Source organism: Martinezella rhizogenes (genome assembly GCF_000799715.1).
Classification (GTDB): Bacteria; Pseudomonadota; Alphaproteobacteria; order Rhizobiales; family Rhizobiaceae; genus Rhizobium; species Rhizobium rhizogenes_C.
Map to the genome: position 1 here is coordinate 57,229 of NZ_JUHG01000013.1, position 115,343 is coordinate 172,571.

Consider the following 115,343-nt stretch of genomic DNA (forward strand, 5'->3'; position numbering starts at 1 on the left):
GAGAAGGTTCGAGGACGCAAGGTGGGAGCCATCTTCCAGGACCCGCTGACGTCGCTCAACCCTCTCTTTTCTGTCGGACAGCAGCTCATCGAAACCGTTCGATTGCATTCCGACATCGACAAAGCTGCCGCCCGGCTTCGGGCTATCGCACTGCTGAAGCAGGTCGGCATTCCCGGTGCGGAAGAGCGGGTGGACCACTATCCGCACCAGTTTTCGGGCGGTATGCGCCAGCGCGTCGTCATCGCGCTGGCTCTGGCGGGCAACCCTCGACTGATCATCGCCGACGAGCCGACAACGGCGCTGGACGTTTCGATCCAGGCCCAGATCACAACATTGCTGCGCCGCCTTTGCGTCGAAAAGGGGGTGGGGGTCATGTTGATCACCCACGATATGGGCGTCATTGCAGAGACCGCCGACCGCGTTGCGGTGATGTACGCCGGTCGCGTCGTTGAGATCGGCCCCGTGGCGGAAGTCCTCGCGCGTCCCAAGCATCCCTATACGCGTGGGCTCATGGCTTCGATCCCGGCACTCGGTGCGCGGCTCGAGACACTTGCGCAGATCGATGGCGCCATGCCGCGCCTGAACGCCATGCCCTCCGGATGTGCGTTCAATCCGCGCTGTCGGGATGTCATGCCGCGCTGTCGCGTCGAACGACCAATGCTTACTCAGGCGGACGAGCATGGTGCCGCCTGCTGGCTGATCGAAGGAGGTGTCCAATGAGAGATGTCGAAAACGCCCTCGAAGTCGACCAGCTGACCCGTGTCTTTGAGGTCTCGGCTCCATGGTTGAACCGGGTGATCGAGCGCAAGCCCAGGCGATATCTGCAGGCCGTTCAAGACGTGACCTTCACCGTGAAAAAAGGCAAGTGCCTCGCGCTTGTCGGCGAATCCGGTTGCGGCAAGTCGACTGTCGCGCGTCTGGTGACAGGACTGCATGAGCCGACGGAAGGCGCGATTGTCTTCGGCAGCTCTGCCAGCGGCAAGCCGATGGAAGCGCAGATGATCTTTCAGGATCCCCATGCAAGCCTTAATCCCCGATGGCGCGTGGGCGATATCATCGCCGAGCCGATCCGCGAGTTCAAACTGAGAAAGTCGCCTGCCGAAATTACGGAAAGGGTATCGCAGCTGCTGCGCGTCGTCGGGCTTTCACCCGATGACGCCAGGCGGTATCCGCACGAATTTTCGGGTGGCCAGCGACAGAGAATTTCAATTGCTCGCGCATTGGCCGGCGAGCCGGAATTCCTTGTCTGCGATGAGCCAACCTCCGCACTGGACGTCTCGGTGCAGGCGCAGATTCTTAATCTGATGCGCCGGCTTCAGGACGACCTCGGGCTGACCTATCTCTTCATCAGCCACAACCTTGCTGTTGTACGCCACATGGCCGACAGGATTGCGGTGATGTACCTCGGCCGTATCGTCGAGGAGGCGGAAACCGAAGCGCTCTTTGCCAATCCACAGCATCCCTACACGCGACTTCTGCTCCAAACGATACCCGATGTCTTGGCACCGAACAGAGATCGCACATTGATGGGAGGCGAGCCTCCCAGCCCTCTCGATCCGCCAAAGGGCTGCGCATTTCATCCGCGTTGCCCCATGGCGCAGGATATCTGCAAGACCGTCGTTCCGATGCAGCGCCGACGAGTCGGGGGTGGAAACGTCGTCTGCCATTTTTCGGACGGTGAACAATTGATCTGAACCCGGAAAACTCTAGCCTCCGCTGGTCCAGAAACCTGGGGCGGTTCAACACGAACATACGGTCTAGTCGCCGCTGAATGAAAGTTCAGCGGCAGGTCACCCGGGAACAATCATTCAGTCCGCAGACTAGAGGTCTCGGACTGGAGCCAATCGATAAACGCGTTGATCTTACGTCTACCCGGATGTTCCGCACGTACGACATAACGATACTCGCTGAGGAAAAAACCCCACGGGGCTATAAGCCGACCTCGTTCGATCTCATCGGCGACCAAGTGCCATGGCACGATAGCCGCCCCCAGACCGCTGAGGGCGGCTTCGATGGTCAAGTGGTAGTGGTCGAAAACCTTGGTCGCCTGGTTCCATTGTCGGCGCTCCTGTCCAACGATTCGCATCCAATCTTTCCACACGTAGGGTCGCGTACGCGTCTCCAGGCGAGGAAGAGCGGTGGCTACATGGCGATTTCCAAGCGTCTCCTCGCTGAGAGCCTTTGCAAAAACCAACCCGAGTTGCTCTTTAAAGAGCAGAGAACAATCATCAAGCATCGGGACATCTGGCGGGACAACAAATATCTCGACGTCCACTGCTCTTCGTGTCGGGCGGAAATCAGTCGCTAGCCGGACATCATACTGTGGATACTTATCAGCAAATCCTTGAAGCCGAGGTATCAGCCATCGCATCGCGAGAGTACTGAGGCAGGAGACATCCAAAACACTGATGTCCTGCTTCGAAATCATACGGACAGCATCATCGATCTGATCGAAAGCTGCGGTAAGTGCAAAGCTAAAAATTCTACCTTCATCAGTTAGATAGGGTCGATTTCTTGCGCCTTCAAAAAGTGGCACACCGATGTGCGCCTCAAGTTGGGACACATGCTTGCTGATTGCGCCATGTGTCACTCCAAGTTCATCTGCGGCCGCCGTAAAACGGCCATGTCGAGCAGTGGCCTCGAATGCGCGAAGTGCAGCTAAAGGTAGTTTTCGTCGTTTATCCATGTGAGTTTTATTCACAAAACTCGGCAATTAAGTCAATATACCGCAGCGTCTCTTTGTGAGAAGAACTTCCCAAGTTCTCGCGATACGAGAATTCATGGCCTCGTAATCAACCAGTCCATTGGGCCGGCGCTTCGCTGGCCATGGCGTTGTGGACGGCTCCGTGGGTCAGTCGGTGGGCACGGTAGAGGGGAAATAATGGCATTCTATTTTGCGTACGGATCGAACATGGACGTGGAACGGCTAGAAACCGCGCGTCTAAATCCTGAAGGGGTCCATTCCACTGCGCGACACCTAGGCAGGCTTGACGATTACAGATTGGTTTTCAACAAACCGTCGGCCTACTTTATCGGTGCTGGAGCCGCGAATATCGAATTCTCGCAAGGAAGCCATATCTACGGAACGCTCAACGAAATGCCAGAATCCGGCCTCGCCATTCTCGACAAATACGAGAATGTTAGTTTGGGTCAGTATGAACGTCTTGTCGTTCGTGTCCAGGATTACGCCACCAATAGGACTGTCTTTGCAATCACTTACATATCCCGGGGCGATAGAAGCAACGAGCTGATGCCCCGGCTGGGCTATATGCACCACATGCTATGTGGAGCCGATGTCCTCCCGATGGAGTGGGTCGAGTATTTGAGGGCGGTTCCCGTCCTGCCCGAGCACCTCTAAATCCAGAGCATTTTCCCAAGACACAGAATTGGAACGATAAATGGCAATTGTTGCTCGATCGCTGGCCGCGATTAGGCCATCGGCGACTATCGCGATTACCCAAAAAGCACGCGTGTTGAAGTCAAACGGTGTTGACGTCATTTCGTTGTCGACGGGAGAGCCTGACTTCGACACTCCGGACCATATCAAGGAAGCTGCTCACCAAGCAATTCACCGCGGCGAAACCAAGTATACCGCGGTCGCCGGCATTCCAGAATTGCGTGAGGCGATTGTACAAAAGTTCCAGCGAGAGAACGGGCTGGTCTATCGCATGGACCAGGCAATCGTCGGAACCGGGGCAAAGCACATCATCTACAACGCCCTGCGAGCCAGCCTGGATCCTGGTGATGAGGTTATAATACCTGCGCCATATTGGGTGTCATATCCGGAAATGGTGTCGATTTGCGGCGGAGTTCCGATCGCGGTTCCGACGACAATGGAACACAACTTTAAACTACAGCCTGAAGACCTCAGGCGCGCAATAACCAGTCGAACGAAATGGTTATTCCTCAATTCGCCGTCAAACCCCTCAGGAGCAGCTTACACCTATTCCGAGCTGAAACTTCTGACCGAGGTGCTGCTCGAGTATCCTCACGTTTGGGTGCTCACCGACGATATGTATGAGCACTTGGTTTATGGCGACTTCAAATACTTCACCGCAGCGCAGATTGAGCCAGCCCTTTACGAACGAACGTTGACCGTGAATGGCGTCTCCAAGGCATATGCGATGACGGGCTGGCGCATCGGCTATGCGGCAGGTCCAAAAGAACTGATTGACGCCATGGTGCTGCTGCAAGGTCAGCAGACGTCGGGCACAAGTTCGATCGCGCAATGGGCCGCCGTAGCGGCATTAGAGGGCTCTCAGGATCACCTCATAACCTTCCGCGCGGCCTTTGACGAACGGCGCCAGTTGATCACGTCGATGTTGAATCAAGCCAATCATCTGAATTGTTTGAAGCCGGAGGGGGCATTTTACGTCTTCCCATCGTGCAAGAACGCCATCGGGAAGAAAACGGCAAGAGGGCAGTACATCAACAGCGACGAAGACTTCGTGACGGCGCTACTCGAAGAAAAAGCCGTCGCGACGGTACACGGCAGCGCCTTCGGTCAACCGGGCAACTTTCGTCTCTCCTACGCCACCTCCCTCTCCGAGGTCCAACGCGCTTGCATTCGTATACAAGAATTTTGCGGCGACCTTAGTTAAAAATTGGATATTTTACATGACAATGACAATACTTGGAATCCCATACATCGCTCTTGCATTGTATTACTGGACCATGTCTGTGACGCCGGGTCCGAATAACGTAATGCTGACCCTATCTGGCGTCAATTTCGGATTTAGCAATACAGTGCCGCACATTTTTGGAATTGCAATCGGCTGTGCTGTTCAGACGTTTTTGCTTTGCCTCGGACTGGGTTTTATTTTTCACGAACTTCCAATGGTCCAGCAAATTCTCAAATGGGCTGGCGCAACCTATCTCATCTACCTCTCACTCAAGCTCATCGGGGCCAAAGTTGCGAGCGGAGTTTCCGCTCCGCCAAAGCCGTTAAGTTTGTTTGACGCGGCCACCTTTCAATTCATAAATCCTAAAGCATGGGTGAAGGCGACGACAACGGCCACCATTTTCATGCCTGAAGGCACATCCATATTGGCCGCAGGGTTGGCGATCTTCTCCGTTTGTTCGTCGGTCAATGTAGCGTCGTCATCGCTATGGGCGGGCTTCGGTGTCGGCATCCGCAAGCTCCTCGCTAACCCTCGAATACTGCGCATTTTCAATCTTACAATGGCTGCATTGCTGATTGGCACAGCCGTGTACGTTGTCCTGTCGTAACCGAAAAGACGTGACATTCGCCAGGACAAGAGAACTGAACAAGGATTTTATGCTCGTAATATAACTCGTAATATAAAAAGTGGGGAAACATGAAGATAGCGATTTTGGATCATATCGACACGCGTAACATTGATCGTGTTCTTGCTGATAACATCATCTACCGACCGGACATTCTAAGAAAGGGGGCGCGCAGCTTTCTCCGTTTTCTTAGCGACAACAGCATCGACGCCATCGCCACTTCTCATATCATTCCCGAAGATTACCTCTCTCAATGGCATGCTTCTTCAGGAGAGGCGAAGTATATAGTCTACTATGGAGAGCCCGGTTCTTTCCGCGGCGCGAGAGCGAACTCTGAATTCGCGACGATTAAATTCCGAGAGGCGGATGATATCTTCTCTGCACTAAAGTCGTTGGAAAAGCAGTTCTTCGCTAACGTCGGAACGGCACAGCAGCTGCGACCACGGAAACTCTCCAATCGAGAGCATGTCACATTCATCGGCGCCGGCGTGGTAAACCTCATTTCCGCACATTTCGCGACCAGAGCAGGGATGGCGGTCCGCTTCATCGACGCAGGCCCTGACCCTCGTGAGGGAGCCAACTGGACGCGCTACGGCTGCAGTGCCGGAGGTGCGAGCGCGCGAATGTTCACTTTGTCGGAAATGGACAACTACAACTGCAGGCAAGTCCATGACGACATGAACTGGCAGTTTTCGAGAAGTGTGGCCGAACTCGGCTGGAATGTTTGCGACGTCAACAGTTTGTCGAAAGATGAGCGGGTTTGGATCGACGACTTCGAGCGCATCCCGTCCTGGCTCGCGGACTCGTACAACCAAGATATCTTCAAGTTCACGCGAGAGAGCAAATCGCTCTGGGAGCAGTGGATGGAAGAAGACCCTGATCTGTTTGCCGATAGTGTGATTACTCGTGACATATTGAGGGTGTATTCGGACTACGACCAGTTTCAAAGTTCGCTCGGCCGCCAGGATCGGATCGGTGCTACGATACGATCAGTGACGGTTGATGAAATCGCGACTGAGCAGCCCATACTATCCACTGCCGCGCGTCGTGGTCTCGTCGCCGGTGGCGTTTATGTTCACGGCTTCACGGTGAACGTCCATCGCTTTATTTCAAACCTGATTCATCAGCTCGAAAGCCGCGGCACGAATTTTGAATGGCTGCGCAAGATGACGTCGATCGAGAGAAGTGCTGATGGCTCGATCGAGGGCGTGATACTCGACAATGGGGATTTTGTTCAAGGGAACGTAGTTATTTCGCCTGGCGCTTACGCCGATGGCGCTTTGCGGGGCACTATGGCGCATAAGCAGATCGCCGGCGTCCTCGGTGCTTGGCTGACACTTCCAGATCCTGGCATTGGCTTGAGGAATTCCTTGAAACTGGCGCGCAAGGGACACATCGTAGAAGATGCGAACGTGACGGTCGCTCTGGATGAAAATGGCAACCGGGTAGTCATTATCGGATCGGGTTACGGTTTTACGGGCTTCAACCCATCGAACATAGACCAAGGGCTACTTGAGCATATCTATTCTGGTATCACCGATACCGCTAAGCAGTTCTTCAGCGAGAGCTATCAGCAGATTTTGGACGATGGCAGTTTGCGAGACAGCTTGAAGTATTGTGTCCGTCCATGGACGCCAACCGGTCTTGGCATTTTTGAGACATTCCATGCTGCGAATGACGATCAGCTTATCGTGGTGGGCGGCCACAATACTGGTGGCTTCGCTCAGGCGCCCGCTACAGGCATGGCTGTGATCGCTTCAATCCGCGGCCGCCTGCACGACATGCATCGCGACTATCGCCCTGATCGTTTTTGGGCCTTCGCTCGGTCGTGAGTTGATCCGCCTACTGCCGGGAGCATGCCTTGCAAAGCAGATCCAAAAATTGGCCCGGTCGCTTTCTGCTTGTTCCGCTAGACGCAATGCAGCACGCAGCTCGGCTCTATCCCCTCTTTCACGGAGAAGGTGCCGACTTTGTTTGGAATTACCTGAGGGACGGGCCGTTTCCATCTCTCGATCAATATGAGGAACATATCAAGACATTCCAGCATAGATCCGACGTGTTGCCATTTGTGGTCGAAGACGTATCGAAAAAATCTCTGGTCGGAAAGTTGCTGGTTATTAGGGTTACACCAGACACCAACTCGGCTGAGATTGCTTATGTTCTTTTCTCACCTGATGTCCACGGATCCGGTGCATCCATTGCGGCTGTGGGCGGACTCGCTGATCATATTTTTTTTACGCTTGGAAAAACGATTTGCCATTGGAGGTGCGATAAACTCAATGCTCGATCGGTCCGCTTTGCGGAGAAGATGGGGTTTGTTCTGGAAAGAGAGATAATCTCCGATTTTCAGACGAAAGGGCGCTTGCGGGATACTTTGCTATTCTCCCAATCGCGAAACGCATGGCTGGATAATAGGCTAGAGCTCATGCAAGCGCTAAGCGATGTCGCGCCATAACTCTCAATGATGTTACAAAATAGACGCTAGCGCGCTAGTTCGTTGTACGGGAAAGCGAGGCTATGGCACACCAGACTGGCTCCTATACGACGAGCGATCTTTCGCGCAAATCTGGGGACATTATCGCTGAGGCTCTTCGTTATCCCGTCACGATCACCCAGCACAACAAGCCGCGACTCATACAGACCACGTTCTATCATCAGCTCGAAGTGCAGCACCGCAGTCGCCGCTGCCAGATATAGGGCTCAAGCCGAATATCCCATCAGACTGACTCATATTTGATGATTTGCAGGTCGAAACTGGTGCGGTTATCAGAAAGGAATCAGCGCTATGGCGAGCACAGCATCCGCAACTGGATGTCGCCGGCTGAGGTTGCCCGACTTTTGTTGATGCGACGCGTACCAAGACCTATTCCCAGACGCTACAAATCATCGAATTTCAGGGACCCGGCGCGATCATTCCTGATCTCGATTATATCCTCGCGATGAAAACAATGGGCCTTCCGACACCGACAAGTCCGATCGTGCCGCTGCATCCGCGACCAGCTTTTTTTAGCCGGAATAGCCATCGTTGAGCGGGCGGCTATCGTTCGACACGGTTGTGTAAGTCGTTGCTGTCTAGACCTTGTCGGCGGGGGTAGCGTCGGCCTCCTGCCCTTCCAGCAGATCGGGAGCAGCCGTCAGTGCGATCTCTCGGCCAATAGCACCCAGAACGCGAAGAGCGGTGTGTCGACCGATCTCATGGTGTGTTTGACACCGGGTGTATTGTAAAACGACCCGCCGATGCCGGGAGAAAACCAATCCCCTTCCCCCTGCTGGAATTCCCCCTTGGACATGACAAGGTAGACCTCCTCTGGCGCGTGATCATGATCGGGATAACGCACATGGGGCAGCATCAAGGTGACGCCAATCCACAGGTCGCTTCGCTCCTCCAGTCCGCCGGGGCCGATGATCATTGCGTTGGCATGGCCATCGGCAAAATTTGCACTCTCCGTGCCATCGCACTTGGTTCGCTGGCGCCATTCGAGGTTCGGCTCGATCCCCTTGAAACCTTCGACCAACCGCTGAAGCGATGGCTCTGACGTATCGATGGCGAGTGCCTCGTCAAGGTTCTTACAGACCGAAAGGTGGCACCCAGGCCCGTCTCGTCCGGGGCCTGGGTGCTCAAGCACTGTAAAGATCTGGCGGATGGAACGGCGGGCTTCCGGTGTCTTGGCAAACTGGTCGAACGCCACAAATGCCGCATCCACGAAAAATTGCAGGGTTTCGCTACGTTCGGTCATGTCATTGCCTCCGGAAACTTGGACCGACGAACCGGCCCTCCCGCATCATCAGATGTCTTTTGCGATACGCAGTCCGTCGTAGATGGCGGCGTGCGTGTTTCGCGCGGCGACGGCATCGCCGATGCGGAACAGCTGGAACTTTCCATCGCCATTACGGACCACGGACTGAGGCTGGCCGTTGAGAAGCTGGTCGTGCGAGATTTCGCCAAGGTTGCTCGAAAGCGGCTTCAGCTCGAAATAGAGCTCATCCAGCGGGATAGTCCCGTGATTGATGACGATCTGGTCGAAGCTGCGCTGCTTGGAAACCCCGCCATAGTCACTGCCGACATGAGCCACCAGCTGGTTGCCGCTCTTCTCGACCGCTTCCAGCCGATACGTGACGGTGAAGGTCACATCCTGCTTCTGCAAGGAACGCATGTACGGCACCAGATTCATCGCCATGACTTCCGGGGCAAAGGAGCGGTCCGGCGTCATGATCTCGACCTTGGCGCCGGCCTTGGCGAGGAATTCCGCGGCCTGAAGGCCGGCGTGATCGCCGGCGTCGTCGAAGACCAGGACATTGCTGCCCGGCTTCACGTCGCCCGAGATGATATCCCAGGAAGAAACGACGAATTCGTTGCCCTTCGACAGAACCTCGGTATGCGGCATGCCGCCGGTGGCGACAATGACGACGTCGGCATTTTCGGCCGTGATGGTTTCGGCGTCCGCCCAAGTGTTGAAGCGAAAGACGACGCCATGCTTCTCGCATTGACTCATCCGCCAGTCGATGATGCTGATCATTTCACGTCGGCGCTCGCTCTGCGCCGTCAGCCGGATCTGCCCACCAGCGTTGTTGGCGGCCTCGAACACCACGACCGCATGGCCACGCTCCGCGGCAACGCGCGCGGCTTCCAGACCGGCCGGACCGGCACCGACGATGACGACCTTCTTGCGAACTTCGGCCTCGGCAACGACATGCGGCATGGTTTCTTCCCGGCCCGTCGCCGCATTGTGAATGCAGAATGCCAGACCGCCTTGGTAGATGCGGTCGAGACAGTAGTTGGCGCCGACACAGGGGCGAATATCGTCTTCCCGCTTCTCGATGATCTTGCGGACGATATGGGGGTCCGTCATATGGGCGCGGGTCATGCCGACCATGTCGACCTTGCCAGCCGCGATGGCATGGCGGGCCGTTGCCACATCCTGGATCTTGGCGGCATGGAAGGTCGGGAAATTCGTCGCCGCGCGGATTTCACCGGCAAAATCGAGATGCGGAGCGCTGGCCATGCCCTGGATCGGGATGACATCGGTCAGGCCGGGGTCCGTATCGATATGGCCGCGAATGACGTTCAGGTAGTCGATCAGACCGCTTTCCTTCAGGCGCTTCGAGATTTCGATGCCTTCGGCCTTGTTCGTTCCGCCGGGGAGAGATTCGTCGGCGGTGTAGCGAACGCCGAGAATGAAATCGTCCCCTACCCGTTTTCGCATCGCTGAGAATACGTCGAGACAGAAGCGCATACGGTTTTCGAGCGAGCCGCCATAGGGACCGTCGAGCTCGTTGGTGAGCGGAGACATGAACTGATCGATCAGGTGGCCATAGGCTTCCAGTTCCACACCGTCCATGCCGCCCGCCTTCATCCGCTCGGCCGCATCGGCAAAGTCGTTGATGATGCGTTCGATGTCCCAATCCTCGATCTTCTTCGGGAAAGCGCGGTGCGCGGCCTCGCGATGATGGGACGGCGTCAAAACAGGGAGCCAGTCGCCCTTGTCCCAGCGCGTGCGTCTGCCAAGATGGGTGAGCTGGATCATGATCGCGGCCCCCTGTTCGTGCACGGCATCGGTCATTTCCCTGACCCAGGGAACGATCTCGTCCTTGTAGGCGAGCAGGTTGTTGAAGACCGGGGGACTGTCCCGCGAGACCGCGGCCGATCCCGCCGTCATGGTCAGCGCCACGCCGCCCTTTGCCCGCTCGACGGTGTAAGCACGATAGCGCCCCTTCGGCATGCCGTCCTCCGGATAGGCCGGCTCGTGGGAGGTCACGATAATGCGGTTCCGCAGGGTCAGATGCTTGAGTTTATAGGGCTGAAGGAGGGGATCGTTCGACATGGCCATGCTCCGGAATAAAAAAACGCCGGAGCCGACGCTAAGAGTAATGTACACATGTGTCAACAATGAAAACAGACAAGTCATTCTTGTCGACACTTCTGTACATTCGCATTGTGCGACCGCTGACAATTTGGTACGAAGTGCCTATGGATCAGACTTTGAACGACACCGGTTGGCGAGGATCGCAGGAAGGGTGGCTCGAGGCCGCCTACCACTCACTGCTCGATTCCGGCGTGGATTCGGTGAAAATCCTCCCGCTGGCGAAAAAGCTCAACCTATCGCGGACAAGCTTCTACTGGTTCTTCAAGGACCGTGAGGAATTATTGGCCGCGCTCGTCACGCGGTGGCGCGACAAGAATACCGGCGGCATCGTCAAGCAGACGGAGGCTTATGCGGAATCGCTGGCCGAGGCGATGCTCAATGTCTTCGATTGCTGGCTCAACAACGAATTGTTCGATTCAAAGTTCGAATTTGCGGTCCGCAGCTGGGCGCTGCAATCCGACGACATCCTCGAACAGGTACGAGAGGCCGACCAGACACGCCTTGAAGCCCTGAAGCGCATGTTCATCCGCTTCGGCAATTCCGAGATCAACGCCGACGTGAGGGCGCGAACAACCTATCTGGTGCAGATTGGCTATATCTCCATGCAGTCGCAGGAGAACCTGGCCGTCCGCATGAAGCGAATTCCCGAATACATCACGATCTACACCGGTCAGGTGCCGCAGCAGAGGGAGCTCGATCGCTTCTTTTCCCGGCACGGCTACAAGCCTGAGTAAGAGGGACGCGGATATGAATGGCTCCTTGAGAATTGGCATTATTGGCGGTGGCGGCTGTCCCGACGACATTGTTAAAGCCTTTCTTGACTACCGTGGCACCACCGCGGCGGCGATTGAAGGCATGCGTGCCGCAGGATTCGACGCTTCCGTCGCGAACGGGCTATCGGCCGCATTCAAGAAATCGGTAAGTATGGGAGACGCTTCCTGACAACCGTTGAGTGGGTGTTCTGCGGCGCCTCACTCAGTTCTGAAGGCCGCACAATAAAGGGAACGAGAATGAAAAAATTACTTGCGTCCACATGCTTGATGTTTGGCCTGCTCGCAGGCGCCTCCTTTGCCAATGCCGCCGAATGCGGCAGCGTCACCATCGCCAGCATGAATTGGCAGAGCGCCGAGGTCCTTTCCAATCTCGACAAGATCATCCTGAACGAAGGCTACGGCTGCCAGGCGGAAATCACCGTCGGCGACACCGTCCCGACAATCACCTCCATGGCGGAAAAGGGCCAGCCGGACATCGCGCCGGAAGCATGGGTCGATCTGCTTCCCGATGTCGTTAAGAAGGGAACGGAAGAGGGCAAAATCGTCGCGGTCGGCTCCCCGCTTCCAGATGGCGGCAATCAGGGCTGGTGGATTCCGAAGTATTTTGCCGATGCCCATCCTGATATCAAGACCATCCCCGACCTCCTGAAGCATCCGGACCTCTTCCCGGACCCCGAAGATCCGTCAAAGGGAGCAATCTACAACGGTCCGCAGGGTTGGGGCGGTACCGTCGTCACCTCGCAGCTCTACAAGGCTTTCGGGGCGGAGAAAGCCGGCTTCACGCTGGTGGACACAGGGTCGGCAGCCGGCCTCGATGGCTCCATTGCCAAGGCTTACGAAAGCAAGAAGGCATGGGTGGGGTACTACTGGGCGCCCACCGCTTTGCTCGGCAAGTATCCGATGGTGAAGCTGGAAGCCGGCGTTCCTGCTGACGCCGCGGAGTGGAAGCGCTGCAACACGGTTGCGGATTGTCCAGACCCGAAGCCGAATGCATGGCCGATCGACAAGATCGTCACTCTCACGGCCAAGCCTTTTTCTGAAAAGGCCGGCCCCGAAGTCATGGACTACCTCGCGAAGCGTTCCTGGAGCAACGAGACCGTCAACAAGCTGATGGCCTGGATGACCGACAATCAGGCAAGCGGCGAAGACGGTGCGAAGCACTTCCTCAAGGAAAACAAGGACGTCTGGACGAAGTGGGTTTCTCCGGACGCAGCCAAGAAAATCGAAGCTGCTCTCTAAACTTCTATCCTGCGGTGCGCGAAAGCGCGCCGCCTCTCAACAGCCGACAAAATCAAAAAGACTTGAGCCACGGCTTCTTGCATAAAGAAGGGGAACCGAATGGAATGGTTTTATAAATTTCCGCACATGGACGATGACGCCCTGCGGAACCTGAAGAAGGCGATAGACGACGGCTTTCGCGGCTTTACGCGCGCCTATGGCGACACGATTGAAGGCCTGTTTTCGCCACTGCAACGCTTTCTGATTGCCGCCGATCGCTTCATGACGCAGACGCCGTGGCCAATCATTACTCTGATCATTCTCGTGATCGCCTGGTTTGCGACCCGCAGCCTGAAGATCGTTTTCGGCTGTCTCGTCATTCTGCTGCTGATCGGCTATTTCGACATGTGGGACGACACCATGCGGACGGTCTCGATGATCTTCGTCTGCACCATCCTGTCAATCGCCATCGGCATTCCGATCGGCATCCTGATGGCGCGTTCCAACACGGTTCAAAGGATCATCAATCCTATCCTCGACGTGATGCAGACCATGCCGAGCTTCGTCTACCTGATCCCGGTCGTCATGCTGCTCGGGATTGGCAAGGTGCCCGGCCTGATCGCCGTCGTCATCTACGCCATCCCACCCATGATCAGATTGACCGACCTCGGCATCCGTCTCGTCGACAAGGACGTGCTGGAGGCTGCCGACGCCTTTGGAACCTCGAACGCACAAAAGCTCTTCAAGGTCCAGCTTCCGCTCGCCTTGCCCACGATCATGGCTGGCATCAACCAGACCATCATGATGGCCCTTGCCATGGTCGTTGTCGCCTCAATGATCGGTGTGCAGGGCCTCGGCCAGCCTGTCCTGAAGGCGATCGCCAACCAGTATTTTACATTGGGAATGTTCAACGGCCTTGCCATCGTCGGCATCGCCGTCATCTTCGACCGGGTCAGCCAGGCCTATGGCAAAAGGCTCCAGAAGCATCGGGAGATCGTCCATGGCTGATCAACATTTCGGCGGGATCAAGATCCGCCACCTGTACAAGATTTTCGGTCCGAATCCTTTGGCTCACGTCGACGCCGTTCAGAAAGGGCTGACGAAAGCCGAACTGAACGAAAAGCATGGACATGTGCTGGGTTTGAGAGACATCAATATCGAGATCTCGTCGGGCTGCATCCAGGTCATTATGGGTCTTTCCGGTTCGGGAAAGTCGACCCTCATCCGGCACATCAACCGGCTGATCGACCCGACCGCCGGCGAGGTGCTGGTTGACGGTGTGGATGTCGTCAAGATGAACGAAGCCGAACTGCGCACCTTTCGCCGCCATCAGACCGCGATGGTCTTCCAGAAGTTTGCGTTGCTGCCGCATCGCAACGTCCTCGACAACACGATGTTCGGCCTCGAAGTCCAGGGTGTCGACCGGTCGAAGGCCCGCGACGTCGCCATGCGATGGCTGGAGCGGGTTGGATTGAGGGGCTTCGAGCAGAAATATCCCAACCAGCTTTCCGGCGGCATGCAGCAGCGTGTCGGCCTGGCGCGCGCCCTTTCCAACGACGCCCCGGTGCTGCTGATGGACGAGGCTTTTTCGGCACTCGATCCGCTGATCCGCATGGACATGCAGACGGTTCTTCTCGACATCCAGAAGGAGATCAAGAAAACCATCGTCTTCATTACCCACGATCTCGACGAAGCGCTTCGCCTGGGCGACCAGATCGCCATCCTGCGCGATGGAGAAATCATCCAGCAAGGCACCAGCCAGGATATCGTCCTGAGGCCGGCCGACGAATACGTCGCCAACTTCGTCAAGGAGGTCAATCGCGGTCGGGTTGTCCATGTCGAAGCCGTTATGAGACCTTTGCGAGCCGGTATGGCTTCGGCGGGAGCCAGAATTGCTGCGGGGTCAACGGTTGAAGAGGCCATGCGATTGCTGGCGTTGGCTCCGGACGGTGATGTCGTGGTGACCTCGCCTGAAGGAGATCCCTTGGGATTGGTCAACCTGCGCGAGCTTGCCATTGCCATGGTCAATTCGCACACCGCCGCTCCTCACGCGGCCGCAGTGTAATAAAGGCATCGGGCTGCTGAAACGTAGCGCATGCGTGCCTTGGTCGTACGGGTCTAGGCCCGCGTGAGGCTCGTGACGGCGCTGATCGTGACCCTTGCTAATCCGGAATGCCCCCTCGATGGGATCATCCCTGGATGCTTTTTCGCATGTGGGGTGCACAATCAAAAAATCTTGAGAAAAGCTTTTCTCATCTTGACTCTCGATATGAGAAAAGCTTTTCTCACTGCAAATAATTCGGGAGAGGACATCTGGAAAATCAGCGTGTCAGAAGTGGGCGGACGACGATTCACGATGTTGCCGCCGCTGCGGGTGTGAGTATTTCGACGGCATCGAAGGCGTTGAACAATACAGGTCGAATGGGCGACGAGACCCGTGAGCGGGTCAAGCGGGTCGCGACTGAAATCGGTTTTCGGCCAAATGCCTTGGCCAAAGGTCTGCTCAGCAATCGCAGCTTCACCATCGGTCTTCTGACCAACGATACCTATGGCCGTTTTACCCTCCCGGTGATGGCAGGCATTACGGAAGCGCTCGTGGATCACGGTGTCTCGGTGTTTCTCTGCACGATCGAGGATGATCCCGTTCTCGGAAAGGTTCATGTGGACGCCATGCTCGACAAACAGGTCGACGGCATCATCGCCTCGGGAAAGAGGATCGACCGCCGGCTGCCGGTGGATCTGTCCAACCTGTCCGTGCCGGTCGTCTATGCCTTTACCGAGGGGACGTCCGACAGTGTCACCTTCTGCGCTGACGATTTTCAAGGTGCAACGCTTGCCGTCGAATGGCTGATAGGCCTTGGCCGCCGACGGATCGCCCATATCACTGGCCCGGACAGTTTCGTCTCGGTGCGCGAGCGCGCCAGGGCCTATCGCGATCTCGCCGGCGACGCATTGCCGGTGATGTACGGCGAATGGTCCGAAGCCTGGGGGCACGAGGCCGTTGCTAGGCTGTGGAGCGCGTCCGGACCAAAGCCGGACGGCATCTTCTGTGGCAACGACCAGATCGCGCGAGCGGTCGTGGATGCGCTGCGTGAGCGTAGCGTTCGTGTGCCGGAGGATGTGTCCGTGGTCGGTTTCGACAATTGGGAGATTGTCGCCGCCCAAACCCGGCCTCCGCTGACCACGGTGGATATGAATCTCAAGGCGCTCGGGCGGGAAGCCGGGCTAACGGTTCTGGCGCTGGCGGAGGGACGCGCCGTCGAACCGGGGATCAGGACATTGCCGTGCGAATTGATCGTGCGGCAGTCGTGAGGGGGAAACCTCGAGAATTGACTGGTTGAGGAAAAAGGGCGGGAGAAACGCCCATGGGAGGAGAGAAACATGATGAAGCGACTTCTGGCCGCGACAGGCCTCATATCCTTATGCTTGATGACAAGTGCGTCTGCCGCCGAAAATATCTCGATGTGGGTGCGTTCCGGCATCGGCGATTCCTTCAAGAAGGTCGTCGAGGCGTATAATGCGGGCCACGACGACAAGGTTACCCTCACCGAGGTGCCCTTCTCCGAACTCGTGCAGAAATACGCGACCGCAATCGCCGGCGGTCAGGCCCCCGATGCGTTGTCGATGGACCTGATCTATACGCCGGCCTTTGCCGCGGCGGGCCAGCTCGAAGATCTAACCGACTGGGCCAAGGCCCTACCCTATTTCAACTCGCTCTCGCCCTCGCATGTGAAGCTTGGCACCTATGACGGCCATGTTTACGGCCTGCCGCTTTCCGTAGAGACCTCGGTCTTTGCCTGGAACAAGGATCTCTACAAGAAGGCCGGTCTCGATCCGGAAAAGGCCCCGACGACCTGGGATGAAATCGAGCAGAATGCCGAAAAGATTCGTGCGCTTGGCGGCGACACCTACGGCTTTTACTTCTCCGGCGGCGGCTGCGGCGGCTGCATGATCTTCACCTTCACACCGCTTGTTTGGGGTGCAGGTGCCGATATTCTTTCGGCTGATGGTAAGAAGGCGACGCTGGATACGCCTCAGATGCGCAAGGCGGTCGATATCTATCGCAGCATGGTCAAGAAGGATCTGGTTCCCGCAGGTGCTGCCAGCGATACCGGCGCCAATTTCCTCAGCATCAGCAACGGCAGGATCGGCCAGCAAACGATCGGCGCCTTCTCGATCGGCACGCTGATCACGCAATATCCCGATATCCATTTCGGCGTCACCCTGATCCCCGGCGTGGACGGAACCCCATCCTCCTTTGCCGGCGGCGATAATTTCGTCATCTCCAAGGGCACGAAGAAACTCGATGCGGTGAAGAAATTCCTCGAATACACCTATTCGCTGGAAGGCCAGAAGATCATGGCGAAATATGGCAGCCTGCCGACGCGCGGCGATATTGCCGACCAGGTGCTGCAGGGCCTTGATCCGCGCATGCAGGTGGGCCTGAAAGCCATCTCCGTTGCCAAGACGCCCTATACGCTGCAGTTCAACGATCTGATCAACAGCGCCAACGGGCCATGGGCCGGCTTCACCAACGCCGCGATCTTCGGCAACGATGTCGACACAGCCTTCTCCAATGCCCAGTCGGAAATGCAGTCGATCATCGACAACGCCCAGTAACAAAAGCGCTCGACCCACCGGGAGGCTTAAGGCCTCCCGGTCCTTCCCATCGGAACATCAGGAGCATTCCATGGCGAGCCCTGGAGCTATTGGAGCAGTGCGGCATCGCACACGGCGGCGACGTGCCAGCTGGCACGGATTTCTCTACATCGCGCCGGCCATGGCGCTCGTCATCGTCTTCTTCGTCGTACCCGTTCTCTTCACTGGCTGGATGAGCCTGCATAACTGGCCATTGCTCGGCAATCCGCGCTGGATCGGCTTCAACAACTACACCAGGATGCTATCGGATATCCGCTTCATGGCGGCCTTGCGTTTCACCGCCTATTACACGGTGATCGTCACCATCGCCATATTCGCCGTCGCCTTCCCGCTAGCACTCTACGTCGAAAAACAGCGGCCTTTCGTTGGCTTCTATCGCACCATCATCTTTCTGCCCGTCGTGGTCGGTCTGGCGACCGCTTCGCTGCTCTGGGTCTGGCTCGCCAATGTCGACAGCGGCTTCTTCTCTCCGGCAGCTCAAGCCCTCGGCCTTGTCGACAAGAAGCCGAACTTGCTAGCAGATTTCGACATGGCCTTTGCCACCATCGTCGTCATGGTGGTCTGGAAGATCGCCGGCTTCACCATGATCATCCTGCTGACCGGCCTGCAGGCAATCCCTTCCGAGCTGACGGAGGCCGCCCGCATCGATGGCGCCAGGCGCTGGCAGCGCTTTCGCTTCCTGACCCTGCCGCTGATGCGTAAGACCATCGCGCTTGCCTTGATCATCTCTGTTACCGGCTCGGTGCTCGCCTTCGACCAGTTCTACATCATGACCAGCGGCGGACCGCAGAACCGGATGATCTCGGTGGTTTATTACATCTTCAATCAGTCCTTCGTGTCCTTCAATCTCGGCTATGGGGCGGCACTGTCGATCGTTCTCCTCGTCATTCTCGTGCTGATCAGCATCGTCCAGCTCTGGCTGCTGCGCATCGGGGAGGACCGTCCATGAGCTCGGCAAAAGAACGTCGTGCACGGCGGAAATTATGGGGTGGCATCAGCTATCACAGCGTCGGCTTCATCATCGTCATCGTCTTCTTTGCACCCTTCGCAATCGCGCTACTGTCGTCATTCCGGCACGGCACGGAGGCGAGCCTGCCGCCATTGCCGCCGTGGCCAACCACCGGCTTCAGCCTCGACGCCTATCGTTCGCTCGATGGCTTCGGCGCCGGCGTGTTGCAGCACACGCTGAACTCGCTCTTGGTCTCGGTGGCGACGGTGATCCTGACGGTCATGGTCAGCCTGCTCGCCGGCTACGGCTTCTCCCGCTACAAGTTTCCGTTCAAGAACGTCTTCTTTGTCCTGATCATCGCGACGCTGATGATCCCGTTCCAGTCGATCCTGACACCGCTTTTCATCATGCTGGCGAAGCTCGGGCTCAACAATTCGCTCATCGGGCTGACGCTTGTCTATGTCACCCTGCAACTGCCCTTCTCGGTCTTCATGATGCGCAACGCCTTCGATGCGGTACCGAAGGAAATCGAGGAGGCCGCCCGCATCGACGGTGCACGGGACCTGAAACTGCTCTTCCGCGTGCTACTGCCTCTGGTGCTCCCCGGCGTGGCAACCGTTGCGATCTTCGCTTTTCTCAACGCCTGGAACGAATTCCTGGCCGCGCTAATCCTGCTTTCCAGCAGCGAGAAATTCACCCTGCCGGTGCTGATGATCGCTGTCCGGACCGGGCGGCTCGGCGCCGTCAATTGGGGTGCGGTCCAGGCCGGAATCGCCGTCATGACCATCCCCTGCGTCATCGTCTTCCTGCTTCTGCAACGCTACTACATGCGCGGCCTGATGGCCGGCGCGGTGAAATAAATACTCTAACGAAACGGGTTAACGCTATGTCAAACAAGCAAAATCGCCAATTCCGTCCCCTGCCCGTTCCCAACGTCGAACTGCATGGCCTTTTCGGTGCCCGTCAGGACGCAATCTGCAATTCGACGGCTGCAACCCTGCTCGATCGCTGTGTCGAGGCCGGTATGATCCAGGCGATCGACGTCGAACAGCCGAGCCCCGGCATCGTCATTCCGCTGCAGACATGGTCGGGCTCGACGCAGATGTTCTGGGACAGTGACCTCGGCAAGTCCATCGAGACCATCGCCTATTCGCTCTACCGCCGCCCGAACCCGGAGCTTGAGGCTCGCGCCGACGCCATCATCGACATGTATGGCAAGATGCAGGACAAGGACGGCTATCTGAACGCCTGGTTCCAGCGCGTCCAGCCGGGCCGCCGCTGGACCAATCTTCGCGATCATCACGAGCTCTATTGCGCCGGCCATCTGATCGAGGCCGCCGTCGCCTATTACCAGGCGACGGGAAAACGCGAACTGCTCGATATCATGAGCCGTTTCGCCGATTACATGATCACCGTTTTCGGCAATGGCGAGGGCCAGCTACGTGGCTATTGCGGCCATGAAGAAGTGGAGCTGGCGCTGGTCAAGCTTGCCCGTGTGACGGGCGAGAAGAAATATCTCAACCTTGCCAAATACTTCGTCGACGAGCGCGGCCAGGAGCCGCATTTCTTCACCGACGAGGCGCTACGCGATGGCCGCGACCCCGCGAAATTTGTGCAGAAGACCTATGAATACAATCAGGCGCATCAGCCGGTGCGCGAGCAGACAAAGGTTGTCGGCCATGCCGTGCGCGCCATGTATCTCTATTCCGGTATGGCGGATATCGCGACCGAATATAACGACGACAGCCTGACCTCGGCGCTGGAAACACTATGGGACGACCTGACGACAAAGCAGATGTATGTCACCGGCGGCATCGGGCCGGCCGCATCCAATGAAGGTTTCACCGACTATTACGACCTGCCGAACGAAAGCGCCTATGCCGAAACCTGCGCCTCCGTCGGCCTGGTCTTCTGGGCGAACCGCATGCTCGGCCGCGGGCCGAACCGGCGCTATGCCGACATCATGGAACAGGCGCTCTATAACGGCGCGATGGCCGGACTGTCGCTCGACGGCAAGACCTTCTTCTACGAAAACCCGCTGGAAAGCGCCGGCAAGCATCATCGCTGGACCTGGCATCATTGCCCCTGCTGCCCACCGAACATCGCCCGCCTGCTCGCCTCGATCGGCTCTTACATGTATGCCGCGGCAGATAATGAAATCGCCGTTCATCTCTACGGGGAAAGCAAGGCCCGCGTTCCGCTTGCAAGCGGCGTGACGGTCGAGCTCGCTCAGGAGACGCGCTACCCCTGGGACGGCGCTATTCGTTTCGAGGTCAAGCCCGACCGCAATGCCCATTTTGCCCTATCGCTGCGCATACCGGAGTGGGCCAATGGCGCGACGCTTGCCGTCAATGGGGCACCCGTAGACCTCTCCGCCATCACCGTCGACGGCTATGCGCGCATCGAGCGCGACTGGCAGGCCGGCGACACGGTCGACCTCAACATTCCGCTGATCCCGCGCACCCTGTTTGCCAATCCCAAGGTGCGCCAGGATGCAGGCCGCGCAGCTCTCATGCGCGGACCACTGGTCTACTGCGTCGAGACCACCGACAATGGTGCCGATCTCAACGGCATCTCGCTTGCCGGCGATCCAGCGTCGGCGCAGACGACGGAGATTGCCGCACTCGAGGGCGCTGTCGCACTCGACATTCCGGTAAAGCGCGACGAGGCTGACTGGGGAACGGATCTCTACCGGACAGCGCCGCCGCAAAGCCGCTCTACCACTGCGCGTTTCGTCCCCTACCATCTCTGGGACAACCGCGAACCGGGCGAGATGCTGGTCTGGCTCCGCGCCGATCAGCTGCAACGCGGAGCCTGATATGGGCAAGAACAGCATGAAGCTGACTGGGGTCCGCAAAAATTACGGCGGGCTAGAGGTCATTCACGGCATCGATCTTGAGGTCGAAGAAGGTCAATTCGTCGTCTTTGTCGGTCCTTCCGGCTGCGGCAAATCGACCTTGCTCAGGATGATCGCCGGGCTGGAGGAAGTGACGGATGGCGAGATCGCCATCAAGGGCCGGGATGTCACCGATCTCGACCCGTCTGAGCGCGGTATAGCCATGGTCTTCCAGTCCTACGCGCTCTATCCGCATATGAGCGTACGCGACAATCTCGGCTTCGGGCTGAAAATGGCCAGAACCGAGACTGCAGAGATCGAGGCGCGCGTTGGTGCCGCCTCGGCGATCCTCAAGATCGACCATCTACTGGAGCGCCGGCCGGGCCAGCTTTCCGGTGGCCAGCGCCAGCGCGTCGCCATCGGCCGGGCGATCGTGCGCAAGCCGGATGTCTTCCTGTTCGATGAGCCACTGTCCAACCTCGACGCGGAGCTGCGCGTCTCCATGCGCATCGAAATCGCCCGGCTGCATCGGGAGCTCGGCAATACAATGATCTATGTGACCCACGATCAGACGGAGGCGATGACGCTTGCCGATAAGATCGTCGTGCTCAAGGACGGCAAGATCGAGCAGGTCGGCAGCCCGCGCGAGGTCTATGAAGACCCGGCCAACATCTTTGTCGCCGGCTTCATCGGTTCGCCACGCATGAACATGATCGCAGCCGAATGGGGCTCCAATGGCCTTGCAAAAATAGCGGGTGGCGCGATCAAGACCGATCTACCGCAGGCCAGCCTCGCGTCCGGCGAAAAGCTGATGCTGGGGATGCGTCCGGAGCATCTGGTCGTCGTATCGGATGGTGATGATACGGTGCGGGTAAAGGTCGATTTCGACGAATATCTCGGTGGCACACGCTATCTTTATTGCCAGACGGAAGACGGCCAGAGCCTGATCGCCGAATATCGCGAGGGTCCGGACATCCAGCGCGGCGATATGCTTCACCTGCGCTGCGCGCCCGAAAGACGTCGCTACTTCGACGGACAGGGAAATCGGATGCGCTGAGGCGTTGCTCTGTCAAAGTGACGCGGCCTAATCGTTTGACCAATAACGAAAATTATGGCGATGTTTGCGCGGTTGGATTGGGCTGACCGGGGGAGTTTTTGTGGCGAAGACCTATGAATTCATTATCGCTGGTGGCGGCTCGGCGGCTTGCGTCGCGGCCATGCGGCTGGTGCGGGATTTCGGCTTTTCCGTGCTTATCATCGAGCGCGGGCCGCGCAAGACCGCCAAGCTAATGGCTTTTCCCGCCGGCTATATGAAATACCTCGCGCGCGATGATTTTCTGGAAATGCACCATACGGTTCCGCAGCCGCAGTTGGGTGGACGCGGCCCCATCGTTCCAGTCGCCAAGGCCCTCGGCGGCGGCAGCGCCGTCAACGCCATGGTCTACATGCGCGGCCAGAAGGAGGATTACGACGGCTGGGCAAATCATCTCGGCAACGGAACGGAGTGGTCCTACGAGGACATGCTGCCGCACTTCAAGGGCATCGAAGCCAATACGCGCTTCAACAATGAGTATCACGGCATCTCCGGCAATCTGCGCATCTCCGAGCCGCAGCACACCTGCGATACGACACAGGATTTCCTGTTGGCAGCACAGGGACTGGGGCATGCCTACAATCCGGATTTCAATGGCGTCCGACAAAACGGCGTCGGTATAATGCAGCATACTTACAGCCAATGGAACGGCAAGACCGAGCGTTCCGACGCCAAGAAAGCGTTTCTCGATCCACTTAATGGCGATCCACGCCTAGACATCATCACGGACGCCCGCGTCGATCGCATCGTCATTGAAAACGGCCGCGCGACAGGCGTTATCTACACACGGAATGGCGAGAGCCATACCGTTCGGGCGGAGCGCGAAATCCTTGTCGCCTCAGGCACCTACAACAGCGCCAAGCTGATGATGCTCTCCGGCATTGGCCCGGCCGACCATCTGCGAGAACACGGCATTACCGTCGCGCTCGATCTCCCCGGCGTCGGCGCGAATTTGCAGGATCATCATGAAGTCCCCGTCATCGCCACGACCAAGGGAAAGTCCGGCTATTTCGGCGAGGACAAGGGCTGGCCGATGCTGCGTAACGGGCTGCAATATCTGCTCTTCAACTCCGGCCCGGTGACGACGACAGGCATCGAATCCTGCCTATTCTACGACCCGGACGGAAGCGAACGGCCGTCGATCCAGCTCTATTGCGCGCCGATCGTCTATCTCGACCGTGATGTCTCTTCCGCCAAGCCGACCCACGGCGTCACCTTCACCTCCTGCCTCTTGCGACCGAAGGCGCGCGGCAGTGTCAAGCTGCGCTCGGCCAATCCCGACGATCAGCCCTTGGTCGATTGCAACTTCTTCGGTGATCCCGACGATCTACGTCTGACGCTCGCCTCGCTGAAGGTCGCGCGGCAATTGCTGGAGACGGAACCCTTCAAATCGAAGATCGCAGACGAGATCCTTCCCGGCCGGGCGCTTCAGAACGACGAAGCCCTCGCCAAATTCGCCGGCCAGACCGTCAAGACCAATTACCATCCATCCGGCAGCCTGCGCATGGGGCCGGACAGCGATCCGATGTCGGTGGTCGACGGAAATCTGCGCGTGCGCGGCATCGACGGTCTCAGGATCATCGATTGCTCGATCATCCCGTTCATTCCCTCAGGGAATACCAATGCCCCGGCAATGGCAATCGGCTCCAAGGCCGCTGAGATGATCGGGAAGGGCTATTGAAGCGCGGCGCTAAAATTCCCAGGGTGATATGATTTCGAGGCCCGTTGTCTGGAAATCAGGTAAATTGCGAGTCGCCAAGCGGCCGCCGTTTACGTGGGCGATGGCAGCGATCATACCATCCGCCGTGGACATTGGCCGCCCCTGTCGTTTGGCTACCCCCATGATCTCGCCATAAGCCAACGCGGCTTCCTCGGTTAGGCCGAAGATCCGATCTGCAAATCGGCGGCGCCATTCGGACAATCGTTGCTCCAGCCGTGCCGCACGTTGATCGGGTACGATCTTCTGAATACCGAAAGCAATTTCGGCAATCGCAACGGTCGGCAAGGCGATCTCCGCGTCATGCCGGTCGAGCCAGGCGATAACCGCCGGATCGGGCAGCTTCCGGAGTGTCTCGGATATGACGTTTGTATCGAGAAATATCACAGATCGATTCCGTGATTAACCTGCCGCCCTTCGCGAATGACGGCCTCCAGATCAATATCCTCGTCGTCGCTCATCGCCATCCGAGCATAGAAGGATGAAGCCGGCTCGCGGCCAGCCTCGCGAATTTCATAGGATTCGAGCGCGCGTTCGACGATATCCGCAATGGTGCGGTTCTCACGTCGGGCCAGCCGATGAGCAAGATCACGCGCCTTGGCGCTGCGGACAGATAGTTGCGGTTCAGCCATAGTGGTCTCCTATCTAACCAATATAAGCCGTCCCAATCTAGCCATCAAGATGGCAAGTGATGGCTAGATGGCAGAATCAAGCCGGTTCGAACAGCGGTGCGATCATCATTTCCGGCACGAGTACCAAGCCTTTATCGGTGATGCGGATTTCCGGAATGACGGAAAGCGGGATTAGGTTGAATCCCATATAGGGGATGGTGCAGCCGGCCTTTTCCCATTCGACCTTCAATGCTTTCACCTCCTCGGCAACCGCGTGCACACGCTTGTCGGAGAGCAGCCCGGCGATGGGCAATGGCACCATAGCTGTCACCTTGCCATCCATGACGACGCAGGCGCCGCCCTGCTTGGCTTCGATCGCATCGAGAGCGACCTGCATGTCCGCCTGATTGGTGCCGGCGACGATGATGTTGTGGCTGTCGTGCCCGACGGAAGAGGCCACCGCTCCCTTCTTCAAGCCAAAGTTGTTCAGAAGACCATGCGCGACATTGCCAGATGATTTGCCGTGGCGTTCGACCACCGTGACGAAGCAGAGGCCGTGACGGTCAAAATGCGCCTGCCAGTCATTGGCCGGCTCGAGTTCGACAGTCACATGACCGAGCATAATGCCCGGCAGTTCGGTCTTGATCGTATGAGCAATCACCGGTCCGGTCGGCAGTTCCGGCGTCAGTTTCAGGTTCTTCGGCAGTTTCACCGTATGGTAGGCGGCTTCCGGATAACGATAGGGACTGGACAGCGCGGCATCGAGAACCGGCGTGATCTTGCTGTTCTCCACTACCAATTCGCCGCCATACCATGTGCTCACCGGCTTCAGGTCGTCGGTCAGGAGCACGAGATCGGCCCGGCGACCGCCTCCGAGGCCGCCGATTTCGTTCTCCATGCCGAAGCGGGTCGCGCCATGCAGCGAACCCATGGCCCAGGCCTGCTCGGGCGTCATGCCGGCCACTACCGCCTGACGCGTCACCCAATCAAGACCGAAGAATAGCAGATCGTCGGCATCGCGGTCGTCGGTGCACACCGCAATGCGCTTGTGGGACGCGCCGAGTTCGGTGATGGTCTTGATCGCATGCGGCAGGCTATGCCACGCCGTCGTTGGCGGGCCGCCGCGCAAGAACAGCCAGATACCGGCCTCCAGCAGGTCGTCGGCAATCTCGCGGTCGATGGCCTCATGCGTATCGGTGACGCCGGATGCTGCGTAGGCGGCCACGAATTCCCGACCGTAGACATGACCCGAGACTGGGCGTCCGCGCTCCAGCGCTGCCGCAAGGATGGCATGGCTGCGCTCGTCGCCCATTGCCACGGGCACGAAATCCATCTTCTCGCCAAGTGCTACAGCTTCCGGCCATTTGTCGAACAGATTAGCGATCTTTCCCGGCGTCAGGTCGCCGCCGGCGGTTTCAAGCTCAGGTGACGTGGCCGGCACGGTACTCGGCACGGTCAGGAAAATCGACAGCGGCGCCTGACGGGCATCTTCCAACATCGCCTCGACACCGGCAACATCCATGACATTGCCGATCTCGTGGCTATCGCAGAAAATCGTCGTCGTACCGTTCAGAAGCGCGGCCTCGGCATAGGCGCAGGCGGTCACCATGCTCGATTCGATATGGATATGCGGATCGACGAGGCCGGGCGCGATGATCCCTCCCCTGGCGTCGTAGAATTTGGCGCTGCCGCCGCGATAACTGCCGGCCGGTTTGACCGCCGCGATGCGGCCGCCTGAGATCCAGATTTCCTTGTCGGCAAGGATGCGCTCGGAATAGGTGGAGAGCACGCGCGCGCTCTGAATGACCAGATCAGGGTCGCGGCGGGCCGAAGCAACGTCGGCGAGCGTGCGCGTCATGGTCGAGAGCGGCTTGACGGAAAAACGGGTGAGCGTCATTGGGTATCCAGTTCAAAATCAATGATAATCGGGAATGCCGGGCATGGTGCGGAAACCGTCGATGCTGCGGAAACGACGCAGCCAGCGGCGCAGGGCCGGATAGTCGTCGTGGTTGACGCCGTAATCGCGACTGAGCGCAAAGGACGGAAACAACGTCAGATCCGCAAGCGTCGGCCCATCTCCAACGAACCACTCGAGCCCGTCGAAGTGGCGGAGCGTCATATGGTCGTCCATGATGCGGAACGCCTTGCGGGCAGCGGCGCTGAGGACCGCTTCGTCGCCCGGCGTATCAAAGAGCGATTGCAGGCGCGCGGCAACGGCAGGTGCAAGCGCCGTCGCGGAGAAATGCAACCACATCGTCGTCAGGCCGAAATTCGCCGCCTCTTCCGGCAACCAGCGCTGCGCCGGGTCGTAAGCCTTGGCGAGATAGGCGAGGATCGCTTCCGTGCCATGAAGCACAAGGTCGCCGTCGGTGAGCACCGGCATGGTGCCGAGCGGATTGAGCGCCAGCATGGCCGGCTTGTTCTCCTCCTTACCCGGAAACATGTCGACGGCGACGGTTTTGTGCGGGAGTTCCAGCATGGAGAGCAGCAATCGAACGCGATAGCTCCCCTCGTCCATCTCGTAATTATAGAGCGTGATCTCCGCCATCAGGCGACCTCCGCCATATGCTCAAGATCGAAGCGAAGACCCTCAGCCCATTGCGCATAGTGCTTCTGCTTGGCCCCGGCATTGACCGCCGGCGAGCCGAGAATGACGATGTGAACGGCGGTCCTCTCCGGTGAAACGACCTGAATAGCAACCAGCAATCTGTCGGCGCCGGCCTGCAATATGCCGGCATCCCCAGCGAAAGTGCTCACGCCAGCCTTCTCCAGCGCGGCAAAGGTATCATCCGCTCCGCGCTCGACATAGAGGCTGCGCACCGGGGTAACGCCCATCGCCGCGTCGATATCCGGCAAGGAGGCCGCCGACGCCGTTGTCGCCCAGATGATCCCATATCTTTCCTCGGCGAAGTAAGTCGGCACCTTGATCGTCTGCGGCACCTCCAGGCTCGGATGCGCGGGAATGTAGCGACATTGCCCGGCGGTATCATACTGCCAGCCGTGGTACAGACAGGCGATGTGGTCGCCGCGGACGAAGCCGAAGCTCAGGCGCATGCCACGATGCGGACAGCGATCCTCCCAGACATGCGCCTTGCCGCTATTGTCGCGCCAGACAACGATCTCGCTACCATCAACGACGGCGCTCGCCGATGTTCCGGGCTCGATCGATGCCGACAGGGCGACAGGCACCCATCCTGCTTCCAGTTTCATATGTCACTCCGCTCGATATCAAGAATGATACAGTCATAAGGCCCCAGGCTGCATGCCATTTCGAAGGCGTCGACCAGATCTACCTGCCCTTTGACGGCGAGTGTCGCCGACATTGCATCACAGGCTTCCATCTCGATGTCCAGATCCAGCCGGCGGGCACGATGCTGCGCAAACTCGGTGAAACTGTCGCAGACCACCTGCCCTCGAAAGATAAATCGTGCCGCTTCGGTCATGTCGCGGAATGTCCGTTCGCCCTACCCATGCCCCACCTCGTGCATTAAAAATACTCACGATGCATAAAAAATATACATGCTTCACTTTTAGGCATTCTAGCCGTCCTCCCCATGAAAATTCAAGGGACTATGCGGCGCTGCCAACAAGCCATGTGAGCAAAGCACCCAGAGTGCTCTCTTGCAACTGGCATAATTGTTGCGTCGAGATCGCCTGGACGCGGTTGGCGTGCCAAACCAAAAGAGGATTTCATGATTGACTTGCGTTCGCTGTCCCGTCGCGGATTTTTGAATATGAGCGCTGCCGGCGCGGCCGCCTTGACGCTGCCCGCCGGCCTTGCCAGCCAGGCGCTTGCGGCGGCATCCTTTCCAGCGATCAAGGAAGAGGATGCGGTCGTCGGCTTCGGCCATGTCGGGCCGATTTCGGATGAGGGCTGGACCTGGGCACACCACCAGGGCCTGCTCGCGGTCAAGGCCGCCTATCCGAAGCTGAAAAAGATTCTTGAAGTCGAGAACATCCCCTATTCGGCCGACGCGACGCGCACTTATCGCCAGTTTGTCAGCCAGGGCGCCAACATCATCTTTGACACGTCCTCGAACGGTGATTTCCTGCATGCCGTCGTCAAGCAGGCTCCCGAGGTCGCATTCCTCGAATGCGGCGGCCTCGTCAACATGGACAATCTCGGCTGGTATTACCTGGCGCACTGGTATCCGACCTACGTCATCGGCGTTGCCGCCGGCCACCTGTCGAAGACCGGCAAGCTCGGCTATGTCGCCTCCTTCCCGGTCTCATCGGTCTTCGCCTCCACCAATGCCTTCCTGATGGGTGCCCGCTCCGTCAATCCGAATGCGACGCTGCAGACCATTGCCATCAATTCCTGGTTTGACCCGCAAGCCGCCACCCAGGCCGGCACGGCACTCATCGACAATGGCTGCGACTTCCTGTTCGGCATCATGGATGAAGCCGGCTACCTGCAGGTCGCCGAAAAGCGTGGCGTCTGGGCCGCGATGTGGAATACCGACGTTCGCCGTTATGGCCCGAACTCCTACGTTTCCTCGGTTCTCATCGATTTCAACAAGTTCTATGTCGATCAGGTCGCCAAGCGCCTTGCCGGCACCTGGGCGCCGAGCGACACGCTCTTTGCGATGGGCGCCGGCGTCGATCGTGACAAATGGGGCGAGAAGGTTCCGGCCGATGTCGCCGCGGCAGCCGATGCGGTGCGCGCCAAGATCATGGGCGGCTGGTCGCCGTTTGCCGGCGAGATCAAGGATTCAACCGGCAAGGTCCGCGTCGCCGCCGGCCAGGCGATGACCGACAACGATCTCTACACCTGGGATTGGTCGGTCGAAGGCGTCACGGGCCTGAGCGCCTGATAGATATCCTTGCCAATCAAGAACCTGGCCGGCGCGTCCGGCCAGAGTTACTCTTCATGATATTCTGGTGCCCTTCCGATGACTGAGACCGCGACACCCTTCTCCGCGCCCCCCGGCACACCGCCTCTGGTGCAACTCAAGGGCATCGCCAAATATTTTCCGGGTGTCATCGCTAACGAGGATGTTGATCTCGACGTCTTGCCGGGCGAGATCCACGCTCTCCTCGGCGAAAACGGCGCCGGCAAATCGACCTTGATGAACATTCTGACCGGCATTTATCAACCCGATGCCGGCGAGATCATCATCGACGGCTACGCCAAGCAATTTGCCACGCCGCTTCAGGCGATCGCCGCCGGCATCGGCATGGTGCATCAGCATTTCAAGCTGGTCCAGGCTTTCACCGTGGCCGAAAACATTCATCTCGGCTGGTCGGAGACGCCGCGCCGCGCTTCCGCGCAGATCTTGGAGGCCCGCACGGCGGGACTGGCTACGAAATTCAATCTGCAGACCCGCCCCGACGCCCGCGTCAGCGATCTCTCAACCGGCGAGCAACAGCGAGTCGAGATCCTTCGTGTCCTGGCGCGGCAGGCCCGCGTGCTGATCCTCGACGAACCGACGGCCGTGCTGACGCCAGCTGAGGCGCGCGAACTGTTCAAGGCGCTGCGCGATTTCGTGGCGCGGGGCAACGCCGTCATCTTCATCAGCCACAAGCTCGATGAGGTTCTGGAAATTTCCGACCGCATCAGCATCCTGCGCGGCGGGCGCAAGATCGCCACGGAGAAGACGGCTGACTGTAATCCGCGCATGCTGGCGAAATTGATGGTGGGGCGCGACATCGTGCTTGCTGATATGCGGCAACGCGCGGCGGGAGCCGCGCCGATCTCGCCCGAACCGGTACTCAGCCTCGACAATGTCTCCGCCCTCAACGATGCCGGCGACGAAGCCTTGCATGGTATTTCGCTTCGGGTCCATGCCGGTGAAATCCTCGGCATTGCGGGCGTAGCGGGCAATGGCCAGCGTGAACTCAGCCAAGTGCTGGCAGGTATGCGGCCGGTCAGTGGCGGTCGTATCCTGATCGAGGGAGAGCCTGTCGGCCGTAGCAACGCCGCCGCCTTCGTTGAGCGCGGCATCGGCCATATCCCGGAAGACCGATTGCATAGTGGACTGGCACCCGCACTCAGCATTACCGTCAATGCCGTGATGCGCGAATACAAGCACCCTCCGGTTTCGTCCGGCGGCGTTTACCGTCCGGGTGCGGCGACGGTGCTTGCCAAGGAGATTGCGGCAGTCGCGGATGTCGCTATCCCGGATTTCGGCATGCCAATTCGGAACCTCTCGGGCGGAAACCAGCAGCGCCTCGTCGCCCGGCGAGAGATGCGTATCGCGAGCAAGGTCCTAATCGCCGCCTATCCAAGCCGTGGCCTCGATGTCGGCGCCATCAACACCATGCTGCGCTATATCGTCGAACTGCGCGATGCCGGCGCGGGTATCGTGCTGATTTCCGAGGAACTGGAAGAGCTCTTGAACCTCTCGGACCGTATTGCCGTCCTCTACGAAGGTAAAGTCATGGGGGTCGTCGACAACGACAAGGCCGATATCGACCAGATCGGCCTCATGATGGGCGGCCGCGCCCAAGCGCGCGAGGTTGCCTGACATGGCCGCATCCTGGCATTTCCAGCGCATGCCCTCCGCATCATCGGCCACTGCCTTCGGTGCGCGCATCGCCGCAATCTTGCTGGCGCTGATCTTGGCGGGCCTTATCCTGGCTGCCACAGGCGCCAACCCGCTCGACCTTGCATCGCAGGTGATCGACTCGAGCTTTGGTTCCAGTTTCGGCCTTCAGGATCTCGGTGTTCTTCTCGTCCCCCTTATCTTGACCGGGCTTTCGGTTGCGGTCGGCCAGCAGATCGGTGTCTGGAATATCGGCGCCGAGGGGCAATTCTATGCCGGCGCTTTCGGCGCCGCCACGGTCGGCCTTTTCGTGCCCGGTCCGCCGGTCGTGATCCTGCCGTTGATGTTCGTTGCCGGCCTTGCCGGCGGTGCGATCTGGATCCTCATCCCGACGCTCGCCCGCGCTTACGGCAACGTCAACGAGCTAATTACCACGCTGCTTCTCAACTTCGTTGCGATTCTCCTGGTCTTCTACGTCGCCACCGGAGCTTGGCGTGACCGGATGTCGAATTCGGCGACGCGGAGACTGTCGGCCGAAATCCCGGAGCTGTGGGGATCGGTGCATTGGGGGCTTCCGATCGCCATTTTGGCCGCACTCGCCGTGGCAGCCGTACTCGCCTTCTCACGTTGGGGTTATGAGGTGCGCCTCGTCGGCTCCAATCCGTCGGCCGCCCACTATGCCGGCATGCCGGCGCGACGTCATCTCATCACCGTCATGCTGCTCTCCGGCGCAATCGCCGGTCTGGCAGGTATGCTGGAGGTCGCCGGAACAGTGCACCGGTTGCAGGGCGGCATCTCCAACAATTACGGCTATCTCGGCATCATGGTCGCGGTGCTGGCACGCAACTCCGCCATCGGCGTCATCTTCTCCGCCGCGCTGATGGCCTTCATCCTCAATTCCGGCATCATCCTGCAAACCCAGGGACTGACGACATCGGCGGTGCTGGCGATCACCGGCCTCATTCTGTTCCTGACGGCGATCGGCGACGAGCTCGCCCATTACCGCATCGCCCGCGACAAGGCTTGAAGGAAAAGAGACCATGGAACTTCTGACCGGCCTCCTCACCACGGCCTTCCTCGCCGGCGGCGTGCTGGCGCTTGCCGCTCTCGGCGAAGTGCTTGCCGAACGCGTCGGCGTCGTCAATCTCGGTGTCGAGGGCCTGATGGCGATGGGAGCTATAACGGCGATTGCGACGGTCGCAGCCTTCCCGTCTCCAACAATCGGCTTCATCGCCGCGCTGGCAGTCGGCGCGGTCTTCGGGATGGTCTTTGCCGCCGCCGCCGTTTTGTTGCGCGCCAATCAGGTGCTCTGCGGCCTGGCGCTGACGCTGATGGGCAATGGCATCGCCTCCAGCATCGGCCGCGCCTATTCCGGCATGCCGGCGCGTGCCACCTTTTCCGGGATCGAGATCCCGCTGCTGAGCGATATCCCCATTCTCGGCAAGGCCTTTTTCTCGCAGAATATCCTCGTCTATCTGATCTACATCATCCTGCCGGTGGCGCTGAGCTACATCATGTTCCGCACCCGACACGGTCTCAACCTGCGCGCCGTCGGCGAAAACCCGGCTGCCGCGGACGCCGCCGGCATTCCGGTCAATCTCATTCGCTTCGCCTATGTCACCGCCGGTTCGGCGCTTGCAGCCGGGGCCGGCGCTTACCTGACGCTCGCCTTCGTTCCTTCCTGGTCCGACGGCGTCATTGCGGGGCGGGGCTGGATCGCGGTGGCGCTGGTGATCTTTGCCGGCTATCGGCCGATCCCCGCTGTTCTCTCGGGCCTGCTCTTCGGTCTCATCACTGCACTCGGCTTCGTCGGCCAGGCGCGTGGCTGGCCGATCGCGCCCGCGTTCCTGTCCATGCTGCCCTATCTCGGCACCATGGCCTTCATTATCGTGCCGGTCCTTGCCTGGCAGCGCATGCGCCGTATCATGGCCGCACCCGCCGCAATCGGCCTGCCCTATTATCGCGATGTCCGCTAAAGTAGATTGATGAACAAGGAAAGGAGCGCCGCATGAGCCAATGTTCCGACAAGGCAGCCCTCGACCAGTGGTACGCGCTTGAGACGGAAAAGGAGATTCCGTTCGGAATCTCAGCCAACCGTCTTCTCGGCACCAATCTAACCGTCACGCGCAGCAGTGATGGCACGCTTGACGTCAAAGCCGAAGGCCGAGAAGAGCCTTTGCCGTTGATCAAGCGCTTCGGCCTCGTCTGGACAACGCTCGGCACACCGGCAGGCGGACTTTTTGATCTGCCGGAAGCCGATGAGCCGGATCGGCGAGTCGTCAATTGCGGCACCGTCTCGGTGCGCGCCTCCGGGCTCAGGATTGTCGAGAACTTCCTCGACCTGGCGCATTTTCCCTTCGTCCACACCGATATTCTCGGCGCCGAGCCGCATACCGAGGTGACGCAGTACAATGTCGAGATCCGCCGCGATGTCGATGAGGTCTGGGCGACCAATTGCCAGTTCTTCCAGCCGCAGGCGGCTCTTTCGGCCAGCGAAGGCATCATGACCGACTACATCTATCGCGTCATGACCCCGTTCACGACCCTGCTCTACAAGACCTGCCCGAATGCGGCCAACCGCTGGGACGTGATCTGCCTCTTCGTGCAGCCGCTCGATCCCGACCGCTGCCGTGCCCATCCGGTGATGTTCCTGATCGACGACGTCTCCACGACGACGGAGCTGGTGCATTTCCAGCAGCTCATTTTCCTGCAGGACCGCATCATTCTTGAGAACCAGCGCCCCGTGCTGCTACCACTGGAGCCCCGCGCGGAAATCCCGACGCGGGCTGACGCCACCTCGATTGCCTATCGTCGCTGGCTGAAGGAAAAAGGCATTACTTACGGCACGACGATCATGGCCGCCTGAAAGAGAATGCAATGGATTTACGCGGCAAGACGCTGAGCGCATCGGGTTTTCACTCGCCCGAGCGCGGTACCATCGATGTTCTGGACGACGTGCTGATCGAGATCGATGCCGACGGCGCGATTGCGGCCGTTCATCGCCACGGCGATCCGAATTACCGGACCATCCGCGATGCCCGCGAAGCATCCGGCGAACTCGTGATCCTGCCTACCGGCGCCTATATCCTGCCCGGCTTCGTCGATCTGCATGTGCACGCGCCGCAATATCCGCAGCTCGGCGACGCGCTCGACGTGCCGCTGGAAGTCTGGCTTCAGAAATACACCTTCCCGCTGGAAGCGCGCTATCAGGACGCCGCCTTTGCCCGCCGCGTCTATGGCCTGCTGGTCGAAGACCTGCTGGCCAACGGCACGACCACCGCTCTCTATTTTGCCACCATCCATCAGGAAGCAACGCGGGTGCTGGTCGATACCTGCCTGGAAAAAGGCCAGCGCGCCCTGATCGGCAAGGTGGCGATGGACAATGCCGAGGAATGCCCGGACTATTATCGCGACCTGTCGCCGGAGGAGGCACTCGACGGCACGCGGGCGTTGATCGATTACGTACGTGGCCATCCGGACAATCATGAAGGGCGCGTGCTCCCCGTCGTCACGCCGCGCTTCATTCCCTCCTGCACCGATGCGACGCTCGAAGGTCTCGGTGCCATCGCCAAAGAATGCGGCTGCCATGTGCAGACCCATTGCTCGGAGAGCGATTGGGCGCATGGCTATGTGCTCACCCGGCACGGCATGACGGATACGGACAGCCTCGATCACTTCGGCTTGCTCGGACGAAAGACCGTGCTGGCGCATGCAAATTTCCTGACGGCGAAGGACATGGAGACCATCAAGGCGCGCGAGGCCGCCGTTGCCCATTGCCCGCTGTCGAATGCCTATTTCGCCAATGCCGTCTTTCCCTTGCGGGCAGCGCTTGAAAAGGGGCTGCATGTCGGTCTCGGCACGGATATTTCTGGTGGTCCGAGCGCGTCGATGCTCGAAAACGCGCGCGGCGCGATCCTTGTCTCGCGGATGCTGCAAAGCGGCGTCGATCCGAACCTGCCGGCCGCCGCGCGCTCGACCTTCGGCCCGGCGCAGATCGATTTTCGTGATGCCTTCTATATCGCCACATCGGGCGGCGGCATTGCGCTCGACCTGCCCATCGGGCAATTCGCACCCGGCTATCAGTTCGACGCCGTACTGATCGATACCGAGGCCAAGAAAGGCACCGTCCGGCTATTCGAAGACCGCGATGAGGGTGAAGGCATCCTGCAGAAAATCATCTACACCGCGTCGAAGCCAAACCTCACGACCACCTGGGTCGGCGGCCGCAAGGTCTAGGGACATCAAGGCTATGCTGCCTTGGTGATACGCACCGGCAGCGACTTGTAGGACGGTGTGCCGCTTTGCTTGTCCTGATAATCGATCGGGATGAGGCAGTTTGCTTCCGGATAATAGGCGGCAACCGAGCCTGGCGCGATAGCGTATGAAATCGCCGTCAGCTTCATCTGCCGTTTGCCGCCGGAGGGCAATGCTGTCGAGATCTCGACGAGGTCTCCATGTTCCAGGCCGTTTGCCGCCAGGTCTCCATCATTCATGAACAGCACGTCGCGTCGGCCGAAAACACCGCGATAGCGATCATCGAGGCCATAGATCGTCGTATTGTACTGGTCATGACTGCGGATGGTGGCGAGCTTCAGAATGCTCGCATCGGCGAGCTCCTTGTCCTCGTTGAGGCCCGGAAACAGCAGGAACTCCGCCTTGCCCGACGGCGTTTTCCAGACGCGTTCGGTCGGTCCGATCGGCAGGCGGAAGCCGCCAGGCACACGAATGCGCTCATTGTAGCGCTCGAAATCGGGGAAGACGATCTCGATCTTGTCGCGAATGCGGTCGTAGTCATCAACCAGATGCATCCACTCGACCTTGCTATTGGGCAAGGTCGCCTGCGCCATGGCGGCGACGATCGCCGGCTCCGACCGCAACTGATCCGAAGCGGGTTTCAGCTTGCCGCGCGAAGCATGCACCATGGACATGGAATCTTCGATCGTCACCGATTGCGGGCCGGACGCCTGGATGTCCACCTCCGTGCGCCCGAGCACTGGCAGGATAATCGACTCCTTGCCGATCAGCAGGTTCGAACGGTTGAGCTTGGTGTTCATGTGAACCGCGAGATCAAGCTTACGCATAGCTTCGGCACAGAGTTCCGGGTCCGGAAGTGCGATGGCGAGATTGCCGCCGAGGCTCAGCAGCACCTTCGAGCGCCCCTCCGCCATCGCCTGCATGCCGGCAACCGCGTCATGCCCATGATGTTCCGGCGGCTTGAAGCCGAACGCGCGCTCGATGCCGGCAAGCAACGCGGCATTGGGTTTTTCCGTGATCCCGACCGTCCGATCGCCCTGGACGTTGGAGTGGCCACGCAGTGGGCAGATGCCGGCGCCGGGCTTGCCGAAATTGCCGCGCAGCAGCAACAGATTGGCGATCTGCTGCACATTGTAAGTACCCTTGGCGTGCTGGGTAATGCCCATGCCGTAGGGAATGATCGTCGCCTTGGATTTGACGTAGGCTACGGCCACCCGTTCGAGATCGGCGCGCGTCAGGCCCGAGACCCGCTCGATATCGGCCCACCCCGTCTGTTTGAGATCGGCGGCGAGCGCTTCGAAGCCATTGGTGTGTTCGTCGATGAAGGCGCGATCGATCGCATCTGGCTGTGTTTCCGCCAGTACCAGCACCGCTTTCATGATGCCCTTGAGTGCCGCCGCGTCACCGCCGATCTTGACCTGATAATAGGAGGAGGCGATCCGTGTCGAACCGAGTGTGGCCATCTCGACCGGGCTCTGCGGGTCGGCGAAGCGTTCGAGCGCCATTTCCTTCAGCGGATTGAAGACGATGATCGGCACGCCGCGCTTCGAACACTCGTGCAGCGTCCCCATCATGCGCGGATGGTTGGTGCCGGGATTGTGGCCCATCGAGATGATCAGGTCGCAATGATCGAAATCGTCGAGCGATACCGTGCCCTTGCCGATGCCGATCGAATTCGGCAGGCCGGTGCTCGTCGCCTCGTGGCACATGTTGGAGCAATCGGGGAAGTTGTTGGTGCCGTATTCGCGCGCATAGAGCTGGAATAGGAAGGCGGCCTCATTGGAGGCGCGGCCGGAGGTGTAGAATTCCACCATATCCGGATCGGGCATGCTGCGCATGACCTCGCCGATCCGGGCAAAGGCTTCCTCCCATTCGATTGGCTTGTAGGTGTCCGTTGCACGGTCATAGGCCAGCGGATGCGTCAACCGACCGGCATTCTCCAGATCGTAGTCGCTCCACTGGAGCAGTTCGCTCACGGTATGCTCGGCGAAGAATTCAGGCGTCACGCGCTTGTTCGTCGCTTCCCACGTCACGGCCTTGGCGCCGTTTTCACAGAACTGGAAGGTCGACGTATGTTCCTTGTCAGGCCATGCGCAGCCGGGGCAATCGAAACCATCGGGCTTGTTGGTCCGAAACAATAGCAGCGGTGCCTCTGTCACGTCCATCTGCTCGCGAACGGCGTTCGCGGTGGCTTTGAGCGCCCCCCAGCCACCCGCAGGGCCGCTGTAAGGTCGGATACCTGGAACTTCACGTTTCTGCGCCATCGTACGCTCCTTCAATTCGTTCTCAAGACTCCCTCCCCGAGCCTGGATGGTTGACGAATATTCTTCGGACGTTGGCGAGTAAAGCGCAATAAATCGATGTGTCGCCGGGACAGTCCACAGGATCGGTCGGGCCACCGCAAAAGCTTAGTTCTTGAACACTAGACAAGTGCCGCCTTGCTGGCGGATTTGAGCGCAAACCGCTTCAGCCTCGACACGTGTCTCCCGGCCGATGCGGGCTGCGTATCGGACGCGGAAACCGAAGTCGCGGTTGCGCTGGCGCACGATGAGCGGCTTTTCCTTGTTGAGCGGCGCTGGAAGCTTGCTCACATCCAATGAAAAAAGGCGTCGGGCGGCACCAGGCTGAAAATGCTCCGCAAGCTGAACGCCCCAGGGCGCCCAGGGCCGCTCTTGCTCCAGGGCAACCTGCTTCAACCGCCGCGTGCCGGCGAGCGCCATGCAGGATTCCAGAAAAGGTTTGCCCTTGTCCAGTTCCGGCGCGGCAATATCAGGCGGATCATCCTTCCATTGCTCGACCGTATAGGCGGTGATCGCCGTCACGTAGCTGCGCGTCTCATAGGGAAGGCTGCCGGAGCCGAGAAAATTCGCCAGACCGTTTTCGCCGGCATTATAGGCCGCCGCGGCAAGCCCCAGATTGCCGAAACGGCTGCGTAGTTCATCGAGATAGACCGCCGCCTTGCCGAGCGCTTCCAATAGATCGTAGCTGTCGCGAACACCACGCAATCTCGCCGTTCCCGGCATGAATTGGGCAATGCCCTGTGCACCCTTTGGACTGATGGCATCAGGCCGAAACGTGCTCTCGCGCCAGATCAGCCGGGCAAGATAGTCCGGCGGGAGCTTATTGGCGCGGGCGAAATAGTCGATCGCCTTGCAGAGATCGCGATTGTAGCTTTCCTTGCGGATGCAAAGCGTTTCGCCGGTATCGGTGATCAACGGTCCGGAGATGCAGGACGGCGGCGCTACGATCCATTCAGGCTGAGCCCTTGCGGGAACAACGGCAGACATCAAGACGCCGAACGCAACAACGAAGCCTATGGTCTTTCCGGCAAAGCCGGGCCGAAGCTGTCTGCCTGCCATTCGTGCGAAACCCATTGGAAACCGTCAAATCGCTAGGTGAGCTTTCAATAGCATCGATCCGCGACGACGAAAACCGCAAAGGCTGCAATGGCGACGGCGATACAATCTATTCGGCAAGACGACCGCCGCGCATCGGCGCGGGCACGCCTGTCGTACCGGGGAAGCTGATCGGAAGGCCCCGAAGCACACGCACGGCCAGGAACGCGAAGCATTCGGCTTCAACAGCATCGCCACGCCAACCCAGCATTTCGGCCCCGATCGGCGTTACGCCGGCGCGCGTCTCGAGCATCGACATGATCGTCGGATTGTGACGGCCGCCGCCGCTCACCACCAGCTTTTTCGGACGGCGCGGCAGCAGGTCCAGCGCTTTACCGACGGCAGAGGCCGTAAAGGCGGACAGCGTTGCCGCTCCATCCTCGACACCGAGCCCGTCGGCCATGGAGGCGCCGAAATCGAAGCGATCCAGCGATTTCGGATAGGGAGCGCTGAGATAGGGATGCTCCAGCAGCTCGGCGAGCCTTCCCTCGTCTACCGTCCCCGCCCGGCCCAGTGCTCCGTCCCTGTCCATCTCGCCAAGCCCGTGGGATTTGATGAAGTCATTGAGCGGCGCATTGGCCGGCCCGGTGTCGAAGGCGACGAAATTGCCCTCCCCGTCCGACCAGGTGATATTGGCGACGCCACCCAGATTGAGGATGGCAGTGTCCTCGCCAGTGCCAGCGCTGCGTAGCAAAGCAGTATGATAGGCGGCGGCTAGCGGCGCACCCTGACCACCCGCCCGGACATCGGCGGAACGGAAATCATAGGCGACCTTCGTGCCGAGGATGGAATGCATCAGTTCGCCATCGCCCAGTTGGCGCGTATCGCCAAGGCGACCTTTTTGCGGGGCGCGATGCAGCACGGTCTGGCCATGGAAGCCGATGACGCCGATATCGGCCATGGACAGGCCAAAGCCTTCGACAAGCTCCTTGACGGCAGCCGACTGGGCGCGCGTCAAAGCCTCCTCAGCCTCCTTGAAGATGTAAGGCTCCGGCCCGTTGAAATTCCATACCCTTGCTTGCGCCAAGGTCTCCTCCAGCAGCCGCCTGATCCCGTCCGGATAGGGAGCCAGCGCATAGGGGCCGAATTCCGCGATCCGCTCGCCATCGGTCTTGATCAAGGCAACATCGATATTGCCGTCGAGAACGGTTCCGGTCATCAGACCGACTGCCCAGATTGGTTCCATGATCAAGCTCCTAAACTCTATTGACGAGATCGCCGACGCTCTGGCGAAGCATCAGGATCCCGCTGTCGAAATGGCGTGTCGGATGAATGCGGTTGGTGAGCAGGGTCCAGGCCCTGCCCTTGTCGAAATCGATCCAGAGACCGGTGCCGGTAAAGCCGGTATGGCCGATTGTATCAGGCGAGCATAGCTTGCCGCCGGACCAGTCGTCATAGGGGCGCTCCCACCCATGTGTGCGCGTTGCTGACAGTGGTGTTCTCATCAGGGCGATCGAACGTTCGGCGGCACCGGTGCCGGTCAGCAATCCCTCGGCGAAATCGAGGATCGAGGCAACCGTTCCGAAGAGGCCGGCATGCCCGGCACCCTCTAAGGCCGAGCAATTATCGTCATGGACCTCGCCCGAGAGCATGCGATGACGCCAGGTGCAGTCTTCCGTCGCGGCCGCCTGATCGGGCGTTGCGGAGAAGGCAAAACCAGAACCAGCGTCCATATCGCGGATCGTCTGCCCGGTCAGGCGCTCCAGCGCGAAGCCAAGCAGAATGAAGTTGATGTCGGAATAGACCGGCGGACCGGCCCGCCATTCGCGCTGCAGGATGAAGGCACGCAGCAGATCAGGGCTTTGGCCATAGGTATAGAGTGGCGCGACGGCGGGAAACGGCGTCTGGTGGCCGAGGCACTCGCGGAACGTCACCTTCCGCTCCCAGGCCGAGGCATCATATTGGCGCAGGTCCGGCAGCAGCGAAGTCAGCGGCGCGTCGAGATCGATCGTGCCGGCCTCGGCCAAAGCCAGAATGCGCGGAGTGGTGAAGATGACCTTGGTCAGCGAGGCCAGATCGAACCATGTGTCGGCGAGCATCGGCCGAGTGACAGGAACTATTTGCGCGGAGCCGACAGCACGGACCATCCGGCTGCCATCGAGATCGATAATGCCGAGCACGCCGCCTGGAATACGCCCGGCCGCAACGGCGGCTTCGACAGGGGCGAATGCCCGGTCGAAACGCTGTGCCAAGTCGGTTTTCCCGGCTGCCGTCATGTCCCCTCCCCGCCGCTTCTCTCTCAAACTTCCGCCTGGGCCATATGATCCGCAGCAAACCGGCGCCATTCGGGTGCATCCGGCTCGAAGCCGAGCGGGCGCACCAGAGACGGAACCTGGCGCGTATCCAGCGCGAAATTCTCTCGCCGGCGCTCGACCGTCGGAACGGCCGAGATCAGCCGCCTGGTATAGGAATGTTTCGGTTCAGACAGCACCGAAGCGGCATCGCCGATCTCCACGATCTCTCCGGCATAGATCACGGCGATCCTGTGCGCAATCCGCTCCACGACCGCCATGTCATGCGAGATGAACAGATAGGCGAGCCGATATTCGCGCTGCAATTCGATCAGCAGGTCCAGGACCTGCGCCTGAACCGACACATCCAGCGCCGAAACGGCTTCGTCGAGCACCAGAACAGAGGGGTTCAGCATCAGCGCCCGGGCGATGCAGAGCCTCTGCCGTTGCCCGCCCGAGAACTCATGCGGATAACGCTCAAGGCTGTTTTCGGGCAGGCCGACACGCTTCAGCAACTTGACCATCCTATCGCGCGTATCCCCGGAAGCCCGGCCGCCAGCAGCAATAACGGGTTCAGCCAGGATACTGTCGACACGAAGCCGGGGATTGAGCGAGGCGTAGGGGTTCTGGAATACCATCTGCACGGCGCTCGTCCGATCCGCCGTCTTGCCGGAGCTTGCCGTGAATGTGCCGCGCGTCGATTTCACCAATCCGAGGATCGCTCGCGCCGTCGTGGATTTTCCCGAGCCGCTTTCACCGACGATCGCTAGCGTTTCACCGGGCAGCAGATCGAAATCGACGCCTTCGACCGCATGCACCGCCCCGGTCGGACGGTGAAAGAAACTGCCCGATACCGGAAAGCGAACGGTTAATCCCTCGACCGTCAGCGCAGGCTGAGCCACGTCGTCGCGACTAAAATCCGATCTTACCGCGCGGCCGGCCGAAAAATGTGGGACGGAATGAAGGAGATGCTGCGTATAGGGATGCATGGGTCTGTCGAGGATCTGGTTAAGCTCCCCCTGCTCGACTGCCTCACCAGCCTTCATCACCATGACACTGTCGGCAATGCCGGCAACGAGGCCGATATCGTGGGTGATGAAGATCATCGACATCCCGGTCTCGCGCTTGAGTTCGGCGAGTAGCGCCATGATCTGCGCCTGCACCGTCACGTCCAGTGCCGTCGTCGGTTCGTCGGCGATCAGCAGGCGCGGGTTGCAGGCGAGCGCGGTCGCGATCATCACCCGCTGCAGCATGCCGCCGGAGAGCTGGTTCGGGCAATAGTTCAGCCGCCGCGCGGCATCGGGGATGCGGACGCGGTCGAGCGCATCCTTGGCAGCTGCTCTTGCCTGCCGGCCGGTCAGCCCACGATGAAGGCGGAAGGACTCCTCGATCTGCGTGCCGATGGTCAGCACCGGATTGAGCGAGGTCATCGGCTCCTGAAAGATCATGCCGATCTCGGCGCCACGGATCTTCGTCAACACCGCCTCGTTTGCCGTGGTCAGGTCGAGAATGCTGTTGTCGGCACGCTTCAGCCTGATCGAGCCGCCGACAATGCGCCCGCCGCCGAAATCGACGAGGCGGTTGATCGACAGTGCGGTCACGGACTTCCCCGAGCCGCTCTCGCCGACGATGGCCAGCGTCTCGCCGGCGGCGAGATCGAAGCTGACCCCACGGACGATCTTGTTGACTTCCGGATTACGTCCGAAACCCACCTCCAGATTGGAAACGGAAAGCAGAGGGTTCACGGATTTACCCTCCGCATTTTCGGATCGAGAATATCACGCAGGGCATCGCCGAGCAGATTGAAGCCGAGGATGCTGATCATGATGGTGATGGCGGGGAAGATCAGCAGCCAGGGGGCTGTCTCCATCAGGTTGCGGCTGTCGCTCAGCATCAGCCCGAGCGAAGATGCCGGCGGCTGCGTGCCGAGGCCGAGGAAGCTCAAGCCGGCCTCGGTCAGCAGCGACCATGCCAGCGCCAGCGTGATCTGCACTGTCAGCGGCGCAACGAGGTTCAATAGCAGGTGCCGCGTCAGGATATAGCGCTTGCTGCTGCCGAAGGTGCGGGCGGCATCGACGAAATCGCGCGCTTTCAGCGAGAGCGCCGGGCCACGCACGACGCGGGTGAAGATCGGCGTATAGACGATGGCAATTGCGGCGACGCTGGTCCAGGTGCCGGGGCCGACGATGGCGATGATCAGGAGGGCAAGAAGGATGGCGGGGAAAGCCAGAAGCACATCCATCATTCGCATGATCACCCCATCCCAGCGCTTTCCGAACCATGCGGCGGTCAAGCCCAGCACGGTGCCGATCAGGCTCGCGAGCGCAACCGAGAGGAAGGCGACGGTGAAGGATTCACCTATCCCGTTCATCAGCCGGCTTGCGACATCACGACCGAAGAGGTCGGTGCCCATCCAGTAGACGGCATTCGGCGAATGCAGGCGATCGATCCGGTTCTGGGTCAGCGGATTGTGCGGCGTCAGCCCGAGCATGCCAAGAACGGCAAGTGCGAAAAAGATCAGGACGATGACACCACCGATCCGGCCGCTCGTATGCCCGAAAATGGCCCTGACGATACGCATCAACCTTCTCCCAGACGAACGCGCGGATCGAGCGCGACATAGGCGAGGTCAACGAGAAGATTGACGACCATGAAGTTGAAGGCGATGAACAGGACGCTGCCCTGCACCAGCGCGTAGTCACGCTGCAGGATGGCATCGAGCACCATGCGCCCAAGCCCCGGCAGGGCGTAGATCTGCTCGACCAGAACGGCCCCGCCAAGCAGGTACCCGAACTCGACGCCGCTCAGCGTCACCACCGGAATGAGCGCGTTCGGCAGCGCATGTCGCCAGATGACGCCCCGCGCCGGCACGCCGCGACTGCGGGCGGTGCGGACATAATCATCGCTCAGAACATCAAGCATGGCCGAACGCACCACGCGTGTGACGGAAGCCGCGAAGGCAAAGCCGAGCGTCAGCGTCGGCAGGATCATCTGTCCGAGATTGCCGAGCGGATCCTGCCAGATCGGTGTGAACGCGCCCATGGTCGGCAGCACACCGAAGCCAGCCGAGAGCGCATAGATGATGAGAAGGCCGAGAACGAAATTCGGGGTGGACTGCCCGACCATGGCGGCGATACGCACCAGAAGATCGGACAGTTTCCCATTTCGTGTCGCCGCGAATACGCCCGCCGGCAGGCCGATCAGGAGCGCAATGATCATGGAGAGCAACGCAAGCTCAAGGGTCAGCGGAAACCGCTCGAGAATGATATCGAGCACCGGCTTGCCGTAGGTGACGGAGAGGCCGAGATTGCCTTGAAGCAGGCCAAACAGCCAGCGCCAGTACTGCACGAACCATGATTGGTCGATGCCGAAATAGGCGGAGAGCGCCTGCCGCTGCTCCGGCGTCAGCAGGCCCGCATTGGTTCCCAGCATCGCCGTGATCGCGTCGCCCGGCACCAACCGGATGGCGATGAACACGAGGACGGACACTCCCAACATGATCAGCGGGAATGTCATCAGCCGGCGCGCCAGATACCCCATGAAACGTCCTCTAGGTCAGGCTTTCCATCACTGGATGGAGACTTTGCTGAGGCCGAAGAGCGAGCCCGTCGGCGTCGGCACGAAACCCTGAACGTTCTTCTGCTCAGCCGTGTAGCCATAGGCGGTATAGAGCCAGATCCAGGGCGAAACCTCGGCGATGTGCTTTTCGAAATCGGCAAAGATCGCCTTGCGCTTGGCCGGATCAGTCTCGACACGGCCCTTCTGCATCAGACTATCAAGCGTATCGTCGATATAGTTCGCCACCTTCTGCAGGTTACCGGTCTTCGTCCAGTAGCGGTTATACATGGTATAGGGATCGGCGCTGCCGCCATTGAGCGCAACCGCCATGTCGAAATTGCCCTTGAGCCAGGCGTCGACATAGACGTTGAGCTCCATCACCTTGATATCGAGCTTGATGCCGATTTCGGCGAGCTGCGACTGGATGACCTGGGCTTCGGCGGTGGCGGTCGGTGGCTCGCCGGTGGCGGCGATCACGGTCGCCGAAAAGCCATCGGCAAAGCCGGCGTCGGTCATCAACTTCTTGGCTTTTTCGATGTCGCGCTTGTAGCAGAAGAGCTGGCTCGGATCGGTCGCGTAGAGCGGCATGGTCAAGGGACCCGTCACCTTGCCCTCGCCGAGCGCTGCCGTATCCATCACATCCTGCCGGTCGATGGCGCAGGAGATTGCCTGGCGTACGGCGAGCTGATCCATCGGCTTATGCGAAGGGTTGAGCTGCAGGACGTTGTAGGAGAGCCCCGGGGTCCGCGTCAGTTGCAGTTTCGGCTCCTTGGGAACCAGTGTCGCCACCAGCGGGTCGTTCAAAAGCGCGAAATCGATCTGGCCCGTGCGAAGCGAGGCCAGGATCGCCGTCTCATCCGGAAGGACACTGATATTGATGCCATCGACACCGACCGCACCGCCGGCCCATGCCTTGTTGGCGCTCAGGACTTCCTTTGAATTCGGAACCCAGCTATCGAGCTTGAAGGGACCGGAACCGATCGCCTTCGTGCCGATCGAGCCGGCGGTGATTTCGCTGGCCGGAACGATAGAAGCGTTGAGGCTCGTCATCGCCGTCAGGATTGGAACATCCGGCTGCGACAGATGGAAGACGACGGTCGTGGCATCGGGCGTATCGATGCTGGCGATCGACAGGAAGTTGGCGCGGGCAACAGCGGCAGTCGCCTGATCGAGAATGCGCTGGAACGATGCCTTCACGTCGGCCGAAGTGACCGCGGCGCCATTCTGAAACTTGGCATTCGCATTGAGCTTGAAGGTCAGCTCCTTGCCGTCGGCCGAAAACTGCCAGCTATCGGCAATGGCCGGCACAATCTGCAAATTGCCGTCGAGCCGGACGAGCGGCTCATAGATCAGCTCCAGCAAACGGATCGAGGAAAAGGCAGTCTGCTTGTGCGGATCGAGCCCTGTCGCATCCTGCGACCATGCCATTCGCAGCGTCGCCGCATGCGCTTGCGCCGATATGGTCGCGATGCCGAGACCGGCCGCCAATGCAACGCAGGACATCAGTCTATCTGGAAAATACCTTTTCATTCTTTTTGCCCCCTGAGCTTGTTACCCCAGCCGATTTTGGCCATTTCTTTATGATCGCGATATCACTTCACGCAGTCTTCGCACTGATCGCCTTGCGCAGGAAGCCACCAGCGTTTTGCAACGCCGCGCGGGCTTCTTCAATGCCCATTCCGGTAATTTCCATGAGAATGGCCAGTTTGACGTCATTGCCCGTCTGGTCGAGTACGCGACGTGCATCCGCCTGCGTGCAGCCCGTCGCCTGCATGACAATCCTGGTGGCGCGCGCAACCAGCTTCTTGTTGCTCGCATGCACGTCGACCATCAGGTTTTGATAGCTCTTGCCGATGCGGATCATGCTCGCCGTCGTCAGCATGTTGAGAATGAGTTTCTGTGCCGTACCGGACTTCAGCCGGGTCGATCCCGTGAGGATTTCCGGGCCGACGACGGGAGAAATCGCAAGATCGGCAATGCCGGCAATGACGGAATTGGAATTGCAGGAGAGAGCGACGGTCACGGCGCCGATGCTCTTCGCATAGTTCAGGCCGCCGATGACGTAGGGTGTGCGGCCGCTGACGGCGATGCCGACGACGACATCCTCGGCTGTCAGCTTGATGTCCTGTAAAGCCTGACGGCCCTGCTCCGGATCGTCCTCGGCGCCCTCGATCGAGTTCCGCAGCGCCTCGGGGCCGCCCGCAATCAGGCCGATCACCATGTCTGGCGGCACGCTGAAGGTCGGAGGGCATTCCGATGCGTCGAGAACGCCAAGCCGGCCGCTGGTGCCGGCACCCATATAGATCAACCGTCCACCCTTCTGGAAGGCGGTGACGATCTGGTTCACGGCAGCGGCGATCGCCGGAATGACCTTTTCGACCGCCGTCGGAACGGTCTGATCCTCATAATTGATTTCGCGCAGGATATCGAAGGTCGGCAGCAGATCGATATGCATCGTGTTCGGATTGCGGCCCTCGGAAACCAACTGCTCCAGTTCGGATATCAACCTCTGCTCTGTCATGGGCCTGTTCTCGAAATTATGCGTCGATATCAATGGATCAGGGATGACAGGCTCGATCGATGGCGATCGGACCAGCCGTGGCAGCCGTTAAATTTTCAACGCAACAAAACGCTCGACATCACGCTGGCGGCCGGCCTCTTCGGCTTCGTTCTCCGCCCATTCCCTGTTTACCTTCGTTAAGATTATGTCCATTTATTCCGTTCGTCAATTGCTATAGGAATAAAATATTCCAATCTCGACATGAGAATACCGGTGCCGAACGCATCGTTCTTTCAATCGCTGGAGGCGGCCTTCCTGGCGAGGATGATGGCGCCCGAAACGGCGTCGCCGTCGATGGGCTTGAGGCGGCGGCGGACATCCGGCGCCAACCACGGTTCGAGTGGACTGGAGAGACCGCCGAGCAGGGAAACGCGGGGAGCACCCTTGTCGAAGAGCGTGCGGATGAGCGTATCGATATGCTCGGCCGCGCTTTGAACAATGCGCCGCCCAGCGGCATCTCCCTGATCGGCATGGCGCATGACCATGGGCGCCAGGGCGGCATAATCGGTGGCGGAAGCACGGTCCATCCAGGCGACCGCCTCCATCGGATCCTGTTGGAACCGCTGCATGATCTCGGCCAACAACGCCGTCTTTTCGTAGCGGCCATCATGAGCGCGCAGTGCTAGCTGTACGGCCTTCAACCCTAGCTCCGCCCCACTGCCCTCGTCGGAGATCGGAAAACCGTAGCCGCCGACCCGCAAACGGCGACCCTCGACAAAACCAAGACCGATCGATCCCGTTCCGGTAATGACGATCGCACCGTCGCGGCCGGAATGAGCGCCGAGGCATGCCCCTTCGCCGTCGCTGACGAAATCGATGCTGGCAAAGGGATGTTGTATGGCACGCAATGCCTCAAGCGCGCCCTTGCGCCCGATCCCAGCAAGCCCGACACCTGCATGAATCCGCGCGATTTTATCTGGCCCCAGACCCGCTTCCTCGATTGCGGCACCAAAAGCTCTTGCGATCGATGCCCAGGCCTCCTCTATGCCGAGCCGCGTGGTTGCGGGCCCAGATAGGCCCTGCCCCAGAACACTTCCTTCGGCATCCTCGATACGCGCCCGACAACCGGTGCCGCCACCGTCTATGCCGAGGAAATAGGCTGCATTGTCAGTCTCGGCGCTCATGACGTCAGCCGCTCGATGTCTGCGCCACAAAGGCGAAGCTTGCGATCCAGTTGCTCATAGCCGCGGTCGAGATGATAGACGCGGTTGACGATGGTTTCGCCTTCCGACACCAGCGCTGCCAGCACCAGGGAAACGGAGGCACGCAGATCGGTCGCCATCACTTGCGCGCCTCTCAAAGGCGTGCCGCCGCGCACCAGCGCGGTCGTCCCCTGCAATTTGATATTGGCGCCAAGGCGGATCAATTCCGGCACATGCATGAAGCGATTTTCGAAGACCGTCTCACGGAACAGCGAGGCGCCCTCGGCGCAGCAGGCGAGCGCCATGAATTGCGCCTGCAAATCTGTCGGAAAGCCCGGATAGGGTTCGGTGGTGATATCGGCGCCCTTGAGCGGGCCGTCTCTGGAAACCACAAGGCCACGGTCGCTCGGCCAGATGCTGACACCCATGGCTTCCAGCATCTGCACGACGGAGGCCAAATTTTCGAGCCGCGCATGGATCAGTTCCAGCTGTCCACCGGTGATGGCTGCGGCAACGGCATAGGTGCCGGCCTCGATCCGGTCGGGTATGCCGTGATGCCTGGCGGGGCGCCAGCTCGTGCTGCCGTCGATCAGGATGCGATGCGTGCCGGCGCCCTCGATCCTGGCCCCCATGGCGCTAAGACAGGCGGCGAGATCAGCCACCTCCGGTTCGCGCGCCGCATTCAATATCTCCGTCTCGCCCTTGGCGGCGCAGGCGGCCATCATCGCCGTCTCGGTTGCACCGACGGACGGGGAACTGAGAACGATCCGCGCGCCCTTCAGTCCCTTCGGGGCCGATGCAACGATCAGCCCGTTCTCGATCGCGATATCGGCGCCGAGCGTCGCCAGAGCCTTGATATGCATATCGACTGGCCGCGCGCCGATGGCGCAGCCGCCGGGCAACGAGACGCGAGCATGATCGAAGCGCGCCAGCAGTGGCGCGAGCACCAGCACCGTCGCACGCATCCGTCTCACGGTGTCGTAGGAGGTTTCCTTCGAGATGATGCCGCTCGCATCGATCGTGGTGCCGTGTGCTGAGCGGGTCACGATAGCCCCATGAAGCGAAACGACGCCGAGCATGTTCTCGACATCGGTCACGGCCGGCAGGTTCGTCAATTCCAGTGAATGGGGGCTCAGCAGCGCAGCCGCGATCTGCGGCAATGCGGCGTTCTTAGCGCCGGCAATCGTTACCGCGCCCTGCAGCCGTCGTCCACCCGATATCCGCAATCTGTCCATGATATGAAACCCGCCGAAGAAAGGGGCGAAGGAGTTGGCGATAACGCGCCCGACTCTCATTCAAGACTATTCGCTCATTCCAATGTGTCAACGTAATTTGGAATTTTTTATTCCGACCGCCTGTGATAACCTTGTCGGATCATATTGGCATATGAACCGGCCTCCATGGCCTGAAGGGGCGGATGTCTATCTTAAAGAAAATCAGCGCAAAGCTCGAGGTCATGGCGCCGGCCGACCGCCAGATCGGGCAGTTCATCATCGAAAACCCCGACCAGATGCTGCGCCTCTCATCCGCAGCCCTTGCCGCCGAGACTGGCCGCAGCCAGTCGAGCGTCGTCAAATTCAGCCAGAAGCTCGGCTATGCCGGCTATCAGGAGCTGAAGCTCGCCGTCAGCGAGGCCAAGGCGCAGGAATGGCAGGCTCCGGCCGGCATGATCCACGGCACCATCGAAGTCGACGACGGCTATCTGACCATCCTGCAGAAATTGCTCGGCAGCAAGCTGCAGGCAATGCAGCAGACCATTGCCGTCAACAACGAGCTGGATATCGGCCGGGCGCTGAAGGCGCTGCACGAGGCCCGGCGCATTCATCTGGCCGGCGTCGGCGCATCGTCGCTGGTGGCTCGCGACTTTTCCTACAAGCTGATGAAACTCGGGCGCATCGTCCTGCATGACAGCGACAGCCATGTGCAGATGGCCAATGCCTCGACGCTCGGCCCCGACGACCTGCTCTTTGCCCTCTCCTACTCCGGTGCCAGCATCGAGACCCTGCGGATCGCCGAACTCGCCAGCCAGCGGGATGCGACCGTCATCGCCGTTACCGGCCTCCAGGACAATCCCCTGACCCGCGTCGCCGATATTCGCCTTTACACCGTCGGCGACGAAGACCGTGTTCGCTCCTCGGCGATCACGGCGCGTGATGCGCAGTTGATGCTGACCGATCTGCTGTTCATCCTGCTGGTGCAACGGCAGCCTGACGCCCATGACTATGTCCACAACAGCGAAGCGGCCGTCTCGGTGCTGAAGGCCAAACTCCTATCATAGCGGCGACTGGAATCCGGTAAACAGGTCGTGACGAGAGCGATACGACCTGTACTCCGCCATTCACAGGACATAGCTTCCAGCTCCCATTGCAATCCATGCGGAGAGAATCAAATGGACCTCGGTCTCGCCAATAAAGTCGCCATGGTTACCGGCGGCTCAAAGGGCATCGGCTATGCCTGCGCCCGCCTGTTTCTGTCCGAGGGCGCACGGGTCGGTATTTGCTCGCGAGCGCAAGCCAATATCGACAAGGCACTGTCCGGCCTGCCCGGCGCCCATGGCTATGCCGCCGATCTGACCTCCGACGCGCAAGCCCTTGATGTCGTCGACAGGATCGAGAACGAAATCGGCCCCATCGATATTCTCGTCAACAGCGCCGGCGCTGCCACGCGAACACCCGCTTCGGACCTCACGCCTGCGGCCTGGCGTGCCGCGATGGATGCGAAGTATTTTTCCTATATCAACGTGCTCGATCCCGTCATCAAGCGCATGGCCGCGCGCGGTTCGGGCACCATCGTCAACATTATCGGCAATGGCGGCAAGATCGCCTCGCCGGTTCACCTCGCCGGCGGAGCAGCCAACGCCGCGCTGATGCTCGCAAGCGTCGGCCTTGCCAATGCCTATGCCAGCCAGGGTGTCCGCGTCGTCGGCCTCAATCCCGGCCTGACCGAGACGGACCGGGTCGCGGAAGGTCTGAAAGCATCCGCAAAACTTGCCGGCTCCACCGAGGAAGAGGCGCTCGCCGATGCGCTGAAGCGCATTCCGATCGGCCGCATGGCAAGCCCCGACGATATCGCCAATGTCGTCGCCTTCCTGAGTTCATCCAAGGCGAGCTACGTCACCGGCGTTGTCATCAGCATGGATGGAGCGCAAGTTCCGACCATAGTCTGACGGAGCCGGCAGCCGGCGCCCTTCTATGCGACTGACTTCCAATCGAGCCCGATATCGAGAGTCGGGGCGCTATGTGTCAGCCAGCCGACGGAGATGAGATCGACGCCGGATGCGGCGATGGCGGCGGCGGTTGATGGCGTGATGCGGCCCGATGCCTCTGTGATCGCGCGACCGGCGACGATGCCCACCGCATCGCGAAGCTGGTCGGGTGTCATGTTGTCGAGCAGCACGGCGTCGACACCCTCCTCCATGGCCTCGCGGAGCTGATCGAGCGTGTCCACCTCGACCTCGATCTTGACCATATGGCCGACACCGGCCTTGGCCCGGCGGATCGCCTCAGTGACGCCGCCGGCAATCGCCACATGATTGTCCTTGATCAGCACGGCATCATGGAGCGCAAAGCGGTGGTTCATGCCGCCGCCCACCCGCACCGCATATTTCTCCAGCGCCCGCAGCCCTGGTGTCGTCTTACGGGTGCAGACGATCGATGCTTTCGTGCCGCCGATCGCCTCAACGATACTGGCCGTCACCGTCGCAATGCCCGAGAGATGGCCAAGGAAATTCAACGCCGTCCGCTCGGCCGTCAGCAGGCCACGGGACGGACCTTTGATTGTCGCGATGACGTCACCGGCCGCGACTTTGGCGCCGTCGTGAAGATGGCGGGTCATGACGATGCTGGGATCGACGAGCTGAAACGCAAGTTCCGAGGCATCCAGACCGGCAACGACGCCCAGCTGGCGGGCCGCCATGGCGACCGTGGAGCGGTGATCCTCGGGAATGACGGCCACAGAGGTGATGTCACCGGCAAGGCCGAGATCTTCCAGGAGGGCGTTGCGCACCAGCGGCTCAACGATGAGACGTGGAAGGGAAACGAGGATCATATCAGGCGCTCCGAGCAAAGGAATAGGGGATAACGGATCGGGCGATGTCCACTGCATCGATGAGGCGCATCATCCGGCGCTGCGGCTGTTGCTGCCTCAAGGGGAAATCCGTGCGGGCATGAGCGCCGCGCGATTCTGTGCGCAGGCTGGCAAAAACGGCGATCAACAGCGCTACAACAGCCGGATCGGCGGCCGCATTGTCGCTTTCTGCAAGCGGTAGCAGTGCGGCGATCGCACCATGGATGGCGCCGGCGTTACGAAGCACGCCAAGATGCCGCGACACGATCGGACGAACGAGCGAAGCGTCCGGAGCCGCCAAGCGTGAATCCTCCGACAGAGGAGCCGTCGGGCGTGAAGACACGCCGCCAATATCGTGTGCTGCGCGCATGCCCATGACGGCGGCCTCCAGCAATGAATTGCTGGCAAGCCGGTTGGCGCCATGCAGGCCCGTCGAAGCTGCCTCCCCCGCCACCCAGAGGCCGGAGACGGAGCTGCGGCCGTTCTCATCCGTCGCAACGCCGCCCATGTGATAGTGAGCGGCCGGGCGTATGGGAATGAGCTCACAGGACGGATCGATACCCGCTTCCCGGCAGAGCGCATCGATCACCGGAAAGCGGACGGCGAAATGGCTACCGAGCGCTTCACGGGCATCGAGGAAGACACGACCACCCCGGGCGATTTCCGCGCTGATGGCGCGAGCGACGACGTCGCGCGGTGCCAATTCCGCGCCGGGAACCTGCGCCATGAAGCGCTCGCCCTTCTCATTGACGAGCAAGGCTCCCTCGCCCCGCACGGCCTCGCTGACCAGCGCCAGCGGCCTGCGGCGGGAATCGAGTGCGGTCGGGTGAAACTGCACGAATTCCATATCGGCGAGAACCGCCCCGGCTCTTGCGGCAAGTGCAATGCCCTGGCCGAAATTGCCGATCGGATTGGTCGCTGCATCGAAGAGACCACCGATACCGCCCGTCGCCAGCAGCACCCGAGATGTCGGCAGGATCACCAACCCCTTTGGCGTCACGCAGAGCAGACCGCTGATCTGGCCTCCGTCCAGAAGCAACCGGCGGGCCTCATATCCCTCCAGCACTGTGATCGACGGCGTGCGGGCAACGGCCTCAACCATCGCGTGGACAATCGCCGCGCCCGAGCCATCGCCCTCGGCATGCACGATGCGGCGGCGCGAATGCGCGGCCTCAAGGCCGAGTGACAGGCTGCCCTCGTTATTCCGATCAAAGCGGACGCCCGCCCTCTCCAGGGACGCAATCGCCGCCGGCGCTTCGGTGATAATGCTTGCGGCAACGGCCGGATCGCAAAGCCCGTCACCGGCGGCAAGTGTGTCGGCAAGATGCAACTCCGCACCATCGTCGGCTCCCATGGCGGCGGCGATGCCGCCCTGCGCCCAGGCGCTCGATGTCTCCCCGCCAAGTGCCGCGCGAGTGACAATGACCGTAGGCTGCGGCGCCAAGGTCAGCGCCGCCATCAGTCCGGCAAGACCGCTGCCGACAATGACGACGCGGCCCGAAAGATCGTGAAGAATCTCGGTCATACCGCCAACATCCTTTCCACCGCACGGCGCGCGGCGACCGCAATCGCCGGGTCGACCGTGACTTCGTGCCGGTTTTCTTCAAGCGCCTTGCGGATATTGCCGAGCGTGATGCGCTTCATGTGCGGGCAAAGATTGCAGGGCCGGATGAACTCGACATTCGGATGATGCACGGCGACATTGTCGCTCATCGAACATTCGGTGAGCAGCACGACACGCGCCGGCTGCTTGCTGCCAACATAGTCCGACATGACGGCAGTGGAGCCGGCGAAATCGGCTTCCTTAACGACATCAGGCGGGCATTCCGGATGGGCGAGCACCGTGACGCCGGGATAGTTTTCGCGAAGCTGGCGTATGTCGTCGGCGGTGAAGAGCTCGTGTACCTCGCAATGCCCATGCCAGGCGATAATCTCGACATTGGTCTCGCGCGCTACATTCTGCGCCAGATACTCGTCGGGGATCATCAGCACCTTGGGAACGCCGAGCGATTCCACGACCTGCTTGGCATTGCCCGATGTGCAGCAGATGTCGGAGGCCGCCTTCACCGCGGCGGACGTATTGACGTAGGTGATGATCGGAATGCCGGGATGGGCCTGGCGTAGCAAGGCGATATCCTCCGGCGTGATCGAGTCCGCCAGCGAACAGCCGGCAGCCATGTCGGGGATCAGCACGGTCTTTTCCGGATTGAGTAGCTTGGCGGTCTCGGCCATGAAATGCACACCGGCGAGCACGATGATATCGGCATCCACATCGATCGCCTTGCGGGCGAGCGCCAGGCTGTCGCCGACAATATCGGCAACGCCGTGGAAAATCTCCGGCGTCTGGTAGTTGTGGGCGAGGATGACGGCGTTGCGGCGGCGCTTCAGCTCGAGGATCGCCTCGACATCGTCCTGAAACGTCATCCATTCGGCTTTGGGAATAACGCGGCTGACGCGATCATAGAGGGAGGATGCGGATACGGGGGAATTCATGACCGGCTCCTTATTATACTCATTTTGAGCATATTATGTGCAAATAGATATTCTCGATATGAGCATATGTCAATTGCGGGAGAGCGGTAATTTCGTTCCGGCGAGTTCACGTTCTTCGACGATGGCGTGACGGAAGCGGAAGAGCTTGGCCGGGCGGCCGCCCGTCTCGCTTTCGGTTCCGCCTGTCTCCTCCACCAGATCCTGCTGCTCGATGAGGCGACGGAAATTTTGCTTGTGCAGCGTCAGCCCTGCCAGCGCCTCGACGGTGCGTTGCAGCTGCAGGAGGGTAAAACTCGCGGGCATGAGCTCGAAGACGACGGGGCGATATTTGATCTTCGCCCGCAGCCGCGCCATGCCGGTTGCGAGAATACGCCGATGATCGGCAAACATCGGGCGGCCAAACCTGGCCGGCGGCGCGCATCCCGCCTCCTGCACAAGGCCAGCCTCGTAAAGAAGCTCGTAGCGCTGCAGCACCAGGTCTTCATTCCAGGCTGCACCATTGAGCCCAAAGGCATAGTCAACGCGGCGGCGGCGCGGATCGCATTTGCCGCCATCGCTATCGATCCAGCCCGCCAGCCGGGCGGCAATGTCGTCAATGACGGCCGGCCAGCCGTTGCGATGGTCTTCCCATGGCAAATATTCGTACCAGCCATGCCAACTCGGCTGGCCAGCGCCGGGAGCCGCCTGTTCACGCACCAGGCCGAGATAGCTGATCGAGATCGTCCGCCCACCCAGAATTTCGTTGTTCCGGTCGCGGTCGGCAAAGGTATAGAGCTGCTCCAGATACCCGACTGGATGCGCGGTCTGCTCCCGCACCCATTCCCGAAGACCGCTTTGCAGCGTCCGGTGTCCAAGCTCGAATGGCCCTGATGGCAGCGCCTCGCCGGAGCGCACTGTCATGACGCGCGGTTCGTGGCCGGTGACAGCCGTCAAAACCGCGATCAGTTCGGCATGCGCAAGTCCGATGGTCAAGGAATCTCCATATCTTATTTCAACCTGCGCTTTTGTCTCATGAAGAGCGCCTGATGCCAATGCACCGCGTTCGTCGCCTATCGGCGGATATAATCCGGATATTGCTCGCAAATCAGATCGATGATCGACAGCGTGCCGGAGAGATGCTTGCGCAAGGCCGCAACCGCGAGCTTCGCGTCGCCGGACCGCACGGCGTCGACAACGGCGCGATGGTCGGCCATGACCTGTTCCAGCTTGCCCGGCATCGGCAGGTTCAGACGGCGCAACCGGTCGAGATGGACACTCTGGCGGCGAACGGTTGCCCATAGCCCCAATATCCCGACCCTCTCGAAGAGAACCCGGTGAAAATCCTTGTCGAGCGAATCGAAGAAGTCGTAGGTCTCGGGCGACATGACATGCTCCTGCCGGGCCAGAACCTGCGCCAATGCGGCAGCTGTCTCCGCCGGCTCTTCGGCTGTCAGGCGCCGGATAGCCTCGAGCTCGATCGACAATCTCAGGAAGTGCGCCTCCCGGGCGTTGCCGATATCGATCCTGGAGACGACGGTCGCATATTGCGGATAGACCTCGACGAGCCCCTCCTCCTCCAGCCTTATCAAGGCGTCGCGAACCGGCGTCTGGCTGACATTGAATTCGCTCTGCAGCGAGATTCGCGACAGCACCGTCGTCGGCGGCAGGCTCATCGAAAGAATGCGTGACCTCAGGATTTCCAGGATCTGCGGCGCGACCTGGCGCGAGCGGTCCAGGGCGAATTCTTTCGGATTTACTTTCACGCAGCCACCTTCCTGATTGAGACTCTCAGCCCATTAAACACAATTTAAACCTTGATGCACTGATACATTAGTGCTTTAGTGTGCTCATGCCAACGTAATCTCATGCGTTTGGATCATTTTTGGGAGGAAATGATGAGAGCTTTTCTTCGCGGTATGACCGCGGCCTGTCTCGTGCTTGCCGGCACCTTGTCCGCCGGCGCCGCCGAAAAGACGGATATTTCGATCACCCGCCAGCCGGGCATTCTTTATCTCGTCAGCCATGTCATGGAGACGCAGAAGCTGATCGAGAAGCGGGCGGAGGCCGATGGCCTCGCCGGCGTCAAGGTCGATTGGCGCACCTTCAGCGGCGGCGGCGCGCAGACCGATGCGCTGCTTGCCGGCAATGTCGATATCGTCAATACAGGCACCGGCAACCTGCTTCTGCTTTGGGATCGCACCAGAGGCAAGGTCAAGGGCATCGTCACCAATTCCGCCCAGCCGGTCATCATGGTTTCGCGCGATCCGCGCATCAAATCCCTGAAGGACATTCAGCCGGGCGACAGGATCGCCGTGCCGACAGTCGGCGTTTCGACGCAGGCAATCCTGCTGCAGATGGCAGCCGCCCAGATGTATGGCGACGATCAGGTGCACAAGTTCGACTCAAACACGGTGCAGCTCGGCCACCCCGACGCGATGGCGGCGCTTGCAAACCAGAACCATGAGGTGAAGAGCCATTTCTCGGCGCCACCCTTCCAATATCTGGAACTGAAACAGCCGGGCGTTCATGAAGTCGTCAATTCGCGCGATATCATCGGCGGCGATCTGACCCAGGGCACCTTCTTCACGACCACGCAATTCGCCGATGCCAACCCGACGATCGTGAAGGCCGTGCGGCAGGCGACAGCCGACGCCATCGATGTGATCAAGAAGGATCCGAAGACCGCGGTCGAAGCCTATAAGACGGTGAGCGGCGACAAGACCAGCGTCGACGATCTTCTGGCGATCCTGAACCAGCCGCACATGATGGAGTTCCGCATGGATCCGCAGGGAACCATGAAGTTCGCGGCGCATCTCCACAAGGTCGGAACCTTGAAAACGATGCCGAAGGCCTGGACGGATTATTATCTGCCCGAAGCCGCCGATCTCAACGGCAATTGATCCTGAAAGGCGGCGCGAATGCCGCCTCTCGATCCAATTCTTGAAGGAGCCTCCATGCTTCAGGCAAAAATCGCGGCGGACGCGACAACGACGCAAACGGCCATCGCCGCCCCACCACTCTTGAACGTCGACAAGGTGACGCTTCGCTACAAGACGCCGAACCTTCTGATCACCGCTACCGAGGACGTCAGTTTTTCTGTCGCCAAGTCCGATCGCTTCGTGCTGCTCGGACCCTCCGGCTGCGGAAAATCGACCCTGCTGAAGGCAATCGGCGGCTATATGACGCCGACGAGCGGCCGCATCGAGATCAAGGGGCAGTTGGTCAAGAAGCCGGGGGCCGATCGGATGATGGTGTTTCAGGAGTTCGATCAGCTCCTGCCCTGGAAGACCGTCCTCGAAAACGTGATGTTTCCGCTGACGACCGCGCGCCGCCTGCCCCGCGCCGAGGCTGAAGCCATCGCCCGCGACTATATCGATAAGGTGAAACTCACCCGCGCCGTCGACACCTATCCGCATATGCTCTCGGGCGGCATGAAGCAGCGTGTGGCAATCGCCCGCGGCATGGCCATGCAGCCCGATATCCTGCTGATGGACGAACCATTCGCCGCACTTGACGCGCTGACCCGCCGACAGATGCAGGACGAGCTTCTCCAACTTTGGGAAGATACGCGCTTCACCGTCATCTTCGTCACCCATTCGATCGCCGAGGCGATCAAGATCTCCAACCGCATCCTGCTGCTGTCGCCGCATCCCGGTCGCGTCAAGGCCGAGGTTCGCAATGTCGAATCCGTCCGCGACGACGCGGCAGCCGCCGCCAAGCTGGAGCAGGAAATTCATCACATGCTGTTTGCCGAAGCCGGACATAGGGAATAGGCCATGAGCGCACCACAAATCATCCTTGCGGCCGAGACGGCAGATGCCGCCGGCCATATCGCCGCCGTCGAACAGAAACTCGGCGCCCTCGAACTTCTTTGGCAGTCGAGTTTCTTCCGCAAGTCGCTGCTGATCGTAATTCTCGCCATCATCTGGGAGATCTACGCTAGGCACCTCGACAATCCGCTGCTATTCCCGACGCTCAGCGACACGTTGAGTGCACTCTATGATCGTTTCGCCGACGGCGTCCTGCCGGAGCGCATCTGGACGACGCTGAAGGTGCTCGTGACGGGCTACGTGGCAGGCACCGTGCTGGCGGCTATCCTCACCGTTGTTGCCATCAACACCCGCATCGGTACCGACTTTCTCGAAACCATGACCGCGATGTTCAATCCGCTGCCGGCGATCTCGCTGCTGCCACTCGCCCTCATCTGGTTCGGCCTGGGGCCAGCGAGCCTCGTCTTCGTCCTCATCCATTCCGTGCTATGGGCAGTCGCTCTCAACACCCATGCCGGCTTTCTCGGCGTATCGCGCACCCTGCGTATGGTCGGCGCGAATTATGGACTGACCGGACTTTCCTATGTGTTCCGCATTCTGATCCCGGCCGCCTTCCCGTCGATCCTGACCGGGTTGAAGATCGGCTGGGCCTTCTCCTGGCGCACCTTGATCGCCGCCGAACTCGTCTTCGGCGTCTCCTCCGGCCAGGGCGGACTTGGATGGTTCATCTTCGAAAACCGCAACCTTCTCGACATACCCGCCGTCTTCGCCGGCTTGCTAACGGTTATCGTGATCGGGCTTATTGTCGAGAACCTGGTGTTCCAGACAATCGAACGCCGGACCCTGCTGAAATGGGGCATGAAGGAATGACCCGACGCGCGGATTTATCTCTTCGACCAACCGTTGAATACAAGGCTGGACTACAATGAGCAGCAAAAAGAAACCGGCAGAACTGCGCAGCGCCAGATGGTTCGCACCTGACGACCTCAGAAGTTCGGGCCATCGGTCGCGGACCATGCAGATGGGCTATGCGCCGGAGGAATGGGCCGGAAAGCCCGTCATCGCCATCCTCAACACTTGGTCCGACGCGAACCCCTGTCACGCGCATTTCAAGCACCGTGTCGAGGACGTGAAGCGCGGTGTCTTTCAGGCCGGCGGCTTCCCGCTGGAGCTGCCGGCGCTGTCGCTGTCGGAAAGCTATGTGAAGCCGACGACCATGCTCTATCGTAACATGCTAGCGATGGAGACCGAGGAGCTGCTGCGCTCGCATCCGATCGACGGGGCCGTGCTTATGGGCGGCTGCGACAAGACAACGCCCGGCCTTGTCATGGGCGCGCTCTCCATGGGCCTGCCGATGATCTACCTGCCGGCCGGGCCGATGCTGCGCGGCAACTATCGCGGCGAATATCTGGGCTCGGGCTCGGATGGCTGGAAATTCTGGGATGAACGCCGCGCCGGCACAATTACGGAGAAAGAATGGGTCGATGTCGAAGCCGGCATTGCCCGCTCCTACGGTCACTGCATGACCATGGGCACGGCGAGCACGATGACGGCGATCGCTGAAGCATTGGGGCTCACCCTGCCCGGCGCAAGCTCGATCCCGGCGCCGGATGCCAACCATATCCGCATGTCGTCTGCCGTCGGCCGCCGCATCGTCGACATGGTCTGGGAGGATCTCGTTCCATCGAAGATTGTCACGGCAGCCGCCTTCGACAATGCCGTTGCGGTCGCCATGGCCACGGGCTGTTCCACCAATGCCGTTGTGCACCTGATCGCGATGGCGCGCCGCGCCGGTGTCGACCTCTCGCTGGACGATCTCGACAAGGCCGGCCGCACGACGCCGGTGCTCGCCAATATCCGGCCGACCGGCAAGACCTATCTGATGGAGGATTTCTACTATGCCGGCGGCCTTCGGGCCTTGATGGTGAAGCTTTCCTCGAAGCTTGATCTCTCCGCCCTCACCGTGTCGGGCGTCACCCTCGGCGAAACGCTCGAAGGTGCCAAATGCTACAATGACGACGTCATCCGCTCGCTCGACAATCCGGTCTATCATGAGGGATCGCTCGCCGTCGTGAAGGGCAATCTCGCGCCGACGGGCGCGGTCATCAAACCCGCCGCTTGCGACCCGCGCTTCCACAAGCACCAAGGGCCGGCGCTGGTCTTCGACAGCTATCCGGAGATGAAGGCAGCGGTCGACGACGAGAACCTCGACATCACGCCCGACCACGTCATGGTGCTGCGCGGCGCCGGACCGCAAGGTGGGCCGGGCATGCCGGAATGGGGCATGCTGCCGATCCCCAAGGCACTGCTGAAGCAAGGCCATCGCGATATGCTCCGCCTCTCCGACGCCCGCATGAGCGGCACGAGCTACGGCGCCTGCATCCTGCACGTTTCGCCGGAATCCCATGTCGGCGGTCCATTGGCGCTATTGAAGAATGGCGACATCATTCGCCTCGACCTCGAAGCGCGCCGCATCGACATGCTGGTGGACGAGGACGAGTTGCAGCGGCGGCGCGACGCCTGGGTGAAGCCGGCGGAAAAATTCGGACGCGGTTATGGCTGGATGTTCAACCGCCATGTCGCCCAGGCCGACACCGGCTGCGACTTCGACTTCCTGGAACCCGGTTTCGGTCCGACGCCGGGCGAACCCGACATTTATTGATCGCAAAGGATATATCTCATGAGCAATTACGTGCTGAGCAGCGAGACGCGCAACAAGCTGTTGGGCGTTGCCACGCCGACGATCGCCACCGCGCTCTTCAAGCGGGGTTTGCGCAACCAGTTCATCCAGGATGTGCACCCGCTGTCGACGAAGAAGGCGAACATGGTCGGCCAGGCGTTTACCCTGCGCTACATTCCCGCTCGCGAAGACCTGAATACGCTCGAGGTCTTCCGTAATCCCGAGCATCCGCAGCGCGCCGCCGTCGAGAAATGCCCGCCCGGCGCGATCCTCATCATGGATAGCCGCAAGGATGCGCGCGCGGCTTCCGCTGGCTCGATCCTGATCTCGCGGCTGCAGGTGCGCGGCGTCGCCGGCGTCGTCACCGATGGCGGCTTTCGCGACAGCCCGGAAATCGCCGCTCTCGATATCCCCGCCTATCACCACCGCCCCTCCGCGCCGACGAACCTGACGCTGCACCAGGCGATCGAAATAAACGGACCGATCGGCTGCGGCGATGTCGCTGTCTTCCCTGGCGACGTGCTTGTCGGCGACAATGAAGGCGTCATCGTCATCCCCGCTCATATTGCCGATGAGATCGCCGACGAGACGGTCGAAATGACCGCCTATGAGGATTTCGTCACCGAGGAGGTGCTGAACGGCGCGACCATCATCGGCCTTTATCCGGCAACCAGCGAGGCGCCCAAGGTCAAATTCGCCGAGTGGCGGAAGCAGAAGGGTCGCTGATCAGGCTGCAAATCGAAACCCCGCCGGCGATCACGACGGCGGGGTTTTTCATAAAATAATAGATACTTAACCGGCCCAGCTCATCCGGTTCAGGAAGAAGCTTTCATTCGGCGTCGGCTGGAAGTTCAGCGGCTTTGCGGCACCGTAGATCGCAATCATCTGGTAGAGCGGCACGGCAAGCACATCATCCACGATGGATTGGCTGATTTTTTCATAATCCGCCAACCGCTTCTGCTGATCGAGCGACGAGCCTGCATCATCCAATAGCGCATCGATCTCCGGCTTGGCGACGATGGCCCAGGTGCTGCCGGTGTGGAAAAGATAGTTCATAACGCCATCGGCATCCTGGCAGGCGCAGGAATTGGTGCTGATCGCCAAGGTCGGAGCATCGACCGGGCCTTTCTGAACCAGTTGCAGGAAAGTCGGCGTATCGACCTGGGAAATTTCAACGTCGAAGCCGACTTCCTGCAACTCCTGCAATATGGCTTCGGCCACCCGCTGGTCGAAGAAGGTGCCGACGGTCAGCTGGAACTTCGGCGGCTTGCCGACGCTGGCAATGAGGGCCTTTGCCTTGTCCGGGTCATAAGGCAGTCCGGTGATCTTGTCGCTCCAGCCGAAATGCGCCGGCGTCATCATCTGGGCGACCGGCTTGTCGAACCCACCGAGAATGCCCTGCGTGATGCCAGACTTGTCTATGGCGTAGGCAACCGCCTGACGGAGCTTCAGATTGTCGAAGGGAGGCTTGTTCGGATTGATACGGATAAAGGACATTCTCTCCGTCAGTATCGGCAGGGCCTTGACCGTCTCCGACCCCGCCAATTGCGCCGCCTGATCGGACGTCAGGGCGCGGGCGAAATCGGCCACGCCTGCCTGCAGGTCCGCAAGTCTCGTGGAGGCATCGGGCACCGCTCGGAAGACTGCCTGCTCGAACGGGCCTTTGTTGCCCCAATAGCTGTCGTTGCGAACAAGTGTCACGGCGACGCCGCGATCCCATTTGGCGAACTTGTAAGGGCCGCTGCCGACAGGTGCCAGATTGAACGCCTGGTCACCGACTTTCTGCACCACATGCTCGGGGACGATGGAAAGCTTGGTGAGCTGCGCAAGCAAGGGCGGATAGGGGCTCTGCAATGTCAGCGTCACCTCATGCTCGCCGGAGACCTCAGCCTTTGCGATCTTGGCGAACTGGCTGCGCTGGGGGCTCGCCAATTTCGGGTCGATGATACGATTGACGCTGAAGGCGACATCTTCCGCCGTCAACGGCGTGCCGTCATGAAAGGTGACGTCGGCGCGCAGGGTGAAGACGATCTTCGTATCCGACAGGGTCTTCCAGGAGGTGGCGATTTCCGGAGCGATCTTGCCGCTATTGTCACGCGTGACGAGATTGTCGAAAATATTGCGATAAACGAAATAGCTGTCCGGATTCCATTGCAGCTGCGGGTCAAGCGTCGACGGCTCGTTGACGAGATCTACGACGATCTGCTGCTTTTCGGCAGCCTGGACCATCATGGCGGACGGAAGAAGAGCGAGCCCGAAGACCGCCGTTAAAACAAGAAGTTTGCGAAACATCATCATCTACTCCTTTAGGAAATCAGGCGTTCTCACATGGCACGCTGCGGCATGGCCACCCGGCTGACGCGCTTCGAGCTCAGGCGAGGCAGTCCGGCAGACGGACACGGCGATGGGGCATCGGGTCGAAAAGCGGCAACCCGCTGGCGGATTGGCCGGACTTGGCAGATCCCCCTGCAGGATAATGCGCTGCCTGCGGCGCTGTGCCTTGGGATCGGGCAGCGGCACGGCGCTGAGCAGCGCTTCCGTATAGGGGTGAACCGGCTTTGCAAAAACCTCCGCCGTCGATCCGGTCTCGGCGATCCGGCCAAGATACATCACCGCGACCCGATCGGCGAAGTGGCGCACCACGGAAAGATCATGCGAGATGAACAGATAAGACAGGCCCAGGCGCTGCTGCAATTCAAGCAGCAGGTTCAGGATCTGCGAACGGATCGATACGTCGAGCGCCGAGACTGGCTCGTCGAGAATGAGCAGCTTGGGCTGCAAAGCGATGGCGCGGGCAATGACGATGCGCTGGCGCTGGCCGCCGGAAAAGGCGTTGGGCTTGCGGTCGGCATGGCCCGGATTGAGCCCAACGAGCTCCAGCAGCTCCCCTACCCGTTGCCGGCGCTCCTCCCGTGTGCCGATACCGTGGATGATCAGCGGCTCGGCGATGCTTTCGCCAATGGTCAGCTTCGGATTGAGAGCAGACACCGGATCCTGGAACACGATCTGGATGTCCCGCGAAAGATCGGCGCGGCGCACCGAGGCGTCGCTCGTCACATCCTCGCCCTCGAAGATGATCCTCCCCGATGTCGCGCGCTGCATTCCGAGGATCGTGGCGCCGAGGGTGGACTTGCCACAGCCCGATTCACCGACCAGCGCCAAGCTTTCTCCCGGTGCGATATCGAGATCGACACCATCGACGGCCTTCAGCCAACCGACCGGGCGGCCGAGAAAGCCGCCGCGGATCGGGAAATGCACACGAAGGTCGCGCACTGAAAGAAGCGGCCCTGTCATGCAAGCCCTCCGGTCAGGTCCTGATGCCAGCAGGCAGCGCGTCGGTCCGCGCCCGCGGCGACAAGCGGCGGCGTTTGCCGACAGTCCTCGTCCGCCAAGGGACAGCGCGTCGAAAACCGACAGCCTTCCGGCCAGGCGCCGATGTCCGGCACAGTGCCGCTAATGGTCGGCAACAGCGCCTTCGCCTTGCCATCCAGCCTCGGAATCGTCGATAGCAGCATCCGCGTATAGGGATGTTTCTGCTCCTCGAAGATCGTATCTACCGGCGCCTCTTCGACAATCCGGCCGGCATACATCACCGCCACGCGGTCGGCGATATCGGCGACGACGCCCATGTCGTGGGTGATCAGCAGGATCGCTGTGCCGGTCTCGGCGCGCAACCGCTTCATCAGCTCCAGGATCTGCGCCTGGATCGTCACGTCGAGCGCCGTCGTCGGCTCGTCGGCGATCAGCAGGCGCGGCCGGGTGATCAGCGCCATGGCGATCATCGCCCTCTGGCACATGCCGCCTGAGAGTTCGAAGGGAAACTGATGGAAGCGCATGGTCGGCTCGGGAATGCCAACCTCTTCGAGCATGGCGATCGCCTGCCGCTGCGCCTCCCCGCCCCTGATCCCACGGTGAACGATCAGGCTTTCGGCAATCTGCTTGCCGATCGGCATCAGCGGATTGAGAGAGGCGACCGGTTCCTGAAAAATCATCGCCATCTCGTCGCCGCGCAGCCGCTTCATGGCGGCGTTGTCGAGGCCGGCCAGCTCCTTGCCGTTCAGCCGGATCGACCCTTTGTTTCGCGCGGCGACACGCGGCAACAGATCCATGACCGAAAAGGCCGTCATCGACTTGCCGCAACCCGATTCGCCGACCAGCGTAACGATTTCACCCGACGAGACCGAAAAGCCGACGCCATCGACGACGAGCTTGCCACCGATCGAGATATGCAGATCTTCGACGATCAGGACCGGAGCGGTCATCTAGGGTCAGCCTCGCGAACGGCAGCCCATGGGTTCTTTGGGTGAACCATGCCGGTATTGATGCCGCCACGACGAAGAACTGCCGAGGGAACGGCGAAATTGACCGGGTAGAGCGTGTCATCGATGACTTCGACGCTGAATTCGGATGCGACGGTCGGCGCCACATCGGATGCGGCTGTCCGATTGACGCGGATAGTCGTGCCACTGGCGTCGATGCGCGGGCAGAGAAAAGCATCCTCTAGCGATAGGCCGTAAGCCGCGACATAGGTGAGGATTTGCGTCACGGCCGGAACGATCTGCCGGCCGCCGGCCGCACCCAGCGCCAGCTCCGGCACGCCGTCGCGTGTCGCGACGATCGGAGACATGTTGGCGAGCGGCTTGCTGGCGGGCGCGATGGAGTTGGGTTGGCCTTGACGTGGGTCGAACCACATCATGCCGTTGTTGAGCGCAAAACCCGTCTCCGGCACAACAATCTTCGAGCCGAAGCGCGACAGCAGCGTATTCGTGAGCGAGACCATAGTACCATCGGCGTCGACAACGCTCAGATGGCTGGTGCAGCTCTCTCCGGCCGCATGACCGAGATGCTTGAGCCGATATTCGCTCGCGCGTCGGATCGCGCGGGCAAAAGCAAGGGCCGCAGTCCCGCCGAAGGGATCGTTTTCCGGCAGGCTGGTCTCCAGTTCGGACAATGCCACGCAGAGTGTGGGGCCGCCTGAAAGTTCCGGTACGGCATGGACGACAAGGCCCCTGAAGTCCTGCTTCAATGGCGTGAGCCAACGCGGCGCGTAGCTAGCGAAGTCCTTTTCCGAAAGCACTGAACCGCCGTCGGCAAGCCCCTTGATCAGCTGATCAGCAAGCTCACCCTCATAGAAATCGCGCGGGCCGGCAGCAGCCAGCCTTTCCAGCGTCCTCGCCTTCGCCTTCATCGGCAGGAAGGCTTTGCGTCCACCCTCCGGCACGCGTGGTGCGCGACCATTGTGCAGGAACAGTTCCGAGGCCGCCGGAAACTGCGCCAGATTGGCGCCGTCTATCGCCAGAGCCAGTGCCGCATACCAATCGAGTTGCAAGCCGCGATGCGCCTGTTCGATGGCAGGCGCCAGGGCATCGGCCCAGGAGATCGTGCCGAAACGGGAAAGCGCCTCGGCGAAACCGGCAATGGCGCCCGGCACGCAGATCGAGTTGTAACCGATCAGATTCCGATCACCTTCGACCGATGGCCAGTCAAACCAGTCGCCATCGCGACCCGGAACCAGCGGGTAGTCGGCGGGATTGATTGCAGCGGGCGAGATCACGTTGAAATCGAGAGTATCGACTGCGCCACCGGCATCGGCACGAACCAGGAAGCCGCCGCCGCCGATGCCCGAAAGCCATGGCTCGACGACGCTGAGGACGAGCGCCGTCGTCACCGCTGCGTCGACGGCATTACCACCAGCCGAAAGCACTGCGGCTCCGGCTTCCGCCGCTCGCCAGTTCTGGCAGGCGACCAAGCCGTGTCTGCTGCGCGTTTCATGCTTGCCGATCTGCCAGGTCTCGCTCATGCGCGCGCTCCAGACTGTGAGGGGCCAAAGCGAGACGGACCGATGGCGGCGGGAATATCCGCCTCGACCGCAAAACGACCCCGGTTATTCGAAGATGCATGATGACAAGCGATGTCGGCAGCGGTGGCGACCCAGCTCGTTGGCTCGGCGGTGATCGCGTCGAGCAGCTTTTCCAGCATGGCGATGCGCTGCGCCCGGCCCGAGATCCAGTCGTGGATGGTGAGCGTGAACAGTCCGCCGAAGCGGCGTTGGGCACGCCACTCCGTCAGCCAGTCGTCCAGCACCTGGGCGCCGGCGGACGGCGCCCAACGTTCGTTGCCGCTATTCTCGAACTTGAAGAAGATCGCGTCATCCAGCGCCCATTGCACGGGAATCTCGATCACGCCGTCGATCTCATAGGGATGATCGAAGCCCATGAGGGAGGAGTCGTAGGCAAGGCCGTTGCGGCGGATCTCGGCCAGCATATGCGGCGTCATTTCCCAGGCCGGCGAGCGGAAGCCCATCGGCTTCTGTCCTGTCTGGGAAACGAAGAGCGCCAGACTGGCGTCGAGCGCGGCGCTGAATTCCTCGTCACCGATGTCGCCGACGAGTTCGTGAAAATATCCGTGCAGTCCCATCTCATGTCCGGCCTCGACCAATGCCGGCAAGAGCTCAGGATTGGATTTCGCAACGACAGCAGGTACATAGAAGCTTGCTTTAACGTCGTAACGTGCAAAGAGATCGAGGATACGGGTCATGCCCGTGCGCAGGCCGAAGCGGCGGACTTCCAATCGCGACAGACGATTGGACAGTCCCTCCCGCTGTTCCCAAAGAAAGGGCGAGGTCGCATCGACATCGACGCTGAGAAGAACCGCGCTCTTCTTGCCTTCCGGCCATTCATAGGCGGGAAAAGGCGAAAAACCGCCGCGAGGCTCAACCGTATCCTGGGCCATATCGTCTTCCTTCCCGACCTATAATGGCTTCTTCTTCGCCTGATAGACGGCAAGCGATCCGATGGAGTTGCCGCCATCGGCCGCCAGCGTCGAGCCGGTGATATAGGCGGCGGCATCCGAGGCGAGAAAGAGGACGGCGTTGGCCGCATCCGTCGGCTGCGAGGGACGGCCGAGCGGGATATTGCCGAGCACGCTATCGATATGCTCTTGCGTCAGGTGGCTGACTTCGCTGCCGGGCGCAAAGCCCGGCTCGACGATGTTGACCCGGATACCGAACTCAGCGAGCTCGATGGCAAGACCCTTGTTCAAGCGGTCGAGCGCCGTCTTCGAAACGCAATAGGGTACAACGCTGCGCCGCATCTTGCGTGCCGCACCAGAGGAGATGTTGATAATCGAGCCCTTGACACCCTGAGCGATCATCTGGCGCGCAATACCCTGCGACAACAGGAACGGCGCACGCAGATTGATGCCAAAAATCTTATCCCAATCGTCGGCATCGATATCGAGAAGGAATCCGGATGGATAAATGCCGGCATTGTTGACCAGAACGTCGGCCGCGCCCCAGTTTTCGGCGACATAGGCGAGCAATGCCTTGATATCGGCATCCGATGTCAGATCCGCCGCAAATTGCAGATGCCCACTGCCTGCGAGACTTTCGTTAGCAGCGCTGAGACGGTTAGGGTCTTTGTCCGTCAAAAGGACGTGTGCACCGGCATTTGCGAAAGCCTGCGCGATCCAGCCACCGAAGATGCCCGCAGCACCGGTGACGACGACGCGCTTTCCTTTGAAATCCTCTGAAAAATCAACCATGTGGTTCAATTGCTCCGTGGGTCGAGACGATCACGCAGATGATCGCCGATGAAATTGACGGAAAGAACGAGAAGAAAGAGCGCGGCACCCGGCATGACGGAAAGCCACCAGGCCGTTGCCACATAGTTGCGCCCGGTTGACAGCATTGCGCCCCAGCTGGCCGTCGGCGGCTGGACCCCGAGGCCAAGGAAGGAAAGACCGGCCTCGAATAGCACCATCAGTCCGAATTCAAGCGTTGCGACGACGATCAGCCCGCCGGCGATATTCGGCAGGACATGCCGCCAAAGGACACGAAACCAGCCCGCCCCCATGAACCGAGACAAGCGCAGATAGGGCATGTTGGCGACCGTCAATGTCTGGCCGTAGGCAACGCGTGCATAGCGCGGCCAGCGGGTCAGCGCCAGGATCAGCACGACATTCACAAGGCCGGGACCAAGTACGGCGACCGTGATGATCGCCAGGAGGATGGCGGGCACCGAGAGAACGATGTCGACCAGCCGCATAATGAGCGTCTCGGTCCAGCCGCGATAAAATGCAGCGAGCATTCCGATGACGGAGCCAAAAATTCCCGACAGCAGTACGGATGAAACGGCGACGAATAGCGAGACCCGCGCGCCGTAGATCAGGCGGCTGAGCGTATCGCGCCCGAGTTCATCGGAACCGATCAGATAGAGCGTGTTGCGCGCCACCGTGCCCGGCGGCTTCAATCGGCCGAGGAGATTTTGCGTATTCGGATCGTGTGGTGCGATCAACGGAGCGAAGATCGCCATCAGCACGATCAGGGTCAGAACGACGACCGAGATCACGACGCCTGTAGGTGTGCGGCGAATAAGTCTTACCGGTCCGGCGGCCAAAACACTCATACCTGCCTCCCGGAAAGACGAATGCGCGGATCGATGACGCTATAGAGAACATCGGCGAGAAGATTGAGCAGGATAGCGGCCGCCGCGCCGATCAGCACAACGCCCTGCACGATCGGGAAATCCCGCGCGCTGATTGCCTGTATCGTCAGCTGGCCAAGGCCCGGCCAGGCAAACACGGTCTCGATGATGATGGCGCCGGTCAGCAGGTTGGCGATCTCGAGCGCCGATATCGTCACCAGCGGCACGGCCGCGTTGCGCAACAAATGGCGTATCACGATGCGCGCCGTCGACAGGCCCTTGGCATGGCCGGTGCGAACATAGTCCTTCTCCAGCTCATCCAGAACGGCCGTGCGGGCGACGCGGGCAAAGGTCGCCATCGACAGGAAGCCAAGGGCGAAGGCAGGCATTAGCAAACTTGTCATGCCGCTTGCACCTGACGTCGGCAGCCACCGCAGCACGACGCCGAACAGCATGATCAACAGGATGGATGTCCAGAAGGTCGGCATCGATTGACCAATCAGCACGAAGCTCATCAGCCAGCGCGATTCCCAGGAATGCCGCCGCACCGCGATGAGAACGCCGATCGGCACACCAAGGCCAAGCGCCACCACCAAGGCGCCCGATGCCAGCGACAATGTATAGGGAACGCGGCTGCCGATGATATCCAAGACGGGCAGATGCTGGACATAGGACTGGCCGAGATCGAAGCGCAGCAAGCCTGCCAGAAAACGGAGATATTGAAGATAAAGGGGCTGATCGAAGCCGAGGGCCGTCCGCATGATGTCGATATCGGCCGTGCTTGCGTCCGGCGGCACGAGCAGGAGCACAGGATCGCCGGTCAGGCGTTGCAGAAAGAAGACGAGCGTCACCACGCCGAACAATGCGACGAGGGCCTGCAACAGACGCTTGGCGATAAATGCAGGCACGTCTTGCTCCCGTTATTGCAGACCGCAGGAAAACTGAAGGACGCGCTAACTCGCCCGCTTCGGGTTGACTTCTTCGCTCTTGGATAAGGCGGTTGCGGGCAAATCTGCCGCCGGTGCCCTCACCTTCTTCGACGCCGCCTCGATGGCGACGGCGTCGGATTCCAGAAAGCGCGCCTGGGCAAACCGCGCGAAGATCTCGCAGATCTCCGCCAGACATTCACGCGCCGCCTGCCCACGCCCCGCACGTTTGGCATCGACAAAGGCGCTCCAATCGGCCAGCGGCAATTTCTGACCACTCTTCGCCTCGAGGAAACCGATATAACGCTCTGATTTATCCCAGAGATTTTCGAGCCAGCCGGCGATCAACGGCGCCCTCAGATGCGTCACCAGCAAATGCTTCAATTGGCGCTCGTAACGTCGCGCCAGAACGATCTGCTCGTCCAGGCCGGCAGCGTGCGCAGCAGCCAAGGCAGCATGCATATCGCACAACGTCTCCAAGCGTTTGAACTCTTCCAGCGAAAGCTCGACATCGGCCAGCAGCGGCTCCAATTGGCGACGACCGAGGATCACCTCCCGCAGACCAATGGCCGTGATCGGAGCGACCTTCCAGCCGCTGCGTGGCTGGGACGAGACGAAGCCGGAATGTGCCAGCCGAGCAAGCGCGGCACGCACAATGCCACGACCCACGCCGTAGTCCCTGCAAATCCCGACCTCGGACAACCGCACACCGGGCGCAAGCGCGCCGGAAATGATGGCATGCCTCAGTCTGTCTTCGGCGATCGAGACCGTATCCGGCATGCCGGTCGTCAGGAAAGGGCTTTGAGTATCGAACATGAGAGCAAAACTAACATCTCAGTTCGTTAGATTGAAGTGTCAGTTTTGCGGCGACGAGCGATTTTGCGGACTTTTTTTGCTGAAGATGAGATCAATGCGAAAAAGAAATTGGCCAGGTTCGCATCGAGGTCGGGCACCAAGGCCTTCTACTGCTCTCTCACCAGTTTCAGCACGAGCTGCTGGAGATTGCCGCCGTCGCTGAATTCAACCTTGTCGAAGTCGCTGTTTCGCTGCCGCTCGCTTTTGGAAATCTCACCAAGCCGCTTCGTCAGCTCCACCCGGATCTTGCCGCATTTCGGATCGTTGGCCACCGACAGGCCAACGCTCGTGGCTTCGATTTCCTTGACCATGTCCTTGATGAATTGACCATGCACGCGCTCATGCGCTTCGACGCCGGCAATGAAATGCTGCCAGCTCCTGCGGGTCGAGCCAGTCAGCTGCGCGGAGGGTTTCGGCAATGTGTAGGTGATGATCAGCTTCGGTATATTGACAGTGATCATGCAGGCGCCATCCGGCTGCGGCTCGTATTTCCGCGTCCAAGTCAGCTTGAAATCAGTATGGGCAATTGCCCTCGTTTTACCGCCGAGGAACGGACCGCGCTCGCCAATCGATTCATAGAGTTCCGCGCCGGATTTACCCGCGATGGCATAGGTCTGCACCTTTTCAACCGCCTGCCATTCCGCATGTGCGACCATCGGCAACAGGGCAAAGCTGATTGCCAACACACAAAGTCGAACGCTTGTCCTCACGCAAATCCCCATTGAGCCGATGCTTCGAGGCGGCGAACCTAACCGGCATGGGCTTCACGTTCAATGAGTGTCAGCACTCAGGAAACAGACGAGGAGCTCAGCACTTCTTCCGCCTCCTCCAGGCTCATGCCGAAAACCGTCTTGCCGATTCCGAAACTGAATCCGTTGCGAGCGAAGGCCGACAATTCCTTCGCCTTCCGCTTCTCATCGAGATCGCCGCGACGGAATGGCCCGAAGCCGCGCTTTCGGGCGAAGATCACGGCAGCGCGCGCATCGTCCGCTCCGTCCAACGCCGCGACGACGGTTTCGCTGTCTATCCCTTTCGAGGCAAGCTTGAAGGCAATGGCTCTTTTCGATTTGCCGGAGCGGACAGCAGAGCGCGTGCTGATCTCGGCATAGGTGACATCGTTGAGCGCATTCTGGTCGTAGGCGAACTTGACCGCGTAATCGGCGACGGCCTTGATCTGCTCGACGCTGATGTCTTCGAACTTCTGTTTCGCCTTTTTGGTGATCGCATCGAACAACTGCTTCTCGGTCATCATCTTGCGTTCAAGACGATAGATCGTCGAGTTGCGTGCCCAGGACAGCATTCGAGGTGTTGGCGTTTGGTCCATGGCGGGCAAAAGCGTTCGGAGATCAGGAAACGAAGATTCGGGATGAAACGTTTTCTACGTCACGCCCCCAACTTGCGCAATCAATCCCTGACGTCAGGCACGTCGCCTCTGGCGCAAACGGAACTCCGGGCGCTACTCCGCGAAGAAATCCGCATTGTCGGCGGCGATGCGCTCGATAGCGGCAAAAGCGGTGCGCAGATGCGCCTGCATCACCTCGGTCGCGCCTTCGGGATCGCCCGCGACCACGCAATTGACCAGATCCTCATGCTGGCGAAAGATCATCTCCAGCCAATCGATCCGTTCGAGGGAAAGATAGCGAAGACGGTCCAGCGAGACCTTTGCCGAGGCAATCATGCCCCAGACATGCGGATGGCCGGCGATCTCCATCAGTGCGCGATGCATCGACTCGTCCGACAGGAAGAAGCCGATATGATCGCCCTTGCCGATTAGCCGGCGCTGATCCTCCAAAAACCGGTGCAGCCGTGCTTCCTTGTCTGTAACGGACGATGTGGCGGCTTCGGCGACGGCACTGCATTCCAGCATTTCGCGCACGAACTGCGCATCACGAACCGCACTGATCTCGATGGGCGCGACATAAGTGCCCACTTGCGGCACCACCAGCAGAAAACCTGCGTCAGCAAGCCTTTGAAACACTTGGCGAACCGGCGTTCGGCTCAACCCTACCTCGTCGGCAATCTTCGTTTCCGAAATCGCTGCTCCCGGTCTGAGCTCACCGGTCAGGATGCGCATGTAGAGGACGTCGTAGAGGTCCTTGATGCTCATGCGGGGGCGGATTGGAGATACGGTCATCGGTTCAATGCGCCTCTGCTGTGATGGTGCTCAGGAAGCGCCGCGCCCGTTCGCTGCCCGGATTGGCGATCAGCGCGCGAGGCTCCCGGTCTTCCACGATCTTGCCTTCATCCATGAAAATCATTCGCGTGCCGACATCCGCGGCGAAGCGGATTTCATGCGTGACGACTAGCATTGTGCGGCCCTCGCGAGCAAGATCGCGCATGACGCCGAGCACTTCACCCACGGTCTCCGGGTCGAGCGCCGAGGTCGGCTCGTCGAAGAGCAGGATGTGCGGCTCGGCACAGAGCGCCCGCGCGATCGCCACACGCTGCTGCTCACCGCCCGACATCTGCGCCGGATAGGCGTTCATCCGGTGAGACAGACGCACCCGCTCGAACAGGGCTTTTGCCCGGGCCTCGACCGTCTTTCGGTCCTGCTTGTGCACGACGACCGAGGCGAGCACGACATTTTCCAGAGCCGTCAGATGCGGATAGAGATTGAAGTGCTGAAAGATCATGCCGATCCGGCGGCGAACAGCCGTTATTGCCCCGCGCTCATGCGCCAGAACCGGCTTGCCTTCGAAGCGGAGTTCCCCGCCCTGGATATCCTCAAGGCCGTTGACACAGCGCAGCAGTGTCGATTTGCCTGTGCCGGAGGGGCCGATAAAGCAGACGATCTCACCCGGCTGCACCTGCATCGAAATACCGTCGAGAATGGTGCGCTTTCCGAACCGCTTCACCACGCCGTCAAATTCCAGGACTGCCTGTGTCATTGTCCGCCTCCCGCGAGCAAGGGCTTCGTTCCGACGTTGTAGCGCCGCTCAAGCACGCCTCCCGCCAACGAAATTCCATAGTTGATGAGGAAATAAAGGACGCCGAGCATCAATAGCGGCGCGAAGCCTCCGCCGGTACTTTCGCGCACCAGAAGACCGGTCTTGGTCAATTCGACATAACCGATGATCGAGGCAAGCGAGGATTCCTTCAGCGTCGTGACATAGACGCCAACCGAAGGCGGCAGCACGACGCGCAGCGCCTGCGGGCCGACGACATGCCGCATCGTCTGGCCAAAGGTCATGCCGGACGATTGCGCCGCTTCCCATTGCCCGCGCCCGACGCTTTCGATGCCGGCGCGCATGACTTCCGACATCGTGGCGGTCGCGTGAAGCGCCAGCGCAAGGGTCGCCGCCGTGAAGGTCGAGATATCGATGCCAAACATGACCGGTAGGCCGAAATAGGCGAAGAACAGCACGATCAGGATCGGGATGGACCGGAAGAATTCGACAAAGAGCAGCGCCAGCACGCGCAGCGGCAGCCAGCGAGATGTTCGCGCCAGCGCCACGAGACCTCCCGCAATAGCGCCAATCATCAGCGCCAGCCATGACAGCCAGATCGTGAGCGCGGCCGCCTTCAGGAACAATGGCAGATAAGAAAACAGGTCGTGGTTCATCGGCGCGCACCATTATCCCTGAAGAGCATCCAGCCAATCGCGAGGCGAATGAGGTTTACCGTCTGGCAAAGAACCAGATAGACGGCCGCCGCCACCAAGAAGGTCTCGAAGAAGCGGAAGGAGGTGGAGCCGACCGTCTGCATCCACGAGGCCACATCCTCGACGGCAACCGCCGAAGCCAACGAGGACGCCAGAATGACCGCGATGACCTGATTGCCGAGGGGCGCATAGATGACGCGAAAAACCTGCGGCAGAATGATGTGCCGATAGGTCTGCACGGGGTTGAACCCTTGTGCCCGCGCTGCTTCGAACTGGCCATGCGCGATGGCGACGAGCCCGGCGCGGATGATCTCGGCCATATAGCCGGCGCTGTTCAGCGTCAGCCCGATCAAGGCAGCGGCAAAGGAGGAGAAGCGCAATCCCATGGCGGGAAGCGCGAAATAGACAATGTAGAGAATGACGAGAAGCGGCGTGTTCCGCATGACCTCGATATAGGCGACCGCGACAAAGCGCGTGAGCCGGCTCTGGCTCCGGCGCATGATCGCCAGTCCACAGCCGATGGCAACGCTGAGGACGATCGCCAGAATCGACAGGTATAGCGTCGTATAAGCGGCATCCCAGAGCAGCGGCAGATATTCGCGGATGCTGCGAAACTGGAGCGTATAATGCATGGACCTCTCCGCCTGATCTCGTCGCGGGGTGATGGAGCGGCCGAAGCCGCCCCAGCCGGATCAGTATTGCGCCTGTAGCGACGGCTGATCGAAGCCGAACCACTTGTTGAACAGAGCCTTGTTGTCGCCGGAAGCGTTGAACTGATCGACGAACAGGTTGACGACCCGCAGCCAATCAGCGTCGCCCGCCGGGACACCGATGGCGATCTCGGCGCGCGCAAGCGAACCGTCGACCTGGCGAAGCTTACCCTGGTTGTCGCTGATGGCCTTGCGATTGTAGAAATCATCTTCCGCCATGGCGTCGACCTGCCCGGACAACAGAGCGCTGAGTTCATCGGCCTGCGTATTGAAGCGGACGATCTGGGCGTTTGGCAGATGGGCCGGCACAGCGCGCTCCGCCGTACCGCCGCGCGAAATGGCAACGCGGATCTTGGCGGCATTGGCCTCTTCGATCGTCTTGTAGGGCGCGCTTTCCGGCACCAGCAGCCGCATATTGGTCACCACATAGGGGTCCGAAAAGGCAACCGATGTGGAGCGCTCGACGTTGCGGGTGAAGTCAGCGATCGTCACGTCGACCTTGCCGGTCTGCAGCGAGGTCACGCGGCTCGGAATATCGGTGACCACAAATTCCGGATCGACCTTTAAGGCCGCCGCCAGCTTCTTCGCTATATCGATGTCATAGCCAACAGGCACGCCGTCGGCACCGACCGTCGAATAGGGCGGCAGGCTGCCGAGCACGGCAACGCGAAGCTTGCCGTTGGACAGAACCGACTGAAGAACAGTGCCGGATTCGGCGGAGGCCGGCATGGAAATGGCCGCGGCGATGGCAAGACCACCGAGAAGACCGAGAAATGCGCGTTTCAAGAACATGGATATACCCTCCCAAGGTAACAAGAATGAATGCTTCCGCCGCACGAATGCGGTGACGGTTATGCGTCAAAGGCGAGCTGGACTTTGAGCGTCTTCTCTGGGTGCCGTTCGATAAGGTCAAAGGCAGCCGCGGCATCGGCGGCGGCAAAAGTCTGCGTGATCATGGCGGCCGGCTTCAGCGCGCCGCTTTCCAGCCAGCTGACCACCTCCGGAATGAAGCGGCGGTTGAGGCGCGAGCCGACGAGGCTCAGCTCCTTGCGGACGATTTCCTGCTGACTGACGTTGCAAGGGGCAGACGAAAACCCAAGCAGCCCGATCCTGCCCGCCGGCGCCGCCACGCGGCAGGCTTCCTCCAGCAGCGCTGGGATGCCGGCGCCGTCGATAACGACCGAAGGACCGAGCCCATCCAGTTCGCCGGCGACCATGTCCGCAACGGACGTCTCCAGCGAGTTGAACACAACGTCAGCGCCGAATTCGCGGGCACGCTCGAGACGCTGATCATCAATGTCGGCGATGATGCAGCGCGCGCCCTTCATCTTGGCGACCTGCAACACGGTCAAACCGACCGTGCCCGCGCCATAGATCAAGACCACATCCTCCGGGCCACAGCCGGTGCGCGACAGCACGTTGGCGGCAACCGCCAGCGGCTCGGCAAGGGCGGCGATATCCAATCCGAGAGACGGCGAAACCTTTACCGCATTCTCCTCCGGCATCACGGCGATTGACCGGAAGCCGCCGTCACGGTGCACACCGATCACCTGCAGATTGGCGCAGACATTCGAGCGACCGATACGGCAAGGATGACATTTTCCGCAGGAGATGACCGGATCGGCGACGACGCGGTCACCGATCGCCAGGCGCGAAACGCCAGCGCCGATCGCCTCTACCGTGCCGGCAAACTCATGACCGATGATGCGGGGATAGACGACGAAAGGGTTCGAACCGTGCAGGATATGTATGTCGGACCCGCAGATGCCGGCTCTGACAACCCGGATCGACACTTCGCCCGGCGCCAGTTCGGCAGAAGAATTACCGTCCTCCAGCGCCAGCCGATGAGGTGCGCGCACTGCTATCGCAACCATGTATCCTCCCTGCTCCACCAACGAACCGACCTCTAAATGGACCGTCAAAATGAAGCTTGCATACTTGTATCCAAGAATACAGGAAGGTGCAAGATCAATTTTGCAAGAGATGACCAACCAGCACGTTCGCTGTCATTGAAGCGATTTCAGCAATGAATTGACCTGCTCTCTCCAAGCCCTGTTTGCTTGAAGCTCGCTGGGGAAAAGTCCCGGGATGGCGAAGAAGGGGGCCGTTTCGTCGCCTGCCGCCATTTCCTCGGCCGCTGCTTTCAGCAGCTCCTTGGCACGCGGATCGTCGACGGTCTCAGCCTGCTTGAGATAAGCGATCCAAACCGCTGTCGCAAAAGCGAATTCGGCGGAATCGCCCCCTGCAGAAAGGGCATCGACCGCAGGCTGGAAGAGGCGCTGCGGCAGCTTTTGCGACCCATCCATGGCGATCTGCTGCGTGCGATGGTCGATCGCCGGATTGGCGAAGCGCTCCAGCAGCTGATCCATATAGTGGGCAAGATCGATGCCGGGCACCTGATCGAGGGTGCGAATCGCCGCCTGCATATGCCGGCGGACAAGCGCAACATTCTCCGGCACGGCCATGACGTCGCGGACGAATTCAAGCTTCTGCAATTGCCCGAGATAGGCGATCAGCGAATGCGAACCGTTCAGCAGCCGCAGCTTCATCTTCTCGTAGGGTTCGACATTCTCAACGAAGAGCGCGCCACCCGCTTCCCACGCGGGACGATCTCCAACGAAATCATCCTCGATCACCCACTGCGAGAAGGTTTCGGCTTCGATCGACAGCCTGTCTTCCACGCCCAGCAGTTTTTCGGCTCGAGCGCGCGTTTCTGCTGTTGCAGCCGGGACGATGCGGTCCACCATGCTGCAGGGAAAGGACACGGTCTCGGATATCCATTCCGCCAGACCCGGATCGCGCGCCGCTGCCATCTCGATCACGAGACGCCGGACGATGCGGCCATTGCTCGGCAGATTGTCACAGCAAAGAACAGTGAAAGGTGGCAGGCCAGCAGCTCTCCGGCGGGAGAGCCCTTCCGTCAGATAACCAACGACACCTGTCGGGCTGATCGGAGATTTCAGATCATGTGCGATGGCAGGATGGGCGTGGTCAAGCCCACCATTAACGGGGTCGATGCCATAAGCCTTTTCGCTGACGGTCAGCGTGACGATCTGAGTAGCCGGATCGGCAAGCCTCGCAAGAACCGCCTCCCCGTCCTCGTTGGCTGCAAGCGCCTCGACAATCGAGCCAACCACCCGAACGCTGTCGCCCGAGCGATCACGCGCGACGACGCTATAAAGGCAATCCTGTGCCCGCATATCCTGGGCGATCTGCGTCGAGCGCAGGCTAACGCCGACAATGCCCCAGTTTCCAAACACATGCGCCATCGCCGCGTCGGTATAGACCGCTTGATGCGCGCGATGAAAAGCACCGAGGCCAATGTGAACGATCCCAGGCTTCAGCGTCTGCCTATTATAGGCGGGAGATTCAGTCAGATCATGCAGTTGCGTCCGGCTGCTCAAGCGTTCCATCAGCGTGTCAATCCATATTGGGGATGAGACAGGGCACGCTCGATGCCGCGCAACTCCGCGAGACCTTTCAATCGGCCGATAGCGGGATAGCCCGGCTGCGCCGCGCGCGCCACATCGTCCAGAATTTCCTGCCCATGGTCGGGCCGCATGAAGATCGTATGATCCGCGCGCCCTTCGACCTTGCGCCGCCGCTCCTCCGAAAGGATAGCGGCGATCACCGCGACCATATCGGCATTGCCCTCGAGGTGTTCATCCTCGAAGAAGGAACCGGGCTGCGATACCATCTCGCGGCGGACATTGCGCAGATGGACGAAATGAATGCGCGAGGCCAGCCGGGAGATCATTGCCGGCAGATCATTGTCCCCTCGCGCGCCAAGCGACCCCGTACAGAAGGTGACGCCATTGGCCGGGCTATCGACCGCCTTCAATATGTGGCCGTAATCCGCCTCAGTCGAAAGAATACGCGGTAGGCCGAGAAGCGGCCACGGCGGATCGTCTCCATGGGCGCAAAGCCGCATGCCCAGCTTTTCGGCAACCGGCACCACCTCGGACAGGAAATCGACCAGATGACCACGAAGGCGCTCGGCATCGATCGTGCCGTAACGCGCAAGTTCCGTGCGCAGCTCCGCCAGCGTGTAGGCTTCCGCCTGTCCGGGAAGGCCTGCGCCGATGCTGCGGGAAAGAACGAGACGCCGTTCCTCCGGCATCTCGGCAAAGCGCCGCGCGGCCGCCTCGACCAATTCGGCAAAATAATCGCCGGCCGCATCCGACCGTTGAAGGAGATGCAGATCGAAGGCGATGAAATCAACAAGGTCGAAACGCATGGCCTTGGCGCCGCTCGGCGTCGGCCAGTGCAGATCCGTGCGAGTCCAGTCGAGCACAGGCATGAAATTGTAGCAGACCGTCGAGATCCCGGCTTCAGCCAGACGGTGCAGTGTGTCTGCCCACGCCTTCACATGCACTTTCCAGTCGCCGGACATAGTCTTGATGCTTTCGGAGATGGGAATGCTCTCGACCAGCTCCCATTCCAATCCACCTTGGCGGACCTCTTCCTGCCGCTTGCGGATTTCCTCCAGCGGCCAGGCAACACCGGTCGGGATATGATGGAGAGAGCTGACGATACCGTCCGCGCCGGCCTGAACCGCGTCCTTGACGCTGACCTTGTCGATCGGCCCAAACCATCTCCACGTATGTCTCATCCCGACTTCCTTTGAAAACCAACGCCACCAGATCCGGCGATATTCGCTCTCGATTCAAATACACTACCATGGTAATATGTCAATTAAGCAGGGAGGGAGTGAGCGTATCCGTGCACATGTGATAGAAGCACTCTGCCCGTATCGGAGAACAGTCTTGGCCCTGACCGAAAAACAATCAACAACTCTGCTCGCGATCGATCCGAAGTTGCCAATGGCGCCGCAGATCTATGGCAGCATTCGCCAGTCGATCCTCGATCTCCGCCTCACGCCCAAGCAGGCCTTGAGCGAAAAGGAGCTGGCCCTCATGCTCGGCGTCAGCCGCACGCCGGTTCGCGAAGCGCTGATCAAGCTCTCCGAGGACGGGCTCGTCGATATCTTTCCCCAACGCGGCACATTCGTCGCGCCTATCCGCGTTGCGGAAGTTCTGGAAGCGCAATTCATTCGCGAGGCGCTGGAGGTCTCTGTCGTCGGACGCGTCGCCGAGATATCCGATCCCACCATCATCGCCCGCCTGCAGGAGAGCTTGGCGCGGCAGAAGCGCGCGGTCGACAATGGTGATCTGGATGGGTTCCTGGCCGAGGACGAGAACTTCCATTTCATCCTGTCGGCTTCCGTCAATCTGACGCGGGCCTGGAAAGTCATCCAGAATGTCAAAGGCCAGCTCGACCGTGTGCGCGTTCTGAGCCTGCCGGAGCCCGGCCACCTGGCCGAACTCTACGAGCAGCATCTGGCGATCGTCAGCGCCATCGAATCTGGCAACTCGGCGGCAGCGAAGAAGCACATGACCAAGCATCTCCAGCAGGTCTTCCGTACCATTGACAAGCTGCTGGCGCAGAGGCCCGAGATCTTCTTCGATTGATCGCTAGTGCGACAAAAACGTCGCGACGTCAGCTCGAAATCTGCTTGGTCATGGCGGTATGATTGACTATTGTTGCCGGACGGCCCTCACGCGGAGGCGTTGAGCGCCGTACATCATTCGACGGCGGAGGCCGTCTCAAGCACGACATCGCTATAGATCACGGAGCTCCGGCTCTGCCGACCGTTTTGCGGATCGGATGCAGGCGCTCCATCAGAGGAGGCAGGAATGGATTATCGCAAGCTCGGCCCCAGCGGGGCTATCGTCACGGCCTATTGCCTTGGCACAATGACCTTCGGCGCGGAGGCGGACGAAGCGGCATCCCACAGATTGCTGGACGATTATTTTGCCTGGGGCGGTAACTTCATTGACACCGCCGATGTCTACAGCGCCGGCAAGTCGGAGGAGATCATCGGACGTTGGCTGAAGGCCCGGCCCAACGAAGCACGGCAGGCCGTCATCGCCACCAAGGGGCGCTTTCCGATGGGCAACGGCCCGAACGATATCGGCCTGTCACGCCGGCATCTCAATCAGGCATTGAACGACTCGTTGCGTCGGCTCGACGTCGAGCATATCGACCTTTACCAGATGCATGCCTGGGATGCGCTGACCCCGATCGAGGAGACGCTGCGCTTTCTCGACGATGCCGTTTCCGCCGGCAAGATCGGCTATTACGGCTTCTCCAACTATGTCGGCTGGCACATTGCCAAGGCCGTTGAGATCGCCAAGGCGCGCGGCTATACGCGGCCGGTCACGCTGCAGCCGCAATATAATCTGCTCGTTCGCGATATTGAACTTGAGATCGTTGGGGCCTGCCAGGATGCCGGCATGGGCCTGCTGCCATGGTCACCCCTCGGCGGCGGCTGGCTGACCGGCAAGTACAAGCGTGACGACACACCGACCGGCGCCACTCGTCTCGGCGAGAACCCCAATCGCGGCAGTGAGTCCTATGCGGCGCGCAACGCGCAGGACCGGACCTGGGCGATCATCACCACGGTCGAGGAGATCGCCAAGGCGCGCGGCGTCAGCATGGCGCAAGTGGCTCTGGCCTGGACAGCAGCGCGGCCAGCCGTGACCTCCGTTATCCTCGGCGCCCGCACGCCGGAACAACTCGCCGACAACCTCGGCGCAGCAAAGCTGACACTGTCGGAGGCCGAAACTGACAGGCTGAACGAGATCAGCGCACCGCAACCGGCGGACTATCCCTATGGCACTGGCGGCGCCAACCAGCGGCACCGTAAGATTGAAGGCGGCCGATAAGACAGGATCTGGCGGCGGTATGCAGGTAGCCTCGCCACCGCCAGCCCATCCGTGGGCATGATGAGACAGCTTTACTTTGCTGTGATCCTTTTCAATTCGAAGAGGTCGAACCCCAGGACTGGCGGATATGAACCACCGTCAGTCGCTTCAGTTCTTCAACGTCACCCTTCTCGATGGCATCGATCATCAAATGGTGCTCCCGGCCGGATTGGTCGACGCGGGCGCGGGTGCGCCATTGCGAGACCGGGGCGGAAGACGTGCGCTGCCGGATCTCGGCGACAAGATCGACCAATTCATTGTTGCCGCCAAGCGTCAGCAACTCACGATGAAATGCGAGATTGGCTTCATAGAGTTCGAGCATGGTACCGAGGAGGATCATTTCGTCGAAGCGCTTGGCAAGAGCGCGCAATTTCAAAATGCTGTCAGGCGATGCATTCGCAACGATCTGGTCGGCGATTGCCGTCTCCAGAATCACGCGGATATCGCTGACTTCGACCGCACGCCGGCCATCCTGCTCATAGACATGATAACCCCGGTTGGGCACATGCTCGACAAGCCGCTTCTGTGCCAGCCGGTCCAGGGCGCGGCGCACTTCCGGTCTGGTGCATCCATAGCGCCGTTCGAGATCGATCTGCTTGAGCCATGTGCCTGGAGGCAGCAATCCGCCGAGAATATCCTGGAGAATCTGATCGGTGACATCGCGGGACGTCTCGCCTTCGATAGCCGCTTCATCACTCTTCAAATCGACATCGTTCATCGCGACTCCTCTGCCACTATGCAATCGATATCACGTTGCCACTGACTTCTGTAGCCGGCTGCGTCTAGCGCACCGGCTGGCTTCTGATGAAAATTTATCCATGCCGATATATTGCGCAGAATTTTTTTGTATCCTAAATTGGCGCCAATTTTGGTAACTCTATAATTCGGGCTCAGTCGAAACACCATGAAAAATTCATCAGAAATTTGGGATGTGGTCGAAGCAAAGCGCCAGGCGTTCTTCGATCTTAGCGATCGCATCTGGGGCATTCCCGAGACCAATTATGAGGAGTTCCGCTCTGCGGCCGAGCACGAGCGGCTTCTCGAACAGGAAGGCTTTCGTGTTCACCGCAATATCGCCGGTCTACCGACGGCCGTCATGGGCGAAGCAGGCGAAGGCGGCCCGGTGATTGCCATTCTCGGCGAATTCGACGCCCTGCCCGGCCTTAGCCAGGAAGCGGGAATTGCCGAAGAGCGCCCGATCGTCGCCGGCGGCAACGGGCATGGGTGCGGCCACAATCTGCTCGGCTCAGGATCGATGCTGGCCGCAGCAGCCGTCAAGGATTACCTGGCTGCCAACGGCCTGAAAGGACGGGTCCGCTACTACGGCTGCCCGGCGGAAGAAGGCGGCTCGTCCAAGGGCTTCATGGTGCGCGCCGGCGTCTTTGATGATGTCGACATCGCCATTTCCTGGCATCCGGCAGCCTTTGCCGGCGTCAACAATCCGATCTCGCTGGCCTGCAACGAGATCAATTTTCATTTCTCCGGCCGTGCGTCGCATGCCTCGGCAACGCCTCATCTTGGCCGCAGCGCACTCGACGCGGTCGAGTTGATGAATGTCGGCGTCAATTACATGCGCGAGCACATGCCCTCGACGGCGCGTGTCCACTATGCCGTCACCGACACCGGTGGCAATGCACCGAATGTGGTGCAGGCGCGCGCGACCGTTCGCTATCTGGTGCGGGCGCGCACGCTTCCGGAATTGCTGACCCTTGTCGCACGGGTCAAAAAGGTCGCCGAGGGCGCGGCCCTGATGACGGAGACCACCGTGCGCAGCGAGATTATCAGCGGCGACGCCAATCTGGTCGGCAACACGCCGCTGGAAGAGCTGATGTTTGCCAATCTCGAAAGGCTCGGACCGCCGGCCTATGACAGCACGGACGAGGAAACCGCTCGCAAATTCCAGGAGACCTTCAGCACGGAGGATATCGCCGCTTCCTATGGCCGCTTTGGCCTGAAGCCGAAGAAAGGCCAGGGGCTTTGCGATCTCGTCTTCCCGCTAGGTGCCGGCGACGGGACGCTGGTCGGCTCCACGGACGTCGGCACGGTAAGCTGGGTCGTGCCCACCGTACAGATGCGCGGCGCCACTTATGCCATCGGCACACCAGGCCATTCCTGGCAACTGGTCGCGCAAGGAAAGCTTCCCGCCGCCCATAAGGGAATGGAGCATGCGGCCAAGATCATGGCGAGCACGGCACTCGATCTCCTCCTTGACCCCGCCCGCATCGAGGCGGCCAAGGCGGATCACAAGGCTCGCCTCGAGGACACACCCTTCGTCAACCCGATCCCCGACGACGTGAAGCCGCCTTTGCCGGAGAATAGCCATGGTTGATGCCGTGGCCCCGTCGACAAACGAGATCATGAGCATGTCGCCGTACGGTGACTGGCTGGCCCGACAATGAACCAGCCGGGTTTCTTCGACATCTTAAGCTTTGGACCCGACGGCTGGGCGAAGGCATTGCTGGCCGGCGCCTGGATGACTGTTCTCATCGCCATTACCGGCTATGCCATCGGCATTGTCATCGGCGGCTTTGGTTCCTGGGCCAAGGTCTCGGGCGGCCGCACCACCCGCATTGTCGCCGATACCTATACGACCGTGCTTCGTGGCATTCCGGATCTGCTGGTCATCTATCTTCTCTATTTCGGTGGCAGCGCCGCTGTCACGGCAATGGGCCGCCTGTTCGGCGCGGAGGGCTTTGTCGGCTTTCCGGGCTTTCTGGCGGGCTCGCTGGCCGTCGGCATTACGTCGGGCGCGCAACAGACGGAAGTCTTTCGCGGTGCCTTCAAGGCCGTGCACCGTGGTGAAATCGAGGCGGCGATCGCTTGCGGCATGTCGCGTTGGCTGCGCTTCCGGCGCATCGTCGCACCACTCACCTTGCGCCACGCCCTGCCCGGCCTCGGCAATGTCTGGCAGGTGGTGCTGAAGGAATCAGCATTGGTCTCGATCACCGGCGTTGCCGAACTGTTGCGTCAGGCTCAGGTCGGCGCCGGCTCCACCGGCCTCCCCTTCGATTTCTATCTGATTGCCGGGCTGCTTTATCTCGCCATCTCGACGGTATCGGGCGTGTTGATGCGTCAGGCGGAACGCTACTTCAACCGCGGCGTCAGGAGGGTCTGATGGACTGGAATTTCCTCAGCGAAACCTTCGTCAGCCTGATCGCGGCCATTCCGCTGACGCTCTCGCTCGCCGGCCTGTCGATCCTCTTCGGCGCGGTGCTGGCGCTGGGCCTCGCCGTGGCGCGTCTTTCAGGCGTTACGGCGCTCGACGGGTTCGCCCGCTTCTATGTCTTCCTTTTCCGTGGCACGCCGCTGCTCGTGCAGATCTTCCTGATCTACTATGGCCTCGGTCAATTCCCGGCGGTTCGCCATAGCATTTTATGGCCGATCCTACGCCAACCCTATTGGTGCGCCGTTTTGGCGCTCACGCTGAACACCGCTGCCTATGCCAGCGAGATCATTCGCGGCGGCCTGCTGTCGGTGCCGCATGGTCAGATCGAGGCGGCGCGGGCGTGCGGCATGGGGCGCTTCATGCAGTTTCGACGCATCATCTGGCCACTCGCCATCCGCCAGGCGCTGCCGGGCTACGGCAACGAGATGATCTCCATGGTCAAGGCGACCTCGCTTGCCTCCATCATCACCTTGATGGAAGTGACCGGCGTTGCCGCCAAGCTCATTTCGGAGACCTACCGCGCCATCGAGGTCTTCATCGTTGCCGGCGCGATCTATCTCGCCATCAACTTCCTGCTGACCCGCCTCATCCAACTGCTCGAATATTGGCTGAGCCCGCATCTGCGCCAGCCGCGCCCCTTGCTCATACCGACCACCGAAGGAGATGCGCCATGACCGACACGGCTCCCGCGCTCAGCGTCCGGAACCTGCACAAGAGCTTCGGTCCGGTCGAAGTCCTCAAGGGCATATCGCTCGACGCCCAGCAGGGCGATGTCATCTCCATTCTCGGCTCTTCCGGTTCGGGTAAGTCGACCTTCCTTCGCTGCATCAACATGCTGGAAACGCCGGATTCCGGAGATATCACGGTGGCCGGCGAAACCATCCACATGCAGTCCGGCCGCAAGGGCAACCGCCCGACCGATCGACGGCAAGTGGATCGCATCCGCTCCAGGCTCGGCATGGTTTTCCAGAGCTTCAACCTCTGGAGCCACAAGACGGTTCTGGAAAACATCATCGAAGCACCCGTTCATGTGCAGCGCCGCCCGAAGGCGGAATGCATCGAGGAGGCCGAGGCACTGCTGGCCAAGGTCGGCATCGCCGACAAGCGCAACCATTATCCCTCGCATCTTTCCGGCGGACAGCAGCAGCGCGCGGCCATTGCCCGCGCGCTTGCTATGCAGCCGAAGGTGATGCTGTTCGACGAGCCGACATCGGCGCTCGACCCGGAGCTGGTCGGCGAAGTCCTGCGCGTCATGCGTGGGCTTGCAGAGGAAGGACGCACCATGCTGGTCGTCACCCATGAGATGGGTTTTGCCCGCGACGTCTCCAGCCGCGTGATCTTCGTCCATCAGGGATTGATCGAGGAAGACGGGAAGCCGCACGAGGTTTTCGCCAATTCGAAATCGGAGCGATTCCGCCAGTTCATTTCCAAATAAACCACCTATACGACCACAAAAAGGGGAACGACTACAATGAAATATCTAATTTCTCTCATGAAGGCCTTCAGCCTTCTGACACTGATCTTCGTGTCCGCCGTCGCGCATGCCGACGAGAAGAAATGGACGCATGTGACGATCGCCACCGAAGGTGAATTCCGTCCATGGAACTTCACCAAGTCGGACGGCACACTGGACGGCTACGAAATCGACCTGATCAAATATCTCTGCGCCCACATGAAGGTGGAATGCACGACCGTCGTCCAGTCCTTCGACGGCATGATCCCGGCTCTGCAGGCCGGCAAGTTCGACGCCATCATCTCGGGCATGTCGGCGACGCCAAAGCGCGAGGAAGTCATCGCCTTTAGCGATTCCTACGGCACGACCGGCCAGACTTTCGCCACGCTGAAATCCGATCCGTTGGCGCAAATGCCGCTGAAAGACCAGGTCTTCTCGCTCGGATCAAACGAGCAGGGCGCGATCGACGCGCTCAAGCAGCTCGAGCCCCTGTTGAAAGGCAAGACCATCGGCGTCCAGACGGCCTCGATCGCCGAAAATTTCCTGCAGAAATACCTGAAGGACGTCGTCACCATCCAGGAATACAAGACGACCGAGCAACACGATCTTGACCTCAAGGCCGGCCGCGTCGACCTGATCATGGCCTCCACCGCCTATCTGTCGACGGCTGCGTCCAAGCCCGGCAATGAGGATTTCGCGCTGACCGGTCCGCGCTTCCAGGGCGGTCTGCTCGGACGCGGCAGCTCCGTTGGCCTGCGTAAGACCGATCCGGAACTGAAGGCGCTGTTCAACGACGCCATCGTCGCCGCCAAGGCCGACGGAACGATCGCAAAACTCTCGCAGAAATGGTTCGGCTTCGACGTGACGCCGCGTTGAGATCTTTCTCCTAAGAACGGTCGCCTTTCGGGTGACCGTTCCTTGGTTATAGCGGAAAATGCAACGATAGTTCTTGCGCCTCCATCCGCGCGGGCGTTATCCATTATGACAAAAGAGGCCCATTAACGCGGACCGCCAGCATTGCGGCTTGAAGGTGAGAGCAGAGAATGACGAGACCCGTGATCGGCGTCATCGGGAACGCCCGCATTGTGGAGAGCCGTTTCGCCGCTCAGCTTGTCGGAGATAATAATCTACGGGCCATAACCGAAGTCGCTGGCGCTCTGCCATTGATGTTCGCCGGCAGCCCGAGCCTCACCGACATTCAGGATCTATTGGCCATCGTCGACGGCGTGTTGCTGACGGGCGCCAGAGCCAATGTGCATCCCAGCCACTTCAACACCGAGCCCAATCCTAAGCATGAGCCGTATGACGAGGACCGCGACGCCGTGGCGCTGCCACTGATCCGGGCCTGTGTCGAGCGCGGCTTGCCCATCTTCGGCATATGCCGCGGCTTTCAGGAAATGAATGTGGCGGCCGGCGGCTCGCTGCATCCGGAGATTCGCGAATTGCCGGGACGCATGAACCATCGGATGCCGCGTCTAGAGAACGGTGAAATTCATCCCGATCTGGAGGTGGTTTTTGCCGATCGCCACGATGTTCGGCTCGTGCCGGGCGGAACGTTCGCTCGCATTTTCGGCCGAGACGTGATCCGGGTGAACTCCCTGCATGGTCAAGGCGTGCTTGAACTTGGCGAACAGGTGGTTGCGGAAGGGATTGCCGAGGATGGTACGATCGAGGCGATCCGCTTCAAGGACGCTCGGGAATTTGCACTCGGCGTGCAATGGCACGCCGAGCACGATCCGCAAACCAATCCCGTGAATCGTGCCTTGTTCCAGGCGTTCGGTGATGCGGTGAGACGGCACAAGAGCAACCGTTAGCCAGTGTTGCGAAATCAGATCATGTAAATCAGGTAAGCGGCGGATTCAGTTTGGCAAATCCTTCCTGGTTTCTGTAGGGAAAATATGGATAGGGCGACATCACCACGCTCACCTTATCAAGTTTGCCAACCTGCTCTTTCGACAGCGACCAGCCGACGGCTCCGAGGTTCTGACGAAGCTGCTCCTCGTTTCGCGCGCCGATGATGACGCTTGAGACAGTCGGGCGGCCTACGAGCCAGTTGATGGCGATCTGCGGCACGGTTTTGCCCGTCTCGGCCGCGATCTCTTCAAGCACCTCGACAATATCAAAGAGCTTCTCGTCATCCACCGGCGGGCCGAAGCTAGCCGTTTCGTGCAGTCGGCTTTTCTCGGGAAGAGGCTGGCCACGGCGGATCTTGCCCGTCAGCCGACCCCAGGCAAGCGGGCTCCAGACGAGCGCGCCGACATTCTGATCGGCGGCAAGCGGCATCAACTCCCATTCATAGTCGCGGCCCGCAAGCGAGTAGTAGACCTGGTGGGCGACATAGCGGGGATAGGCATGCCTCTCCGAGACCGCCAGCGACTTCATCAGCTCCCAGCCGGCGAAATTGGAGGCGCCGACATAGCGGAGTTTTCCCGCCGTCACGAGGCCGTCGAGTGTGGAGAGCACTTCCTCGACCGGCGTCGAGGCATCGAAGGCGTGCAATTGCAGCAGGTCGATATAGTCGGTTCCGAGACGGCGCAGGGCGTCGTCCACGGATCTGATCAGCCGGGAGCGCGACGTACCCCAATCGGCAGGTCCGTCGCCGGTGGGGAGCGCCGTCTTGGTCGAGATCAGGACGGCATCGCGCCTCCCCCGGATTGCCTGCCCGAGCACGTCCTCCGATGCGCCGGCGGAGTAGACATCCGCCGTATCGAAGAGATTGACGCCTGCCTCCAGGCAAATATCGACAAGACGGCGTGCTTCCACCGCGTCGGTCGTCCCCCAGGCGCCAAACAGCGGACCACTGCCGCCGAAGGTGCCGGCCCCAAAGCTCAAGACCGGCACCCGAAGGCCGGATGCGCCGAGATTTCTGTATTCCATGGCTCTGTCTCCTGTTGTTCCAACTGAGATAGACGCTCCATCCAACGTGATATAGATTGCCCATAAGAAACTCATTTGTGATTTGAATTCATCATGAGCCGTCAGGACATTAATCGCTCCGGTGAGATGGAAGTCTTCGTGCGCGCGGTCGAGCTTGGTGGCTTCACCGCCGCGGCGACCGCCTGCCGCATGACGCCATCCGCCGTCAGCAAGCTGGTTTCACGTCTCGAGGCCCGATTGGGCGCGCGGCTCATCAACCGCTCGACCCGACGGCTGCAACTGACACCGGAGGGATGCGCCTTTTATGAGCGCAGCATAGCGATCCTTGCCGACATCGCCGAGGCCGAGCGCTATGCCTCGGCGGGCGAGCAGGCTGCGGGGCCTATCCGCATCAATACCAGCGGCTCCTTCGGCAACCACGTACTGGCGCCGCTCATTCCGTCGTTCATGGCGCTATACCCCGCCGTCTCGCTTGAGATCGTTCACACCGACAGGGTCGTGGATCTGATGGAGGAGCGGGCCGACGTTGCGATCCGCACCGGTCCGCTCAAGAATTCCAGCCTGACTGCCCGCAAACTCGGCACGACCCGCAAGATCATCGTCGCCTCCCCAGACTACCTCCAACGTCGTGGCACGCCAAGATCGATCGACGAACTGCAAAAGCACTGCCGTATCGGCTTTGCCTACGCACGCGCCGTGGAGGGATGGCCGCTGCTAAGCGCCGGCAAAACGATGACGGTTCCTGTTACACCAGGCCTGCAAGTCGACGATGGCGAGGCCATGCGCCATCTAGCGCTTACGGGTGCCGGCCTGGCACGGCTTCCCGCATTCACGGTCAAGGCTGATATCGAATCAGGCCATCTGGCGCCCGTGCTTGAGGACATCAATCCGGGCGATATCGAGGAATTCTATGCCGTCCATATCGGCCAGGGCGGTCCGTTGCCGACTCGCGTCCGGGCGCTGCTGGATTTCCTGCACGACAACGTCAGGCTGTGAGGAGCCTGCTTGGCTTACGGCGCATTCAGAGCGCCGGCTGCTTGGTCTTGCGCAAATAGGGTAGCACGGTATCGAACGAGCCGAAGCGGCTGATGGCGTCCTCGTTGGATACGGCGGCGGTGATGATGACATCCTCGCCCTGCTGCCAATTGGCCGGCGTGGCGACCTGATGCTTGGCGGTCAGCTGGATGGAGTCGATGGCGCGGAGGATTTCATTGAAGTTCCGGCCCGTCGTCATCGGATAGGTGAGGATCAGCTTGATCTTCTTGTCGGCTCCGATGACGAAGACGGAACGCACGGTAGCATTGTCGGCGGGCGTACGCCCTTCGGAGCTTTCACCGGCGCCAGCCGGCAGCATATCGTAGAGCTTGGCGACCTTGAGATCCTTGTCGCCGATCAGCGGATATTCGACATCGAAACCGGTAGCCGTCTTGATGTCGCCCTTCCATTTCGCATGGCTTTCGACCGGATCGACGGAAATGCCAATGACCTTGACGCCGCGCTTTGCGAATTCCTGCTCCAGTCCCGCCATCGCCCCGAGTTCGGTCGTGCAGACCGGCGTGAAATTCTTGGGGTGCGAGAACAGCACGGCCCAGCCATTGCCGATCCAGTCATGGAACTGGATCGCGCCCTGAGACGTGTCGGCGGTAAAGTCGGGCGCGATATCGTTGATACGCAGGCTCATGGTCAATCCTCCAAATATCGGGTCGCCGCAGTCAAATGGCTGGCAACAAACGTCGGGCAAAAGAAATTCACCGCAGAATGACGGTGAATACTGTCAAAGAAAAGCTTCCTCACGCGGTCGCAGCAGTCACGGATGGAGAAACATGCGGTCTCCGGTGCCTACAACGCGCCTTCAACGTCTCCAGAAGAGCATACCCGCTCGGCCAACGCCCGAAACCGCTTGCGACATTGATATGGCCGGCAAGGCCGATATTCTTGATGTCGGAATTCCAGAGGCGCCCAAACATCGTAAGGCGGTCGAGCGTCATATAGATATCGTTCAGGCTGCCGATCGTCATGCTGGGAAATGGCAGGGTTTCGGTGGGCATGGTGCCGAAGGAGACATGCCCCGCATGCAGCGTTTCCGTCGTCGGGAGATCACAAGGCGCAACGAGCAGCGCGCCCTTGACGCGGCACGCAGCCGGCCGGCTCGCCAGTTGGGCGGCCAGCAGGCAGCCGAGACTATGAGCAACGATATAGGCGTCGCCCGCTTCTTCCAGTGCCGCTTCGAGCTTCTCCATCCAATCACGAAGGTTGGGATGATCCCAGTCGTCCTGGTCCACCACATGGCCGTCCGGCTGATCCTGCAGCCAATAGCGCTGCCAATGCCCTTCCCCCGACCCGAACAGGCCCGGCAATATCAGCACCCTGCTCATTCAGAACGCCCCCACCACGAGCGCGAACAGAAAGACGAAGGAGGAGACGACAGTGCAAATTTCGACGCCGCGAACAAGACGGGAGCGAATGTCACTCGGCACGCGCCTTACAACCGGTCGCCGGAGATCGAAAGCCAGAGCCATCGCGCGTTCCTCTCAATACCAGGCAACCGGCGTGGAGCACCAGAAGTAGAACTCGTAATCGCGCGCTGACGGCGCCCGATCATCGTCGGCGGCAGCCGTTCTGTCGAATAGCGGAAGAGGCTCATCCGCCCAGTGGAGCCATAGCTGGCCGAAGGCAGTCTTCAAGCGGGTGATGACATCGAATTTCATGCTATCCTCCATCTCGTTGATCCAATTTCCTTAGCAAATGGATGAGGCTATTCGCCAATCGGTCACTCGGCTGCGGCAAGCAGCGCGGTCGCGCCGGGAAAGAAAGCCGAGAGCTCGCCGATCACTTCGTCGATGCGCTTGGAAAGCGGTTCGGACGAAATCTTGTAATCCGTAAAATCACGATCCGAGGCGTAGATCGCCGTCGGCAGCGTGTGCGCCATGAAGAAGCCGAAGAGCGGTCGCAGCTGATGCTCGACCATCAATGCATGCCGATCACCGCCGCCTGTTGCGGTGATAATGATCGGCTTGGCCCGCAGCTCATGCGGGTCGATGAGATCGATAAGGTGCTTGAAAAGACCGGGATAGGATCCCTTGTAGGTCGGTGAGCCGATGACCAACACATCGGACGCGACGATATCGTCGATCACCCGCTTCGCTTGATCGTCCAGCTCCTTGCGCCACTGGGCCGCGCCGAGCGATGGGCCAACATCGTGCAGATCGTATATGCTGCTCGCAAAACCATACTGATTGGTCGCTAGATCGGCCACGTTCTGCACGAGCGCGTATGTCTTCGACGGGCGATTGAAACTACCGGCGATGCCGACGAGTTTGCGGGCAACCATTCTCATTCCTTTCCGAGCTTCGAACAAGCTTTCCAATGAGCGAATATTGTCTATGAAAATGGTAGATTAAAAGGAACGACCATCTCTCCTTGCCCGGAAAACGGGAAATCTGTTCCGTTCGCCAGGGACGTGGTTCGGTCGATGCTGCCCGCAGTCCGCGCATGCGGCCGATATCTCTACTTTGAAATGAAAAATTTTTTTCGGAGGGACTAGGCGCCAATGCCGATGGCCCTATCTTGCCAAATAAGGCGCGAAACAATGTTGGCTTTGTGGAGGAGACAACCTAACGCAACGGAAGAGGTTGCCAATGACGGATAGTGTTCTCAATGCCCTGGGCCAGCCGCTTTACTATAGTGGAGCGTCGACAGGTTTCTTCTCCGCCACGGGCTCCGGCCCGACACTCTACGGCACCGCTGGAAACGATTCCATGTGGGGCGATAGTTCCGTCAACGTCACGATGGTGGGCGGCACCGGCGACGACATCTACTATCTCTATTCCAGCATCAACCATGCCTACGAAGCGCCCAGCGCTGGGGTCGATACCATCAGTACCTGGATGGACTATACCCTGCCGGACAATTTCGAGAATCTGACGGTGACCGGCAACAACCGTCATGCCTACGGCAACAGCGCCGACAATATCATTACCGGCGGCACAGGCAGCCAGACCATAGATGGCGGCGCCGGCAACGATGTTCTGACCGGCGGCGGCGGCGCTGACACCTTCATCATCAGCAAGGGTAACGGCAGCGACCTGATCACCGATTTCAGCGACGACGACAAGGTGCGTCTAAACCAATACGGGCTGACCTCTTTCGATCAAGTCGTTAGCCACACCACCCAGGAAGGCGCCAATCTGCGGCTGGATCTGGGAAACGGCGAGAGCCTGGTTTTCGCCAACAAGACCGTGGCTGATCTCCATGACGATCAGTTTCAGCTCGGCCTTGACCGCTCCTCGCTGACGCAAACCTTTTCGGACGATTTCAATTCGCTTTCGCTCAGCGACGGGACGCAAGGCACCTGGGAAGCGAAATTTCACTGGGCGCCGGACAAGGGCAGCAGCCTGAACGACGAGCTGCAATGGTATGTCAACCCGTCCTACGCGCCGACCGCGTCGGTCAATCCGTTTTCCGTTTCCGACGGCGTTTTGACGATCAGCGCCAAAGCGACGCCCGATGCGCTAAAATCGGTTGTGGAGGATCACGACTACACCTCCGGTATCCTCACCAGCTACTCTTCGTTTTCCCAGACCTACGGCTATTTCGAAATGCGGGCCGAGATGCCGCATGATCAAGGCGCATGGCCGGCCTTCTGGCTGTTGCCGGAAGATGGTTCATGGCCGCCGGAACTCGACGTGGTGGAAATGCGCGGGCAGGAACCGAACACGGTCCATGTGACGGCGCATTCGAACGCGACGGGCGAGCACACGAAGGACTCCATTGCTGTGTCGGTTCCCGATACCGACGGCTTCCACACCTATGGCGTGCTCTGGGATCAGGACCAGATCGTCTGGTACTTTGACGATGTTGCTGTAGCGCACGCCGATACGCCGAGCGATATGAACGGCCCCATGTACATGCTTGTCAATCTCGCGGTCGGCGGCATGGCGGGTACGCCTGGCGAAAGCCTGAAAGATGATGGGTCGCAAATGAAGATCGACTATATCAAGGCCTATTCGCTGGATGACCACACCGCCCAGACGGCCTCGGCGGTTCAGTCTACTCATACCACCGACTGGCATATATGATGAGATCCAGGACGCATCAGGCGCCCGGCGCGGCCGTTTATAATCGCGGCCGCGCACTTTTCGAAAGCGTGCTTTAGTCCCCTTTGAACGCCCGCTTGATCTGATCAGTCATCGGCTTGGTTAAATAAGCGAGAACGCTTCTTGAGCCGGTCTGCATGAAGGCTTCCACCGGCATGCCGGGAAGCGGCGTCAGCCCGCCCAACCGATCCCACTCCTCCTTCGGCGCTTTGGCGCGAACGACATAGTAGCTCTGGCCCGAATGCTGATCGGTCGTGAGATCCGCAGAAATGGTATCAACGCGACCATTCAGCTCGGGCGTGATGCGCTGGTTGAATGCCGAAAATCGCAAGCCAACCACCTGCCCGACAGCAATCTGGTCAATGTCCTGCGGCGAGAGCTTCAGTTCAGCGACAAGCGCGTCCTTGTCCGGCACGATCTGCATGATCGTTTCCGCCGGCCCGATCACCGCGCCCGCCGCGTGGACGTTCAACTGATCGACGATCCCAGCTTGCGGCGCCCTGATGTCTATCCGTCGCAGATCGTCTTCGACGGCAATCAACCGCTCCGAAAACTGTCCCGTATCGCTTTCTGCCTGCCGTAGCTGATCGGAAACCTCGGAACTGCGATCATTGTCGATCTGAATGATCTGAAGCTCGGTCTCGGTTATCTTGCCGTTAGTCTGCGCGATCGACGATACGAGATTGCCAAGCTCGCCCGTCAGCCGAGCGCTGTCCCTCTGCAGCGAATAGACCTTCGTCGCTGAAATGATGCCTTGATCCAGCAATTGCTGGAGGCTGGCAAGCTCCTTGCCGACGAGTTCGATCTCGATCCGCTTGCCCTTTTCCTGCGCGACAAGGCCCTCGACTTCCTGTTTCAGCTGCTGAATTCTTTCGCGCAGCTGCGACTTCTGGCCTTGTCGCGATGCCAGGCGGTCGTTGAAGAGGCGTTGCTCGCCGGCCAGTATATTCTTCACATCATCATTGCCGGCATTGGAGAGCAGATCCGCCGGGAACGCGATCGCATCCTTGCCGTCACGCTCCGCCACCAGCCGTGCCGTTCGCGCGGCAAGTTCATTTAAGCGCTTCCTGAAAATGGCAAGACTGGCTCTGGTTTGCGTATCATCCAGGCGGATCAGGACCTGACCGGCATCAACGCGGTCGCCATTCTTCACGCTGATCGCGCTGACAATGCCGCCCTTGAGGTGCTGAACGGGCTTTACGTGGCTGTCGACGACCAGTGTACCGGAAGAGATGACCGCTCCCGAAATCTTCGTCGCCGCCGCAAGACCGCCCATAATGCCGAACAGGAGAAGGATTGTCACGAGAACGAAGATGGAAAGGCGGCGGATTGAGCGTTCCGTGGAAGACAGGCTCGTGTTCTTCATCCGCTTACATCCTCGCCGGCGATCATCAATCGGACAGGCCCGGTTCCCGACGGCTTCGTCCCTAGTACTTCATCCTTGGGGCCGAATGCCTGCATTTGGCCATTGGCAATAATCAGGACCTTATCGGCAGCCGCAAGCGCGCTCGGCCTGTGTGCCACGACGATGGCGATGCCGCCCCGGGCCCGCACGCCGATCAAGGCTTTGGTCAGGGACGCCTCCCCTTCCGCATCCAGATTCGAGTTCGGTTCGTCCAGTACCACCAGGAACGGGTCACCATAAAGTGCGCGCGCCAATGCGATGCGCTGCCTTTGACCACCAGACAGCCGCGAGCCGCCCTCGCCGATGACTGTGTCAAAACCGTCCGGCAGCTTGACGATCATGTCATATACGCCGGCCGCCTTCGCAGCCGCGATGATCGGTTCAGGCTGCATGTCCTTCGCAAAACGAGAGATATTCTCGGCGATCGAGCCGTCGAACAGGCCGACATCCTGCGGAAGATATCCGACATGCCGCCCAAGTTCGCTCGGCTCCCACTGCGACAGCGCCGCCTGATCGAGCCTGATCGCGCCGATGGTGACCGGCCACAGCCCGGTGATCGCCCTGGCGAGAGACGATTTTCCCGAGGCGCTTGGACCGACAACGCCGAGCACCGTTCCCGCCGATATCTTGAACGAGATATTGCGCAGGATGAAATCGCGGCTTCCCGGAGACGTCAGGCCGATATTTTCGACGCTGAGATCTTTTTGCGGCGCCGGCAGGGTAACAGCCCATTGTTCGTTCGGAATCAGGTTTAACAGCTTGTTGAGACGCGCCCAGCTTTGGCGCGCGGCCACAAAGCCTTTCCATTGTCCGATGGCAAGTTCGACCGGAGCCAGAGCGCGAGTGACCATGATCGAGCTTGCGATGATAATCCCGCCCGTTGCCTGCTGGTCGATGACGAGAATGGCGCCGACGGCCAGAACTCCGGACTGAAGCATCATCCGCGATATCTTGGCGATCGTGGTCAGCGTGCCGGCAATGTTGCTCGCGGCCAGCTGATTTCCGAGGTAGTCCTCATTCATCGCCGCCCATTTTTCGGTGAGGCGACCGCTGAAACCCATGGCGACCACGGCCTCCCAGTTTCGCCGCGCGGCCTGCGCGAAGCTGAGGCGGGCCGCCGAGGATTTGGCGGCTTCGAGCGCCGGCCGATGCGACAACACCTCGGCAAGCACGGTCAGGATGATAAGCAAAATTGCACCACAGAGCGCGGTGACGCCGATCCAGAAATGGAACAGAAAGCACAGGACCAGGTAAAAGGGCATCCAGGGTAGATCGAACAAAGCCGCGCATCCGGCTCCGGAGAGGAACGAGCGGACCTGCTCCAGATCGCGAACGGACTGGAGCCCATCATCGGACGTCTGCATTCTGGTCGGCAAAAGAACGAGCGAGCTGAAGACTTTCCGGTTCATCCGTTCATCAAGGGATGCGCCGACACGCGCCAGCAGCATCGAGCGCAGCAACTCCAGTGCCCCCTGGAATATGAACAGGGTCGCGGCGATGATCGCGAGGCCCGCCAATGTCGGAAGACTGCGTCCGGGAATGACCCGATCGTAAACCTGCAGCATGAAGAACGAGCCGGTCAGCGCCAGCACATTGATCGCCGCGCTAGCGATAGCGATGCTGAAGAACGCTTTTCGAAGCGACGAAAGCATCAGGAAGACAAATGTTCGCGGTGGTTCTTTCGCAACAGCAAGCACGTTGCTTCAATCCTTAAGTTAGTCCTTGGATGGCAGCAGAGTGTGCACGGCATTGCCCCTATCGTCCCTCTCAAGTGAGGAAACCAGAATGACGCAAAGAGCCAACCACATTCCGATGGCGGCGATGAAAACTGCTTACGGCCCCTTACCTGATCCGCAGCCCTAAAGCTGACTGCTCCATGTACAAGTATCGAATATTATTTGCATTTTATGAAGTCGAAATTCACGAATCCTCCAACTTCAGTGAACCCGACCTTAGGATTTCGAGCGATGTTTCATCGTGGCACATTGTCTGGTTGCGACACACAATCGGCCAGACATGCCATGGTGGAAATCGTGGTGGCCGGGTTGCCTCCGCTCAGTCGGAGGCGTCATACAAAAAATCCCCCGGCCGATGGCCGGAGGATTGCGCAGTTGAATATACTATCTTTGAGGGGCACGCCGAAACCATGCCGAGCGCATCCGGCAAACTTGGCCTCAAGCGGCCCGCACGGTTGCGTTCAGCGGAATTTCGACGTCGATTTCAAGCGTCGAGACATGCTCGTTGCAATCCATCTTCACCTGCACCTTGTCCCTGTCGAGCTGAACGTGCTTTTCGATCACGGCAAGGATTTCCTCGCGCAATAGAAACACCAGATCCGATCCCACGGACGAGCGTTCGTGGGCCAGAAGCAGTTGCAACCGTTCGCGCGCCGCCGGCGCGGTCTTTTGCTTTCCAAAAAGACGAAAAATGTTCATGCCGCCCTCCGTCCGAAGATCTTGCCGAAAATGTTCCGCTTTTCTCCGGGGATCGTGATCGGAACAACCTCGCCGGCAAGCCGACGAGCAGCGTCGAAATACGCCATGGCCGGCGCGCTGCGGCTATCAGCCAGCGTAACCGGGGCGCCGATGTTGGAGGCGCGCAGCACATCCATGCTTTCCGGAATGATACCGAGAAGCGGAATGGACAGGATCTCCAGGACGTCATCGACCTTGAGCATGTCGCCGCGTTCGGCGCGATTGGCGTCGTAGCGGGTCAGAAGCAGATGCTTTTCCATGCGCTCGCCGCGCTCAGCCTTGAGCGTCTTGGAGTCGAGCAGGCCAATGATGCGATCCGAATCGCGCACCGAGGAGACTTCCGGATTGGTGACGACCACCGCCGTATCCGCATGGCGCATTGCAAGCGTAGCACCGCGTTCGATCCCGGCCGGGCTGTCGCAGATGATCCAGTCGAAATGCTGCCGCAGCTCGTTGATGACGCGCTCGACGCCTTCGGGTGTCAGATTGTCCTTGTCGCGGGTCTGCGATGCCGGCAGCAGAAACAGCGTTTCCAGCCGCTTGTCGCGGATCAGCGCCTGCGGCAGCTTGGCATCACCCTGAATGACGTTGACGAGATCGTAGACGACCCGGCGTTCCGCACCCATGACCAGATCGAGATTGCGCAGCCCGACGTCAAAATCGACGACGACCACCTTCTCGTTCCGTTGCGCCAGGGCGGCTCCGAGGGCTGCAGTCGAGGTCGTCTTGCCAACCCCGCCCTTGCCTGACGTCACTACGATGACTTTCCCCATCTTGCTCTCCTGTTTTCTGACCGGTTTCCGGCTCAGATAAGTTTCTCTGCTTTGATCGCATCGTCTTCCAGCCAGAGCTGGACGGCCTGCCCGCGAAGGTTGGCGGGCATGTCTTCCGCCATCTTGTAAATGCCGTCGATGGCAACCAGCTCGGCCTCAAGCTTGCGGCAGAAGATATGCGCGGATGCCTTGCCCAACGATCCCGCCATGGCACGACCGCGCAAGGTTCCATAGATATGGATCGAACCGCCGGCGACGATCTCCGCTCCCGAAGCAACGGACCCAACGACAGTGACGTCACCTTCCGGGAAGATGATCGACTGACCAGAGCGCACGGGCTCCCTGATCGTGATGGACTGAACCGACTGAACTGCCGGACGAGCCTCGGTCGATACCGGCGTTGTCTGAACTTCGACAGTCGGCTCCTTCTCGGGAACCTCGAAGTCGGAGCCTGCCCGGCCACCCTTGAGAGCGGCAGGCATGCCTGGACCCAGGATCGACGGACGCGCGCCCTCGATTCCCATGATGCTGACGTTGCGCTGACCAAGCTCTGCGATGAGCTCCTTCAGCTGCGAACGGTCGATCGGCAGATCCGTCACGTCGAGCACAACCGGTCTTCCAAGGAAAAATCCGGCCGAGCGCGCAGCAAGATCATCCAATCTTATCAACCAGTTATCGAACGGAAGATCCGGAGAAAGCATGACCGCCAGAAAGGAGCGGCCCTTGATGCGAATGGAGCGAGGGTCTGTTATCACTTTGGTCATCTATGTAAATAAATCGTTGATATTGTGTACCAACGCCATGGTTAACAAATGGTTAATTTCGCCCCATAAACCGTAAATCGCAGCCGCCCCAAAACCCAAAATGGCCTCTCGCCTACAGTCCTTATTTCGGGTGATCTAGCGATTGCCGCCATTGCATTTACCATCGTGGAAAGGCACCAAAGCGGAACCAGTTCGGCTTCGGAGGGTTCCTTGGCCGTGACCATCAATGGCCTGAAAGGTATTCGCAGCATGGAAAATCAAGCCACCAACGCAATCATCGCCACGCAGACGGCGCTCGGTCAGGCAAGCGCTCTGATCGTTCACTATGGCTTCTCGACTATAGGAGCGATTGTCCTGCTGGCCGGCGGCTGGGTTCTTGCCAGCGTCATCAGCCGGTGGGCCTATAAAGGCATCTCGAAAATTCACGGCATCGACGAAACGTTGGCTCGATTCTTCGAAAAGGCGCTCCACTACGGGCTGCTGATTCTCGTGTTCGTTACCGTTCTTGGTCAATTCGGGGTCCAGACGACCTCGATCGTCGCAACATTGGGTGCTGCCGGCCTCGCCATCGGGCTCGCCCTTCAAGGTACGCTACAAAACATAGCGGCCGGAATCATGCTGCTCGCACTGCGTCCCTTTCGCGTTGGCGAGTATATAGAAGCCTCCGCCGTTGCCGGCAAAATCGTCGAAGTCGGCTTGTTCGCTACCCAATTGCGCACCGCTGACGGCCTCTATCTGCTCGCGCCGAACTCGACGCTGTGGAATACGCCGATCATCAATCATAGCCGCGAACCCAATCGCCGGCAGGAGCTATCGGTGGCCGTCGGCGACGACGCCAATCTGAAGCTCGCCTCGAAAACCCTTCTCGACATCGTCACCGACGATCGCCGCGTGAGGAGCAGCCCTGCTGCCCGTGTTTATTCCGACGAACTGACCGCCGAAAAGACGACATTAAAGATCGAATACTGGGTGAAGACCAGCGACTGGGCGGAGACCCGTCACGATCTGGTCGACCGGATGAGAATCGCGCTCGCGGACAAGGGAATCGTCATCAAGTAGGCATGGACTTTCACCTGTCATAGCAGGAAAATTTCGCTTAGATGCTGGGCTTGGCTGAGTCGGTAAAGACGGCCGGAATGCAGGGAAAAGGACGGGGAATGTCACCAGCCAGATCAGTCTATCGCTTCAACTCCGCCATCGTCCGCGAGCCATCCCGCTCGGTGGTCGACGGCCTGCGCGCCGAGGAGCGTGGCAGCCCGACCTATGAAGCCGTGAAGGCCGAGCATGATGCCTATATTGCGGTACTGCGCGATGCCGGCGTCGAGGTGACCGTCCTGCCGGCTCTCGAATCCTTCCCCGATTCGATCTTCGTCGAAGACCCGGCGCTCGTCTTTACCGAAGGCGCGATCCTGCTGCGTCCCGGCGCGGCAAGCCGCTCCGGCGAAGCGGCTGAAATTGCGCCTACCTTGCGCGACATGTTCGAAACCGTGCTCGATCTTCCGGCTGGTTTTGCAGATGGCGGCGATATTCTGACGACGCCGAAGGGCGTGATGATCGGCCTTTCGGCACGAACCGATAGGGCCGGCGCTGAAGCGCTTATCGGCTGCCTCGGTAGGCTTGGCCACAAGGCGGAACTGGTCGCCACGCCGGAAGGCGTGCTGCATTTCAAGACCGCCTGCTCGCTGCTGGACGACGAAACCATGCTTTCGACCGCCCGCCTCGCCCAATCCGGCGTCTTCAAGGACTACAAGCAGATCATCATCCCGGAAGGAGAAGAGCCAGCGGCAAACGCGCTGCGGATCAACGACATCCTGATGGTGCCTTCCGCATATCCGCACAGCCTCGAGCTTCTCGACAAGCACGGCTATAAGATTGTACCGGTGGCGACGGCGCAGATCGAGATGATCGACGCAGGCCTCTCCTGCATGTCGCTGCGCTGGTATCGCGACAGCAACTAGTCTCGGTCAGACGGGGTCGCAATAGTCGCTGAATGCGCGGGAAATCTGCCCCGCCGAGCTTCCGGAAGCGACGAGCGCGGCAAGCAGGATGCGGGCCTGGCCCGGCCGAAGTGTACGCGAGTGGATGGCGCCCGCGGCGGCCAGATCATGCCCGCCGCCGCCGCCGCCATAACTCGACACCAGCAGGCCATCGGGAACCCGGCTTGAGACGATGACGGGAACGCCGCTATCCGCACAGCGCCTTACTGCTTCGATCATGGCTGGATTGGCATTGCCGGAACCGAGAGCGGCGAGCACTATTCCTAGAGCGCCCGCATCGAGGCTCGCGTGGATGTGCGTGGCGTCACAACCAGGATAAACTGCAACTATATCAACGCGAATGCCGGAAACTGGTGCCGACAGACGCGGGCTTTCGACATGCCCGATAGGACGTGCCGAACGGAATGCATCGGTTTCGTCGGCGCTGCGCTTGTAGACACCCCATGCGGGAAGAATCCTGCCGCCGAAGGATACGAGAACGCCTCGACCTGCGTTGCCTTGGTCGATAGCTATCTCGATCGCCAGGGCGAGATTGTCCGGCCCATCGGCATGCGGATGATCGGCGGTAAACTGCGCGCCGGTGAAAACGACCGGTTTGGAAGTTGCGTGCTGCAAATGAACGAGCAGCGCGGTCTCCTCCATCGCATCGGTGCCGTGCAAGACGACGATGCCGGAAATGGCCGGATCATCGAGCTGCTGTCTTACTCTATCGCTGATCCGCTGCATGTCGGAAAGCGTCAGGCTGGCCGAATCTTTCGACATCAGATCAATGGGGTGTAGCCGGGCATTGACCTGCGGAACAAGCGCAAGAAGATCCTCACCCGTCAGGCTTGGCGTGCTGGCGCCATCGGCGCCGCGCTTGCTCGCAATGGTGCCGCCGGTGGCGATGACTGCCACCAGCGGATGGATTTTCTGCGCGTTCAATGCGGCGCTTCCGCACTGACGACACGTTCGCCGGCCAGGCGATGAATGCGCTCGCGCAGCAGATACCATCCGGCAATCAGCGCCGGAATGATGACTATGAGCGAGGCGATGGTCCAGGTGCCGACAGGATAATCAAAGGCCATGAGCACCAACACACCGAAGAGAAACACGAGGGTCAGGATGCCGGTATAGGGTGCGCCAAACATGCGGAAGTCGGGTCGGACAAGCTCTCCACGGCGGGACAGATGCCACAGCTTGAGCTGGCAAAGCACGATGACGCCCCATGCGCAGATGATCCCCAGAGCCGACAGGCTGAGCGCGATCTCGAAGGCCGCAGCCGGTACGACCGCATTTAGCGCCACGCCGAGAACGGTCACGACCGCAGTCACCGCAATGCCGCCATAGGGTACGCCAGCCTTGTTCATCTTCGCGAGTGCCGCAGGGGCTGAGCCCGACACAGCCATCGAATGAAGAATGCGGCCCGTCGAATAGAGACCTGCATTCAGCGAGGAGAGCACAGCGGTCAGAACCACCAGGTTCATGATGACGTCGGCACCCTCGACCCCGATGGAGCCGAAGAAGGTCACGAAGGGGCTCTCGCCAGCCTTATAGGCCGTGTAAGGCAGGAGGAGCGAGAGCAGCAGCACCGAGCCGACATAGAAGATCAGAAGACGGGCGACAACGGTACGGATTGCGCCGGGTATGACCTTGCGCGGATCGGCGGTTTCGCCTGCCGTAGTGCCGATCAACTCGACCGAGGCATAGGCAAACACGACGCCCTGAATGATGACGAAGGCGGGCAGGACACCGTTGGGGAAAAAGCCGCCATTGTCAGTGATGATGCTCAAACCGACGGTATGCCCCTCCAAGGGGGTGCCGAACACGACAAAATAGATGCCGACGACCAGGAAGGTCACAAGGGCCACAACCTTGATCAGGCTGAACCAGAATTCGAGCTCGCCGAATACCTTCACCGACAGCATGTTCATCACCAGGACGACGAGAAGAGCCGTCAGCGCGAATACCCACTGGTCGATCCCCGCCAGCCAGGGGACGTAATGCTTGAAGAAATTCATATAAAGTGCAACGGCGGTCACGTCGGCCACCGACGTCATCGCCCAGTTCAGCCAGTACATCCAACCGGCGGCGAATGCCATCTTCTCGCCGTAGAACTCGCGAGCATAGGAGACGAAGGAGCCTGAGCTCGGACGATACATGATCAACTCGCCGAGCGCGCGCAGCACCAGGAACGCGAAGAAGCCGCAGAGCGCATAGACGAAGACTAGCGCGGGACCGGCTTGGGCAAGTCGCCCGCCAGCACCCAGGAACAATCCGGTGCCGATCGCGCCTCCGATGGCGATCATCTGGATCTGCCTCGGCTTGAGGGCCTTATGGTATCCGAGGTCTTCCTCGACAAATACCTCGCGTTCGGCCGATGTGGTTTTCATTGATTCCATTGATATCTCTCCTCCCAATGAACTCGTTCTTCTGCTGGCGACCTCTGGCCGCATCGGGAACAAAAGCGCACCCGGTTTGTCCGTTCGCTGCCCGGCGACTGCAAATGCAGATCACCGACCTCAAGGCAGCGCTGTAAAGCTGCATGACAGATTTTATTCCCTCATAGTCGCATAGAAAGTCGCGCGTCAAGTGGCATCTGCCCTTATTGACCTTAGGATATTGATTGATTACGGTCAAAATATCTGTCAGACAGCTTGACAGATATTAGCGTCTCGCGCCATTGGAGGATAATGTGGTCATGACTCGCAGGGAGCACGATTTGCTGGGAACCAAAGAGATCCCAGCGGATGTTTATTGGGGCGTGCATACGGCACGAGCGGTGGAGAACTTCCCCATCACGGGCGTGACGATCGGGCGCAATTCCTATCTCGTCCGGGGCCTGACCTTCGTAAAGGAAGCCGCGGCAATTGCGAACCACGAGCTCGGGCTACTCGATCAGGTAAGAATGGATGCGATCGTCCGGGCCTGCCGCGAGATTCGGGCCGGGGGGCTTCACGACCAGTTCGTCGTGGACGAAATCCAGGGCGGAGCCGGCACCTCGACGAACATGAACGCAAACGAGGTCATCGCCAATCGCGCCCTCGAACTGCTCGGCCATAGCAAGGGCGACTATGCCCACCTGCACCCGAACGACCACGTCAATCTCAGCCAATCAACCAACGACGCCTACCCGACGGCAATCAACATCGCGCTGATCGAGGCGATCGACGACCTCGCGGCCTCGATGACGATGCTGAAGACCGCCTTCGACCGCAAAGCGCAGGAATTCGCCCGGTTCATCAAAATGGGGCGGACGCAGCTGCAGGATGCTGTCCCGATGACGCTCGGACAAGAGTTCCGGACCTTCGTCGTGATGCTCGGCGAGGACAAGGCGCGACTCATCGAGTCCGCCGCGCTGCTGCACGAGATCAATCTCGGCGCCACCGCCATTGGCACCGGACTGAACGCCCCTCGCGGATATGCGGCACTGGCATGCCAGCACCTGTCGCGGCTGACAGGACGCCCGCTCGTCACGGCGGACGACTTGATCGAGGCGACGCAGGATCCAGGCGCATTCGTGCACCTGTCAGGAGTGCTCAAGCGCGTCGCGGTCAAACTGTCGAAGACCTGCAACGACCTTCGCCTGCTTTCCTCTGGTCCGCGTGCGGGTATCGGCGAAATCACCCTGCCCGCCGTGCAGGCGGGATCGAGCATCATGCCCGGGAAGATCAATCCGGTTATCCCCGAGATGGTCAATCAGGTCGCCTATGCGGTGATCGGCAACGATATCACCATCACCATGGCGGCCGAAGCCGGCCAGCTCCAGCTCAACGCCTTCGAGCCCATCATGGTGCGCGCCCTCTCCCAGAGCATCAGCCAGTTAAGTGCGGCCTGCCGCATCCTGGCGGAACGCTGCGTCGATGGCATCAAGGCCAATCCCGCGATCATGGCCGCACGGGTGGAAGAGTCGATCGGCCTTGCCACCGCGCTCAATCCGCTGATCGGTTACTACGCGGCCACTGAAGTCGCGCAAGAAGCGCTCGCCAGCGGCCGCACGGTGCCGGAGGTCGTCCTCGAACGCGGACATCTGACCGTCGAACAGCTGCAAAAGGCGCTCAGCCCCGAGCACCTCGCCAACCTGCCCGCTATCGTCAATGCCGAGCCTGATCTTCTCCAATGATAGTGGTCACCACCTGCCTCACCTGACCCAGGTGAAGCTCCATTGCCTCGCGCGCCTCCTGCCCTGAGCCCGCCTTGATCGCGTCCACGATCCGGCGGTGCTCAAGGTTCGATGCCGAGCGCCGGCCGGCCATCATGTTCACCATCTCTGATTGCAGGGAAAGCGCTTCGCGAGCATCGGCCACGATCTTTGCAAACAGGGCGTTGCCCGAGGCATCAGCGATCACGCCGTGAAACTGCGAGTCGAGCAACACCCACGGGTACGGCTCCTCTTCCGTCTCCATCTTGTCGCACAGCTCCAGCAATGCTGCGAGTTGCTGCTCCGTCCGGCGCAGCGCCGCCCAGCCCGCGGCGGGAATCTCGATGAAGGGACGCGCCTCGATCAGATCGCGAGCCGAGTAGGCGCCGTAGTTGAGTTCCGGGCTCGGTACCGCGGTCATGACATAGGTGCCGCTGCCGGTGCGGGTTTGCGTCAGACCGAGCGTTTGAAGAGAGCGCAGAGCCTCGCGGATGATGGGCCGGCTCACGCCATACCTTTCCGCCAGTTGAGCCTCCGATGGCAGGCGTGTGCCGATGGTCAGCTGGCCCGAGCCGATAGCCGAACGCAAATCTTCAAAGACCGCCTCGGCGGCGTTCTTCCGACTGATCGGCTTTGTCTCGGATAACCAGTCAGCCAATTCGCTCATACTCCCGCTTGATAGACACTTCGGATCTGTCAAACAGCTAAGCTGAATCTTGACGGGCATCAAGCGCAGACACGCGAGAGTTGCTCTTAGAGCTCGATTTTGCGGAAGCCTACCGGTGCGTTCGCGGATAAGGATTGCTCTCCGGGAAGCTCCAGCCGGCGATGATCTCGGGATCGGCCTGCCACACTTCCACCTTCAGCGGATAGCATGCCGCCTCGTCGCTCGAATGGCCTGTGCCGCAATCACCGCCGGGGCATGCGGAAAGTGCTCCCAGAAGATCAATCTCAGCGAAGAACTCGATGAAATCGCCCGGCCGCACAGGGCTGGCCTTCATGAAATATTGATGGGTATCTCGCGTGAAGCCGGTGCACATGAAGACGTTCAAGACGTCATGCACATGCGCTTCGGCCTCCTGAACGGATATGTTCTGTTCCTCGGCAAGCGCGCGCGTCAAGTTCGAATGGCAGCAGTGATGATAATCGTTCCCCTGCAGCAACCGGTTGGTATAGGGATCGCAACGTGTACCGATAACGTCGTGGACACCTGCGCCGTCATCATCCCAGCCGTACCAGCCGAGCGTATCATGGGTGATCGTCGCCATCGGCCGCAGCGATGGCAAGCTGCTCCACAATCGATCGCCAACACCGACATGCGTGGCATGCAAGGCGCGGGTCTTGCCGCTGAAGAAGCGTTCCGAAAGGTCATTCGCATTCCAGAGATTGAGGTCGCCGACCTGCGAACCCTCTATGCTGACGATGCGGAAAAAATGCCCTTGGGGAACGTGAAAGCTGCGCGCCTCCCTCGGCGGGACGATGGTCTCGCTCACCTTCGTCAGCTTCTGCCGCGCTCTATTCAAAAGACCAAGATCGGCGGCCGGAAGCGTCTCCACCGGATAGACCACGACCAGCGGCTTGCTGCGGCGATCGTGCGCGTCGGAAGGGATGGGAGGCACGGATGAATTCTGCATTACGATCACTATCCCTTACCGGTTTGTGTGATGATGACCTGAGCGCTTGTCGAACGCACATCAAAATCACCAGTTTCAGCGGCACACTAACGAAATGGCACCACCGGACAACACAGTTTGTTCTTGTCCTTTGGCCAAGCCTGACTTAGTCATTATCCATGACCAACCTTCCCCTTGCCTCCCTGCGCGCCTTCGAGGCCGCCGCGCGTCACGAGAGTTTCGTCAAGGCTGCCACCGAGCTCAATCTGACGGCGGCCGGCGTCAGCCAGCATGTGCGAACGGTGGAAAACTGGCTGAGCGTCCCGCTTTTCGTGCGGCAAACGCGCGGTGTCGTGCTCACCGCGGCCGGCCGCGAGTTCGGGGCGGCGGTGACACACGGGCTCGGACATATCGAAATCGCCGCCCAGCAACTGCGGCTCGAAATCCACAGCCGCCCGATCAGCATTGCCTGCATCGCATCGATGGCAACGCGATGGCTCATTCCGCAATTGCCGAGATTTAGAGCGGCTTATCCAGACCTTCGCATCAACATCGTCTATGCACTTGAGGCAAAGACGCCGGAAGCGGCTGGCGTCGATCTGTTGATACGTCATGGACTACGGCCTGGCCCAAGCGCGATCGAGCTTCTGAGCGCCGAAACGCGCCCGACCTGTTCGGCGGAATTTCGCGCCCATCACGGCAAGCTTGAAACACCTCGCGATCTGGCCAGCGCCGAGCTCCTTCATGACGAGACCATCGATGCCTGGGCACGCTGGTTCACCATCGCCGGCCTTCACGACACACCCAGGGCCGGCCCTATCTTTGCCGATTTCAACCTGATGATCGGATCGGTCATCAGCTGCCAGGGCATCGGTCTTTGCCCGACGGCGCTGATTGCTGATGAACTGGCGCAAGGATCGTTAGTAACCCTGTTCGACTCAGCCTCGGATACGGACAAGGCCTATTGGCTTATCGAGGCAAAGAGCCTTTCCCGTGAAGTCGTGATGTTTCGAGATTGGCTGATTGCGGCAAGCGATGAGCGTCGGAGCACCTAACGGCGCCGAGTGTGTACCTCATCTGTGATTCCCGCCCAACCGCAGGGCACTCAAACTGTGCTTGCGGGCAAATCGGGAGCAGCCACCGTTTGGCTTGCTCTGCGACGTTCGGCAGCCTTCAGCATATCCACGAAGGCACGAACCCTGGCGGGACGAAACCGCGCCGGCGGAAAGACGGCATGGATGCCGCCGGCAGGCAGGCTCCAGTCCGGCAGGATGCGAACCAGCCTTCCCGCCTCAATGTCCTTCGCCGCCATGTAATCCGGGAATACCGAGACCCCTACACCGGCGAGAACGCAGGCATAGGCCGCCGGTGTCTTGTCGGCGGTCACCGGGCAATTGACGTCAATTGTAACCGTCTCCCGCTCGGCATGCGAAAAAGTCCAGCGAAGCGGGTTTCGCAATGCTGCGTTGGCGACCCATGGCAGGTAGGTCGTATCGGCCGGAGCTGAAATGGAAGGCATGGCGCCGGTCAGGGATGGCGCGCCGACGAGATACTGATCAAAGGTGCCAAGACGCCGCGCCTGATTGCTGGAATCCGCAAGCCAGCCAACGCGAATGGCGAGGTCTACCTGACCGGCAACCAAGTCCATGACATCGTCATCGAAGATGACGTTGACCTGCATTTGGGGGAAACGCTGGCGATAGGCCGCGATTGTCGGCGCCACGACGGCCGCGCCATAGTCAAGTGACGCGGTCAGCGTCAGCATGCCCGAAGGCTGGTTCGCCTTTTGCGACATCTCGGCATATGCCGCCTCCGCCTCGCGCAGAATGATGACGCAGCGATCGTGGAAAAGGCGGCCCTCGTCCGTCGCGTGAAGCCGGCGCGTCGTGCGGGTCAACAGCGTGACGCCCAACTCCTGCTCCAGCCTGGCGACTTGATGGCTGACGACAGCCTTTGCGACACCGAGCCGCTCGGCTGCCAATGTAAAGGAACCGGTGTCGACGACCGTTGTGAAGAAGATAAGCCGGTTCAGATTGAGAAGATCGCTCACTGTGCTTTGTCAAACCAGATCATACAGTCTGTATGATTGAATGATATTTATCTCCTAATCAAGGCCTGTGATAGCATGCGTTGCATCTTCGGCTGCCTCGCATTCCACCTGATCGGGAGAATTGATATGATCACACGCCGCGACACCTTCAAGCTTGCATTCACGGCCGGTCTAGCCGCCGCTCCCCTCACCCTGGCGCGCGCCGCGAACGGCAAGCTCGAATGGACGTACTTCCAGGCGGGTGAAACGGGGTTTCGCCGCACGCCGGTCCTCCTGACGGGCAAAAAGAACGCCATCCTGCTCGACGGTGGCTTCACGCTTTCTGACGGACGCGCCGTTGCGGATGCCATCAAGGCTACGGGCAAGCGGCTAACGACCATTTTCGTGAGCTGCAACGATCCCGATTACTACTTCAGCCTGCGACCTATCGTAGAGGCTTTCCCGAAAGCGAAGATTATCGCCAAGCCGGTCACGGTCGAAGCGATCAAGGCCAATGTCCAAGCCAAGCTGGGGGCCTGGGGGCCTCAACTCAAGGAAAACGGCCCGCAGAAACTGGCCGACGTCGTCATTCCCGAACTGTCCGACCTGACCTCTCTCGATCTCGAAGGGGCTCGCATCGAGATTATCGAAGTGCCCGGAATGCACGACCGGCGCTACATCTGGGTGCCGTCGCTCAAAGCCGTCTTCGGCGGCGTTCTCATCAGTTCCGGCATCCACGTCTGGATCGCCGACACGGCGACGCCGGAGCTGCGCGCTGCTTGGGTCAAGGCGCTTGATGCCATCGCCGCGCGCAAGCCGCAGATCGTCATTCCCGGCCATCAGGCAGAGGGAGCCGAACAGGGGATCGCGGCAATCACCTTCACACGCGACTATCTTCTTGCCTTCGAAGAGGAAATGGGACGAACGAAGGACAGTGCTGAACTGATCGCCGCGATGACCAAGCGTTATCCCAACCTCAAGGACGTCGGCTCACTCCAACTCGGCGCCAAGGTCGCCAAGGGCGAAATGAAGTGGGGCTGACGACCTAGAAACCCATAAAGCCCGGTTGCTCCGCAAGCTTCGGTGCTTTTTCCAAAGCCGCCAGATCGACAGTCGGGACGCCGAATTCGGTGTCACCGGCGAGAATTTCCTCGATCTCCGCCGCCACCTGCAAAACGCCGGCGTCATCATGGCGCCGGCCGACGATCTGCACGCCGAAAGGCATGCCGAGCGTGTCGCGGCCAACCGGAATAGTGATCGAAGGATGGCCGGCAAGCGTCGAGGCATAAGCCATGGCCAGCCAGTGGTAGTAGCTCTTGGTCGGCTTGCCGTCGATCTCTTCCGGATAGAGCTCGTGCCAGTCGCGCGGGCTGATCGTCACCGCCGGGCAAAGCACGTAATCATGGGTCTCGAAGAACGTCTGCCAGTCGCGATAGAAGCGGCCCTGCTTGACGAGCGCATCGGCGATGTCGAGCGGACCATAGCTCAAACCCTCCTCGACATTGGCGCGGACAAGCGCGCCGACCTGATCCGGATGGGACAGCATCAGCTTGCGATGTGTTCCAAGGAACATCACGCCGCGCAGAACCGAAAAGATGCGGTCGGCATCGGTGCAATCCGGATGTGTCTCCTCGACCGCGCCAAGATGGCTCGACAGTCGCTTGGTCACCCGCCTGAAACTATCACGAATAACCCGCTCTGTCGGCGCAAAGCCGAAATCCTCGGTCACGGCAATGCGCAGCGAGGCGAGGTCGGGGCGCCGGCCAACTCCAAACCGATCCGCCTGCCAGGCGGTCTTGCCATTGACGACGACCGTATAGGGATCGAGCCTGTCCGGCCGCGCCAATACGGACAGCATTAGCGCCACATCGGCGACATCTCGGCCCATCGGCCCGCTCGTCGGCAGTGGCATCAGAGCCATGGCGCGGGTATCACCCGGAACGACGCCCGGCGACGGGCGAAAGCCAACGACGCCACAAAAAGCTGCGGGATTGCGCAGGCTGCCACCCGTATCCGATCCCGTCGCCAGCGACGCCATTCGCGACGCGAGGAGCACAGCCGAGCCGCCGGAAGAGCCGGCAGCACTCTTCGTCGTGTCATGCGGATTAGCGGTGGCGCCATAGACGGCGTTGCGGGTGTTGCCGCCGGCGCTCCATTCCGGATTGTTAGTCTTGCCGAACGGGATCGCCCCTGCCTCGCGCATGGCCGCAACGATTGCATCGTCCTTGACTGCGATATTGTCGCGGTAGATTTCCGAACCAAAGGTGGTCGGCAAGCCGGCAACGTCGATCATATCCTTGACGCCGAAAGGCAAGCCATGCAGCGGCCCGAGCGCTTCGTTGCGCGACACCTTCTCTTCGGCCAATCGCGCCTCGTCCAGAACCCTGTCGAAGTTATGCGCCACCAGCGCGTTCACTGCCGGGTTGAGCGTCTCGACCCGCTTGATACAGGCCTCCGCCAGTTCAACCGGCGAAAGGCTCTTGCGTCCGATCAGCTGGCGCGCCTCCAGCGCACCGAGATCCGCGGGATTGGACTTGCTCATGGCGGCACCTTTCTGAAGAAGGATAGGATGGAATGTCGGCAAGCCGTCAGGCGTTTGCCTACAGGCTGGCTGCGTTCTCGGCGATATCGAGGAACAGAGCCGTCATCACCTGCATGCCTTCGCGCGCGATCGGGATCAGAACATGTTCGTTCGGTCCGTGCTGACCGCATTCGGCATACGAATGAGGAATCCAGATCGTCGGCAGCCCGAGGATCTCGGTGAAGGCATCGTTCGGCAGCGATCCTGCGAGATTGGGCAGGACATGCGGACGGCGACCGGCGCTGCGCGTCAGCGACTGCTCAACGAACCGCACCCACGGGTGGTCCGGTGAAAAGCGCGTCGCCTGGAAAGCTTCGCCCCGCGCGGCGCGCACCTCGACCATCGGAAAGCCATTAGCGTCGAGATGGCGGCGCAGGGCAGGAATAATATTGTCTATGTCCGTGCCGACCACGAAGCGCAGCTGACATGTGGCCCGCGCCGAACCCGATATGGCGTTCTGCGGCGCATCGATATTGCCGGAGGACAGGGCGAGAACTGCGAAGGAATTCCAGCCGAAGACCCGCTCGCTTGGCGTCAGATCGCTCTCGCCCCAGTCGGCATCATGCCTGCGTGGCGGCAGATCGCGCAGGACGGCGCGGATATCGGGCGTCAGGCTCGTCGGGCGCCATTCGGCGATCTTGATCTGGCCGCGCGCGTCGGTGATCGTCGCGATTGCCTGGGCGAGGATAATGGCCGGATCGGCAAGCAGGCCGCCGAAATTGCCGGAATGATGATCTCCGTCGCGCAGGTTGACGATGAGATTGAAGGACATGCCGCCACGCGACCCCATGAACATGGTCGGCGTATCGATGGCCAGACGCGGGCCATCCGAGGCGATCAGCACATCCGCCAAGAGCCGGTCGCGGTTGGCCTTGAAGAATTCGCGCAGACCGAAAGAGCCGGTCTCCTCGGCCATCTCCAGAATAATCTTTGCGTTGAAGCCGAGGCGGCCGTTCTTGCGGATCAGCAGTTCAAGCGCCTTGATGTTGATGAGGTGCTGGATCTTGTTGTCGGCCGTGCCGCGACCATAGAGCTTGTCATCCTCGCGGGTGAGCCTGAACGGCTCGAGACCCTCGCGCCAGCGGTGCGCCTCACCATTGCAGACATCGCCGTGGCCATAGACCAGCACGGTCGGCAATCCCTCTCCCTCGATGCGGTTGGCGATCAGGAGCGGCGCTCCTCCTTCTCGTGGATTATCGAAGATCTCGACGGAAAAACCCATGGAGAGCAGCAGCGGCTGCATTTCCTTCTCCAGATAGGCCTGAAGCTCTTCCCACCGGCCCTCGGACTGGCTGACGGAACGTCGTGCCACAAGCCTGCCGAGATCCGCCTCAAGCCCGCCGCTGTCGACATAATCGCCTGCGGCCTCGATCACTTGCACTCTGTCCATGGAACTGCCTACCTCGTTGCGTCGGCAGCGGATAAGGCTGCCATATTGGGCGCTTCCCAGCCGCGGCCGGGCATGGCGGCGAGCAGTTGGCGCGTATAGGAATGTTGGGGATTGCCGAAGATATCGTCGACGGCGCCGTACTCCACCACCTCCCCTTTCGACATGACAAGAATATGGTCTGAGATCTCGGCCGCAACCCTTAGATCATGCGTGATGAAAATCACCGTCAGGCCGACGCTCTTCCTGATGTCGTCGAGGAGTTTCAGCACATCCTTCTGCACCGAAACGTCAAGGGCCGAGACCGCCTCGTCGGCGATCAGGATTTTCGGCTCGACCATAAGGGCACGGGCAATCGAGATGCGCTGGCGCTGCCCTCCGGAAAACTGCACCGGATAGCGGCCAAGCACATCCTCCTCGAGACGTACGATCCTCATCAGCTCCCGCGCCTTTTCCATCGCCTGCTTGCGCGGCACGCCGAAATTGACAGGCCCCTCGACCAGGAGATCGCCGATGGTCCGGCGCGGATTGAGCGAGCCGTAGGGATCCTGGAAAACGATCTGGATATGCTTGCGGAAATTGCGCCGCCCGGCAGCTGTCCTCATATCCAGCCGATCATTGCCGATCCAGATAGAGCCCTCATCCGGCTCGACCAGGCCCATGAGACAACGCACAAGCGTGGTCTTGCCCGACCCCGACTCCCCGACGATGCCGAGCGTCTGGCCTTCGAGCACGGTGAAATCCGTC

110 protein-coding genes and 2 pseudogenes (2 of these 112 only partly in view) are annotated in these 115,343 nt (G+C 60.2%); 49 read left to right on the forward strand and 63 right to left on the reverse strand.

The features are described 5' to 3' along the window. On the forward strand, positions 1–720 hold the 3' portion of the coding sequence (locus tag EX00_RS12205; RefSeq protein ID WP_047457851.1) for an ABC transporter ATP-binding protein. The gene continues 267 nt to the left of window position 1, outside the view; only the last 720 of its 987 coding nucleotides appear in the window; its start codon lies beyond the left edge, outside the window; its stop codon occupies positions 718–720. Further along, entirely contained in the window at positions 717–1,694 is a 978-nt protein-coding gene (locus EX00_RS12210; protein ID WP_047457853.1) for an ABC transporter ATP-binding protein, read from the forward strand. Before EX00_RS12205 ends, EX00_RS12210 begins: the two co-directional genes overlap by 4 nt. A 110-nt stretch (positions 1,695–1,804) precedes the next feature. Here EX00_RS12210 and EX00_RS12215 read toward each other — a convergent pair whose 3' ends face one another. Then, on the reverse strand, positions 1,805–2,686 hold the full coding sequence (locus tag EX00_RS12215; RefSeq protein WP_047457855.1) for a LysR substrate-binding domain-containing protein: 882 nt from the start codon (positions 2,684–2,686) through the stop codon (positions 1,805–1,807). Between the two features lie 195 nt (positions 2,687–2,881). Here EX00_RS12215 and EX00_RS12220 point away from each other — a divergent pair, with 195 nt between their 5' ends. The 6 genes and pseudogenes from EX00_RS12220 to EX00_RS31980 form a co-directional block, all read left to right on the forward strand. Then, on the forward strand, positions 2,882–3,358 hold the full coding sequence (locus EX00_RS12220) for a gamma-glutamylcyclotransferase (RefSeq protein ID WP_047457857.1): 477 nt from the start codon (positions 2,882–2,884) through the stop codon (positions 3,356–3,358). Positions 3,359–3,398: 40 nt separating this feature from the next. Beyond that, the gene (locus tag EX00_RS12225; protein WP_047457860.1) at positions 3,399–4,601 is read left to right on the forward strand and encodes a pyridoxal phosphate-dependent aminotransferase; all 1,203 of its coding nucleotides are present in this window, start codon (positions 3,399–3,401) and stop codon (positions 4,599–4,601) included. A gap of 16 nt (positions 4,602–4,617) precedes the next feature. Beyond that, positions 4,618–5,229, forward strand: a complete 612-nt coding sequence (locus EX00_RS12230) for a LysE family translocator (protein WP_052210730.1) — start codon at positions 4,618–4,620, stop codon at positions 5,227–5,229. A gap of 89 nt (positions 5,230–5,318) precedes the next feature. Beyond that, positions 5,319–7,079 carry an NAD(P)/FAD-dependent oxidoreductase gene (locus tag EX00_RS12235; protein WP_052210731.1) on the forward strand — a complete coding sequence of 587 codons (1,761 nt, stop codon included), beginning with the start codon at positions 5,319–5,321 and terminating at the stop codon, positions 7,077–7,079. A gap of 29 nt (positions 7,080–7,108) precedes the next feature. Then, entirely contained in the window at positions 7,109–7,702 is a 594-nt protein-coding gene (locus EX00_RS12240; protein WP_155294053.1) for a GNAT family N-acetyltransferase, read from the forward strand. 62 nt (positions 7,703–7,764) lie between these two features. Continuing rightward, a pseudogene (locus EX00_RS31980) lies at positions 7,765–7,884 on the forward strand (type II toxin-antitoxin system Phd/YefM family antitoxin); the annotation flags it as partial. 497 nt (positions 7,885–8,381) lie between these two features. On the opposite strand, the gene EX00_RS12250 reads toward EX00_RS31980, so the two are convergent. Next, positions 8,382–8,984: a dimethylsulfoniopropionate lyase gene (locus EX00_RS12250; RefSeq protein ID WP_047457868.1), complete on the reverse strand. Its 603-nt coding sequence runs from the start codon at positions 8,982–8,984 to the stop codon at positions 8,382–8,384. A gap of 48 nt (positions 8,985–9,032) precedes the next feature. After that, positions 9,033–11,069, reverse strand: coding sequence for an NADH:flavin oxidoreductase (locus tag EX00_RS12255; protein WP_047457870.1), 2,037 nt, complete (start codon positions 11,067–11,069; stop codon positions 9,033–9,035). A gap of 146 nt (positions 11,070–11,215) precedes the next feature. Here EX00_RS12255 and EX00_RS12260 point away from each other — a divergent pair, with 146 nt between their 5' ends. The 13 genes and pseudogenes from EX00_RS12260 (at position 11,216) to EX00_RS12315 (ending at position 24,320) form a co-directional block, all read left to right on the forward strand. Beyond that, positions 11,216–11,845: a TetR/AcrR family transcriptional regulator gene (locus EX00_RS12260; protein WP_047457873.1), complete on the forward strand. Its 630-nt coding sequence runs from the start codon at positions 11,216–11,218 to the stop codon at positions 11,843–11,845. Between the two features lie 79 nt (positions 11,846–11,924). Next, positions 11,925–12,053: pseudogene (locus EX00_RS12265) on the forward strand (pyrroline-5-carboxylate reductase); the annotation flags it as partial. 68 nt (positions 12,054–12,121) lie between these two features. Then, the gene (locus EX00_RS12270) at positions 12,122–13,123 is read left to right on the forward strand and encodes an ABC transporter substrate-binding protein (RefSeq protein ID WP_047457880.1); all 1,002 of its coding nucleotides are present in this window, start codon (positions 12,122–12,124) and stop codon (positions 13,121–13,123) included. Positions 13,124–13,222: 99 nt separating this feature from the next. Continuing rightward, positions 13,223–14,110 carry an ABC transporter permease gene (locus tag EX00_RS12275; RefSeq protein ID WP_047457882.1) on the forward strand — a complete coding sequence of 296 codons (888 nt, stop codon included), beginning with the start codon at positions 13,223–13,225 and terminating at the stop codon, positions 14,108–14,110. Further along, complete coding sequence (locus EX00_RS12280) at positions 14,103–15,167, forward strand: quaternary amine ABC transporter ATP-binding protein (protein ID WP_047457884.1); 1,065 nt, start codon at positions 14,103–14,105, stop codon at positions 15,165–15,167. Before EX00_RS12275 ends, EX00_RS12280 begins: the two co-directional genes overlap by 8 nt. Positions 15,168–15,239: 72 nt before the next feature. Beyond that, entirely contained in the window at positions 15,240–15,482 is a 243-nt protein-coding gene (locus tag EX00_RS31445) for a hypothetical protein (RefSeq protein ID WP_155294054.1), read from the forward strand. Continuing rightward, positions 15,416–16,414, forward strand: a complete 999-nt coding sequence (locus tag EX00_RS12285) for a LacI family DNA-binding transcriptional regulator (protein ID WP_052210732.1) — start codon at positions 15,416–15,418, stop codon at positions 16,412–16,414. The genes EX00_RS31445 and EX00_RS12285 overlap by 67 nt, the downstream gene beginning before the upstream one ends. Before the next feature lie 69 nt (positions 16,415–16,483). Then, the gene (locus EX00_RS12290) at positions 16,484–17,722 is read left to right on the forward strand and encodes an ABC transporter substrate-binding protein (RefSeq protein WP_047457889.1); all 1,239 of its coding nucleotides are present in this window, start codon (positions 16,484–16,486) and stop codon (positions 17,720–17,722) included. A 70-nt stretch (positions 17,723–17,792) separates the two neighbouring features. Then, a complete protein-coding gene (locus EX00_RS12295) occupies positions 17,793–18,710 on the forward strand; it encodes a carbohydrate ABC transporter permease (protein WP_047457891.1) in 918 nt (305 codons plus the stop codon). Next, positions 18,707–19,570: a carbohydrate ABC transporter permease gene (locus EX00_RS12300; protein ID WP_047457894.1), complete on the forward strand. Its 864-nt coding sequence runs from the start codon at positions 18,707–18,709 to the stop codon at positions 19,568–19,570. The genes EX00_RS12295 and EX00_RS12300 overlap by 4 nt, the downstream gene beginning before the upstream one ends. A 26-nt stretch (positions 19,571–19,596) precedes the next feature. After that, positions 19,597–21,528: a glycoside hydrolase family 127 protein gene (locus EX00_RS12305; RefSeq protein ID WP_047457897.1), complete on the forward strand. Its 1,932-nt coding sequence runs from the start codon at positions 19,597–19,599 to the stop codon at positions 21,526–21,528. Between the two features lies 1 nt (position 21,529). Further along, entirely contained in the window at positions 21,530–22,603 is a 1,074-nt protein-coding gene (locus EX00_RS12310) for an ABC transporter ATP-binding protein (RefSeq protein ID WP_047457900.1), read from the forward strand. A gap of 100 nt (positions 22,604–22,703) precedes the next feature. Continuing rightward, positions 22,704–24,320: a GMC family oxidoreductase gene (locus EX00_RS12315; RefSeq protein WP_047457903.1), complete on the forward strand. Its 1,617-nt coding sequence runs from the start codon at positions 22,704–22,706 to the stop codon at positions 24,318–24,320. Positions 24,321–24,329: 9 nt separating this feature from the next. Here EX00_RS12315 and EX00_RS12320 read toward each other — a convergent pair whose 3' ends face one another. The 6 genes from EX00_RS12320 to EX00_RS12345 form a co-directional block, all read right to left on the reverse strand. After that, on the reverse strand, positions 24,330–24,743 hold the full coding sequence (locus EX00_RS12320) for a type II toxin-antitoxin system VapC family toxin (RefSeq protein WP_047457906.1): 414 nt from the start codon (positions 24,741–24,743) through the stop codon (positions 24,330–24,332). After that, complete coding sequence (locus EX00_RS12325; protein ID WP_047457909.1) at positions 24,740–24,988, reverse strand: hypothetical protein; 249 nt, start codon at positions 24,986–24,988, stop codon at positions 24,740–24,742. The genes EX00_RS12320 and EX00_RS12325 overlap by 4 nt, the downstream gene beginning before the upstream one ends. A 76-nt stretch (positions 24,989–25,064) precedes the next feature. Further along, a complete protein-coding gene (locus EX00_RS12330) occupies positions 25,065–26,864 on the reverse strand; it encodes an adenine deaminase (protein ID WP_047457911.1) in 1,800 nt (599 codons plus the stop codon). A gap of 18 nt (positions 26,865–26,882) precedes the next feature. Then, positions 26,883–27,515 carry a glutathione S-transferase family protein gene (locus EX00_RS12335; RefSeq protein ID WP_047457914.1) on the reverse strand — a complete coding sequence of 211 codons (633 nt, stop codon included), beginning with the start codon at positions 27,513–27,515 and terminating at the stop codon, positions 26,883–26,885. Beyond that, entirely contained in the window at positions 27,515–28,177 is a 663-nt protein-coding gene (locus EX00_RS12340; RefSeq protein WP_047457916.1) for a Rieske (2Fe-2S) protein, read from the reverse strand. Before EX00_RS12340 ends, EX00_RS12335 begins: the two co-directional genes overlap by 1 nt. Further along, positions 28,174–28,410, reverse strand: a complete 237-nt coding sequence (locus EX00_RS12345; RefSeq protein WP_234709012.1) for a hypothetical protein — start codon at positions 28,408–28,410, stop codon at positions 28,174–28,176. Before EX00_RS12345 ends, EX00_RS12340 begins: the two co-directional genes overlap by 4 nt. A gap of 249 nt (positions 28,411–28,659) precedes the next feature. Between EX00_RS12345 and EX00_RS12350 the strand changes: the two genes are divergently transcribed. The 6 genes from EX00_RS12350 (at position 28,660) to guaD (ending at position 35,688) form a co-directional block, all read left to right on the forward strand. Further along, positions 28,660–29,781 carry a BMP family ABC transporter substrate-binding protein gene (locus EX00_RS12350; protein ID WP_047457919.1) on the forward strand — a complete coding sequence of 374 codons (1,122 nt, stop codon included), beginning with the start codon at positions 28,660–28,662 and terminating at the stop codon, positions 29,779–29,781. A 78-nt stretch (positions 29,782–29,859) separates the two neighbouring features. Continuing rightward, entirely contained in the window at positions 29,860–31,434 is a 1,575-nt protein-coding gene (locus tag EX00_RS12355) for an ABC transporter ATP-binding protein (protein WP_047457922.1), read from the forward strand. Between the two features lies 1 nt (position 31,435). Beyond that, a complete protein-coding gene (locus tag EX00_RS12360; protein WP_047457925.1) occupies positions 31,436–32,479 on the forward strand; it encodes an ABC transporter permease in 1,044 nt (347 codons plus the stop codon). A 13-nt stretch (positions 32,480–32,492) separates the two neighbouring features. Further along, positions 32,493–33,428, forward strand: coding sequence for an ABC transporter permease (locus tag EX00_RS12365; protein ID WP_047457928.1), 936 nt, complete (start codon positions 32,493–32,495; stop codon positions 33,426–33,428). Positions 33,429–33,460: 32 nt separating this feature from the next. After that, a complete protein-coding gene (locus EX00_RS12370; RefSeq protein ID WP_047457932.1) occupies positions 33,461–34,318 on the forward strand; it encodes an aromatic ring-hydroxylating oxygenase subunit alpha in 858 nt (285 codons plus the stop codon). 11 nt (positions 34,319–34,329) lie between these two features. Further along, positions 34,330–35,688: a guanine deaminase gene (gene guaD / locus EX00_RS12375; RefSeq protein ID WP_047457935.1), complete on the forward strand. Its 1,359-nt coding sequence runs from the start codon at positions 34,330–34,332 to the stop codon at positions 35,686–35,688. Between the two features lie 11 nt (positions 35,689–35,699). Here guaD and EX00_RS12380 read toward each other — a convergent pair whose 3' ends face one another. From EX00_RS12380 to murA, 11 genes are all read right to left on the reverse strand, one after another. Beyond that, a complete protein-coding gene (locus tag EX00_RS12380; RefSeq protein WP_047457937.1) occupies positions 35,700–37,970 on the reverse strand; it encodes an FdhF/YdeP family oxidoreductase in 2,271 nt (756 codons plus the stop codon). A gap of 144 nt (positions 37,971–38,114) precedes the next feature. Continuing rightward, positions 38,115–39,065: a lytic transglycosylase domain-containing protein gene (locus EX00_RS12385; protein ID WP_047460229.1), complete on the reverse strand. Its 951-nt coding sequence runs from the start codon at positions 39,063–39,065 to the stop codon at positions 38,115–38,117. A gap of 106 nt (positions 39,066–39,171) precedes the next feature. Then, positions 39,172–40,287, reverse strand: a complete 1,116-nt coding sequence (locus EX00_RS12390) for an anhydro-N-acetylmuramic acid kinase (RefSeq protein ID WP_047457938.1) — start codon at positions 40,285–40,287, stop codon at positions 39,172–39,174. A gap of 10 nt (positions 40,288–40,297) precedes the next feature. After that, on the reverse strand, positions 40,298–41,317 hold the full coding sequence (locus EX00_RS12395; protein WP_047457941.1) for a serine hydrolase domain-containing protein: 1,020 nt from the start codon (positions 41,315–41,317) through the stop codon (positions 40,298–40,300). 23 nt (positions 41,318–41,340) lie between these two features. Then, positions 41,341–43,077 (reverse strand): ABC transporter ATP-binding protein, encoded by a 1,737-nt coding sequence (locus EX00_RS12400; RefSeq protein WP_047457943.1) that lies wholly within the window; start codon positions 43,075–43,077, stop codon positions 41,341–41,343. Next, a complete protein-coding gene (locus EX00_RS12405) occupies positions 43,074–43,913 on the reverse strand; it encodes an ABC transporter permease (protein WP_047457945.1) in 840 nt (279 codons plus the stop codon). The genes EX00_RS12400 and EX00_RS12405 overlap by 4 nt, the downstream gene beginning before the upstream one ends. Next, positions 43,913–44,872, reverse strand: coding sequence for an ABC transporter permease (locus EX00_RS12410; RefSeq protein WP_047457948.1), 960 nt, complete (start codon positions 44,870–44,872; stop codon positions 43,913–43,915). The genes EX00_RS12405 and EX00_RS12410 overlap by 1 nt, the downstream gene beginning before the upstream one ends. A gap of 27 nt (positions 44,873–44,899) precedes the next feature. Then, positions 44,900–46,393: an ABC transporter substrate-binding protein gene (locus EX00_RS12415; protein WP_404944016.1), complete on the reverse strand. Its 1,494-nt coding sequence runs from the start codon at positions 46,391–46,393 to the stop codon at positions 44,900–44,902. 94 nt (positions 46,394–46,487) lie between these two features. Further along, on the reverse strand, positions 46,488–47,411 hold the full coding sequence (gene murQ, locus EX00_RS12420) for an N-acetylmuramic acid 6-phosphate etherase (protein ID WP_047457952.1): 924 nt from the start codon (positions 47,409–47,411) through the stop codon (positions 46,488–46,490). Between the two features lie 272 nt (positions 47,412–47,683). Continuing rightward, positions 47,684–48,574 carry a glucosamine kinase nucleotide-binding domain-containing protein gene (locus tag EX00_RS12425; RefSeq protein WP_047457954.1) on the reverse strand — a complete coding sequence of 297 codons (891 nt, stop codon included), beginning with the start codon at positions 48,572–48,574 and terminating at the stop codon, positions 47,684–47,686. Beyond that, complete coding sequence (gene murA / locus EX00_RS12430) at positions 48,571–49,827, reverse strand: UDP-N-acetylglucosamine 1-carboxyvinyltransferase (RefSeq protein ID WP_047460232.1); 1,257 nt, start codon at positions 49,825–49,827, stop codon at positions 48,571–48,573. The genes EX00_RS12425 and murA overlap by 4 nt, the downstream gene beginning before the upstream one ends. Before the next feature lie 182 nt (positions 49,828–50,009). On the opposite strand from murA, the gene EX00_RS12435 reads away from it, so the two are divergent. Both EX00_RS12435 and EX00_RS12440 read left to right on the forward strand, forming a co-directional pair. After that, entirely contained in the window at positions 50,010–50,870 is an 861-nt protein-coding gene (locus EX00_RS12435; RefSeq protein WP_047457956.1) for a MurR/RpiR family transcriptional regulator, read from the forward strand. 111 nt (positions 50,871–50,981) lie between these two features. Next, a complete protein-coding gene (locus tag EX00_RS12440) occupies positions 50,982–51,758 on the forward strand; it encodes an SDR family oxidoreductase (RefSeq protein WP_047457958.1) in 777 nt (258 codons plus the stop codon). A 23-nt stretch (positions 51,759–51,781) separates the two neighbouring features. Here the strand turns inward: EX00_RS12440 and nadC are convergent, their stop codons facing one another. From nadC to EX00_RS12465, 5 genes are all read right to left on the reverse strand, one after another. After that, positions 51,782–52,663, reverse strand: a complete 882-nt coding sequence (nadC, locus tag EX00_RS12445) for a carboxylating nicotinate-nucleotide diphosphorylase (protein ID WP_080761269.1) — start codon at positions 52,661–52,663, stop codon at positions 51,782–51,784. Continuing rightward, positions 52,641–54,182: an L-aspartate oxidase gene (locus EX00_RS12450; RefSeq protein ID WP_047457961.1), complete on the reverse strand. Its 1,542-nt coding sequence runs from the start codon at positions 54,180–54,182 to the stop codon at positions 52,641–52,643. Before EX00_RS12450 ends, nadC begins: the two co-directional genes overlap by 23 nt. Next, on the reverse strand, positions 54,179–55,150 hold the full coding sequence (gene nadA / locus EX00_RS12455) for a quinolinate synthase NadA (RefSeq protein ID WP_047457964.1): 972 nt from the start codon (positions 55,148–55,150) through the stop codon (positions 54,179–54,181). Before nadA ends, EX00_RS12450 begins: the two co-directional genes overlap by 4 nt. A gap of 69 nt (positions 55,151–55,219) precedes the next feature. Further along, on the reverse strand, positions 55,220–56,122 hold the full coding sequence (locus tag EX00_RS12460; protein WP_047457967.1) for an NUDIX hydrolase: 903 nt from the start codon (positions 56,120–56,122) through the stop codon (positions 55,220–55,222). A gap of 77 nt (positions 56,123–56,199) precedes the next feature. After that, a complete protein-coding gene (locus tag EX00_RS12465) occupies positions 56,200–56,892 on the reverse strand; it encodes a GntR family transcriptional regulator (RefSeq protein WP_047457969.1) in 693 nt (230 codons plus the stop codon). 132 nt (positions 56,893–57,024) lie between these two features. Between EX00_RS12465 and EX00_RS12470 the strand changes: the two genes are divergently transcribed. The 5 genes from EX00_RS12470 to EX00_RS12490 are packed head-to-tail and all read left to right on the forward strand — an operon-like array spanning position 57,025 to position 62,305. Then, positions 57,025–58,029 (forward strand): ABC transporter substrate-binding protein, encoded by a 1,005-nt coding sequence (locus EX00_RS12470; protein WP_047457972.1) that lies wholly within the window; start codon positions 57,025–57,027, stop codon positions 58,027–58,029. 54 nt (positions 58,030–58,083) lie between these two features. Beyond that, complete coding sequence (locus EX00_RS12475; protein WP_080761270.1) at positions 58,084–58,902, forward strand: ABC transporter ATP-binding protein; 819 nt, start codon at positions 58,084–58,086, stop codon at positions 58,900–58,902. Between the two features lie 3 nt (positions 58,903–58,905). Next, positions 58,906–59,769: an ABC transporter permease gene (locus EX00_RS12480; protein WP_047457975.1), complete on the forward strand. Its 864-nt coding sequence runs from the start codon at positions 58,906–58,908 to the stop codon at positions 59,767–59,769. Between the two features lie 55 nt (positions 59,770–59,824). Further along, complete coding sequence (gene araD, locus EX00_RS12485) at positions 59,825–61,561, forward strand: L-arabinonate dehydratase (RefSeq protein WP_047457977.1); 1,737 nt, start codon at positions 59,825–59,827, stop codon at positions 61,559–61,561. Positions 61,562–61,579: 18 nt separating this feature from the next. Then, complete coding sequence (locus EX00_RS12490) at positions 61,580–62,305, forward strand: ribonuclease activity regulator RraA (RefSeq protein WP_047457980.1); 726 nt, start codon at positions 61,580–61,582, stop codon at positions 62,303–62,305. 66 nt (positions 62,306–62,371) lie between these two features. On the opposite strand, the gene EX00_RS12495 is transcribed toward EX00_RS12490, so the two are convergent. From EX00_RS12495 to uxuA, 19 genes are all read right to left on the reverse strand, one after another. Then, positions 62,372–63,871: an ABC transporter substrate-binding protein gene (locus tag EX00_RS12495; protein WP_234709013.1), complete on the reverse strand. Its 1,500-nt coding sequence runs from the start codon at positions 63,869–63,871 to the stop codon at positions 62,372–62,374. A gap of 6 nt (positions 63,872–63,877) precedes the next feature. Beyond that, positions 63,878–64,873: an ABC transporter ATP-binding protein gene (locus tag EX00_RS12500; protein ID WP_047457982.1), complete on the reverse strand. Its 996-nt coding sequence runs from the start codon at positions 64,871–64,873 to the stop codon at positions 63,878–63,880. Continuing rightward, positions 64,870–65,841 (reverse strand): ABC transporter ATP-binding protein, encoded by a 972-nt coding sequence (locus EX00_RS12505; RefSeq protein WP_047457984.1) that lies wholly within the window; start codon positions 65,839–65,841, stop codon positions 64,870–64,872. The genes EX00_RS12500 and EX00_RS12505 overlap by 4 nt, the downstream gene beginning before the upstream one ends. Continuing rightward, a complete protein-coding gene (locus tag EX00_RS12510; RefSeq protein WP_047457987.1) occupies positions 65,838–67,379 on the reverse strand; it encodes a gamma-glutamyltransferase family protein in 1,542 nt (513 codons plus the stop codon). Before EX00_RS12510 ends, EX00_RS12505 begins: the two co-directional genes overlap by 4 nt. Continuing rightward, positions 67,376–68,311, reverse strand: coding sequence for a polysaccharide deacetylase family protein (locus EX00_RS12515; protein WP_047457989.1), 936 nt, complete (start codon positions 68,309–68,311; stop codon positions 67,376–67,378). Before EX00_RS12515 ends, EX00_RS12510 begins: the two co-directional genes overlap by 4 nt. An 18-nt stretch (positions 68,312–68,329) precedes the next feature. Beyond that, a complete protein-coding gene (locus tag EX00_RS12520; RefSeq protein WP_047457990.1) occupies positions 68,330–69,121 on the reverse strand; it encodes an SDR family NAD(P)-dependent oxidoreductase in 792 nt (263 codons plus the stop codon). A 5-nt stretch (positions 69,122–69,126) separates the two neighbouring features. Next, complete coding sequence (locus tag EX00_RS12525) at positions 69,127–69,984, reverse strand: ABC transporter permease (RefSeq protein WP_047457994.1); 858 nt, start codon at positions 69,982–69,984, stop codon at positions 69,127–69,129. Continuing rightward, positions 69,981–70,910: an ABC transporter permease gene (locus EX00_RS12530; protein WP_047457996.1), complete on the reverse strand. Its 930-nt coding sequence runs from the start codon at positions 70,908–70,910 to the stop codon at positions 69,981–69,983. Before EX00_RS12530 ends, EX00_RS12525 begins: the two co-directional genes overlap by 4 nt. A 45-nt stretch (positions 70,911–70,955) precedes the next feature. Beyond that, positions 70,956–71,744, reverse strand: coding sequence for a GntR family transcriptional regulator (locus EX00_RS12535; protein ID WP_047458000.1), 789 nt, complete (start codon positions 71,742–71,744; stop codon positions 70,956–70,958). A 146-nt stretch (positions 71,745–71,890) separates the two neighbouring features. After that, positions 71,891–72,505: a DUF922 domain-containing Zn-dependent protease gene (locus EX00_RS12540; RefSeq protein ID WP_202903709.1), complete on the reverse strand. Its 615-nt coding sequence runs from the start codon at positions 72,503–72,505 to the stop codon at positions 71,891–71,893. A gap of 65 nt (positions 72,506–72,570) precedes the next feature. Further along, a complete protein-coding gene (recX, locus tag EX00_RS12545; RefSeq protein ID WP_047458003.1) occupies positions 72,571–73,107 on the reverse strand; it encodes a recombination regulator RecX in 537 nt (178 codons plus the stop codon). A 132-nt stretch (positions 73,108–73,239) separates the two neighbouring features. Then, entirely contained in the window at positions 73,240–73,917 is a 678-nt protein-coding gene (locus EX00_RS12550; RefSeq protein ID WP_047458006.1) for a GntR family transcriptional regulator, read from the reverse strand. A 4-nt stretch (positions 73,918–73,921) separates the two neighbouring features. Further along, complete coding sequence (locus EX00_RS12555; protein WP_047458008.1) at positions 73,922–74,671, reverse strand: amino acid ABC transporter ATP-binding protein; 750 nt, start codon at positions 74,669–74,671, stop codon at positions 73,922–73,924. Then, positions 74,668–75,345, reverse strand: coding sequence for an amino acid ABC transporter permease (locus EX00_RS12560; RefSeq protein ID WP_047458011.1), 678 nt, complete (start codon positions 75,343–75,345; stop codon positions 74,668–74,670). Before EX00_RS12560 ends, EX00_RS12555 begins: the two co-directional genes overlap by 4 nt. Continuing rightward, positions 75,342–76,016: an amino acid ABC transporter permease gene (locus tag EX00_RS12565; RefSeq protein ID WP_047458014.1), complete on the reverse strand. Its 675-nt coding sequence runs from the start codon at positions 76,014–76,016 to the stop codon at positions 75,342–75,344. The genes EX00_RS12560 and EX00_RS12565 overlap by 4 nt, the downstream gene beginning before the upstream one ends. Positions 76,017–76,076: 60 nt before the next feature. Then, positions 76,077–76,886, reverse strand: a complete 810-nt coding sequence (locus tag EX00_RS12570; RefSeq protein WP_047458017.1) for a transporter substrate-binding domain-containing protein — start codon at positions 76,884–76,886, stop codon at positions 76,077–76,079. Between the two features lie 59 nt (positions 76,887–76,945). Then, positions 76,946–77,968 (reverse strand): Zn-dependent oxidoreductase, encoded by a 1,023-nt coding sequence (locus tag EX00_RS12575; protein WP_047458019.1) that lies wholly within the window; start codon positions 77,966–77,968, stop codon positions 76,946–76,948. Positions 77,969–78,100: 132 nt separating this feature from the next. Next, positions 78,101–79,510, reverse strand: a complete 1,410-nt coding sequence (locus tag EX00_RS12580) for a mannitol dehydrogenase family protein (RefSeq protein ID WP_047458022.1) — start codon at positions 79,508–79,510, stop codon at positions 78,101–78,103. Then, positions 79,507–80,706: a mannonate dehydratase gene (uxuA, locus tag EX00_RS12585; protein ID WP_047458024.1), complete on the reverse strand. Its 1,200-nt coding sequence runs from the start codon at positions 80,704–80,706 to the stop codon at positions 79,507–79,509. The genes EX00_RS12580 and uxuA overlap by 4 nt, the downstream gene beginning before the upstream one ends. 154 nt (positions 80,707–80,860) lie before the next feature. Between uxuA and EX00_RS12590 the strand changes: the two genes are divergently transcribed. Next, the gene (locus tag EX00_RS12590; protein ID WP_047458026.1) at positions 80,861–81,565 is read left to right on the forward strand and encodes a GntR family transcriptional regulator; all 705 of its coding nucleotides are present in this window, start codon (positions 80,861–80,863) and stop codon (positions 81,563–81,565) included. A 225-nt stretch (positions 81,566–81,790) separates the two neighbouring features. After that, a complete protein-coding gene (locus tag EX00_RS12595) occupies positions 81,791–82,822 on the forward strand; it encodes an aldo/keto reductase (protein ID WP_047458027.1) in 1,032 nt (343 codons plus the stop codon). Between the two features lie 91 nt (positions 82,823–82,913). Here EX00_RS12595 and EX00_RS12600 read toward each other — a convergent pair whose 3' ends face one another. Continuing rightward, on the reverse strand, positions 82,914–83,579 hold the full coding sequence (locus EX00_RS12600; protein WP_047458029.1) for a GntR family transcriptional regulator: 666 nt from the start codon (positions 83,577–83,579) through the stop codon (positions 82,914–82,916). 186 nt (positions 83,580–83,765) lie between these two features. Here EX00_RS12600 and EX00_RS12605 point away from each other — a divergent pair, with 186 nt between their 5' ends. The 6 genes from EX00_RS12605 to EX00_RS12630 all read left to right on the forward strand — a co-directional run bounded on the left by EX00_RS12605 (position 83,766) and on the right by EX00_RS12630 (position 89,294). After that, positions 83,766–85,190 (forward strand): M20 family metallopeptidase, encoded by a 1,425-nt coding sequence (locus EX00_RS12605; protein WP_047458031.1) that lies wholly within the window; start codon positions 83,766–83,768, stop codon positions 85,188–85,190. Positions 85,191–85,256: 66 nt separating this feature from the next. Continuing rightward, the gene (locus EX00_RS12610; protein ID WP_047458034.1) at positions 85,257–85,976 is read left to right on the forward strand and encodes an ABC transporter permease; all 720 of its coding nucleotides are present in this window, start codon (positions 85,257–85,259) and stop codon (positions 85,974–85,976) included. After that, positions 85,976–86,701: an ABC transporter permease gene (locus tag EX00_RS12615; protein ID WP_047458036.1), complete on the forward strand. Its 726-nt coding sequence runs from the start codon at positions 85,976–85,978 to the stop codon at positions 86,699–86,701. Before EX00_RS12610 ends, EX00_RS12615 begins: the two co-directional genes overlap by 1 nt. Continuing rightward, positions 86,698–87,462, forward strand: coding sequence for an ABC transporter ATP-binding protein (locus tag EX00_RS12620; protein ID WP_047458038.1), 765 nt, complete (start codon positions 86,698–86,700; stop codon positions 87,460–87,462). Before EX00_RS12615 ends, EX00_RS12620 begins: the two co-directional genes overlap by 4 nt. Before the next feature lie 36 nt (positions 87,463–87,498). Next, positions 87,499–88,356 carry a transporter substrate-binding domain-containing protein gene (locus tag EX00_RS12625; RefSeq protein WP_047458041.1) on the forward strand — a complete coding sequence of 286 codons (858 nt, stop codon included), beginning with the start codon at positions 87,499–87,501 and terminating at the stop codon, positions 88,354–88,356. A gap of 167 nt (positions 88,357–88,523) precedes the next feature. Then, positions 88,524–89,294 (forward strand): gamma-glutamyl-gamma-aminobutyrate hydrolase family protein, encoded by a 771-nt coding sequence (locus tag EX00_RS12630; RefSeq protein WP_047458044.1) that lies wholly within the window; start codon positions 88,524–88,526, stop codon positions 89,292–89,294. A gap of 28 nt (positions 89,295–89,322) precedes the next feature. On the opposite strand, the gene EX00_RS12635 is transcribed toward EX00_RS12630, so the two are convergent. Continuing rightward, complete coding sequence (locus EX00_RS12635) at positions 89,323–90,357, reverse strand: aldo/keto reductase (RefSeq protein ID WP_047458047.1); 1,035 nt, start codon at positions 90,355–90,357, stop codon at positions 89,323–89,325. A 93-nt stretch (positions 90,358–90,450) separates the two neighbouring features. Here EX00_RS12635 and EX00_RS12640 point away from each other — a divergent pair, with 93 nt between their 5' ends. Beyond that, positions 90,451–91,353, forward strand: coding sequence for a LysR family transcriptional regulator (locus EX00_RS12640; RefSeq protein WP_047458050.1), 903 nt, complete (start codon positions 90,451–90,453; stop codon positions 91,351–91,353). Positions 91,354–91,378: 25 nt separating this feature from the next. Here the strand turns inward: EX00_RS12640 and EX00_RS12645 are convergent, their stop codons facing one another. The 4 genes from EX00_RS12645 to msuE all read right to left on the reverse strand — a co-directional run bounded on the left by EX00_RS12645 (position 91,379) and on the right by msuE (position 93,688). After that, complete coding sequence (locus EX00_RS12645; RefSeq protein WP_047458054.1) at positions 91,379–92,038, reverse strand: peroxiredoxin; 660 nt, start codon at positions 92,036–92,038, stop codon at positions 91,379–91,381. Positions 92,039–92,147: 109 nt separating this feature from the next. Next, positions 92,148–92,732, reverse strand: coding sequence for an RBBP9/YdeN family alpha/beta hydrolase (locus tag EX00_RS12650; protein WP_047458057.1), 585 nt, complete (start codon positions 92,730–92,732; stop codon positions 92,148–92,150). 156 nt (positions 92,733–92,888) lie between these two features. Beyond that, positions 92,889–93,065, reverse strand: coding sequence for a hypothetical protein (locus tag EX00_RS12655; protein WP_234709014.1), 177 nt, complete (start codon positions 93,063–93,065; stop codon positions 92,889–92,891). A gap of 62 nt (positions 93,066–93,127) precedes the next feature. Continuing rightward, positions 93,128–93,688: an FMN reductase gene (gene msuE, locus EX00_RS12660; RefSeq protein WP_047458062.1), complete on the reverse strand. Its 561-nt coding sequence runs from the start codon at positions 93,686–93,688 to the stop codon at positions 93,128–93,130. Positions 93,689–93,995: 307 nt separating this feature from the next. On the opposite strand from msuE, the gene eglC reads away from it, so the two are divergent. After that, positions 93,996–95,435 carry an endo-1,3-1,4-beta-glycanase EglC gene (eglC, locus tag EX00_RS12665; protein WP_047458064.1) on the forward strand — a complete coding sequence of 480 codons (1,440 nt, stop codon included), beginning with the start codon at positions 93,996–93,998 and terminating at the stop codon, positions 95,433–95,435. 73 nt (positions 95,436–95,508) lie between these two features. On the opposite strand, the gene EX00_RS12670 is transcribed toward eglC, so the two are convergent. The 5 genes from EX00_RS12670 to minC form a co-directional block, all read right to left on the reverse strand. Next, positions 95,509–96,819 carry an HlyD family type I secretion periplasmic adaptor subunit gene (locus tag EX00_RS12670; protein WP_047458067.1) on the reverse strand — a complete coding sequence of 437 codons (1,311 nt, stop codon included), beginning with the start codon at positions 96,817–96,819 and terminating at the stop codon, positions 95,509–95,511. Beyond that, positions 96,816–98,555 carry a type I secretion system permease/ATPase gene (locus tag EX00_RS12675; protein WP_047458070.1) on the reverse strand — a complete coding sequence of 580 codons (1,740 nt, stop codon included), beginning with the start codon at positions 98,553–98,555 and terminating at the stop codon, positions 96,816–96,818. Before EX00_RS12675 ends, EX00_RS12670 begins: the two co-directional genes overlap by 4 nt. Before the next feature lie 477 nt (positions 98,556–99,032). Beyond that, complete coding sequence (gene minE / locus EX00_RS12680; protein ID WP_047458073.1) at positions 99,033–99,293, reverse strand: cell division topological specificity factor MinE; 261 nt, start codon at positions 99,291–99,293, stop codon at positions 99,033–99,035. Further along, positions 99,290–100,105, reverse strand: coding sequence for a septum site-determining protein MinD (gene minD / locus EX00_RS12685; protein WP_047458075.1), 816 nt, complete (start codon positions 100,103–100,105; stop codon positions 99,290–99,292). The genes minE and minD overlap by 4 nt, the downstream gene beginning before the upstream one ends. A 32-nt stretch (positions 100,106–100,137) precedes the next feature. Beyond that, entirely contained in the window at positions 100,138–100,869 is a 732-nt protein-coding gene (gene minC, locus EX00_RS12690; protein ID WP_047458077.1) for a septum site-determining protein MinC, read from the reverse strand. A 249-nt stretch (positions 100,870–101,118) separates the two neighbouring features. Between minC and EX00_RS12695 the strand changes: the two genes are divergently transcribed. Together EX00_RS12695 and EX00_RS12700 are read left to right on the forward strand one after the other, a co-directional pair. Next, positions 101,119–101,928 (forward strand): mechanosensitive ion channel family protein, encoded by an 810-nt coding sequence (locus tag EX00_RS12695; protein ID WP_047460241.1) that lies wholly within the window; start codon positions 101,119–101,121, stop codon positions 101,926–101,928. A 98-nt stretch (positions 101,929–102,026) separates the two neighbouring features. Next, positions 102,027–102,827 (forward strand): arginine deiminase-related protein, encoded by an 801-nt coding sequence (locus EX00_RS12700; RefSeq protein WP_047458078.1) that lies wholly within the window; start codon positions 102,027–102,029, stop codon positions 102,825–102,827. A 6-nt stretch (positions 102,828–102,833) separates the two neighbouring features. Here the strand turns inward: EX00_RS12700 and EX00_RS12705 are convergent, their stop codons facing one another. Further along, a complete protein-coding gene (locus EX00_RS12705; RefSeq protein ID WP_047458080.1) occupies positions 102,834–103,790 on the reverse strand; it encodes an asparaginase in 957 nt (318 codons plus the stop codon). Beyond that, complete coding sequence (locus tag EX00_RS12710) at positions 103,787–105,247, reverse strand: amino acid permease (RefSeq protein ID WP_047458081.1); 1,461 nt, start codon at positions 105,245–105,247, stop codon at positions 103,787–103,789. Before EX00_RS12710 ends, EX00_RS12705 begins: the two co-directional genes overlap by 4 nt. A gap of 299 nt (positions 105,248–105,546) precedes the next feature. On the opposite strand from EX00_RS12710, the gene EX00_RS12715 reads away from it, so the two are divergent. Continuing rightward, positions 105,547–106,968, forward strand: coding sequence for an aspartate ammonia-lyase (locus EX00_RS12715; RefSeq protein WP_047458083.1), 1,422 nt, complete (start codon positions 105,547–105,549; stop codon positions 106,966–106,968). Here the strand turns inward: EX00_RS12715 and EX00_RS12720 are convergent. Beyond that, positions 106,940–107,653, reverse strand: coding sequence for a FadR/GntR family transcriptional regulator (locus EX00_RS12720; protein WP_047458086.1), 714 nt, complete (start codon positions 107,651–107,653; stop codon positions 106,940–106,942). The two genes, EX00_RS12715 and EX00_RS12720, sit on opposite strands and share 29 nt — an antisense overlap. 109 nt (positions 107,654–107,762) lie before the next feature. Beyond that, a complete protein-coding gene (locus EX00_RS12725) occupies positions 107,763–108,620 on the reverse strand; it encodes an urea carboxylase-associated family protein (protein WP_047458088.1) in 858 nt (285 codons plus the stop codon). 158 nt (positions 108,621–108,778) lie between these two features. On the opposite strand from EX00_RS12725, the gene EX00_RS12730 reads away from it, so the two are divergent. Continuing rightward, positions 108,779–109,654 (forward strand): LysR substrate-binding domain-containing protein, encoded by an 876-nt coding sequence (locus EX00_RS12730; RefSeq protein ID WP_047458091.1) that lies wholly within the window; start codon positions 108,779–108,781, stop codon positions 109,652–109,654. Between the two features lie 50 nt (positions 109,655–109,704). On the opposite strand, the gene EX00_RS12735 is transcribed toward EX00_RS12730, so the two are convergent. Next, the gene (locus EX00_RS12735) at positions 109,705–110,649 is read right to left on the reverse strand and encodes a LysR family transcriptional regulator (protein ID WP_047458093.1); all 945 of its coding nucleotides are present in this window, start codon (positions 110,647–110,649) and stop codon (positions 109,705–109,707) included. A gap of 126 nt (positions 110,650–110,775) precedes the next feature. Between EX00_RS12735 and EX00_RS12740 the strand changes: the two genes are divergently transcribed. After that, positions 110,776–111,669, forward strand: a complete 894-nt coding sequence (locus tag EX00_RS12740) for an MBL fold metallo-hydrolase (RefSeq protein WP_047458096.1) — start codon at positions 110,776–110,778, stop codon at positions 111,667–111,669. A gap of 4 nt (positions 111,670–111,673) precedes the next feature. Here EX00_RS12740 and EX00_RS12745 read toward each other — a convergent pair whose 3' ends face one another. The 3 genes in view from EX00_RS12745 to EX00_RS12755 are tightly spaced (at most 58 nt apart) and all read right to left on the reverse strand, a layout consistent with a single transcriptional unit that may run on beyond the window. After that, the gene (locus tag EX00_RS12745; protein ID WP_047460243.1) at positions 111,674–113,170 is read right to left on the reverse strand and encodes an amidase; all 1,497 of its coding nucleotides are present in this window, start codon (positions 113,168–113,170) and stop codon (positions 111,674–111,676) included. A gap of 58 nt (positions 113,171–113,228) precedes the next feature. Then, the gene (locus EX00_RS12750; RefSeq protein ID WP_047458099.1) at positions 113,229–114,599 is read right to left on the reverse strand and encodes a M20 family metallopeptidase; all 1,371 of its coding nucleotides are present in this window, start codon (positions 114,597–114,599) and stop codon (positions 113,229–113,231) included. Between the two features lie 8 nt (positions 114,600–114,607). Continuing rightward, a protein-coding gene (locus tag EX00_RS12755; RefSeq protein ID WP_047458102.1) for a dipeptide ABC transporter ATP-binding protein crosses the window boundary here: on the reverse strand, positions 114,608–115,343 show its 3' end. It continues 920 nt past the right edge of the window; 736 of the gene's 1,656 nt are visible here — the last part of the coding sequence; the start codon falls outside the window, past its right edge — the gene reads right to left on this strand; the stop codon is at positions 114,608–114,610.

Excerpts from the sequence above, each read along its gene's own strand:
- EX00_RS12235 (WP_052210731.1), top strand. The coding sequence starts at position 5,319 with ATGAAGATAGCGATTTTGGATCATATCGACACGCGTAACATTGATCGT.
- EX00_RS12525 (WP_047457994.1), bottom strand. The coding sequence starts at position 69,984 with ATGAGTGTTTTGGCCGCCGGACCGGTAAGACTTATTCGCCGCACACCT.
- EX00_RS12570 (WP_047458017.1), bottom strand. The coding sequence starts at position 76,886 with ATGTTCTTGAAACGCGCATTTCTCGGTCTTCTCGGTGGTCTTGCCATC.
- EX00_RS12510 (WP_047457987.1), bottom strand. The coding sequence starts at position 67,379 with ATGAGCGAGACCTGGCAGATCGGCAAGCATGAAACGCGCAGCAGACAC.
- EX00_RS12370 (WP_047457932.1), top strand. The coding sequence starts at position 33,461 with ATGAGCCAATGTTCCGACAAGGCAGCCCTCGACCAGTGGTACGCGCTT.
- EX00_RS12725 (WP_047458088.1), bottom strand. The coding sequence starts at position 108,620 with ATGCAGAATTCATCCGTGCCTCCCATCCCTTCCGACGCGCACGATCGC.
- EX00_RS12610 (WP_047458034.1), top strand. The coding sequence starts at position 85,257 with ATGAACCAGCCGGGTTTCTTCGACATCTTAAGCTTTGGACCCGACGGC.
- EX00_RS12350 (WP_047457919.1), top strand. The coding sequence starts at position 28,660 with ATGATTGACTTGCGTTCGCTGTCCCGTCGCGGATTTTTGAATATGAGC.
- EX00_RS12210 (WP_047457853.1), top strand. The coding sequence starts at position 717 with ATGAGAGATGTCGAAAACGCCCTCGAAGTCGACCAGCTGACCCGTGTC.
- EX00_RS12255 (WP_047457870.1), bottom strand. The coding sequence starts at position 11,069 with ATGTCGAACGATCCCCTCCTTCAGCCCTATAAACTCAAGCATCTGACC.
- EX00_RS12355 (WP_047457922.1), top strand. The coding sequence starts at position 29,860 with ATGACTGAGACCGCGACACCCTTCTCCGCGCCCCCCGGCACACCGCCT.
- EX00_RS12250 (WP_047457868.1), bottom strand. The coding sequence starts at position 8,984 with ATGACCGAACGTAGCGAAACCCTGCAATTTTTCGTGGATGCGGCATTT.
- EX00_RS12605 (WP_047458031.1), top strand. The coding sequence starts at position 83,766 with ATGAAAAATTCATCAGAAATTTGGGATGTGGTCGAAGCAAAGCGCCAG.
- minE (WP_047458073.1), bottom strand. The coding sequence starts at position 99,293 with ATGAACATTTTTCGTCTTTTTGGAAAGCAAAAGACCGCGCCGGCGGCG.
- EX00_RS12380 (WP_047457937.1), bottom strand. The coding sequence starts at position 37,970 with ATGGCGCAGAAACGTGAAGTTCCAGGTATCCGACCTTACAGCGGCCCT.
- EX00_RS12215 (WP_047457855.1), bottom strand. The coding sequence starts at position 2,686 with ATGGATAAACGACGAAAACTACCTTTAGCTGCACTTCGCGCATTCGAG.
- EX00_RS12710 (WP_047458081.1), bottom strand. The coding sequence starts at position 105,247 with ATGGAATCAATGAAAACCACATCGGCCGAACGCGAGGTATTTGTCGAG.
- EX00_RS12280 (WP_047457884.1), top strand. The coding sequence starts at position 14,103 with ATGGCTGATCAACATTTCGGCGGGATCAAGATCCGCCACCTGTACAAG.
- EX00_RS12630 (WP_047458044.1), top strand. The coding sequence starts at position 88,524 with ATGACGAGACCCGTGATCGGCGTCATCGGGAACGCCCGCATTGTGGAG.
- EX00_RS12745 (WP_047460243.1), bottom strand. The coding sequence starts at position 113,170 with ATGAGCAAGTCCAATCCCGCGGATCTCGGTGCGCTGGAGGCGCGCCAG.
- EX00_RS12555 (WP_047458008.1), bottom strand. The coding sequence starts at position 74,671 with ATGACACAGGCAGTCCTGGAATTTGACGGCGTGGTGAAGCGGTTCGGA.
- eglC (WP_047458064.1), top strand. The coding sequence starts at position 93,996 with ATGACGGATAGTGTTCTCAATGCCCTGGGCCAGCCGCTTTACTATAGT.
- EX00_RS12635 (WP_047458047.1), bottom strand. The coding sequence starts at position 90,357 with ATGGAATACAGAAATCTCGGCGCATCCGGCCTTCGGGTGCCGGTCTTG.
- EX00_RS12305 (WP_047457897.1), top strand. The coding sequence starts at position 19,597 with ATGTCAAACAAGCAAAATCGCCAATTCCGTCCCCTGCCCGTTCCCAAC.
- EX00_RS12405 (WP_047457945.1), bottom strand. The coding sequence starts at position 43,913 with ATGCGTATCGTCAGGGCCATTTTCGGGCATACGAGCGGCCGGATCGGT.
- EX00_RS12415 (WP_404944016.1), bottom strand. The coding sequence starts at position 46,393 with ATGTCCTGCGTTGCATTGGCGGCCGGTCTCGGCATCGCGACCATATCG.
- EX00_RS12390 (WP_047457938.1), bottom strand. The coding sequence starts at position 40,287 with ATGGAACCAATCTGGGCAGTCGGTCTGATGACCGGAACCGTTCTCGAC.
- EX00_RS12700 (WP_047458078.1), top strand. The coding sequence starts at position 102,027 with ATGTCACCAGCCAGATCAGTCTATCGCTTCAACTCCGCCATCGTCCGC.
- EX00_RS12575 (WP_047458019.1), bottom strand. The coding sequence starts at position 77,968 with ATGGTTGCGATAGCAGTGCGCGCACCTCATCGGCTGGCGCTGGAGGAC.
- EX00_RS12340 (WP_047457916.1), bottom strand. The coding sequence starts at position 28,177 with ATGAAACTGGAAGCAGGATGGGTGCCTGTCGCCCTGTCGGCATCGATC.
- EX00_RS12450 (WP_047457961.1), bottom strand. The coding sequence starts at position 54,182 with ATGACCGAGATTCTTCACGATCTTTCGGGCCGCGTCGTCATTGTCGGC.
- EX00_RS12335 (WP_047457914.1), bottom strand. The coding sequence starts at position 27,515 with ATGGCGGAGATCACGCTCTATAATTACGAGATGGACGAGGGGAGCTAT.
- EX00_RS12600 (WP_047458029.1), bottom strand. The coding sequence starts at position 83,579 with ATGAACGATGTCGATTTGAAGAGTGATGAAGCGGCTATCGAAGGCGAG.
- EX00_RS12410 (WP_047457948.1), bottom strand. The coding sequence starts at position 44,872 with ATGGGGTATCTGGCGCGCCGGCTGATGACATTCCCGCTGATCATGTTG.
- uxuA (WP_047458024.1), bottom strand. The coding sequence starts at position 80,706 with ATGAGACATACGTGGAGATGGTTTGGGCCGATCGACAAGGTCAGCGTC.
- EX00_RS12270 (WP_047457880.1), top strand. The coding sequence starts at position 12,122 with ATGAAAAAATTACTTGCGTCCACATGCTTGATGTTTGGCCTGCTCGCA.
- EX00_RS12715 (WP_047458083.1), top strand. The coding sequence starts at position 105,547 with ATGACTCGCAGGGAGCACGATTTGCTGGGAACCAAAGAGATCCCAGCG.
- EX00_RS12495 (WP_234709013.1), bottom strand. The coding sequence starts at position 63,871 with ATGTTTCGCAAACTTCTTGTTTTAACGGCGGTCTTCGGGCTCGCTCTT.
- EX00_RS12395 (WP_047457941.1), bottom strand. The coding sequence starts at position 41,317 with ATGACGGCAGCCGGGAAAACCGACTTGGCACAGCGTTTCGACCGGGCA.
- msuE (WP_047458062.1), bottom strand. The coding sequence starts at position 93,688 with ATGGTTGCCCGCAAACTCGTCGGCATCGCCGGTAGTTTCAATCGCCCG.
- EX00_RS12620 (WP_047458038.1), top strand. The coding sequence starts at position 86,698 with ATGACCGACACGGCTCCCGCGCTCAGCGTCCGGAACCTGCACAAGAGC.
- EX00_RS12560 (WP_047458011.1), bottom strand. The coding sequence starts at position 75,345 with ATGAACCACGACCTGTTTTCTTATCTGCCATTGTTCCTGAAGGCGGCC.
- EX00_RS12470 (WP_047457972.1), top strand. The coding sequence starts at position 57,025 with ATGAGAGCTTTTCTTCGCGGTATGACCGCGGCCTGTCTCGTGCTTGCC.
- EX00_RS12220 (WP_047457857.1), top strand. The coding sequence starts at position 2,882 with ATGGCATTCTATTTTGCGTACGGATCGAACATGGACGTGGAACGGCTA.
- EX00_RS12230 (WP_052210730.1), top strand. The coding sequence starts at position 4,618 with ATGACAATGACAATACTTGGAATCCCATACATCGCTCTTGCATTGTAT.
- EX00_RS12595 (WP_047458027.1), top strand. The coding sequence starts at position 81,791 with ATGGATTATCGCAAGCTCGGCCCCAGCGGGGCTATCGTCACGGCCTAT.
- EX00_RS12520 (WP_047457990.1), bottom strand. The coding sequence starts at position 69,121 with ATGGTTGATTTTTCAGAGGATTTCAAAGGAAAGCGCGTCGTCGTCACC.
- EX00_RS12515 (WP_047457989.1), bottom strand. The coding sequence starts at position 68,311 with ATGGCCCAGGATACGGTTGAGCCTCGCGGCGGTTTTTCGCCTTTTCCC.
- EX00_RS12435 (WP_047457956.1), top strand. The coding sequence starts at position 50,010 with ATGTCTATCTTAAAGAAAATCAGCGCAAAGCTCGAGGTCATGGCGCCG.
- EX00_RS12490 (WP_047457980.1), top strand. The coding sequence starts at position 61,580 with ATGAGCAATTACGTGCTGAGCAGCGAGACGCGCAACAAGCTGTTGGGC.
- EX00_RS12535 (WP_047458000.1), bottom strand. The coding sequence starts at position 71,744 with ATGTTCGATACTCAAAGCCCTTTCCTGACGACCGGCATGCCGGATACG.
- EX00_RS12615 (WP_047458036.1), top strand. The coding sequence starts at position 85,976 with ATGGACTGGAATTTCCTCAGCGAAACCTTCGTCAGCCTGATCGCGGCC.
- EX00_RS12730 (WP_047458091.1), top strand. The coding sequence starts at position 108,779 with ATGACCAACCTTCCCCTTGCCTCCCTGCGCGCCTTCGAGGCCGCCGCG.
- EX00_RS12325 (WP_047457909.1), bottom strand. The coding sequence starts at position 24,988 with ATGGCTGAACCGCAACTATCTGTCCGCAGCGCCAAGGCGCGTGATCTT.
- EX00_RS12540 (WP_202903709.1), bottom strand. The coding sequence starts at position 72,505 with ATGGGGATTTGCGTGAGGACAAGCGTTCGACTTTGTGTGTTGGCAATC.
- EX00_RS12360 (WP_047457925.1), top strand. The coding sequence starts at position 31,436 with ATGGCCGCATCCTGGCATTTCCAGCGCATGCCCTCCGCATCATCGGCC.
- EX00_RS12310 (WP_047457900.1), top strand. The coding sequence starts at position 21,530 with ATGGGCAAGAACAGCATGAAGCTGACTGGGGTCCGCAAAAATTACGGC.
- EX00_RS12565 (WP_047458014.1), bottom strand. The coding sequence starts at position 76,016 with ATGCATTATACGCTCCAGTTTCGCAGCATCCGCGAATATCTGCCGCTG.
- EX00_RS12740 (WP_047458096.1), top strand. The coding sequence starts at position 110,776 with ATGATCACACGCCGCGACACCTTCAAGCTTGCATTCACGGCCGGTCTA.
- EX00_RS12655 (WP_234709014.1), bottom strand. The coding sequence starts at position 93,065 with ATGAAATTCGATGTCATCACCCGCTTGAAGACTGCCTTCGGCCAGCTA.
- minC (WP_047458077.1), bottom strand. The coding sequence starts at position 100,869 with ATGACCAAAGTGATAACAGACCCTCGCTCCATTCGCATCAAGGGCCGC.
- murA (WP_047460232.1), bottom strand. The coding sequence starts at position 49,827 with ATGGACAGATTGCGGATATCGGGTGGACGACGGCTGCAGGGCGCGGTA.
- EX00_RS12670 (WP_047458067.1), bottom strand. The coding sequence starts at position 96,819 with ATGAAGAACACGAGCCTGTCTTCCACGGAACGCTCAATCCGCCGCCTT.
- EX00_RS12695 (WP_047460241.1), top strand. The coding sequence starts at position 101,119 with ATGGAAAATCAAGCCACCAACGCAATCATCGCCACGCAGACGGCGCTC.
- EX00_RS12650 (WP_047458057.1), bottom strand. The coding sequence starts at position 92,732 with ATGAGCAGGGTGCTGATATTGCCGGGCCTGTTCGGGTCGGGGGAAGGG.
- murQ (WP_047457952.1), bottom strand. The coding sequence starts at position 47,411 with ATGACAGAGCAGAGGTTGATATCCGAACTGGAGCAGTTGGTTTCCGAG.
- EX00_RS12225 (WP_047457860.1), top strand. The coding sequence starts at position 3,399 with ATGGCAATTGTTGCTCGATCGCTGGCCGCGATTAGGCCATCGGCGACT.
- EX00_RS12500 (WP_047457982.1), bottom strand. The coding sequence starts at position 64,873 with ATGACAGGGCCGCTTCTTTCAGTGCGCGACCTTCGTGTGCATTTCCCG.
- EX00_RS12625 (WP_047458041.1), top strand. The coding sequence starts at position 87,499 with ATGAAATATCTAATTTCTCTCATGAAGGCCTTCAGCCTTCTGACACTG.
- EX00_RS12505 (WP_047457984.1), bottom strand. The coding sequence starts at position 65,841 with ATGACCGCTCCGGTCCTGATCGTCGAAGATCTGCATATCTCGATCGGT.
- EX00_RS12440 (WP_047457958.1), top strand. The coding sequence starts at position 50,982 with ATGGACCTCGGTCTCGCCAATAAAGTCGCCATGGTTACCGGCGGCTCA.
- EX00_RS12750 (WP_047458099.1), bottom strand. The coding sequence starts at position 114,599 with ATGGACAGAGTGCAAGTGATCGAGGCCGCAGGCGATTATGTCGACAGC.
- EX00_RS12640 (WP_047458050.1), top strand. The coding sequence starts at position 90,451 with ATGAGCCGTCAGGACATTAATCGCTCCGGTGAGATGGAAGTCTTCGTG.
- EX00_RS12385 (WP_047460229.1), bottom strand. The coding sequence starts at position 39,065 with ATGGCAGGCAGACAGCTTCGGCCCGGCTTTGCCGGAAAGACCATAGGC.
- EX00_RS12425 (WP_047457954.1), bottom strand. The coding sequence starts at position 48,574 with ATGAGCGCCGAGACTGACAATGCAGCCTATTTCCTCGGCATAGACGGT.
- EX00_RS12260 (WP_047457873.1), top strand. The coding sequence starts at position 11,216 with ATGGATCAGACTTTGAACGACACCGGTTGGCGAGGATCGCAGGAAGGG.
- EX00_RS12330 (WP_047457911.1), bottom strand. The coding sequence starts at position 26,864 with ATGACGCTCACCCGTTTTTCCGTCAAGCCGCTCTCGACCATGACGCGC.
- EX00_RS12290 (WP_047457889.1), top strand. The coding sequence starts at position 16,484 with ATGATGAAGCGACTTCTGGCCGCGACAGGCCTCATATCCTTATGCTTG.
- EX00_RS12645 (WP_047458054.1), bottom strand. The coding sequence starts at position 92,038 with ATGAGCCTGCGTATCAACGATATCGCGCCCGACTTTACCGCCGACACG.
- EX00_RS12720 (WP_047458086.1), bottom strand. The coding sequence starts at position 107,653 with ATGAGCGAATTGGCTGACTGGTTATCCGAGACAAAGCCGATCAGTCGG.
- recX (WP_047458003.1), bottom strand. The coding sequence starts at position 73,107 with ATGGACCAAACGCCAACACCTCGAATGCTGTCCTGGGCACGCAACTCG.
- EX00_RS12550 (WP_047458006.1), bottom strand. The coding sequence starts at position 73,917 with ATGACCGTATCTCCAATCCGCCCCCGCATGAGCATCAAGGACCTCTAC.
- EX00_RS12295 (WP_047457891.1), top strand. The coding sequence starts at position 17,793 with ATGGCGAGCCCTGGAGCTATTGGAGCAGTGCGGCATCGCACACGGCGG.
- guaD (WP_047457935.1), top strand. The coding sequence starts at position 34,330 with ATGGATTTACGCGGCAAGACGCTGAGCGCATCGGGTTTTCACTCGCCC.
- EX00_RS12365 (WP_047457928.1), top strand. The coding sequence starts at position 32,493 with ATGGAACTTCTGACCGGCCTCCTCACCACGGCCTTCCTCGCCGGCGGC.
- EX00_RS12475 (WP_080761270.1), top strand. The coding sequence starts at position 58,084 with ATGCTTCAGGCAAAAATCGCGGCGGACGCGACAACGACGCAAACGGCC.
- EX00_RS12300 (WP_047457894.1), top strand. The coding sequence starts at position 18,707 with ATGAGCTCGGCAAAAGAACGTCGTGCACGGCGGAAATTATGGGGTGGC.
- araD (WP_047457977.1), top strand. The coding sequence starts at position 59,825 with ATGAGCAGCAAAAAGAAACCGGCAGAACTGCGCAGCGCCAGATGGTTC.
- EX00_RS12480 (WP_047457975.1), top strand. The coding sequence starts at position 58,906 with ATGAGCGCACCACAAATCATCCTTGCGGCCGAGACGGCAGATGCCGCC.
- nadA (WP_047457964.1), bottom strand. The coding sequence starts at position 55,150 with ATGAATTCCCCCGTATCCGCATCCTCCCTCTATGATCGCGTCAGCCGC.
- EX00_RS12345 (WP_234709012.1), bottom strand. The coding sequence starts at position 28,410 with ATGACCGAAGCGGCACGATTTATCTTTCGAGGGCAGGTGGTCTGCGAC.
- minD (WP_047458075.1), bottom strand. The coding sequence starts at position 100,105 with ATGGGGAAAGTCATCGTAGTGACGTCAGGCAAGGGCGGGGTTGGCAAG.
- EX00_RS12275 (WP_047457882.1), top strand. The coding sequence starts at position 13,223 with ATGGAATGGTTTTATAAATTTCCGCACATGGACGATGACGCCCTGCGG.